This is a genomic window from Dactylosporangium sp. NPDC050588, assembly GCF_040654975.1.
GTDB classification, from domain to species: domain Bacteria; phylum Actinomycetota; class Actinomycetes; order Mycobacteriales; family Micromonosporaceae; genus Dactylosporangium; species Dactylosporangium maewongense.
Map to the genome: position 1 here is coordinate 35,741 of NZ_JBFAJA010000003.1, position 115,343 is coordinate 151,083.

The 115,343-nt window shown below is 72.5% G+C and carries 96 protein-coding genes and 2 pseudogenes (1 of these 98 cut by a window edge); 34 read left to right on the plus strand and 64 right to left on the minus strand.

Annotated features, from left to right (window positions below; translation table 11 throughout):
* Positions 1-896: 896 nt before the first annotated feature.
* The 5 genes from AB0I21_RS02620 to AB0I21_RS02640 form a co-directional block, all read right to left on the minus strand.
* Positions 897-1,532 (minus strand): response regulator transcription factor, encoded by a 636-nt coding sequence (locus AB0I21_RS02620; protein ID WP_360558513.1) that lies wholly within the window; start codon positions 1,530-1,532, stop codon positions 897-899.
* Between the two features lie 100 nt (positions 1,533-1,632).
* Entirely contained in the window at positions 1,633-2,775 is a 1,143-nt protein-coding gene (locus AB0I21_RS02625; protein WP_360558515.1) for a sensor histidine kinase, read from the minus strand.
* Complete coding sequence (locus AB0I21_RS02630; protein WP_360558670.1) at positions 2,772-3,563, minus strand: ABC transporter permease; 792 nt, start codon at positions 3,561-3,563, stop codon at positions 2,772-2,774. Before AB0I21_RS02630 ends, AB0I21_RS02625 begins: the two co-directional genes overlap by 4 nt.
* Before the next feature lie 2 nt (positions 3,564-3,565).
* A complete protein-coding gene (locus tag AB0I21_RS02635) occupies positions 3,566-4,393 on the minus strand; it encodes an ABC transporter ATP-binding protein (protein ID WP_360558516.1) in 828 nt (275 codons plus the stop codon).
* A 136-nt stretch (positions 4,394-4,529) separates the two neighbouring features.
* The gene (locus tag AB0I21_RS02640; protein WP_360558671.1) at positions 4,530-7,106 is read right to left on the minus strand and encodes a discoidin domain-containing protein; all 2,577 of its coding nucleotides are present in this window, start codon (positions 7,104-7,106) and stop codon (positions 4,530-4,532) included.
* A 561-nt stretch (positions 7,107-7,667) separates the two neighbouring features.
* On the opposite strand from AB0I21_RS02640, the gene AB0I21_RS02645 reads away from it, so the two are divergent.
* The 5 genes from AB0I21_RS02645 to AB0I21_RS02665 all read left to right on the plus strand — a co-directional run bounded on the left by AB0I21_RS02645 (position 7,668) and on the right by AB0I21_RS02665 (position 12,846).
* Positions 7,668-8,957 carry a sugar ABC transporter substrate-binding protein gene (locus AB0I21_RS02645; protein WP_344503989.1) on the plus strand — a complete coding sequence of 430 codons (1,290 nt, stop codon included), beginning with the start codon at positions 7,668-7,670 and terminating at the stop codon, positions 8,955-8,957.
* Positions 8,954-10,033 (plus strand): sugar ABC transporter permease, encoded by a 1,080-nt coding sequence (locus AB0I21_RS02650; protein WP_360558518.1) that lies wholly within the window; start codon positions 8,954-8,956, stop codon positions 10,031-10,033. Before AB0I21_RS02645 ends, AB0I21_RS02650 begins: the two co-directional genes overlap by 4 nt.
* Positions 10,026-10,865 (plus strand): carbohydrate ABC transporter permease, encoded by an 840-nt coding sequence (locus AB0I21_RS02655; RefSeq protein WP_344503987.1) that lies wholly within the window; start codon positions 10,026-10,028, stop codon positions 10,863-10,865. Before AB0I21_RS02650 ends, AB0I21_RS02655 begins: the two co-directional genes overlap by 8 nt.
* 96 nt (positions 10,866-10,961) lie before the next feature.
* Positions 10,962-12,332 carry a GH1 family beta-glucosidase gene (locus tag AB0I21_RS02660; RefSeq protein ID WP_360558521.1) on the plus strand — a complete coding sequence of 457 codons (1,371 nt, stop codon included), beginning with the start codon at positions 10,962-10,964 and terminating at the stop codon, positions 12,330-12,332.
* Between the two features lie 70 nt (positions 12,333-12,402).
* A complete protein-coding gene (locus AB0I21_RS02665) occupies positions 12,403-12,846 on the plus strand; it encodes a DUF5709 domain-containing protein (protein WP_360558523.1) in 444 nt (147 codons plus the stop codon).
* 29 nt (positions 12,847-12,875) lie between these two features.
* On the opposite strand, the pseudogene AB0I21_RS02670 reads toward AB0I21_RS02665, so the two are convergent.
* Positions 12,876-14,072 (minus strand): annotated as a pseudogene (locus tag AB0I21_RS02670) (amino acid permease); the annotation flags it as partial.
* A gap of 69 nt (positions 14,073-14,141) precedes the next feature.
* On the opposite strand from AB0I21_RS02670, the gene AB0I21_RS02675 reads away from it, so the two are divergent.
* From AB0I21_RS02675 to AB0I21_RS02700, 6 genes are all read left to right on the plus strand, one after another.
* Positions 14,142-15,563 carry a PLP-dependent aminotransferase family protein gene (locus tag AB0I21_RS02675; RefSeq protein ID WP_360558524.1) on the plus strand — a complete coding sequence of 474 codons (1,422 nt, stop codon included), beginning with the start codon at positions 14,142-14,144 and terminating at the stop codon, positions 15,561-15,563.
* Positions 15,564-15,587: 24 nt separating this feature from the next.
* Positions 15,588-16,424 carry a L,D-transpeptidase gene (locus AB0I21_RS02680; RefSeq protein ID WP_360558525.1) on the plus strand — a complete coding sequence of 279 codons (837 nt, stop codon included), beginning with the start codon at positions 15,588-15,590 and terminating at the stop codon, positions 16,422-16,424.
* A 127-nt stretch (positions 16,425-16,551) separates the two neighbouring features.
* Positions 16,552-17,187 carry a thymidylate kinase gene (locus AB0I21_RS02685; protein ID WP_360558526.1) on the plus strand — a complete coding sequence of 212 codons (636 nt, stop codon included), beginning with the start codon at positions 16,552-16,554 and terminating at the stop codon, positions 17,185-17,187.
* 348 nt (positions 17,188-17,535) lie between these two features.
* A complete protein-coding gene (locus tag AB0I21_RS02690) occupies positions 17,536-18,213 on the plus strand; it encodes a histidine kinase dimerization/phospho-acceptor domain-containing protein (protein ID WP_360558528.1) in 678 nt (225 codons plus the stop codon).
* 90 nt (positions 18,214-18,303) lie between these two features.
* Entirely contained in the window at positions 18,304-18,570 is a 267-nt protein-coding gene (locus AB0I21_RS02695; protein WP_360558530.1) for a hypothetical protein, read from the plus strand.
* Positions 18,571-18,672: 102 nt separating this feature from the next.
* Positions 18,673-19,230 carry a hypothetical protein gene (locus AB0I21_RS02700; protein WP_360558532.1) on the plus strand — a complete coding sequence of 186 codons (558 nt, stop codon included), beginning with the start codon at positions 18,673-18,675 and terminating at the stop codon, positions 19,228-19,230.
* 21 nt (positions 19,231-19,251) lie between these two features.
* Here AB0I21_RS02700 and AB0I21_RS02705 read toward each other — a convergent pair whose 3' ends face one another.
* The 4 genes from AB0I21_RS02705 to AB0I21_RS02720 all read right to left on the minus strand — a co-directional run bounded on the left by AB0I21_RS02705 (position 19,252) and on the right by AB0I21_RS02720 (position 22,201).
* Positions 19,252-19,641: a PIN domain-containing protein gene (locus tag AB0I21_RS02705; protein WP_354897988.1), complete on the minus strand. Its 390-nt coding sequence runs from the start codon at positions 19,639-19,641 to the stop codon at positions 19,252-19,254.
* The gene (locus AB0I21_RS02710; RefSeq protein ID WP_360558534.1) at positions 19,638-19,802 is read right to left on the minus strand and encodes a hypothetical protein; all 165 of its coding nucleotides are present in this window, start codon (positions 19,800-19,802) and stop codon (positions 19,638-19,640) included. Before AB0I21_RS02710 ends, AB0I21_RS02705 begins: the two co-directional genes overlap by 4 nt.
* A 116-nt stretch (positions 19,803-19,918) precedes the next feature.
* Entirely contained in the window at positions 19,919-20,644 is a 726-nt protein-coding gene (gene bioD / locus AB0I21_RS02715; RefSeq protein WP_360558672.1) for a dethiobiotin synthase, read from the minus strand.
* 384 nt (positions 20,645-21,028) lie between these two features.
* Positions 21,029-22,201, minus strand: a complete 1,173-nt coding sequence (locus AB0I21_RS02720) for an 8-amino-7-oxononanoate synthase (protein ID WP_360558535.1) — start codon at positions 22,199-22,201, stop codon at positions 21,029-21,031.
* 118 nt (positions 22,202-22,319) lie between these two features.
* On the opposite strand from AB0I21_RS02720, the gene bioB reads away from it, so the two are divergent.
* A complete protein-coding gene (gene bioB / locus AB0I21_RS02725) occupies positions 22,320-23,303 on the plus strand; it encodes a biotin synthase BioB (protein ID WP_344503977.1) in 984 nt (327 codons plus the stop codon).
* Positions 23,300-23,500: a hypothetical protein gene (locus tag AB0I21_RS02730; protein WP_360558537.1), complete on the plus strand. Its 201-nt coding sequence runs from the start codon at positions 23,300-23,302 to the stop codon at positions 23,498-23,500. Before bioB ends, AB0I21_RS02730 begins: the two co-directional genes overlap by 4 nt.
* A 324-nt stretch (positions 23,501-23,824) precedes the next feature.
* On the opposite strand, the gene AB0I21_RS02735 is transcribed toward AB0I21_RS02730, so the two are convergent.
* Together AB0I21_RS02735 and lgt are read right to left on the minus strand one after the other, a co-directional pair.
* Positions 23,825-25,027 (minus strand): NAD(P)/FAD-dependent oxidoreductase, encoded by a 1,203-nt coding sequence (locus AB0I21_RS02735; RefSeq protein ID WP_360558539.1) that lies wholly within the window; start codon positions 25,025-25,027, stop codon positions 23,825-23,827.
* A gap of 12 nt (positions 25,028-25,039) precedes the next feature.
* The gene (gene lgt, locus AB0I21_RS02740) at positions 25,040-26,158 is read right to left on the minus strand and encodes a prolipoprotein diacylglyceryl transferase (protein ID WP_360558540.1); all 1,119 of its coding nucleotides are present in this window, start codon (positions 26,156-26,158) and stop codon (positions 25,040-25,042) included.
* Positions 26,159-26,310: 152 nt separating this feature from the next.
* Here lgt and AB0I21_RS02745 point away from each other — a divergent pair, with 152 nt between their 5' ends.
* Positions 26,311-26,793, plus strand: a complete 483-nt coding sequence (locus AB0I21_RS02745) for an NUDIX hydrolase (RefSeq protein WP_360558542.1) — start codon at positions 26,311-26,313, stop codon at positions 26,791-26,793.
* A 483-nt stretch (positions 26,794-27,276) separates the two neighbouring features.
* Positions 27,277-27,918 (plus strand): GDSL-type esterase/lipase family protein, encoded by a 642-nt coding sequence (locus AB0I21_RS02750; protein ID WP_360558544.1) that lies wholly within the window; start codon positions 27,277-27,279, stop codon positions 27,916-27,918.
* Positions 27,919-28,043: 125 nt separating this feature from the next.
* Here the strand turns inward: AB0I21_RS02750 and AB0I21_RS02755 are convergent, their stop codons facing one another.
* From AB0I21_RS02755 to trpC, 5 genes are all read right to left on the minus strand, one after another.
* On the minus strand, positions 28,044-29,471 hold the full coding sequence (locus AB0I21_RS02755) for a methionine--tRNA ligase (RefSeq protein WP_360558545.1): 1,428 nt from the start codon (positions 29,469-29,471) through the stop codon (positions 28,044-28,046).
* Between the two features lie 135 nt (positions 29,472-29,606).
* Positions 29,607-30,869, minus strand: coding sequence for a PQQ-binding-like beta-propeller repeat protein (locus tag AB0I21_RS02760; RefSeq protein ID WP_360558547.1), 1,263 nt, complete (start codon positions 30,867-30,869; stop codon positions 29,607-29,609).
* A 295-nt stretch (positions 30,870-31,164) separates the two neighbouring features.
* Entirely contained in the window at positions 31,165-31,962 is a 798-nt protein-coding gene (trpA, locus tag AB0I21_RS02765; protein ID WP_360558549.1) for a tryptophan synthase subunit alpha, read from the minus strand.
* A gap of 5 nt (positions 31,963-31,967) precedes the next feature.
* Positions 31,968-33,173, minus strand: coding sequence for a tryptophan synthase subunit beta (gene trpB, locus AB0I21_RS02770; protein ID WP_360558673.1), 1,206 nt, complete (start codon positions 33,171-33,173; stop codon positions 31,968-31,970).
* Between the two features lie 8 nt (positions 33,174-33,181).
* The gene (trpC, locus tag AB0I21_RS02775; protein WP_360558675.1) at positions 33,182-33,985 is read right to left on the minus strand and encodes an indole-3-glycerol phosphate synthase TrpC; all 804 of its coding nucleotides are present in this window, start codon (positions 33,983-33,985) and stop codon (positions 33,182-33,184) included.
* Between the two features lie 154 nt (positions 33,986-34,139).
* Between trpC and AB0I21_RS02780 the strand changes: the two genes are divergently transcribed.
* Both AB0I21_RS02780 and AB0I21_RS02785 read left to right on the plus strand, forming a co-directional pair.
* A complete protein-coding gene (locus AB0I21_RS02780) occupies positions 34,140-35,186 on the plus strand; it encodes a serpin family protein (protein WP_360558551.1) in 1,047 nt (348 codons plus the stop codon).
* 61 nt (positions 35,187-35,247) lie between these two features.
* Positions 35,248-36,342 (plus strand): hypothetical protein, encoded by a 1,095-nt coding sequence (locus AB0I21_RS02785; protein ID WP_360558553.1) that lies wholly within the window; start codon positions 35,248-35,250, stop codon positions 36,340-36,342.
* Here the strand turns inward: AB0I21_RS02785 and ligD are convergent.
* The 4 genes from ligD to hisI all read right to left on the minus strand — a co-directional run bounded on the left by ligD (position 36,339) and on the right by hisI (position 40,204).
* Entirely contained in the window at positions 36,339-37,619 is a 1,281-nt protein-coding gene (gene ligD / locus AB0I21_RS02790) for a non-homologous end-joining DNA ligase (protein WP_360558554.1), read from the minus strand. The genes AB0I21_RS02785 and ligD overlap by 4 nt on opposite strands.
* Positions 37,620-37,629: 10 nt before the next feature.
* Positions 37,630-38,166, minus strand: a complete 537-nt coding sequence (locus tag AB0I21_RS02795) for a Trp biosynthesis-associated membrane protein (protein WP_360558555.1) — start codon at positions 38,164-38,166, stop codon at positions 37,630-37,632.
* 140 nt (positions 38,167-38,306) lie between these two features.
* A complete protein-coding gene (locus AB0I21_RS02800) occupies positions 38,307-39,842 on the minus strand; it encodes an anthranilate synthase component I (RefSeq protein WP_360558556.1) in 1,536 nt (511 codons plus the stop codon).
* Positions 39,839-40,204 carry a phosphoribosyl-AMP cyclohydrolase gene (gene hisI / locus AB0I21_RS02805; protein WP_360558557.1) on the minus strand — a complete coding sequence of 122 codons (366 nt, stop codon included), beginning with the start codon at positions 40,202-40,204 and terminating at the stop codon, positions 39,839-39,841. Before hisI ends, AB0I21_RS02800 begins: the two co-directional genes overlap by 4 nt.
* Before the next feature lie 272 nt (positions 40,205-40,476).
* On the opposite strand from hisI, the gene AB0I21_RS02810 reads away from it, so the two are divergent.
* From AB0I21_RS02810 to AB0I21_RS02825, 4 genes are all read left to right on the plus strand, one after another.
* Positions 40,477-44,127 carry a hypothetical protein gene (locus AB0I21_RS02810; protein WP_360558559.1) on the plus strand — a complete coding sequence of 1,217 codons (3,651 nt, stop codon included), beginning with the start codon at positions 40,477-40,479 and terminating at the stop codon, positions 44,125-44,127.
* A gap of 132 nt (positions 44,128-44,259) precedes the next feature.
* A complete protein-coding gene (locus tag AB0I21_RS02815) occupies positions 44,260-44,991 on the plus strand; it encodes an ABC transporter ATP-binding protein (RefSeq protein ID WP_360558560.1) in 732 nt (243 codons plus the stop codon).
* Position 44,992: 1 nt separating this feature from the next.
* Positions 44,993-45,730, plus strand: coding sequence for an ABC transporter permease (locus AB0I21_RS02820; protein ID WP_360558561.1), 738 nt, complete (start codon positions 44,993-44,995; stop codon positions 45,728-45,730).
* Between the two features lie 36 nt (positions 45,731-45,766).
* Positions 45,767-46,417 (plus strand): TetR family transcriptional regulator, encoded by a 651-nt coding sequence (locus AB0I21_RS02825; protein ID WP_360558563.1) that lies wholly within the window; start codon positions 45,767-45,769, stop codon positions 46,415-46,417.
* A 92-nt stretch (positions 46,418-46,509) separates the two neighbouring features.
* On the opposite strand, the gene AB0I21_RS02830 is transcribed toward AB0I21_RS02825, so the two are convergent.
* The 3 genes from AB0I21_RS02830 to AB0I21_RS02840 all read right to left on the minus strand — a co-directional run bounded on the left by AB0I21_RS02830 (position 46,510) and on the right by AB0I21_RS02840 (position 52,340).
* On the minus strand, positions 46,510-46,947 hold the full coding sequence (locus tag AB0I21_RS02830) for a hypothetical protein (RefSeq protein WP_344503958.1): 438 nt from the start codon (positions 46,945-46,947) through the stop codon (positions 46,510-46,512).
* A gap of 91 nt (positions 46,948-47,038) precedes the next feature.
* Positions 47,039-48,838, minus strand: coding sequence for an ABC transporter ATP-binding protein (locus AB0I21_RS02835; protein ID WP_360558565.1), 1,800 nt, complete (start codon positions 48,836-48,838; stop codon positions 47,039-47,041).
* A 1,672-nt stretch (positions 48,839-50,510) separates the two neighbouring features.
* A complete protein-coding gene (locus AB0I21_RS02840; protein WP_360558677.1) occupies positions 50,511-52,340 on the minus strand; it encodes an ABC transporter ATP-binding protein in 1,830 nt (609 codons plus the stop codon).
* 123 nt (positions 52,341-52,463) lie between these two features.
* Here AB0I21_RS02840 and AB0I21_RS02845 point away from each other — a divergent pair, with 123 nt between their 5' ends.
* Entirely contained in the window at positions 52,464-53,087 is a 624-nt protein-coding gene (locus AB0I21_RS02845; RefSeq protein WP_360558566.1) for a TIGR03085 family metal-binding protein, read from the plus strand.
* A gap of 154 nt (positions 53,088-53,241) precedes the next feature.
* The gene (locus AB0I21_RS02850) at positions 53,242-55,083 is read left to right on the plus strand and encodes a long-chain fatty acid--CoA ligase (RefSeq protein ID WP_360558568.1); all 1,842 of its coding nucleotides are present in this window, start codon (positions 53,242-53,244) and stop codon (positions 55,081-55,083) included.
* Between the two features lie 620 nt (positions 55,084-55,703).
* On the opposite strand, the gene AB0I21_RS02855 is transcribed toward AB0I21_RS02850, so the two are convergent.
* The gene (locus AB0I21_RS02855) at positions 55,704-57,179 is read right to left on the minus strand and encodes a PLP-dependent aminotransferase family protein (protein WP_344503954.1); all 1,476 of its coding nucleotides are present in this window, start codon (positions 57,177-57,179) and stop codon (positions 55,704-55,706) included.
* 58 nt (positions 57,180-57,237) lie between these two features.
* Between AB0I21_RS02855 and AB0I21_RS02860 the strand changes: the two genes are divergently transcribed.
* Positions 57,238-57,897: a hypothetical protein gene (locus tag AB0I21_RS02860; RefSeq protein ID WP_360558570.1), complete on the plus strand. Its 660-nt coding sequence runs from the start codon at positions 57,238-57,240 to the stop codon at positions 57,895-57,897.
* Here the strand turns inward: AB0I21_RS02860 and AB0I21_RS02865 are convergent.
* Entirely contained in the window at positions 57,821-58,744 is a 924-nt protein-coding gene (locus tag AB0I21_RS02865) for an EamA family transporter (RefSeq protein WP_360558572.1), read from the minus strand. The two genes, AB0I21_RS02860 and AB0I21_RS02865, sit on opposite strands and share 77 nt — an antisense overlap.
* 72 nt (positions 58,745-58,816) lie before the next feature.
* On the opposite strand from AB0I21_RS02865, the gene AB0I21_RS02870 reads away from it, so the two are divergent.
* Together AB0I21_RS02870 and AB0I21_RS02875 are read left to right on the plus strand one after the other, a co-directional pair.
* Complete coding sequence (locus AB0I21_RS02870; RefSeq protein ID WP_360558574.1) at positions 58,817-59,743, plus strand: LysR family transcriptional regulator; 927 nt, start codon at positions 58,817-58,819, stop codon at positions 59,741-59,743.
* An 87-nt stretch (positions 59,744-59,830) separates the two neighbouring features.
* The gene (locus AB0I21_RS02875; RefSeq protein ID WP_360558575.1) at positions 59,831-60,319 is read left to right on the plus strand and encodes a hypothetical protein; all 489 of its coding nucleotides are present in this window, start codon (positions 59,831-59,833) and stop codon (positions 60,317-60,319) included.
* A 411-nt stretch (positions 60,320-60,730) separates the two neighbouring features.
* Here AB0I21_RS02875 and hisF read toward each other — a convergent pair whose 3' ends face one another.
* From hisF to AB0I21_RS02920, 9 genes are all read right to left on the minus strand, one after another.
* A complete protein-coding gene (gene hisF, locus AB0I21_RS02880) occupies positions 60,731-61,492 on the minus strand; it encodes an imidazole glycerol phosphate synthase subunit HisF (protein ID WP_360558577.1) in 762 nt (253 codons plus the stop codon).
* Complete coding sequence (gene priA, locus AB0I21_RS02885; protein WP_360558578.1) at positions 61,489-62,220, minus strand: bifunctional 1-(5-phosphoribosyl)-5-((5-phosphoribosylamino)methylideneamino)imidazole-4-carboxamide isomerase/phosphoribosylanthranilate isomerase PriA; 732 nt, start codon at positions 62,218-62,220, stop codon at positions 61,489-61,491. The genes hisF and priA overlap by 4 nt, the downstream gene beginning before the upstream one ends.
* 3 nt (positions 62,221-62,223) lie before the next feature.
* Positions 62,224-62,538: a hypothetical protein gene (locus AB0I21_RS02890; protein WP_344503947.1), complete on the minus strand. Its 315-nt coding sequence runs from the start codon at positions 62,536-62,538 to the stop codon at positions 62,224-62,226.
* On the minus strand, positions 62,531-63,154 hold the full coding sequence (hisH, locus tag AB0I21_RS02895; protein WP_360558580.1) for an imidazole glycerol phosphate synthase subunit HisH: 624 nt from the start codon (positions 63,152-63,154) through the stop codon (positions 62,531-62,533). Before hisH ends, AB0I21_RS02890 begins: the two co-directional genes overlap by 8 nt.
* Positions 63,155-63,164: 10 nt before the next feature.
* The gene (locus AB0I21_RS02900) at positions 63,165-63,311 is read right to left on the minus strand and encodes a hypothetical protein (protein WP_360558582.1); all 147 of its coding nucleotides are present in this window, start codon (positions 63,309-63,311) and stop codon (positions 63,165-63,167) included.
* 559 nt (positions 63,312-63,870) lie between these two features.
* Complete coding sequence (gene hisB / locus AB0I21_RS02905; RefSeq protein ID WP_344503944.1) at positions 63,871-64,485, minus strand: imidazoleglycerol-phosphate dehydratase HisB; 615 nt, start codon at positions 64,483-64,485, stop codon at positions 63,871-63,873.
* On the minus strand, positions 64,482-65,558 hold the full coding sequence (locus AB0I21_RS02910) for a histidinol-phosphate transaminase (protein WP_360558584.1): 1,077 nt from the start codon (positions 65,556-65,558) through the stop codon (positions 64,482-64,484). The genes hisB and AB0I21_RS02910 overlap by 4 nt, the downstream gene beginning before the upstream one ends.
* Positions 65,555-66,847: a histidinol dehydrogenase gene (gene hisD / locus AB0I21_RS02915; protein WP_344503942.1), complete on the minus strand. Its 1,293-nt coding sequence runs from the start codon at positions 66,845-66,847 to the stop codon at positions 65,555-65,557. Before hisD ends, AB0I21_RS02910 begins: the two co-directional genes overlap by 4 nt.
* A gap of 30 nt (positions 66,848-66,877) precedes the next feature.
* Positions 66,878-67,540, minus strand: coding sequence for a helix-turn-helix domain-containing protein (locus AB0I21_RS02920; RefSeq protein WP_360558587.1), 663 nt, complete (start codon positions 67,538-67,540; stop codon positions 66,878-66,880).
* A gap of 119 nt (positions 67,541-67,659) precedes the next feature.
* On the opposite strand from AB0I21_RS02920, the gene AB0I21_RS02925 reads away from it, so the two are divergent.
* Positions 67,660-68,400: an LON peptidase substrate-binding domain-containing protein gene (locus AB0I21_RS02925; RefSeq protein ID WP_360558589.1), complete on the plus strand. Its 741-nt coding sequence runs from the start codon at positions 67,660-67,662 to the stop codon at positions 68,398-68,400.
* Between the two features lie 889 nt (positions 68,401-69,289).
* On the opposite strand, the gene AB0I21_RS02930 is transcribed toward AB0I21_RS02925, so the two are convergent.
* Together AB0I21_RS02930 and dnaE are read right to left on the minus strand one after the other, a co-directional pair.
* Positions 69,290-70,477, minus strand: a complete 1,188-nt coding sequence (locus AB0I21_RS02930; protein ID WP_360558590.1) for a DUF2567 domain-containing protein — start codon at positions 70,475-70,477, stop codon at positions 69,290-69,292.
* A 191-nt stretch (positions 70,478-70,668) separates the two neighbouring features.
* Positions 70,669-74,160: pseudogene (dnaE, locus tag AB0I21_RS02935) on the minus strand (DNA polymerase III subunit alpha); the annotation flags it as partial.
* A 47-nt stretch (positions 74,161-74,207) separates the two neighbouring features.
* On the opposite strand from dnaE, the gene AB0I21_RS02940 reads away from it, so the two are divergent.
* On the plus strand, positions 74,208-75,554 hold the full coding sequence (locus tag AB0I21_RS02940) for a transaminase (RefSeq protein WP_360558591.1): 1,347 nt from the start codon (positions 74,208-74,210) through the stop codon (positions 75,552-75,554).
* On the opposite strand, the gene AB0I21_RS02945 is transcribed toward AB0I21_RS02940, so the two are convergent.
* Positions 75,542-76,663: an AAA family ATPase gene (locus AB0I21_RS02945; protein ID WP_360558678.1), complete on the minus strand. Its 1,122-nt coding sequence runs from the start codon at positions 76,661-76,663 to the stop codon at positions 75,542-75,544. The genes AB0I21_RS02940 and AB0I21_RS02945 overlap by 13 nt on opposite strands.
* A gap of 100 nt (positions 76,664-76,763) precedes the next feature.
* Positions 76,764-77,552 (minus strand): hypothetical protein, encoded by a 789-nt coding sequence (locus tag AB0I21_RS02950; RefSeq protein ID WP_360558592.1) that lies wholly within the window; start codon positions 77,550-77,552, stop codon positions 76,764-76,766.
* Positions 77,553-77,650: 98 nt separating this feature from the next.
* On the opposite strand from AB0I21_RS02950, the gene AB0I21_RS02955 reads away from it, so the two are divergent.
* Entirely contained in the window at positions 77,651-79,150 is a 1,500-nt protein-coding gene (locus tag AB0I21_RS02955; RefSeq protein ID WP_360558594.1) for a glycosyl hydrolase family 18 protein, read from the plus strand.
* A gap of 57 nt (positions 79,151-79,207) precedes the next feature.
* Here AB0I21_RS02955 and AB0I21_RS02960 read toward each other — a convergent pair whose 3' ends face one another.
* The 23 genes from AB0I21_RS02960 to mraZ all read right to left on the minus strand — a co-directional run bounded on the left by AB0I21_RS02960 (position 79,208) and on the right by mraZ (position 104,335).
* Positions 79,208-80,131: an RluA family pseudouridine synthase gene (locus AB0I21_RS02960; protein ID WP_360558595.1), complete on the minus strand. Its 924-nt coding sequence runs from the start codon at positions 80,129-80,131 to the stop codon at positions 79,208-79,210.
* Positions 80,124-80,759: a signal peptidase II gene (gene lspA / locus AB0I21_RS02965; protein WP_360558680.1), complete on the minus strand. Its 636-nt coding sequence runs from the start codon at positions 80,757-80,759 to the stop codon at positions 80,124-80,126. The genes AB0I21_RS02960 and lspA overlap by 8 nt, the downstream gene beginning before the upstream one ends.
* The gene (locus AB0I21_RS02970) at positions 80,756-81,169 is read right to left on the minus strand and encodes a TraR/DksA family transcriptional regulator (protein WP_360558597.1); all 414 of its coding nucleotides are present in this window, start codon (positions 81,167-81,169) and stop codon (positions 80,756-80,758) included. Before AB0I21_RS02970 ends, lspA begins: the two co-directional genes overlap by 4 nt.
* A gap of 383 nt (positions 81,170-81,552) precedes the next feature.
* Positions 81,553-83,055, minus strand: a complete 1,503-nt coding sequence (locus AB0I21_RS02975; protein WP_344503933.1) for a potassium/proton antiporter — start codon at positions 83,053-83,055, stop codon at positions 81,553-81,555.
* Positions 83,052-83,342, minus strand: coding sequence for a DUF167 domain-containing protein (locus tag AB0I21_RS02980; RefSeq protein WP_344503932.1), 291 nt, complete (start codon positions 83,340-83,342; stop codon positions 83,052-83,054). Before AB0I21_RS02980 ends, AB0I21_RS02975 begins: the two co-directional genes overlap by 4 nt.
* Positions 83,343-84,696: 1,354 nt before the next feature.
* The gene (locus tag AB0I21_RS02985; protein ID WP_360558687.1) at positions 84,697-85,464 is read right to left on the minus strand and encodes a hypothetical protein; all 768 of its coding nucleotides are present in this window, start codon (positions 85,462-85,464) and stop codon (positions 84,697-84,699) included.
* 214 nt (positions 85,465-85,678) lie between these two features.
* A complete protein-coding gene (locus AB0I21_RS02990) occupies positions 85,679-86,470 on the minus strand; it encodes a DivIVA domain-containing protein (protein WP_344503931.1) in 792 nt (263 codons plus the stop codon).
* 49 nt (positions 86,471-86,519) lie between these two features.
* Entirely contained in the window at positions 86,520-86,825 is a 306-nt protein-coding gene (locus tag AB0I21_RS02995) for a YggT family protein (RefSeq protein WP_344503930.1), read from the minus strand.
* 18 nt (positions 86,826-86,843) lie between these two features.
* The gene (sepF, locus tag AB0I21_RS03000) at positions 86,844-87,581 is read right to left on the minus strand and encodes a cell division protein SepF (RefSeq protein ID WP_360558681.1); all 738 of its coding nucleotides are present in this window, start codon (positions 87,579-87,581) and stop codon (positions 86,844-86,846) included.
* 127 nt (positions 87,582-87,708) lie between these two features.
* Positions 87,709-88,410 (minus strand): YggS family pyridoxal phosphate-dependent enzyme, encoded by a 702-nt coding sequence (locus AB0I21_RS03005; protein WP_344503928.1) that lies wholly within the window; start codon positions 88,408-88,410, stop codon positions 87,709-87,711.
* Positions 88,411-88,469: 59 nt separating this feature from the next.
* Entirely contained in the window at positions 88,470-89,573 is a 1,104-nt protein-coding gene (gene ftsZ / locus AB0I21_RS03010) for a cell division protein FtsZ (RefSeq protein WP_344503927.1), read from the minus strand.
* 227 nt (positions 89,574-89,800) lie between these two features.
* Positions 89,801-90,259: a DinB family protein gene (locus tag AB0I21_RS03015; RefSeq protein ID WP_360558599.1), complete on the minus strand. Its 459-nt coding sequence runs from the start codon at positions 90,257-90,259 to the stop codon at positions 89,801-89,803.
* A gap of 88 nt (positions 90,260-90,347) precedes the next feature.
* Positions 90,348-91,112 carry an FtsQ-type POTRA domain-containing protein gene (locus AB0I21_RS03020; protein ID WP_360558601.1) on the minus strand — a complete coding sequence of 255 codons (765 nt, stop codon included), beginning with the start codon at positions 91,110-91,112 and terminating at the stop codon, positions 90,348-90,350.
* 17 nt (positions 91,113-91,129) lie between these two features.
* The gene (gene murC / locus AB0I21_RS03025; protein WP_360558603.1) at positions 91,130-92,566 is read right to left on the minus strand and encodes a UDP-N-acetylmuramate--L-alanine ligase; all 1,437 of its coding nucleotides are present in this window, start codon (positions 92,564-92,566) and stop codon (positions 91,130-91,132) included.
* Positions 92,563-93,669 carry an undecaprenyldiphospho-muramoylpentapeptide beta-N-acetylglucosaminyltransferase gene (gene murG, locus AB0I21_RS03030; RefSeq protein ID WP_360558605.1) on the minus strand — a complete coding sequence of 369 codons (1,107 nt, stop codon included), beginning with the start codon at positions 93,667-93,669 and terminating at the stop codon, positions 92,563-92,565. The genes murC and murG overlap by 4 nt, the downstream gene beginning before the upstream one ends.
* Entirely contained in the window at positions 93,669-95,162 is a 1,494-nt protein-coding gene (locus tag AB0I21_RS03035) for a putative peptidoglycan glycosyltransferase FtsW (RefSeq protein WP_360558607.1), read from the minus strand. Before AB0I21_RS03035 ends, murG begins: the two co-directional genes overlap by 1 nt.
* Before the next feature lie 108 nt (positions 95,163-95,270).
* The gene (mraY, locus tag AB0I21_RS03040; RefSeq protein ID WP_360558609.1) at positions 95,271-96,392 is read right to left on the minus strand and encodes a phospho-N-acetylmuramoyl-pentapeptide-transferase; all 1,122 of its coding nucleotides are present in this window, start codon (positions 96,390-96,392) and stop codon (positions 95,271-95,273) included.
* Positions 96,389-97,777, minus strand: a complete 1,389-nt coding sequence (gene murF, locus AB0I21_RS03045; protein WP_360558611.1) for a UDP-N-acetylmuramoyl-tripeptide--D-alanyl-D-alanine ligase — start codon at positions 97,775-97,777, stop codon at positions 96,389-96,391. The genes mraY and murF overlap by 4 nt, the downstream gene beginning before the upstream one ends.
* A complete protein-coding gene (locus AB0I21_RS03050) occupies positions 97,774-99,285 on the minus strand; it encodes a UDP-N-acetylmuramoyl-L-alanyl-D-glutamate--2,6-diaminopimelate ligase (RefSeq protein ID WP_360558612.1) in 1,512 nt (503 codons plus the stop codon). The genes murF and AB0I21_RS03050 overlap by 4 nt, the downstream gene beginning before the upstream one ends.
* A 45-nt stretch (positions 99,286-99,330) precedes the next feature.
* Positions 99,331-101,742: a penicillin-binding transpeptidase domain-containing protein gene (locus AB0I21_RS03055; RefSeq protein ID WP_360558614.1), complete on the minus strand. Its 2,412-nt coding sequence runs from the start codon at positions 101,740-101,742 to the stop codon at positions 99,331-99,333.
* A 275-nt stretch (positions 101,743-102,017) separates the two neighbouring features.
* Positions 102,018-102,578, minus strand: coding sequence for a hypothetical protein (locus AB0I21_RS03060; RefSeq protein ID WP_344503916.1), 561 nt, complete (start codon positions 102,576-102,578; stop codon positions 102,018-102,020).
* Positions 102,579-102,614: 36 nt separating this feature from the next.
* The gene (gene rsmH / locus AB0I21_RS03065) at positions 102,615-103,568 is read right to left on the minus strand and encodes a 16S rRNA (cytosine(1402)-N(4))-methyltransferase RsmH (RefSeq protein WP_354898078.1); all 954 of its coding nucleotides are present in this window, start codon (positions 103,566-103,568) and stop codon (positions 102,615-102,617) included.
* 335 nt (positions 103,569-103,903) lie between these two features.
* Positions 103,904-104,335 carry a division/cell wall cluster transcriptional repressor MraZ gene (mraZ, locus tag AB0I21_RS03070; RefSeq protein WP_344504031.1) on the minus strand — a complete coding sequence of 144 codons (432 nt, stop codon included), beginning with the start codon at positions 104,333-104,335 and terminating at the stop codon, positions 103,904-103,906.
* Positions 104,336-104,775: 440 nt separating this feature from the next.
* On the opposite strand from mraZ, the gene AB0I21_RS03075 reads away from it, so the two are divergent.
* Positions 104,776-106,020, plus strand: a complete 1,245-nt coding sequence (locus tag AB0I21_RS03075; RefSeq protein WP_344503914.1) for a MurT ligase domain-containing protein — start codon at positions 104,776-104,778, stop codon at positions 106,018-106,020.
* Positions 106,010-106,723: a glutamine amidotransferase gene (locus AB0I21_RS03080; RefSeq protein WP_360558615.1), complete on the plus strand. Its 714-nt coding sequence runs from the start codon at positions 106,010-106,012 to the stop codon at positions 106,721-106,723. Before AB0I21_RS03075 ends, AB0I21_RS03080 begins: the two co-directional genes overlap by 11 nt.
* A gap of 70 nt (positions 106,724-106,793) precedes the next feature.
* Here AB0I21_RS03080 and leuS read toward each other — a convergent pair whose 3' ends face one another.
* Both leuS and AB0I21_RS03090 read right to left on the minus strand, forming a co-directional pair.
* Positions 106,794-109,631 (minus strand): leucine--tRNA ligase, encoded by a 2,838-nt coding sequence (gene leuS, locus AB0I21_RS03085; protein ID WP_360558617.1) that lies wholly within the window; start codon positions 109,629-109,631, stop codon positions 106,794-106,796.
* A 212-nt stretch (positions 109,632-109,843) separates the two neighbouring features.
* A complete protein-coding gene (locus AB0I21_RS03090; protein ID WP_360558618.1) occupies positions 109,844-111,538 on the minus strand; it encodes a protein kinase in 1,695 nt (564 codons plus the stop codon).
* 283 nt (positions 111,539-111,821) lie between these two features.
* Here AB0I21_RS03090 and AB0I21_RS03095 point away from each other — a divergent pair, with 283 nt between their 5' ends.
* The 3 genes in view from AB0I21_RS03095 to AB0I21_RS03105 are tightly spaced (at most 2 nt apart) and all read left to right on the plus strand, a layout consistent with a single transcriptional unit that may run on beyond the window.
* Positions 111,822-112,880 carry a MoxR family ATPase gene (locus tag AB0I21_RS03095; protein WP_344503910.1) on the plus strand — a complete coding sequence of 353 codons (1,059 nt, stop codon included), beginning with the start codon at positions 111,822-111,824 and terminating at the stop codon, positions 112,878-112,880.
* Positions 112,881-112,882: 2 nt separating this feature from the next.
* Positions 112,883-114,181, plus strand: coding sequence for a DUF58 domain-containing protein (locus tag AB0I21_RS03100; protein WP_344503909.1), 1,299 nt, complete (start codon positions 112,883-112,885; stop codon positions 114,179-114,181).
* A protein-coding gene (locus tag AB0I21_RS03105; RefSeq protein WP_360558619.1) for a DUF3488 and transglutaminase-like domain-containing protein crosses the window boundary here: on the plus strand, positions 114,178-115,343 show its start. Its footprint extends 1,318 nt past the window's final position; only the first 1,166 of its 2,484 coding nucleotides appear in the window; it begins with the start codon at positions 114,178-114,180; its stop codon lies off the right edge, out of view. The genes AB0I21_RS03100 and AB0I21_RS03105 overlap by 4 nt, the downstream gene beginning before the upstream one ends.

Sequence of the window (115,343 nt, forward strand, 5' to 3'; positions counted from 1 at the left end):
GCCAGCAGGCAGAACCGGACAGCCGGCGGGCCAGCAGGCCAGCGACCGGACCCCATAGACGGCGGGCAGCAGGCAGAACCGGACAGCCGGCGGGCCAGCAGGCCAGCGACCGGACCCCATAGACGGCGGGCAGCAGGCAGAACCGGACAGCCGGCGGGCCAAGGGGCATGACTCGACGGGAGACAGGTCATCGGGCAGGACCCGACTGAACGGCGGGGCTGCAGGCAGGAACCCGGTGGGCGGCAGGGGCAGCAGGCAGGAACAGACCGACGGCGGGCCGGCAGGCAGGAACCCGGTGGGTGGCGGGCTGGGCTCAGTGGGCGGGGCAGCGGGCAGGACTGGCAGGCCGCGGCCGAACCGTCCGGCGGGTGTGGCGGGTCGGGTCGGTTGGCGGGTGTGGCGGGTCGGTGACGCTGGATCGGGTGTGATGCCGACGTTGAGCGTTCGCGTTGGCGCATGGGCAGGGGGCGACCAGTCGGGGTTCGGGCACGGGTGGGTCCGTGTCTGTCCGCGCGGGCGACGGGCCGGAGAGCGATGTGGGCGGCGGGGTGCGGGAGCCGCAGGTGACCGACGGGCCCTGCGAAGCGCCCGCGCGGGTCAACACCGACAGGATCAGGTCCATGGGATCGATGGCCGTGGAGAAGCAGGGGCGATCAGCGGGATCCTCGCGACGCGCTGGCACGGTCGACATGGACAGGAGCAAGCTCCGCGGGGCAATGGTCGTGGAGAAGCGCGGGCGATCGGCGAGGGTGCGGGAACTGCAGGCGATCGGCCGATGCAGGAGGGAGTCGCGAGGAGAGCTGGTTCGGTGGGGTGCCACGGGGGTTGACGTGGTTGACGGTGCGGGTGGTGGGGTTGTCCAGGGGTCCGGTGTGGGGGTGCTGGGTGTCCGGCGGTCAAGGGCGGGTTTGGGGAAGCAGGCCCAGGGACATGGCGGTGGTGACGGCGGCGGTGCGGTCGCTGACGTCGAGCTTGTTGAAGGTGCGGAGCAGGTGGGTCTTGACGGTGGCCTCGGTGATGTGGAGGGTGCGGCCGATGTCGGCGTTGGTGGCGCCGGTGGCGACAAGGGAGAGGACCTGCAGCTCGCGGGTGGAGAGGATCGGGGGCTGGGGTGGGTTGCGGACCTGTTGGACGAGGCGGCCGGCGACGGACGGGGCCAGGACGGTCTCGCCGCGGGCCGCGGCGCGGATGGCGGTGGTGAGGTCGGTGCGGGAGACGTCCTTGAGCAGGTAGCCGCTGGCTCCGGCTTCGACGGCGCGGAGGATGTCGGCGTCGGTGTCGTACGTGGTGAGGACGACGACGCGGGTCTGGGGCAGGGCGGCGAGGATGCGGTCGGTGGCACCGGCGCCGTCGAGGCCCGGCATGCGCAGGTCCATGAGGATGACGTCGGGGCGGTGGGTGTGGGCGGCGGTGACGGCCTCGTCGCCGGAGCCGGCTTCGCCGACGACGGTCAGGTCGGGTTCGGGCTCGAGCATGCCGCGCAGGCCGTCGCGGACGACGGGGTGGTCGTCGACCAGCAGGACGCGAATCATGCCAGGCCCAAAGAAGCCGTGGAGACAGCGGGGGCGCAGACGGGTGGCATGACATTGATCATTTCAGCCGGAGCCCCGTAAAGCGGGCGGCGCGCGCGGGTCATGACAGCTCGACCGTGATGGTGGTGCCGGCGCCCGGGCGGCTTTCGATGGTGCAGATGCCGCCGGCGTCCTCGACCCGGGCGCGCATGCCGGCCAGGCCGTAACCGGCGGCGGGTGAACCCGGGACGCTGGATGCGACGGCGGGACCAGAAGAAGGAACGGTGAAGCCGGCCCCGTCGTCGGTGACGGTGAGGGCGACCGAGGTGCCGGTGGTGGTGAGCCAGACGTCGACGGTGGTGGCGCCGGCGTGCTTGCGGACGTTGGTCAGGGCCTCCTGCAGGGAGCGCAGCAGCACCACCTGCTGCGCGGTCGGCAGGTCGATGAGGGCCCAGGAGGGGGACGGCAGGTGGCAGGCGGTGCGGATGCCGGTCTCGGCCGCCAGGCGGGAGAGCTGGCGGCGGACCGCGGCGACGAGGCCCGCGGTGTGCAGGTCGGCGGGGCTGAGGGCGGCGACGAGGGCGCGCGCCTCGGCGAGGTTGTCGCGGGCGGTGCCGACCACCTGCTCGAGGCGCCGCGCGGTCTGCGCGGGGTCGGTGGCGGCCTGGGCCAGGGTGATGATGCTCGTGAAGCCCTGCGCGAGGGTGTCGTGGATCTCGGCGGCGAGGCGGGCCCGTTCGGTGAGCACGCCGGCCTCGTGGGACAGGCGGGCGACCTCGGCGCGGCTCGCGGACAGCTCGGCGATCATCGCGGCGCGTTCCTCGTTCTGGTCGGTGAGGCGGGCGATGTACGTGCCGGCCACGATCGCGAACGCGAGGCCCAGCACGGTGAGCGGGATGAGGCCGTGCACCTTGGTCAGCGTCCCGTCGCGCAGCAGCGCGAGCGGCACGGGCACCAGGTCGAGGACGGCGACGACGAGGAGGGCGGGGCGCAGCGGGAGAGTGGCGAAGACCATCGAGCCCCAGGCGAAGAGCGCGAACGACGCCGTGTGGTCGAGCCAGACCGCGGTGAGGTGCAGCGCCGACAGGACGGCCACGAACAGGGCCGCGTGCAGGGCGAACAGCCGGTGCGCCACGGACCACGCGAGGCACCCCACCAGCAGGAGCGACGCGGACACCGAGCCGGGGGCCCGGTCGGCCAGCATGAAGCCGACGACCGAGCCCACGACCACGACATACAGCACGTCCCACAGGCCGAAGGTCACCGGCGCGACCAGCGGAACGTCAGCAGGCTCAGCGCCAGCCCGAGCACGCACCACGCCCCCAGGACCAGGGCGGTCCGGCCGGGCTCCCATGAACCTGCCACCTCCTGCGCGGCGAGGGCGTCGGGCAGGAACACCGAGCGGAATCCCTGCCCCATCCACTTGACGGGGAACAGCGCCGAGACGTTGACCATCGCCGAGGGCAGCGCGGCGATGTGGACGAAGATGCCGGACGTGAACTGCAGGACGAGGACGGGCAGGTTGAGCACCGCCGGTGCGCTGCGGGCCGAGCGGGCCAGGGACGACGCGGCGATGCCCAGCAGGGTACAGGCGACCACCGACAAAACCAGGAGCCAGCCGAGCGTCAGCCAGCGCGCACCCGAAGCAGGAACAGGTAGGTCGAAGAGCAGCACACCGACCAGCAGCAGCAACAGCACCTCGAAGAGGGCGGCGAAGAAGACCAGCACGATCTTGCCGATGAAATAGGCGCCGGCGGTGACGGGCGTGCCGCGCAGGCGTTTGAGGGTGCCGTCCTCGCGGTCGACGGCGATGCCGACGCCCATGGAGATGAACGCGGTGGACAGGATGCCGTAGGCGATCATGCCGGCGGCGAACACCTGGCTGTGCGTGGTCGGGGACCCCGGCGAGACAGGCGTGTCGAAGATGAGCCCGAGCAGGATCGTGAGCAGTGCCGGGAACGCGAACGTGAAGATGACCGCGTCCTTCTGCCGGATCAGCTGGAGGACCTCGACGAAGCCGCGGGAGCGACCCATGGCGAGCGTGGACGGCATGGTCATGACCGGGCTCCGATGAGGTCGAGGTAGACGTCTTCCAGGCTGGGACGGCGGATCTGGAGGTCGAGGGCGTCGGGCGGCAGCGCGGCGACGACGCTGTTGGGCGAGTCGGTGCGCACCTCGTGCAGGCCGGTGCCGTCGCGCCAGGTGACGGTCGCCTGCGCCCGAGCCAGTCCGCCCACAGTGGACGGTGTACCGGCGGCGACGATCCGGCCGCCCGCGATGATGGCCAGCCGGTCGGCGAGCGCCGCGGCCTCTTCGAGGTAGTGGGTGGTGAGCAGGACCGTGGTCCCGTCGGCGGCGAGTGAGCGGATCAGCGCCCAGAACTGCCGCCGCGCCTCGGGGTCGAAGCCGGTCGTCGGCTCGTCGAGGAAGACCAGGTCCGGGTTGCCGATGATGCCGAGCGCGACGTCGACGCGGCGCCGCTGCCCGCCGGACAGCGTCCGCACCCGGGCACCGGCCTTGTCCGACAGCCCGACGAGGTCGAGCACCAGCGATGGATCGCGTGGAGCGGGGTAGAAGCGCGAGTAGTGCCGGACGGTCTCGCGAACCGTGAGGTCGGCGGCGTCGGTGGCGGTCTGGAGCACGATCCCGATCCGGGACCGCCACCGGCGGCCGGCGGAGCACGGATCCTCGCCCAGCACCCGTACATCACCGCAATCGCGGCGACGGTGGCCTTCGAGGATCTCGACGGTGGTGCTCTTGCCCGCGCCGTTGGGCCCGAGCAGGGCGAAGATCTCCCCGGGCCCGACGGCGAGGGAGATCCCGTCGATGGCCGGGATGCCCCCGTACGCCTTGCGCAGCCCGTGCACTTCGATCGGTGTCATGAGGACATCGAAACGCGTACACACCCTGCCGCGGGACGACCGGAGGACTGAAGCCGGCTGTCAACCGGTCGGTGGACAAGCGCCGAGCCGGAGGACCTGGGCGGGTAGGTCCTCCGGCTCGGCAGGGGATAAAGCGCTACAGGTTCGTCACGTAGATGATCTGGTTGGCCGTGTTGGCCGGACCACCCGTGTTGTTGATGACGTGGTTGATCGTGCCGACGCCGCCGAGCGAGACGCTGACCATGTTGCGCAGCGCGACGCCCGCCTTGACCGGGACCTCGAAGGACCGTTCGCCGACGACGGCGGGGTTGGCGTTGAAGTAGCAGTAGCTGCCCAGCCCGTACGCCTCGTGCGTGGTGACGGCGTCGGCGACCTTGTAGGCGGCCCAGCCCCGGGTGGAGCCGTTCATCCAGGCGGCCTGGTTCGGCGGGTCGTAGGGCATCTCGTTCTGGAAGAAGTACGTGCGGCCGCCGTTGCCGTTCCAGATGACCTGGTACTGCTGGTAGTGCTCGACGAACAGCCCGTACATCGTGACGTTGTTGCCGTTGACGACCATGCCGTTCTGGCCGGTGTTGATGTTCCAGCCGTAGGTGCCGGCGTTGCCGTGGTCGGCGCGCCAGATCCACATGTGGTCGCCGATCACGTTGCTGCTGTTGACCTGCAGGCTGACGGTGGCCTTGCCGACGTGGGCGCCGCCGACGCGGAAGTACACGTCGTGCAGCGAGGTCGGGTTCGCGGCGTGCGAGGCCGAGGAGCCGGCCGGGCCGAGCTCGACGAGGGTCGGCGAGTTGACGGTGCCGGCGTCGATGAGCAGGCCGGCGAGCTTGACGCCGTCGACGTCGGCGACCTTGATCGCGGTGACGCCGTTGTCCGGCACGAACGTGGCGAGGCCGAGCCCGAGGACGACCGTGTTCGGGTTGTTCACCTGCAGCGGCGCGTTGAGGTGGTAGACGCCGGGCGTGACGAGCAGGTGCCGGCCGGCGGCGAGCGCCGCGTTGATCTGCGCGGCGGTGTGCCCGGGGCGGACGATGAAGAACTGGTCGAGGGAGATCGACGAGCCCGCCGGGGTCTTGCCGAACCAGCTGGTGCCGGTCGTGTTGCTCTGCAGCGCCGGGACGAACACCCGGTAGGTGCCGGTGCCGTCGATGTAGAGGAACGGCTTCTCCCGCTGCAGCGGCGTCTGGTTGATCACCGTGTGCGAGGGGTTCGGGAAGTGCGGCGGCGGGGCGCCCTGCACGCCCTGGAAGACCATGTTCCACACGGAGCCGGCCCAGCTGCCGAGCTCGCTGTTGCGGGTGTACCACTGCTGCTGCGAGCCGGACACGACGCGCCCGTCGACCTTCGTGTCGGCCATGAGGCCGCCGGAGGACCAGCCGTCGCCGCCGTTCCAGAGCTGGATCTCGTTGTTGCCGCCGCGCAGGTGCATGCGGCGGTACTGCACGGCCTGCGAGACGGCCCAGCGCTCGACCTGCACGCCGTTGCCGGTGTTCGGCAGGGTCACGGACAGGTTCTCCGCACCGCGCCAGAAGTTCTGGGTGGCGTTGCCGCCGAACCAGGTGGCCTCGGCCCGGACGTGGCCGTTGATGTTGACGTCGTCGGGTGAGAACCCGAGGCCGGCGACCTGGGTGTAGAAGCCGACGTTGGCGTCGATGGTGTGGTTGCCGGGCTTGAACAGCACCGCGTAGCGCTCGGTGCCGAACTGGTTGGTCTCCTGGCCGGCGAAGATCTGGTTGAGCCGGGCCTGCGCGGCGGCCTGCTGCGACGGGTCGAAGACGGAGACGTTGGGGCCGAAGTTGGGGTTCTTCGGGTCGGGCGTCTCGATCGGCCCGCTGCTCGTGGGACCGCTGCTCGACGGGCTGGCGCCGCCCAATACGTACACCTCGAACTCCCACAGCGAGACGCCCCACTGCGTGGCCTTGGCGGTGGCGTTGACCCGAACATAGCGGCCGGTGCCGGTCACGTCGATCGTCTGGACCCCGCCGGTGCCGGTGGTGGTCGAGTGGATCGTGGTCCAGGCGGCGTTGTCGCTGGAGACCTGGATCTGGAAGGCGCTGGCGTACGCGGCCTCCCAGCGCAGGACCACCCGGCAGAGCTGGTACGACGCGCCGAGGTCGACGGTGATCCACTGCGGGACGGAGGCGGCGCTGGCCCAGCGGGTGCCGGTGTTGCCGTCGACGGCGGCACTGGCGGGCGTGCCGGCGTTCTCGGTCGAGGAGGCGGTGGCCGGGCGGGTGATCGCGCGGTTCGTCGGGCCGCAGGTCTGGCCGGTCGGCGAGGACTCGCCGTACACCTGGAACTCCCACAGCGAGTAGCCGTAGGCGGTGTTGCGCTGGGTGCCGTACATCCGCACGTAGCGTCCGGTGCCGGTGACGTTCAGCGTCTGGGTGCCGCCGGCGCCGGTGGTGGTGCTGTAGACCTGCGTCCAGTTCGCGGCGTCGTTGGAGATCTGGATCTGGAACGCCTTGCCGGACGCGGCCTCCCAGTTGAGCACGACCTGCGACAGCGCGGCGGGCGCGCCGAGGTCGACCTGGATCCACTGGGGGTCGGCGAAGGCGCTGGCCCAGCGGGTGCCGGTGTTGCCGTCGGTGGCGGCGGTCGCCGGCGTGCCGGCGTTCTCGCTGGAGGAGGCGGTGGTGGGCTTGCCCTGCGACAGCAGGGTCGGTGCGGCGCTCGCGTTGGGCAGCGCGATCGCGGCGACGGCGGTGGAGAGCATCAGGGTGGTGGCGCCACCGAGGAGCCAGCGGCGCAGACCGTTGCGCCGCGGTGGCGCATCAGCGGGCGCATGCGCCGCGGGATAACGCGACAAACGCGGAAATTTCATGATCCTGCCTGTCAGTCGGGGGACGTGGCGGGGCCGTGAGCTGGGCGGACGGAACCGTGGGCGGTGACCTGTCGAGGCAAGGCGGTGCGTCGACGGTCGTCGACATTCTCATGTCGGGAGCCACACATGAGAGAGCGCTCTCTCAGAACCACGAGTGTTACGCCGAGGTTGCATCGCCGTCAAGACATACTTCGATCGCGACGTAAACAATCCTGTTTTGTCCGATTCTACGGACCGCCGGAACCGCTTCCCGACCTTGACGTCCAGGTGACGCACCACTTTAATGACGACATTATTTAAGTCCCGACAGAAACCAACTGGTCGCGGCAACACCCCGTTCGGCTGGGACCAGCACCACCTTCACCCCCTGTCGAGCGTGCGACCGTCACGCCGCAGCCCCAACCCCTGCGGTCGCTTCGGCACGCCGGTCGGCACCCATGAAAGGGCAGACACGTGCCGAGACGAAGGCTCGCGTTACTGATGGCGGCCGCCCTCCTGACCGGTTCGCTCGCCGCGTGCGGCAACCCCGTGGCGGACGCCAAGACCCTGACCTACTGGGCGAGCAACCAGGGCAGCAGCCTCGAGTTCGACAAGCAGACCCTGGCCCCCGTCCTGGAGCGCTTCGAGCAGCAGACCGGCATCCACGTCAAGGTCGAGGTCGTGCCCTGGTCGGACCTGCTCAACCGGCTCCTGGCGGCGGCGACGTCGGGCCGCGGGCCGGACGTGGTCAACATCGGCAACACGTGGTCGGCGTCGCTGCAGGCGACGAACGCACTGATCTCGTTCGACGCGGCGGCGTTCGACCGGATCGGCGGCCGGGACCGGTTCGTGCCGGCGGCCCTCGCCTCGGCGGGCGCGCCGGGCAAGGCACCGGCGGCGGTCCCGCTGTACTCGCTGTCGTACGCGCTCTACTACAACAAGCAGATGTTCGCCGACGCGGGCATCAGCAAGCCCCCGGCGACGTGGGAGGAGCTGGTCGAGGTCGGCAAGCGCCTCACCAACGGCAAGCAGTGGGGCCTGGCGATCGAGGGCGCGAACCTGTCGGAGAACGCACACCACGCGTTCACGTTCAGCCAGCAGTACGGCGGCGAGTGGTTCGACCTGAGCGGCAAGCCGACGTTCGACACGGACCAGAACGTCAAGGCGATCAAGCGGTACATCGACCTCATGGCCGTCGACAAGATCGTCAACCCGAGCAACGCCGAGTACGCGAAGAACGAGTCGCTGTCCGACTTCGCCAACCGCAAGGCGGCGATGCTGCTGTGGCAGGCGGCCGGCTCCGCGTTCCAGGCGCAGGGCATGCGCCCCGAGGAGTACGGCATCGCGCACGTGCCGTTCCCGGCGAACCCGCCCGCCGGCGGCCGGAAGGTCAACAGCATGGTCGCCGGGATCAACATCGCGGTGTTCCGGCACAGCAGGAACCTGGAGGGCGCAATGGAGTTCGTGAAGTTCATGACCAGCGACGACGAGCAGGTCGCCCTCAACAAGGTGTACGGGTCGCTGCCGTCGGTCAAGGGCGCGCTCACGAACCCGGCGTTCCAGGCGCCGGAGCAGAAGATCCTCGCCGAGGTGCTCGCCTCGACGGCGTCGCCGCTGCCGCAGGTGACGACGGAGAGCCAGTTCGAGACCCTCGTCGGCGCGGTGATGAAGGAGCAGTTCGCCAACGCGGCGAACAACAAACCGATCACCGAGGCCGCCATCCGGGCGAAGCTGAAGGCCGTCGAGCAACGGATGAAGGCATGACCGCCGGGCACCCGCAGCGGCGGGTCACACCGATGCAGTCGGCCCGCGGGTCGGCGACCGTCCCCGTCCGCCGGCCCATGCACGCCGCGCCGGACGTGCGGCAGCACCGCGGCTCCGCCCCCAACGCCGCGCCGCGGCGGGCGAGCACGCCCGCGCAGCGCCGGAGGCGGAGGCTGCGGTCCAAGTACCTGCCGTACATGCTGGTCCTGCCGGCCGCGTTCCTGGAGATCGCGATCCACGTCGTGCCGATGCTCGTCGGCGTGTGGATGAGCCTGCTGGAGCTGACCCAGTTCCACATCCAGGACTGGTCGACGGCGCCGTTCGTCGGGTTCGGCAACTACAGCGCGACCCTCGACGTCAACAGCGAGACCGGCAAGGCGCTGCTGCACTCGTTCGGCATCACCGTGCTGTACACGACGCTGTCGGTGGCGATCTCGTGGCTGTTCGGCCTGTCGGCGGCGGTGTTCCTGCAGCGGCCGTTCCGCGGCCGGGCGCTGCTGCGCACGCTGTTCCTCACCCCGTACGCGCTGCCGGTCTACGCCGCCGTCATCACCTGGGGGTTCCTGTTCCAGCGGGACACGGGCCTGGTCAACCACGTGCTCGTCGACCAGCTCGGGCTCGTCGACGGGGAGCGGCCGTTCTGGCTCATCGGCGAGAACAGCTTCTGGGCACTGCTGGTGGTGTCGGTGTGGCGGACGTGGCCGTTCGCGCTGCTGTGCATCACCGCCGGCCTGCAGAACGTGCCGACGGAGATGTACGAGGCGGCCGCGATCGACGGCGCCGGGTTCTGGCGGCGGATCACCTCGGTGACGCTGCCGTCGCTGCGGCCGATCAACCAGGTGCTGCTGCTGGTGCTGTTCCTGTGGACGTTCAACGACTTCAACACCCCGTACGTGCTGTTCGGCGGCTCCGCGCCGCCGGAGGCGGATCTCATCTCGATCCACATCTACAACAGCTCGTTCAGCACCTGGGACTTCGGCACGGGCTCGGCGATGTCGGTGGCGCTGCTGCTGTTCCTGCTGCTGGTCACGGCCGTCTACCTGTTGATCACGAACCGCAGGAGGATCCATGCGTGAGGGCCGGGGCGAGCGGATCGCCCGCTGGATCGTGCTGACCTTCCTGGCCGCGTTCGTGCTGACGCCGCTGTACGTGATGGTGAGCTCGGCGTTGAAGCCGCTGCAGGACGTGCAGGACTACTTCACCTGGTTCCCCTCGACGCTGACGTTCCAGGCGTTCGTCGACATGTGGAGCACCGTCCCGCTCGGCAACTACCTGCTCAACAGCGTGATCGTGGCGTCGGTCGCGGCGGTGTTCTCGGTGGTGATCGCGGTCTTCGCGGCGTTCGCGATCAGCCGGTACCGCTTCCGCGGCCGGAGCGTGTTCTCCGTCGCGGTCCTGTCGACGCAGATGTTCCCCGGCATCCTGTTCCTGCTGCCGCTGTTCCTCATCTACGTGAACCTCGGCACGGCCGGCGGCGTCGACCTGTACCAGACCCGCCTGGGCCTGGTCATCACGTACCTGACGTTCTCGCTGCCGTTCTCGATCTGGATGCTGGCCGGCTACTTCGACTCGATCCCCCGCGGCCTCGACGAGGCGGCCCAGGTCGACGGCGCCGGGTCGATGCGCACCCTGTTCACCGTCATCCTGCCGACCGCCGTGCCGGGGATCGTCGCGGTGACCGTCTACGCGTTCATGACGGCGTGGGGCGAGGTGCTGTTCGCCTCGATCATGACGGACCAGGACAGCCGCACCCTCGCCGTCGGCCTGCAGGCCTACTCCACCCAGTTCCAGGTCTACTGGAACCAGGTGATGGCCGCGTCCCTGGTCGTCAGCGTCCCGGTCGTCGCCGGGTTCCTGGCGCTGCAACGGTACTTCGTGGCCGGCCTCACCGCCGGCGCGGTCAAGTAGGGCACCGCGCCGGCGGCACGGTCACGCGAGCCGCCGGCGCGGCCGAGCAACGCGCAAGCAAACCCCGTCCTCAACCACCAAGAGGAGAACCGTCCCGTGCTGGATCTGTCCAACCTCCCACCGAACTTCATCTGGGGGTCCGCGACCGCGGCGTACCAGATCGAGGGCGCCGTCACCGAAGACGGCCGTGGACCGTCCATCTGGGACACCTTCAGCCATGCGCCGGGCAACGTCGACAACGGCGACACCGGCGACGTGGCCTGCGACCACTACCACCGCTGGCCGGAGGACATCGCGCTGATGCGCCGGCTGGGCCTGGCGGCGTACCGCTTCTCGGTGGCGTGGCCGCGGGTCATCCCGGCCGGGACGGGCACGGTGAACGAGGCCGGGCTGGACTTCTACGACCGGCTCGTCGACGGGCTGCTCGAGGCGGGCATCCGGCCGTTCGCGACCCTGTACCACTGGGACCTGCCGCAGGCGCTGCAGGACCGGGGCGGCTGGCCGGAGCGGGCGACGGCGGAGGCGTTCGCGGACTACGCGGCGGTCGTCGCGGGCCGGCTCGGCGACCGGGTCGCGGACTGGAACACGGTCAACGAGCCGCTGTGCGTCTGCTGGATCGGGCATCTCGAGGGCCGGATGGCGCCGGGCGAGCGGGACCTGACCCGTGCGGTCCGCGCGTCGCACCACGTGCTGCTCGGCCACGGCCTGGTCAACCAGGCGATCCGCGCGTCGGCGCAGCTGCCGCCGGCGGTCGGGATCGTGCTGAACCTGAGCCCGACGGAGCCCGGCAGCGACCGTCCCGAGGACGTGGCGGCGGCGGTACGGGCGGACGGCCACATCAACCGCTGGTGGCTGGACCCGCTGCACGGCCTCGGCTACCCGGCGGACATGCTCGACACGTACCGGGTGGAGGTGCCGGTCCGCGACGGCGACCTGGAGCTGATCGCGGCGCCGACGGAGTTCCTCGGCATCAACTACTACTTCCGCCAGGTCATCGTCGACGCCCCGGACTCCCACGCGCCGTTCGTGGCGCAGATCCCGGTGCCGGGCTCGATCGAGACGGCGATGCCGTGGGAGGTCTACGCGAAGGGCCTGGAGGACATCCTGGTGCGGGTCGCCGAGACGTACCAGCCGCGCAGCATCCTCGTGACGGAGAACGGCTCCGCGTGGGCGGACACGGTCGAGCCGAACGGCGACATCCAGGACAAGGAGCGCGTCGACTACCTGGAACAGCACCTGGACGCGGTCCGCAACGCGGTCGTCCGGGGCGCGCCGGTCGACGGCTACTTCGCCTGGTCGCTGCTGGACAACTTCGAGTGGGCGTACGGCTACGACAAGCGCTTCGGGCTCGTCCGGGTCGACTACGACACGCAGGAGCGCACGATCAAGGCGAGCGGCCACCGGTACGCGGAGCTGATCCGGAGCCACCGGGCCACTCATCAGGCGGCGCACGATCCGGTGATTTAGGGTCGAATGTGGCGCTGCCGGGTATGCAACACGGCAGCGCCACGCCACCTGCGACCGAGGAGACGTGATCATGAGCTCTGAAACCGCGAGCTGGGACCCGGCACCGGACGAGGAAGGCCAGCTGTCGGCCCAGGACACCCTGTCGGACCGCGGCCTGGACGACGCCCTCGACGAGGGGTATTCGCCGCCGGAGAAGCCGCTCGGGTTGAACGCGTTCGGGGTCACCCAGGCCGAGGCGCAGCGGGGCGAGTCCTGGGACCGCCGCCTGCGACAGGAGGAGCCGGACCCGATGGCCCGGCCCGACCTCGACGACTACGGCACGACGACCGAGTCCGGCGAGTTCTTCGACGCGGGCGAGGTCGGCGACCGGCGCGCCGGACGGCTCGTCGCCCCCGACGAGGGCTGGGGCGAGGACGAGGAGAAGGACGAGATCGGCTCCGACGTGGGCATCGACGGCGGCGCGGCGTCGGCCGAGGAGGCCGCCATGCACATCATCGAGCCCGACCTGCGCTGACGCCGTACCGTGGCGGCGAAATAACCAAGCGCGACCATCGCCACCGCGCCCGGCCACAGCACATACCATGTGGTGAGGGCGAGCAGCCCGACCACACACAGCAGCGCCACGACCGCGACGCGTCGGGACCAGCTCCCGGCCGGCAGCAGCTTCACCGCCGCCGCCGTCCCCAGGACGTACACGACGACGAACGACGCGGTCGTGGCCAGCAGCAGCGGCTTCGCCCCGACGCCCAGCGGCCCCGCGACGGCGAGGCACGCGCCCGCGAGCCCGGCGACCACGGCCAGTGACCGGCGGGGCACCTCCCCCGCGCCCGCGCCCTTGGCGAGCCACGCGGGCATCGCCCCGTCGCGGCCGAGGGCGGCGCCGAGCTTGGCGGCGCCCGCGAAGTAGGCGTTGACCGCGCCGGCGGTGAGCAGCAGCGCGACGACCGCGGTGAGGATCTTCACGTCGCGGCCGAGGCCGATGGTGAGCAGCTCGGCGAGGGGCGCGGCCACGGTGCCGGCGCGCGGGCCGAGGACCAGCTGGCTGGTGGCGGCGACGAGCAGGTAGAGCACGCCGACGACGGCGACGGCGATCCAGGTGGCGCGGGGCACGTCGCGGCGCGGGTGGCGGTAGTCGGCGGCGAGCGACGTGAGCGCCTCCCAGCCGGCGAACCCCCAGACGAGCACGGCCATCGCGGGCCCGATCGCGAGCCAGCCGTGCGGGGCGAAGGGCCGCAGGTTGGCCAGGTCGGCGTGCGGCAGCGCGGTGCCGACGGCGAGCAGCAGCAGCGCGGCGAGGACGCCGGCGAGCCACAGCTGCGCCTTGCCGGACACCTTCACGCCGCCGAAGTTCAGCCCGGCGACGACGACGATGAGGGCTCCGGCCGTGAGCAGCGTCGTACGGTGGCCGCCGCCGACGACCGCGGTGACATAGGCGGCACCGAAGCCCGCGGCGGGCAGGAACCCGACGGGGACGGCGGCGTAGAAGATCCACCCGACGACCGCGGCGGCGCGCGGGCCGAACGCCGCGCCGACGTACGTGGAGACGCCACCCGCGTCCGGGTACCTGGCGCCGAGCGCGGCGAACGTGGCTGCGAGGGGCGCGGACAGCACGACGAGGGCGAGCCACGCGACGAGCGAGGCGGGGCCGGCGACCTGGGCGCCGAGGGCGGGCAGGGCGATCACGCCGGTGCCGAGGACGGCGCCGACGGACAGGGCCGCGCCTTGCTTGACGGTGAGCATACGATCGACGCTAGGCCCGGGCTTGGCCCGGTAGAAGTACCAATAACTTCCTACTTGGAGTGGGCCAAGTTGGATCTGCACATCACCCTCGGCGGCCGAGGTGACCAGGCGACCCGCATCTACCGGCAGGTCCGCGACGCGATCCTCGACGGGCGGCTGCGGGCCGGCGAGCGGGTCCCGCCGAGCCGGGAGCTGGCGCGGGACCTCGCGGTGTCGCGCAACACGGTCGCCGCCGCCTACGACCGCCTCGTCGGCGACGGGTTCCTGGAGGGCCGGGCGGGCGCGGGCACGTTCGTGGCGACGCCGCCACCGGCGTCCAGGTCGCGCCGCGCCCCGGTCGGCGCGCTCCGCCCGTCGCCGCGTTTCACCGTCCCCGAGCGGCCTCCGGTCGCTCCGGCGCGGTACGACCTGCGGGCCGGCCACCCGGACGGCGCCCTGTTCCCCCTCGCCACGTGGCGGCGCCTGCTGACCCGGTCGCTCAGCGCGTCCCCCGACTACGGCGAGCCGGCCGGCCTGCCCGCGCTGCGGGCCGCGATCGCGCGGTCGGTGGGGCTGTCCCGGTCGGTGCGGGCGTCGCCGGAGGACGTGCTCGTCACCAACGGCGCCCAGCAGGGCCTCGACCTCGTCGGGCGGGTCCTGATCGAGCCGGGCACGGTCGTCGCCGTCGAGGAGCCCGGCTACCCACCCGCGCGCGAGGCCTTCGAGTCGCTCGGCGCGCGCGTCGTGCCCGTCCCCGTCGACGGGTCGGGCCTGATCGTCGACGCGCTCCCGAGGTCGGCGCGGCTGGTGTACGTCACACCCTCCCACCAGTACCCGCTCGGCGTCCCGATGACGATGCCGCGGCGGTCGGCGCTGCTCGGCTGGGCCGAACGGCACGGCGCGGCGATCGTCGAGGACGACTACGACAGCGAGTTCCGCTACTCCGACCGGCCCCCTTTCGCGGTGCTGGAGCCGCTGCAGAGCCTCGACCGGGCGGGCAGGGTCGTCTACGTCGGCTCGTTCGCCAAGACGCTCCTGCCCGCGCTGCGCCTCGGGTTCCTGGTCGCACCCGCGTCGCTGCGGCCCGCGCTCGTCGCGGCGAAGCGCCTCACCGACTGGCACGCCGAGCCCGCCGCGCAGGCCGCGCTCGCCTCGTTCATCGACGACGGGCAGCTGCGGCGGCACGTGCGGTCGGTGACGCGGGTGTACGCCACCCGCCACGATCTCGTGACCGCCGCGGCGCGCGGGGTGCTCGCCGACCGGTTCACGCTCGTGCCGTCGTCGGCGGGCCTGCACGTGACGCTCCTCGCCGCCCCGCACGTCGACGTGCCACGGGTCGTCGCGCGGCTGCGGTCCGCGGACGTGGCGGTCGAGCGGCTCGCCGGCTTCTTCCTGGAGCCCGCACCGGTGGACGGGCTCGTCGTGGGCTTCGGCATGATCGGCGCCGACGACCTGCCCGTCGCTCTCGACCTGCTCGACCGATGCTCCTCTGACCGGCCGACAGACCTGTAGCGGCGGCTCCGCTATCTTGGACGGATGCTCGTGCGCCGCGCCGCCGCCCTGACCGCGCTCACGATCTGCCTCACCGGCTGCGGCTCCTCGCCGTCGAAACCGGCTCAGTCCGCCGCCCCTTCGGCGTCGTCGCAGGCACCGGCCTCCGCATCGCCGTCCGTGCAGGCGGCCGCGCCCGCCTCCGCCGCGCCGGCCCCCGCCGGCATCCCCACGATCACCTACACGAAGGCCGCGACCGGGTTCCCCGCCGACCCCGACCAGTCCTCGACGGTCCCGCTGACCGAGGCGGCGCACCCCACGGCGAAGCTCGCCGCCTACGACGCGCCCGGCGGCACCGCCCGCGCCTACCTGACCCCCGACATCAGCGGCGTGCCGCTGGTCATGCCGATCGTCGCCCGGCGGTCCGGCTGGGTCGCGGTGCTGCTGCCGTCGCTCAACCGCAGCATCGGCTGGCTCCCCGAGGGCGGCTGGAACAGGGTGCCGCTGCACGACCAGCTCATCGTGCGGCGCGGCGCGTTCACGCTCACCTGGGTCCGCGACGGCGCCGTCCAGCAGACGTGGACCGTCACGATCGGCGCGCCCGAGACCCCGACGCCGCTGGGGCGCACGTTCGTCCTGGGGCGTTCGTCGCTGCCGAGCAAGGTGTACGCGGGGCTCGACGTCCTCGCCCTCGGCGCCGTCCCGGACGACAAGGGCGCCGTCGCGGACGGCCTGGCGGACGCGCACACCGGCATCCACGCGTGGTACCGCAACGAGTTCGGCTTCCGGCGCTCCAACGGCTGCGTCCGGATGCCGCCGGCCGCGCAGCAGGCCCTGCTCGACGCGGTCCCCGCCGGCACCAGCGTCGTCGTCCTGCCCTGATCCTTTGCTCCGCCTTCTCTTGTCTTCCCGTCTCGTCTCTTGATCGGTCGTCCTCGCTCGGTCGTCTTCGCGCGGTTCACTGGCGCTTCACTCGCGACGGCTTACCGTAGGGAAGGTGATCCGTACAGTGGCACTGATTGGTATCGACGGCGCCGGCAAATCCACCCAGGCCCGGTGGCTCGCCGACTGGCTCGACGCGAGCGGCACCCCCGCCCGCTACCACCGCAACGCCGCCGGACGGGTCTTCTTCGGCCGGCTCGCCCAGCGCCTCGGCCGCCGCGACGCCGAAGACCTGCTCGGCGTGCGGCTCTTCCTGCTGGTGGAGACGCTGCTGCGCGGCCTGGTCATCACGAGGGCGCTCCTGGTGTCCCGGCTGACCGGCACGGTGGCCGTCATGGACCGGTACACCTACTGCCAGTACACCAGCATCACCGTCCGTAAGGGCCGGCTCTGGCCCGCGCGGCTGCTCTTCCGCCTCCTGCCGCAGCCCGACCTCGTCTTCTACCTGGCGGTGCCGCCGCCCGTGGCCCAGGCCCGGGTCGAGGCGCGAGGCAAGGACCACGAGGAGCTGGACTATCTGACGGCCTGCGACGAGGCGTACCGGGCGCTGCCGGAAGCTCCCCGGTTCACGATCGTCGACGCCGGCACCGACCCGTCGACGGTCCAGGCGTCCCTGCGCGCCGCGCTGCGCCCCGACCTGCTGCCCGACGCGACCCAGCAGCCGCCGGCCCGCAGGACCTCCCACCTGCTCCCGATCGGCTGACCACCCGCACCCCTGCTCCCCGTACCCCCTGCTCCCCGCACCCCTGCCCCACGGGCCTGGCTTGGCCTGCCCGGCATGGATCATGCGGCGCTGCCGGGCCGGTCCGCCAGCCCGGCGCCCCGCGGCCGGTCCGCCAGCCCGGCGCCTCGCGGCCGGTCTCCCAGCGCGGTGCCTCGCGGCCGGTCCGCCAGCGCGGCGTTTCGGTGGACGCCGCCTCGCGAGCCGCCGACCGCACGGCTGTCCCGATCGGGTGACCTGCTCGCCTGTCGGGGAGCCGGCAGCTCGGACGCCGGTTAGCGTCGATGTCTCGGGCCCCGCGGGCATCCGAGCACGACGAAAGGAACGCGCGTGTTCTCCACCGGCGACGATCCCGCGGCGCGACTGCGACACGAGCTGCACACCCCGTTGACGTCGATCCTCGCGTACACCCGGCTGCTGCGCGACGACCTCGCCGGCGCCCCCGCCGCGGAGGCCCTGCGCGAGGGTGTCGCCTGCCTCGACGCCATCGACCGCAACGCGGTCCGCCTCCAGCGCTACGTCGACGGCGTCATCCTCCCCCTGGCCGCCGTCGACGAAGACCCCTCGGGCACCCACCGCGCCGGCGCCACCGACCTGGTCGCGGTGCTGCGCGACGCCGTCGACCTGGCCCGCCGCGTGGCGGTCGCGGCAGCGGTGAGCATCCACGCGGACGCCCCCGCCACGGTCCCGGTCGCGGTCGACGACCTCGTCTGCCGGCACCTCGTCGGCCAGCTCGTCCTGTGGCTCGCGACAACCGCACCGAGCCGCGCCCACATCGAGATCGCCCTGCGCGCCGACCCCGTGCCGGCCATCGACGCGAAGATCGTCGCCCACGGCGAGCTGACCGCGCCGCACCCCCGCCCCAGCGACCCGCAGAAGCCCACCGACCTGCGCGTGGCCAGCGCCGTCGCCAGCCTCTGCGGCGGCGAGGTCCGCCTGGACGAGACCTCGTTCCGCCTCACCCTGCCCGCCAGCGTCCTCGCAACGGCAAGCCGCCTGTCCCCGTAGCGCGCGACTCCCCGTAACGCGGCTGGCCGCCCCCCATCGTGTACCTGCTCGGTCCGGGCTCCCCACAGCGCGGCTCCCCACAGCGCGCGGTTGGAGGTGGTGTTCGAGCCGACCGGTCCGGCGTGGTTGCCGGTCGCGGTGTTCTTCACCGGTCGCGGGCATGCGGTGTTTCGGGTGTCGTCGGCGAAGGCGGCGGACCTGCGCAGGTTCCTGTCGCGACATGCGAAGTCCAACGGCATCGACGCGGACGCCCTTGCCCGGTTGCCGTTGATCAATCTTGGCGGTTGCGGCACCTGGAACTGCCCGGTGCTGAGGCGGCGGCGTTGGACCGGCGGGTGCGGGCGTGTGACCGGTTGACGATGGCTGCTGCGGAGCACAAGGTGCGGATCAAGGACCTGGTCCGGCAGGTGATGCCGTGCACCCCGCTGACGGGCGACCTGGGCCAGGCCGACCTTCGCTGTGCTGGAACGCTATGCCGACCCCCGGGCGCTGCTCAGGGCGGGCCGGACCCGGGTGACCGCGGTGATCGGCCGCCCCGATCGGTTCCCGACCGCGGCGCATTTCAAGTCCTACCTCGGCCTGACTCCCCCGCGCGTCGGAGACCGGCAACACCGACCGCAAAGGCCAACCCATGTCCAAAGCCGGATCGAGGCTGGCCCGCTCTCCTACCAGCAGATGGTCGAACGCGGCGCCGAACACCTCAACGCCCTCTGCATCGTCGCCGGGCGGCTCGCCGAACGACTCTGGACCGTCATGCACCGCGGCATGCCCTACGTCATCTGCGACACAAAAGGCCGACCAGTCACTCCCGACCAGGCGAAGACGATCATCGCGGAGCAGCGGACCGTGACCGAGGACGTCCGCCGCCGACGCCGCAGCAAGGCAAGGGCGGGGAAGGCCCCTCAGCAAGCCCACACAGGGCATGACAGGTCACGCGCACAGGGCGCGGACAAACGAGGCAACCTTCCCCACCAACGATCCTCCGACCGGAAACCAGCCCGGTCTAGCCGGCCTTGACACCAGATCCCCGATAGGGAGTCAGAGGTCGACGATGCCGTCGAGCTCGCCGATGGTACGGCGGACCGTGGGGCCGTGGGAGGTGAGCAGACGGGCCTCGTGGCGGTGGGCCTCGGCGACGGCGTGGGCGAGGCCGAGGCTGCCGTTGAGCCGGGACGCGAGCCGTCCGAGGCCGACCGCGTCGCCGCCGTCGAGCGGGGCGACCGTGGCCGTGCTGAGGAGGGTGTCGAGGCGGGCGAGCTCCTCGGCGTACGCGAGCTCACTGCGCGTCTCGGCCAGCGACACCGCCGGCACCACGACCGTGCCGCCGTCGGCGAGGACGAGGCTGACCAGGTCGGCGACGCCCGTGTCGCCCTGCGTGTACGCGAGCACCGCCGCAGGGTCGAGCACCAGCCCGACGGGGCCGCTCATGACCAGCCCATGAGGTCGCGGACCTGCTCACGGGACTCGGTGCGGGCCTCGGCGGTGACCTTGGCGCCCGCGTCGTCGAGCCGTTTCCTGGCGCGGGCGCGGCGCTCCTGGTCAGGTCCGGACTCGGCGGCGGCACCGGCACCGGGGTCGATCTCGGTCATGGCGTGACCGTACCCCTTAACATCGATCGCCGCGGTCCCCCGAAACGCCGATGCTCCGCAACGGCCGCCGGGCCATAAAAGGCCGTCACGGGCGTGGGGGACGGCGGCGGGTCGGGTCAGCGGCTGTGGGAGCGGAACGCGACCGGGTCGAACCGGCCGTACAGCAGCGGCGCGAGCCAGTGCGCGGCCTCCCGGCGGAACAGTGCCGGGGCGAGCGACCCCGCACCGTCCGGGACGGCCCCGACCAGGTCGCCGTCGAGGTCGTGCAGGTTGGTCCGGTGGACGAGCTCCGGCTCCGCCGGCCACGTGCCGAGGACCACGACCGCCGGTACGTCCCGGTGGGCGAGGGCCTGCAGTGTGAGCGCCGTGTGGTTGAGGGTGCCGAGGCCGGGACGGGCGACGACCACGGCGGTGGCGCCGAGCGCGGCGGCGAGGTCGAGCATCGTCCAGCCGCCCTCCCCCATCGGCACGAGGAGCCCGCCGGCCCCTTCGATGAGCGTGACGTCGTGCTCTTCCACGATGGTACGAAGGGCGAGCTGCGCCATCACCGCCGTCAGCGGGTCGTCGCCGGCGACCCGGGCCGCGGCCAGCGGGGCGAGCGGGTCGGGGAAGCTGGCGAGCGTCCGCACCGTGACGGGCTCCGCGAGCCGCGAGACGGTCGCGGCGTCGGGCTCGTCGCCGTCGGCGGTGCCGGTCTGCGCGGGCTTGACGACCGCGACCCGCCGCCCCGCCGCGGTCGCGGCGGCGGCGATGGCGGCGGTGACGATGGTCTTGCCGACGCCGGTGTCGGTGCCGGTGATGACGACGGCCCCGGCGAAGGGCTCGGTCTCCGCCGGGGTCACGTCCTCCGACAGCACCGCCTCGGAGCGCAGCGCCTCCGACAGGAGGGCCTCAGCGGGCGAGACGTCGTGGTCGGCGGTGCGCGGATCGCTCAAGGCACGTCCTTCACGGGCGCCGGGGGTGGCGCGGTTCGGCCGGCACACCCTTCAGGGGCGGCTCGGCTGGTCGGCACGCCCGCACAGGGCGCTTCAGGTCGATCGGGGCGCTCAGCATGGCAAGGCAAGCCGCTCGGGCCGGCCGGCACGCCCCGAAGGGAAGCTCGAATCGGTCGGCACGCCGTTCAACAGCGCCGTCTCCCAGTCGCCGGCGGCTCAGGTCACGGGCCGCCCTTCAGCAGTCGCCGCGGCGCCTGCCGGGAGCGTGCGGGGTCGGCCGCGCGCCGCCCGTCAGGGGCGCTCCTTGACGACGATGTCGAGCGCGTGCTCGAACGCCGCCGGTGGCACGCCGACGTTGACGGTGAGCCGAAGGCGCGACCGACCGTCCGGTGTGGACGGTGGGCGGAAGCAGCCTACCGCGACCCCCCGCTCACGACAGGCGGACGCCCACGCGAACGCCTCGTCGGCGCTCGGCGCACCGACGGAGATCACCCCGCCGGACGGGTCGGAGACCTCCAGGCCCTCGCCGCGCAGGCGGCTGACCGCGGTCGCGGCCCGGGCGGCGAGCTCGGCCCGTAGGTCGTCGCCGGCGACGAGGAGGTCGAGGGCCGCGAGGGCGCCGGCGGCGACGGCGGGCGGGAGGGCGGTGTCGTAGATGAAGGTGCGGCCGGTGTCGACGAGCTGCCGGCCGAGCTGGTGCGGGCCGGCGATCACCCCGCCGGCGGCGCCGAGGGACTTCGACAGGGTCGCGGTGACGATCACGCCGGGCAGCCCGGAGAGGCCGGCGGCGGCGACCCCACCCGCACCGCGGGGACCGATGACGCCGAGGGCGTGCGCGTCGTCGACGAGCAGCAGCGCGCCACCGGGGTGCGTCTGGCAGGTGGTGTACAGCGCAGCGAGCGGCGCGAGGTCCCCGTCGACGGAGAACACGCTCTCGGTCACCACCACGGCGGGCCGGTCCGGCGAGGCGGCGAGCAGCGCCCGGACGGCGTCGGGGTCGGCGTGCGGCGCGACGACGGTCGCGGCACCCTTCGAGGCGCTTCCGGCGCAGGCGAGCCGGCAGCCGTCGACGATCGAGGCGTGGTTGTGCGCGTCCGACACCACGAGCGTGCCGGGCCGCACCAGCGCGCGGATGGCGCCGAGGTTGGCGAGGTACCCGGACGAGTACACGAGCGCGGTCTGCGTGCCGAGCAGCCCGGCGAGACCCGACTCGAGGGCCTGGTGCGCGCCGGTGGAGCCGCGGACGAGCCGCGAGCCCGTCGCCCCGAGCCCGTAGTCGGCGAGGGCCCGGGTCGCGGCGGCGAGCACGTCGGGGTGCCGGGACAGGCCGAGGTAGTCGTTGCCGGCGAGGTCGATCACGTCGTCGTCGTCGGCGCCGCGCGGGCGCAGCTCCCGGCGCAGCCCGGCAGCCTGCCGACCGGCGGCCTCAGCGTCCAGCGTGGACAGCCAGGATCCGTCGCGCACTCCCGCACCCTCCCGTTCTCGTTGTAGAACCTCTACGATGCCGTTTGTGCGATGTGCACAACATAGCCGACCACCTTCGGGCGGACCGCCCGACCCTAACGTTTTGTAAGGTACGAGCATGCTTGATGCTGCCAAGGCTGTCGTGGACACCGGAGTCGGGCTCGACCTCGAGGGCGTGCTCGCCGTGCTGCGCTGCTCCGACGAGGAGCTGCCCGACTATCTCGCGATCGCGCACGAGGTACGGATGACGTGGTGCGGCCCGGAGGTCGAGGTCGAGGGCATCGTCTCGCTCAAGACCGGCGGCTGCCCCGAGGACTGCCACTTCTGCTCGCAGTCCGGCCTGTTCACGTCCCCGGTCCGCGCCGTCTGGCTCGACATCCCGTCGCTGGTCGAGGCCGCGAAGCAGACCGCCGCGACCGGAGCCACGGAGTTCTGCATCGTCGCCGCCGTCCGCGGCCCCGACCAGCGGCTCATGACGCAGCTCGCCGACGGCGTCGCCGCGATCCGCGCCGCCGTCGACATCAACATCGCCGCGTCGCTGGGCATGCTGACCCAGGAGCAGGTGGACCAGCTCGCGGAGTTGGGCATCCACCGGTACAACCACAACCTCGAGACCGCGAAGTCGCATTTCCCACAGGTCGTCACCACCCACACCTGGGACGAGCGGTGGGACACCCTGCGCATGGTCCGCGACGCCGGCATGGAGGTCTGCTGCGGCGGCATCCTGGGCCTGGGCGAGACGGTGGAGCAGCGGGCCGAGTTCGCGATCCAGCTGCAGGAGCTCGACCCGCACGAGGTCCCGCTCAACTTCCTCAACCCCCGCCCGGGCACCCCCCTCGGCGACCAGCCCGTCCTGGACCCGAAGGACGCGCTGCGGGCCATCGCCGCGTTCAGGCTCGCTCTGCCGCGCACCCTGCTGCGGTACGCCGGCGGCCGCGAAATCACCCTCGGCGACCTCGGCACCCGCGACGGCCTGCTCGGCGGCGTCAACGCGGTGATCGTCGGCAACTACCTCACGACCCTGGGCCGCTCCGCCGACCAGGACCTGGCCCTGCTCGACGAGCTGAGCATGCCGGTCAAGGCCCTGTCGGCAACGCTGTGACCGCCGTGGACACCGCTACCTGGTGCGACCGCTGCGGCGAGTCTCTCACCACCGCCGCCCCACACCCGGCGTGCGCGGCGGCGCGACAGCTGGAGCCGCCCCGCTTCTGCCCACGGTGCCGCCGCCGGATGAAGGTCCAGGTCCTCCCCCAGGGCTGGTCCGCCACCTGCGTCGAACACGGCGAAACCCACAACTGACCGACCCCGGGGCCCGACCCCCCAGCCCGGCCCGACCCCGGCCCGGCCTCGACCCGACCCGGCTCAGTCCAGCCCAGCCCACGGACCACCCGCCTCCGCCTCACCCGGCGCCCACCACAGACGTTGATCAATGCCCCGCTTTGCGGCATTTGTCACATCGACGCTGCGCGATCCACCCCCAAAACGATCTCTGAAATCGCGGTTGATCGCGCAACGTCTATGGCGAAGATCGAACATATGCGGGCATTGACCAACGTGCATGCCGAGTGGCACGTGACGCGCCAGAAGGCAGCCCGACGGAAGCAGGAGGACGTCTGGCCGAGGTCAGGCGGAGGTCGGGCCTGACCATTCGGCGGCTGCGGCGGCGGCCTTGTCCAGGGTGCGGGGGTTGGCGCGGCCCAGGGCGGCGCCCACGGCGCGGCTCGTGAGGCCGCCACGGGGGTGCAGGACGGCCGACGCCTTGCGGGTCTGCTGCAGGACCCTGGTCACCCTGGGGCGGCGCAGGCGGCTGTACTCGTCCAGGGCCGGCGGGAGAGCCCCCCGCGAGGCGGTGAGGACGGCCTGCAGCGTGGCGACGTCCTCCAGGGCCAGGCAGGCGCCCTGGGCGAGGTGGTGCGGCATGGCGTGGGCGGCGTCGCCGATGAGGGCGTAGCCGCCGCTGCCGGCCCTGACGCCGAACGTCTCCGGCAGCGGGGTCAGCTCGCCGATGGGCTCCTGGACGAGGTCGTCGGGCTCGGTGGCGGCGAGCAGCTGCGGGATCGGGGCGTGCCAGCCGGCGAACCAGCGGCGCAACAGCGCGAGCTGGCCGGCGGGCGGCTCGGGACGCAGGGCGCCGGGGACGGTGGCGACCCAGGAGATGCCGCCGCGGGTGGAGCCGCCGGACGAGCCGCGCTCGCCGAGGGAGGCGTGGCTGAACCGGTGGCCGGCGTCGAGGGTCTCGCCGTGGTCGGGGAGGCCCGGCGGCAGGTCGGGGACGCGGTACCAGGGAATGACGGCCCGCCAGGCGGCGACGCCCGCGCTCGCGAACGACGTGGTGGGTGCCAGCCTGCGGCGGACGGCACTCTGTACACCGTCCGCGGCGACGATCAGGTCGGCCTCGAACGTGACCCGGCCGTCGCCGACGGCGGGGCGCTCGCGGTGGACCCTCGCGGGCTGCACCTCGATGCCGCTGCGGATGTCGACCTGCTCGCCGAGTCCCGCGATGAACGCGTCGTGGAGGTCTTCCCGGTGTACGACCACCGGCGGCGACTCGACCTCATCGGCGACCGAGCCGGGACGGACGAGCCACTGGCCGTCCGGGCGGCGGATGCCGACGGGCGGGACGGGGGTGGCGATGCCGTCCAGGCCGCCGGCCAGGCCGAGGCCCCGCAGCGCCCGGACCCCGTTGGGCCACAGGACGAGCGCGCCGTGGCCCGGGCGGAGCCGGTCGTCGCGTTCGAGGAGGGTGACCTGCCAGCCGGTCCGGGCGAGCGCGCCGGCCGCGGCGATCCCGCCGATGCCGGCGCCCACCACGACAGCGGTGCGCATCCGCTCGGTACCTCAGCCCTTACCGGACGTGCTGGCGGACGAGCTGTCCGAGGCGCCGTCCGAGGCGCTGTCCGACGGACCGTCGGCGTCGCCGGCCTCCGGCTCCTCGTCACCCGCGGTCTCCGACGAATCCGATGTGTCCGACTTCACCAGTGACGGCCCCTCGGACGACTCAGCCGCATCCGACGGGTCCGAACCCTCAGACGAGTCCGAGACGTCCGACGAGGCCGGCGCGAGCGCGGCGGAAGGCTCGCCGGTGACGGGGGTGATGCGGCCGTTCTCGTCGTACGTGACGCGCTCCTGCGGCCCGCGCACCCGCAGGAAGTAGACGACGGCGGCGGCGAGAACGATGAGCGACGTCCAGTTGTTGAGACGCATGCCCAGGAAGTGGTGGGCGTCGTCGATGCGCAATGCCTCGATCCAGAACCGACCGGCGCAGTACAGCGCCACGTACAGCGCGAACGCCCGCCCTCTGCCCAGGGACCAGCGCTTGTCGACGTACCAGACGACCGCGGCGACGCCGAGGCACCACAGGAACTCATAGAGGAACGTGGGGTGGAAGGTGCCGAGCTCCATCGGCTCGCCGTTGACCATCTGGGCGTGGCCGGCCTTCGCGTCCCAGGTGTAGACCTTGAGCGCCCACGGCAGGTCGGTCGCCTTGCCGTACAGCTCGTTGTTGAACCAGTTGCCCCAGCGGCCGAGCGCCTGCGCGACGGGCAGGCCGACGGCGAGCGTGTCGGCGGCCATCGCGAACGGCAGGTTCATCCGGCGGCAGGCGATGTAGGCGCCGACGGCGCCGCCCGCGATGCCGCCCCAGATGCCGAGGCCGCCCTCCCAGATCTTGAACGCCTTGATCAGGTCACCGTTCTCACCGAAGTACGCCTCGGGCGAGGTGATGACGTGATAAAGACGGGCGCCGATGATGCCGGCGGGAACCGCCCACACCGCGATGTCGAGAATCACCCACGGCGGGGCGCCTCGGTGGCGAAGCCGCCGGTCGGCGATGAAGCACGCGGCGACGATGCCGAGCACGATGCACAGCGCGTAGGCGCGCAGCGGCACCGTTCCGATCTCCCAGACGCCCTGCGTGGGGCTGGGGATCACGGCCAGCGGGGTAAGGGCAGCATCCACGGGTGCACACGCTACCGCCGATCCGCCGAAACGCGATGCCCTGGGTTCGCCCAATTCGCCACCCCACGCCCGACGGAAAGCCACTCCGACCGGCGAAGATCACCACCAGCGAAGGTGTCGCAACGGTCCGCTATGGCGCCTAGAGTGCGAATATGAGCTACGAAGTCACGTCTGCCGTCGCCGCGATCATCGAGGATGCCGCCGGCCGCGTGCTGCTGTGCCAGCAGGCCGGCGGTCACCAGCTGTGGGGCCTGCCCGGGGGGCGGGTCCGTGCGGCGGAGAGCCCGGTGCACGCCGCCGTCCGCGACATCCTCGAGGAGACCGGCCTGGAGGCCCAGATCGTCGAGCTCGTCGGCCTGTACGAGGTGACGGGCGACGGCTGCGGCGAGGCGATGCCGGATCTGTTCGTCCACGTGTTCCGCGGCCGCCTGGACAGCGGCGGCGGGCCGGCCCTGAACGCCCCTGGCCGGATCAGCCGCCTGGCCTGGCACGACCCGGCCTCACTGCCGGAGCCGCTGACCGCCACCACGCGGACCGCCATCGCCGACGCGGGCGCGGGCCGCACCGGGGTGATCCGCCAGATCAAACGCGACATCCAACGCGAGGTCGAGGCCGTAGAGGCCATCGAAGCCTGAGCAGCCCCCGAGCAAGCCCCGGGACAGGCCCTGGAGCAGGCACGGGAGCAGGCCCTGGAGCAGGCACGGGCACAGGCACAGGCACGGGCGCAAGCGCAGGCACAGACACAGGCACGGGCACGGCCCCCGGACATGTCCGCTCCGCGAACATGTCCGCTCCGCGAACATGTCCGCTCCGCGAACATGTCCGACATTTCGGTTATGTCGGGGAGCGCAGCGAGTCGACATAACCGGGGCGGCCACCGACATGCCCAGAGCGGCAGCCGCACGACCGAAGCAACTGCCGACACGACCCGGGCAGGCCCCGCACGACCGAAGCGGCCGCCGCACGACCGAGCCGGCCCCCGCACGACCGCAAGCGGCTGGCGACACGATCGAGCCGGCCGCGGCACGACCGGGGCGGCGGCGCGACCAGAGCGGCGGCGCGATGGACGGGTCACGGCGGCTGAAAAATTCACGGGACCTGGATGATGTACTGGTCCCGTGGCCTACTACGCGCTCGGCGACTCCATGTCCATCGACGAGTATGCCGGCGGCCCCGGGCTGGGTGCCGCCTCGCTGCTCGCCGACGACTTCGGCATCGAGCTGACGCTGCTCGCCCGCGACGGTGCGACCAGCGACGACGTCGTTCGCTTCCAGCTGGACAAGGTCGAGGGCCGGCCCGCCTTGATCACGCTGACGATGGGCGGCAACGACCTGCTGGAGACCCTGTTCAGCGCCGGAGCGGACCGCGAGGTGGCGGAGCGTGCCCTCGCCAAGATCGCCGGCAACTTCGAGGTCGTGCTGCCCACCCTCGCCGCGACCGGGGCCCGTGTGATTGTCAGCACGGTGTACGACCCGACCGACGGCACCGGCGACCTGACCTGGGCGGGGCTGCCGTCGTGGCCGGGTGGCCTGGAGATCCTGGCGGCGCTGAACGGCGCGATCCGCGACGCGGCGGCCCGGCACGGCGCGGTGGTCGCGGACCTGCACGCCGCGTTCCTCGGCCACGGCGCGAAGGCCGGCGACGTGACCGCCGCCGACCCCCGCCCCACCAACCGTGACCTGTGGCTGTGCGGCCACATCGAGCCCAACGCCTGGGGCGCCGAGGCCATCCGCGACACCTGGCGGGCGGCCCTGCGCTAAACCCGTCCGCAACACCCGGCGAGGCGTCCCGCGCCAGACCCATCCGCGACACCCGGCGAGGCAGCCCTGCACCAAGCCCCGGCCGCGACACCTGGCAAGGCAGCCCTGCGCCAGGCCGGCCCGCGCTAAGCCAGCCGCGGAAACACCGGGTCGGGGGTGCCGACCCGGTCGCCGGAGCCGAGCCGCGCGGCGAGCCGGGCCGCGCCGGACGGCAGGAACGGCGCCAGCTCGCGGCTCACCTCCCGGCAGAGGGCGACGAGCTCGCCGAGCACCGCGTCGAGCTCCGCGTCCCGCCCCTGCTTCGCGAGCTCCCACGGCCGGGCCGTCTCGACCAGCCGGTTGCCGCCGGCGACAGCGGCGCACAGCGCCTCGGTAGCCGCCCGGAAGTCGAACCCCGCCAGGGCCCGGTCCACCGCCGAGGACAGCCCGGTGTCCGCGGTGGACCCCGTGACCACCCCGGACCGGAACCGCCGCACCAGGCTCACCGTCCGGTTGACGAGGTTGCCGACCCCGTTGGCGAGGTCCTGGTGGTACCGCTGCCGCAGCCGCTCCTCGGTGAAGTCGGTGTCCCCGAGTGGCGCCACCTCGCGCAGCAGCCACCAGCGAAGCGCGTCGCCGCCGAACCGGGTGGCGAGGTCCCCCGGGTCGACCGCGTTGCCGGCGCTCTTGGAGAGCTTGGCACCGCCGACCGTCAGGTACTCGTGGACGAAGATCGTCGTCGGCAGCGGCAGCCCGGCGGACAGCAGCAGCGCGATCCAGTACACGGCGTGGAAGCGCACGATCCCCTTGCCGATCACGTGCACCCGCTCGGCGGCGTCCTGCCACCAGTCACGGTAGAGGTCGGGGTCGTCGAGCGCGGTGACGTAGTTGGCGAGGGCGTCCCACCAGACGTAGACGACCTGCGACGGGTCGCCCGGCACGGGGATGCCCCAGCCGCCGGCGCGGGCGGCGGGCCGGGACACGCTGATGTCCTGCAGGCCGGCCCGGACGAACGCGAGCACCTCGTTGCGTTTCGCCGCCGGCTCGACCCGGACCTCGCCGGACTCCAGGGCAGCCAGGACGCGGCCGGTGTACGCCGACAGCCGGAAGAACCAGTTGGACTCGGTGACGACCTCCAGGGGCACGTCGTGCTCGGCGCACCCCTCGGACGGCTCGTAGAACTGCTCACAGCCCTGGCAGTACAGGCCCTGGTAGTCGCGCTGGTAGAAGTCGCCGTTCGCGGCGGTGCGCCGCCACAGGGTCTCGACCCCCCTGCGGTGTCGGGCGTCTGCGGCGGTACGGATGAAGTCGTCGAACGACAGGTCCAGCACCGGCCGGAGCGCGGCGAACCGGTCGGCGTTCGCGGTGACGAACGCGGCCACGTCGACGCCCGCGGCGGCGGCCGCCGTGACGTTCTTCAACGCGTTCTCGTCGGTGCCGGTGAGGAACCTGACCCGTTGCCCGCGCAGCCGCCGGTGCCGGGCGAGGACGTCGGCCTGGACGAGCTCCAGGGCGTGCCCGAGGTGCGGGGCGGCGTTGACGTACGGGATGGCGGTGGTGACGTAGAAGCTCATGTCGGATCTCCGGTCTGTCTGGACGGGACGACCTGATCCGGCTCGCCCCGGGACCAAGGGGCGAGTGGTGAGCGGATTTAGCGCACGCCGACGGACCCCGTGACGGGGCGCATCATTCGACCGGCGTACATGGGGTCAGCGTACCCCGAGCGCGAACAGCTTTTCGAGCGCCGCGAAGTACACGTGGTCGCCGGACAGCAGCAGCGGCTCGGCGCCGTGCAGCGCGTCGAAGGCCAGCTCACGGCGCAGCAGGAGGGTCCCGGCGGCAGCGTCGAAGGCGAGCAGCTCGCTGCGGTGCAGGGGTGCGCCGTCGCGGATCGCGAACTGGTACACGACCGCATAGAGCACGCCGCCGCCGGTCACCGGCGCCCAGTAGGACGTCGCGACCTCGGCGCCGGCCATGCCCCAGTCGCGGGTCCAGCGGACCGCGCCGTCGCCGGCCGCGAACCCGGCGGCGCGGCCGTGCGCGTCGAGGACCATGAGGGTCTGCCCGTCGGTCGCCGCTGAGCGCGGGTCGATCAACGTCTTGGTGTCGCACCAGCGGCGGGCGCCGTCGGCGACCGACACCGCGCACACGCCGCCGAGGCCGGTGGTGTAGGCCACGCCGCCGGCCGCGATCACCCACGGGCCGCTGGCGTCCTGCCGCCACACCCGCGCGCCGGTCCGCAGGTCGAACGCGGCCAGCCCCGTGCCGGTGCCCGCCTCGAACGGCTGCAGGGCGACGCCGGCGTCCGCGACGGGCGGGTGCAGGCCCGCCTCGCCGTCCAGGGGCGCGGTCCACGCGACGGCACCGCCGTCCAGGCGCAGCGCGGTCAGGGTCGCGCCCGCCGCGCGCAGCACCAGGTCCCCCACGACGGTGAACCCGCCGGACACCTCACCGGGCAGCGGCGTCTCCCACTGTTTGTCGCCGCGGCCGGTGTACGACGTGAGGAAGCGCGCTCCGAGGTCGCCGGACGGCACGTCGATCGCCTGCGACTCGACCAGCAGCGTGCCGCCGGCGCTGCCCGGGACCGACGCGAGCCGGCCGAACCTACGGTCCGGGGCGTCCACGACCGGGCCGAGGTCGGCGCCGGTGACCGCGTCGTACCGGCGGATCTGGCCGGTCGGGCCGCCGGAGGAGCGCAGCAGGACGCCGTCGGCGACGACCGCGCCGCCGACCTGCTCGTCGGGGCGGGACACGGGCGCGGTCCACACCGTGTCGAGCCGCGCCGCGGACCGCGTGCCGAGATAGGGGGTCACCGGCTGGTACCCGCTGCGGCCCGGGCCGTTGCCGTCCTGCCGCCAGCCGGCGTCGACGACGGTCGTCGCCGGACGTTCCGTGCCCGGGACGGCCAGGGCGAGGCCGGGCGCCGCGGAGAGCAGGAGCGCTACAGGTACCAAACGGAAAAATCGCCGCACGCCCGACTCAACGACTCCGGTCGGGCGGAGTGACTCAGCGACTCCGGCCGGGCGCGACGCCTCAGCAACGCGCCGCGCGCCGCCGGCCCGGCGTGACCGGCTCAGCGGCGCCGCACGCCCTCCGCCAGATCAGCGCTCAGCGCAGCTCCGGCCGGCCGTGCCGGCTCAGCGACGCCGTCCGCCCGCGACCCGACGTGGTGACCTGCTCAGTGACGCCTCGCGCCACTCAGCGCCACTCCGGCCGGGCGCGACGCCTCAGCAACGCGCCGCGCGCCGCCGGCCCGGCGTGACCGGCTCAGCGGCGCCGCACGCCCTCCGCCAGGTCGGCGCTCAGCGCGGCGACGGCGGCGACGCCCTCGGCCGGGGTTGCCGCGTCCTGCAGGCACCGCACGAGGGCGCTGCCGACGATCACCCCGTCGGCGAACGCGCCCACCTCCGCGGCCTGGTCGCCGTTGGAGACGCCCAGACCGACCGCGACCGGCACGGACGGGTCGGCCCTGCGGACCCGCTCGACGAGGGCCGGAGCGGCGCTGCTGGTGCTGCTGCGGGCGCCGGTGACGCCCATGACGCTGGTCGCGTAGACGAACCCGCGGCACTTGCCGGCGGTCATCGCGATCCGGGCGTCGGTCGACGACGGCGACACCAGGAACACCCGGTCCAGGCCGTGCGCGTCGGACGCGGCCAGCCACGGCGCCGACTCGTCGGGGATGAGGTCGGGCGTGATCAGCCCGGCGCCGCCGGCGGCGGCCAGGTCCGCGGCGAACTGGTCGACACCGTGCCGCTCGACCAGGTTCCAGTACGTCATGACGAGGATCGGCGCGCCGGCCGCGGCGACCGCCTCGACGGTGCGCAGCCCGTCGGCGACCCGGAAGCCGCCCGCGAGGGCCGCCTCGGTGGCCCGCTGGATGACGGGGCCGTCCATGACCGGGTCCGAGTACGGCAGGCCGACCTCGACGATGTCCACCCCGTTGTCGATCATCGCCTTGATGGCGTCGATCGCGCCGGGCACGGTCGGGAACCCGGCCGGCAGGTAGCCGATGAGCGCGCTGCGGCCCTCCGCGCGGGCCTTCTCGAACGCGACGGAAACACTCACTGTCGTCACACCCCGAAGAAGTCGCGCGCGGTGTCCATGTCCTTGTCGCCGCGGCCGGACAGGCAGATCAGCACGACCGGCTCCCGGCCGAGGTCGGCGGCGAGCTTCGGGACGACCCGCAGCGCGCCGGCGACCGCGTGGGCGCTCTCGATCGCGGGGATGATCCCCTCGGTCCGGCACAGCAGCTTGAACGCGGCCATCGCCTCGGCGTCGGTGACCGGCTCGTAGATCGCGCGGCCGGTGTCGTGCAGGTACGCGTGCTCCGGGCCGACGGCCGGGTAGTCCAGGCCGGCGGAGATGGAGTGCGACTCGACGGTCTGCCCGTCCTCGTCCTGCAGCAGGTACGTGCGGGCGCCGTGCAGCACGCCCGTGGAGCCGCCGGTGATGCTGGCCGCGTGCCGGCCCGTGTCGACGCCGTCGCCGCCGGCCTCGAAGCCGTACAGTTTGACGCCCTCGTCGGGGACGAACGCGTGGAACGCGCCGATCGCGTTGGACCCGCCGCCGACGCACGCCGCGACCGCGTCGGGCAGCCGGCCCGCCTGCTCCAGGATCTGCTTGCGGGCCTCGACGCTGATGCCGCTGACGAAGTCGCGGACCATCGCCGGGAACGGGTGCGGGCCGGCGGCGGTGCCGAGCAGGTAGTGGGTCGTGTCGACGTTGGTGACCCAGTCGCGCAGCGCCTCGTTGATCGCGTCCTTGAGCGTCTTGCTGCCGGTCGTGACGGGCACGACGGTCGCGCCGAGCATCCGCATGCGGGCGACGTTGAGCGCCTGCCGGCGGGTGTCCTCCTCGCCCATGTACACGATGCACTCGAGGTCGAGCAGGGCGCAGGCGGTGGCGCTGGCGACACCGTGCTGGCCGGCGCCGGTCTCGGCGATGACCCGGTGCTTGCCCATCCGCTTCGTCAGCAGCGCCTGGCCGAGCACGTTGCGGACCTTGTGGGCGCCGGTGTGGTTGAGGTCCTCGCGCTTGAGGAACACCCGGGCACCGGCGTGCGCGGACAGCCGGTCCGCCCGGTAGAGCGGCGACGGGGTGTTGGCGTAGTCGCGCAGCAGCCGGCCGAACTCGGCCTGGAACGCCTCGTCCGCCTGGGCGTGCCGGTACGCGGCGTCGAGGCCGTCGAGCGCGGCGATGAGCGCCTCGGGGACGAACCGCCCGCCGAACTCGCCGAAGTGCCCCGACTGGTCCGGCAGCAGGCCCGCGGCGGACAGGAACGCGTTCACCGGGCGGGCCGCGGGGTCGCCGGGTGGCTGCCGGCCGTGACGAGCTCGGCGACCGCGTCACGCGGGCTCTTCTGCGTGACGAGCCCCTCGCCGACCAGCACCGCGTCGGCGCCGGCCGACGCGTAGCGGATCAGGTCGTGCGGCCCGCGGACCCCCGACTCGGCGATCTTCACGATGTCGTTGGGCAGGCCGGGCGCGATCCGCTCGAACACGGTCCGGTCGACCTCGAGCGTGCGCAGGTTGCGCGCGTTGATCCCGATGACCCGCGCGCCGGCCTCCAGGGCGCGGTCGGTCTCCTCCTCGTCGTGCACCTCGACCAGGGCCGTCATGCCCAGGCTCTCGATGCGGTCGAGGAGGCCCGACAGGGTGTTCTGGTCCAGCGCGGCCACGATCAGCAGGACGAGGTCGGCGCCGAACGCCCGGGCCTCGTGCACCTGGTAGGACGACACGACGAAGTCCTTGCGCAGCAGCGGCACGTCGACGGCGGCGCGCACCGCGGCGAAGTCGTCGAGGCTGCCGCCGAACCAGCGGCCCTCGGTCAGCACGCTGACGGCGCGGGCACCGCCCGCCGCGTATTCCTTGGCCAGCTCCGCCGGATCCGGGATCTCGGCGAGCTGCCCCTTCGACGGCGAAGCGCGCTTGACCTCGGCGATCACCCCGACACCGGGGGCCCGCAGTTTGGCGTAGGCGTCGATGGGCGGTGCCGCCTGCGCCGCGGCTGCCTTGATCTCGTCCAGGGGCTTCTGCGCCTCGCGGATGGCCAAGTCTTCGCGCACGCCGGCGAGGATCTCGTCGAGCACACGGCCAGATTCCGCGTTGATCAAGGAGCTCCCCTCTCCGGTGGTCATGCGTCCGATGCTAGGAGCCCCCCGGTCAGTGGATGGCCGTGGGGGTATGGCCGACGTCACCTGATGGACTAGGGCATAATGCGTTGCCGTTCGTATGGTTGAGTGCATGAGCATCACTGCCGCAAACGCCCTGACCTCGCGGTGGGCGGCCGCCTCCGACGGCCCGGCGGTCTTCTCCGGCGCGGGGGTCTACCCGCTGCTCAGCACCCTCGCGGGCGTCGCCGCCGGCCCGGCCCGCGAGGAGCTGCTCGCGGTCGCGCCGTCGGCCCTGCCGCTGCCGCCCGGCTTCGCGGCCGGCGTCTGGACGCGGCACGACCTCCCGCTCACCCCCGGCTGGGATCCGGGGACCCGCCTGTCCGGCGACCCCGCCGCCGACCAGCGGCGCCTCGACGCGTGGGCCGCCGAGCGGACCGGCGGGCGGATCACGGCGCTGCCGGTCGCCGTCGACGGCGACACCGGGCTCGTGCTCGCGTCCGCGCTGTCCGTGGTCACCGAGTGGGTCCAGCCGTTCGGCGACTCGACCATGACCCCGGCCTCGGGCCCCTGGTCCGGGCGCCCGTTGCCCGCCCTGCTCCGCAAGCACACCGCCGCCGACGCCCTCGAGCCGCTGCGCCGCGTCGACGGGGTCACGCTGCTCACCGTCGCGGGCACCGGGGACGTCGACGTCGTCCTCGCCCTCGGTACCGACGACGCCACCCCCGGCTCGGTCCTGTCCACCGCCATCGACGGCCGGCACCGGGCCACCCCGTCGACCGGCGGCCCCGGGGTGACCGTCCAGGACGTCGACTCCGCCACGCCGGAGCCCGAGCTGGTGGTGAGCCTGCCGTCGTTCGACGCCACCGCCCACCACGACCTCCTGGCCCTCGACCGGCTCTTCGGCCTGCGGACTGCGGCGCGGGACGGCACGTTCCCCGGGATCAGCCCCGTCGACCTGGCCGTGTCGTCGGCCCGCCAGCAGGCCGTGGCGTCGTTCACCGCCCTGGGCTTCCAGGCCGCGACGGTGACCGCCCTCGCCATGTTCCCCCTCGCCTACCACCCGCTGACCACCCGCAAGCTGCGGGTGACGGTCACGTTCGACCGGCCGTTCGGCTTCCTCGCCGTGCACCGCCGGACCGGCCTCGTCCTCGTCGCCGGCTGGGTCGCGACGCCATGACCCCCTAGCCGTCGTGTTGTAGGGGCCACGATCATGGGCCGTGCCGCGACATACTGCGGGCATGCGGAGGGGCGTGGCGACGGCGGCGGTCGCGGTCACACTGGCGGGGTGCGCGCCGACGGGTGGGCAGCCGCCGGCGGCCGACCGGTCGTGGACCGCGGTGGCCCAGGCGCCGCTGCGGGCGCGGCACGACGCGCTCGGGGCGTGGGACGGGCGGCGGTTCGTCGTCGTGGGCGGATCGGCGGAGACGCCGTGCCCGCCCACCGCGTCCTGCGGGCCGGTGACCGCCCTGACCGACGGTGCCGCGTACGACCCCGCCGACGGCAGCTGGCGGCCGATCGCCGCGGCGCCGGTGCCGCTGGGCGTGGGTGACCAGCTCGTGGCCTCCGAAGGTCGCGTGTACGCGCTGACCCCTTCGGACTTCCTCGTGTACGACGGCGACCGCTGGACGAAGCTCCCCCCGCCGCCCGGTGCGGGGAAGCTGCTCGACGCGGGCGGCACGCCGGTCGTCATCGCCGGGACCGACGAGCACGGCCCGACCGTCGACGCCGCGTTCGACGTCGCGACCGGCGCGTGGCGGGTCCTGCCCGACGACCCGCTCGGCCCGTCCTTCAACCGCATGGCGGTGTGGACCGGCGACCGGCTGCTGCTCGGCGCGAACGATCTCGTGCCGGACCCCGGCGCCACGAAGCCGTCGCTGCTGCGGCTGGCCGCGCTCGACGCCGCACTGACGACGTGGGCGGCGCCCACGACCACCGGGATCCTCGGCGGCAGCGTGGCGACCGCGGGCGGCGCCGTCGTGTGGACCGGCACCGGCAGCGCGGACGGCGGGCAGGTCGGCAACTGGGGCCGCGCCTACGCCGAGGGCGGCATCCTCGCCTTCGCCACCGGCGCGTGGCGGCCGCTGCCGGCGGCGCCGCGGCTGGCCGGTCCGCTGCCGATCGACCCGGCGCTCAGCACCGGCAGCCGGGTCACGGTCGGCGGGCACCTGCTCGACCCGGCGACCGGCGAGTGGCTGCGCCTGCCGGACCCGCCCGGCGGCAGGCGCTTCGCCGCGACGGTGGTGGCCGGCCCCGACATGGTGCTCCTGTGGGGCGGCGCGGTGGAGCGCGACGCCGGGCGCAACCTCGGCGACGGCCACCTCCTGCGCGTCTAGGTCGCCGGCTCCTCTTCGTTCGCGGGGCCCGCGGGGCGGCGCCAGCGGGCCGGGGTCTCGCCGCGGGCCTGCATCTCCTTCCACTTCGCGAACGGGTCGTAGTCGACCTCCAGGGGCTCCTGCGCCGGGCGGTCGGCCTCAGGGACGTGCACGAGGTTGAGCCGGATGCGGGTCCACAGGCTGTTGACGCCGCGCATCGAGTCGACGAGGACGTCGGCGGGCTCCAGGAGCGGCCAGACGGCCGGGTGGCGGGCCTTCCAGCGTTCGAGGCCTTCGAGGGCCTCCTCCTTCGTCGCGGCGCGGGCGATCTCGATCAGCGGCATGGTCGGCACGCGGCGGCCCGTGCCCTTCTTCGCCGGGGTCTTCTTGAAGGTCGCGGCCAGCTCCAGCAGCGGCGTCAGGTCGCCCCGGGCGTCCTCGATCCCGGCCCACGCGTCCGGCCGGCCCTGGACCGACTCCATCGTGTAGTCGGCGGGGTCGCAGCCGGGCACCTCGTCCCAGGTGAGCGGGGTGGAGACCCGGGCCTCCTCGGACGGCCGGACGGAGTAGCCGGAGGCGGTGGTGTGGTCCTTCGCGTTCTGGTTGTAGTCGACGAACACGCCGTGCCGCTCCTCCTTCCACCACGCCCCGGTCGCGATCTCCGGCGCCCGGCGGGCCACCTCCCGGGCGAAACCCTCCGCGGCCCTGCGGACCTCGGCGAACGTCCAGTTGGGGTGGATCCGCGCGTACACGTGAAACCCGCGCGAACCGGAGGTCTTCGGCCATCCGACGAGGCCGTGGTCGGCGAGCACGTCGCGGGCCACCAGCGCCACCTCGACCACCTGCGACCACGGCACCCCCGGCACCGGGTCCAGGTCGATGCGCAGCTCGTCGGGGTGCTCGACGTCCTCGGCGAGGACCGAGTGGGTGTGCAGCTCCAGGCAGCCGAGGTTGACGACCCAGGCGAGCTGGGCCGCGTCGCGCAGCACGACCTCCTCGGCGGTGCGGCCCGACGGGTACCGCAGCTGCGCCGTCTCGATCCAGTCGGGGCGCTTCTCGGGCGCGCGTTTCTGGAAGAACGCCTCACCCTCGATGCCGTTGACGTAGCGTTTCAGCGCCATCGGCCGGCCGCCCGCGCCGCGCAGGGCACCGTCGGCGACGGCGATGTAGTAGCGGACGACGTCGAGCTTCGTGCGGCCCGACTTCGGGAAGTACACCTTGCCGGGATTGGTGACGGTCACCTCGCGCCCGGCGACCTCGATGACTTCCTTGCTGCTGCTCGCCGCGTTGCTCGCCATAGGCGAAACCCTACTTGTCCGCGGTCGGATCCTCGCCCCGATCGAGGGCGTCCCAGAGCTCCGTCTGCGGTGCCTTCGCGGCGGTACGGGCAGTGGGCCGGTCATAGCGGGCGCCCATCTCCGGCCACGTGTCGCTGCTGCGGATGGCGACGCCACCGGCGACCACGACGACGAGGGCGGCGACGATCGTGACGATCGGCCAGCCCACGTCGATGTGGTGCTGCAGGGCCTCGGTCACCGCGCCGACGATGCCGATGCCGGCGAGGGCGAGGAGGCCGCCGACGATCGTCCTGAGCCGGCCGCGGGTCGCGAGCAGGGCACCCGCGCCGGCGAGGCCGACCGCGCCGAGGGCGGGCAGCCACGGCGACAGTTCGCTGCCCGTGCGGTACTCGGTCATCGGCGGCAGCGGCGACACCTGATGCGTCATGACCGCGTCCCAGTGGCGGGTGGCGGCGAACAGCACCACCGCCGAGGCGGCCGCGGTCGCGATCGTGGTGACCGCCAGCCCCCGCCGGCCGTGCGTCCGGCCTTGTTTCGGATCGGTCATGGGGCTTTGTCCTGGATCGGTCGTGGGGCTTTGTTCCGGACCGGTCATCGGGCTTTGTTCCGGACCTGTCGTGGGGCTTTGTCGTGGATCGGTCGTGGGGCTTTGTTGTGGATCGGTCGTGGGGCTTTGTCGTGGATCGGTCATCGGGCCGGCCGCAGGGTCTCGGCGGTCGCGATCGCGGCCAGGACGGCGGCGGCCTTGTTGCGGGTCTCCGTCTCCTCCGACAGCGGGTCGGAGTCGGCGACGATGCCGGCGCCGGCCTGCACATACGCCATCCGGTCCCGCATGAGCGCGGTCCGGATCGCGATGGCCGTGTCCATGTCGCCGCCGAAGCCGAAGTAGCCGACGACGCCGCCGTACAGGCCGCGCCGGGTCGGCTCGAGCTCCTCGATGATCTCCATGGCCCTGACCTTCGGCGCCCCGGACAGCGTCCCGGCCGGGAACGTCGCGGCGAGGGTGTCGAACGCGGACCGGTCGTCCTTGAGCTCGCCGACGACGGTCGACACGATGTGCATCACGTGGCTGTACCGCTCGACGGTCATGAACTCCGGCACCTCGACCGTCCCGGGCTTGCAGACCCGCCCCAGGTCGTTGCGGGCGAGGTCGACGAGCATGACGTGCTCGGCGCGCTCCTTCGGGTCGGCGAGCAGGTCCGCGGCGAGCGCGTTGTCCTCCTCGGGCGTCGCGCCCCGCCAGCGGGTGCCCGCGATCGGGTGCAGCAGCGCGCGCCGCCCGTCGACCTTGACGTGCACCTCCGGCGACGAGCCGACGACGTCGAAGCCCTCGAAGCGCAGCAGGTACATGTAGGGGCTCGGGTTCGTGGAGCGCAGCACCCGGTACACGTCGAGGGGGTCGGCATCGGTGGCCCGCTCGAACCGCTGTGCGACGACGATCTGGAAGCACTCCCCGGCCCGGATCGCCTCCTTCGCGACCTCGACGGCCTTCGGGTACTCCCCCGCCGGGGTCCGGCTGACCACCTCGCCCGGCCCCTGCTTGTCCACTGTGGACACCAGCGGCGGCGTCGGCCTGGACAGCGCCGACGTCATCGCGTCCAGGCGGCCGATGGCCTGGTGGTACGCGGCCCTGACGGTCGCCTCGTCGGCGTCCTTCTCGGGCAGGACGGCGTTGGCGATGAGCAGCGCCGTGCCCTCGAAGTGGTCCAGCGCCACCAGGTCGGTCGCCACCATCATGCCGAGCTCGGGGTGGTGCAGGTCGTCCTCGGCGAGCTGCGGCAGCCGCTCGAAGCGCCGGACCGCGTCGTACGACAGGAACCCGACGAGACCGCCCGACAACGGCGGCAGGTCCAGCCCCTTGAGGTCGGCGTCGTCGCCGGTGAGCGCCTCGACGGTCTGCTTGAGGACGTGCGTGGGGTCGCCCGTGGTGGGCAGGTTGGCCGGCGGCTCGCCCAGCCACCGCGCGTCACCGTCCCGCTCGACGAGCGTCGCGACGCTGCGCACGCCGATGAAGCTGTACCGCGACCACACCGCACCCGCCGAGCCCGCGCCCTGCTCCGCGGACTCCAGCAGGAACGTCCCCGGACCGCCGGCGAGCTTCCGGTACACCCCGACCGGCGTCTCACCGTCGGCGAGCAGCCGCCGGGTCACCGGCACCACCCGCCGGGTCCTCGCCAGCTCGCGGAACGTCGCCTCGTCCGGCGCCACCATCCCGGTCGTCATCGCGTCACCTTCAGGTCCGTGTAGAAGCAGGTGTGGTTGCCCGTGTGGCACGCGGCGCCGGTCTGCTCGACCGTCACCAGCAGCGTGTCGCCGTCGCAGTCGATCGCCACCGACCTGACGTGCTGCACGTGCCCGGACGTCTCGCCCTTCACCCAGTACGCGTTGCGGCTGCGCGACCAGTACGTCGCCCGCCCCGTCGTCAGTGTCCGATGCAACGCCTCGTCGTCCATCCACGCCAACATCAACACCTGCCCGGTCCCGTGCTCCTGCACGACCGCAGGCACCAGCCCGGCCTCGTTACGACGCAGACGGTCCGCAACTTCTGGATCAAGGTTCGACGACACCCCCCAATTCTCCCGCACGGCCCTCTCCCGCCAGTTTGGGGTCTATGGCTGGCCGTGTTTGCGGAGTACCTTGACGGTGCGCCGCACGGAAGTCTGGGCGGTCGCTCATCCCTCCCCGCCTGCCGTCGGCCGACCCTCCTCGCCGGGGGCTCCGCCTGCCGTCGGCTCGGTGGCTCCGGGCCGGGCGCCGTTTGGCCTCCCGGCGTCCGCGACCCCAGCGCTGAGCCCACAGCAGTCTGAACGGGTGGCCCTCTCCCCCCGTTCCGACCGAGCGGACGGAGGACCTCCTCATGCACCCCAACGTCAACGACCAGACCGGCCCTTCCCCTGAAGTGACAACCCCACCGGGCATCCCCGAGCAGCGCCAGCCCGTCGAGGACACCGTCCCCCTGGTCTCGGCCGCCGCCGCCTCCGCCGCAGGCGCCGACCCGGCCCCCGCCCCGCCCACAGACCTGACCTCCGACCCGGCCACGGACTCGGCCCTGGCTGTGGACTCGGCTACGGACCTGGCTTCGGACTCTGCTGCGGACTCGGGTTCGGACCTGGCTGCGGGTTCGGACCTGGCTTCGGATTCGGCCGACGCCGCGGAGTCGCCGGCCGCCGAGTCACCGGCCATCGACTCACCGCTCGCGGACGACGCCGCCATCACCGTCGCCGTCCCCGACGACATCTCCGACATCGTCGGCCCCGCCGACGAGGAGTCCCCCGCCTCCACCGACGAGGAGCCGGCCGCTGGGGTCGACGCACACGCCGCCGAGTCCACCCCGACCGCCGACCTCCAAGCGACCGACACCCCAGAAGACCCCTCCACCGCCCCCGCCGAAGAGGCAACCGCCGAAGCCACCACCGTCGAGGAAGCCTCCGCCGAGACCACCTCCGACGAAGAGGCTGCCGACACCGAGCCCGAAGCCGTGGACGCCGCCGAGACCACCACGGACGACGTCGCCGAAGAGGCCGAAACCGCCGAAGACGTCACCGCCGAGGAGGTCGCCGCCGAGGCCGACACCGTCGAGGAAGTCGCCGCCGAGACCACCGCCGACGACGACGCAGCCGACAGCGAACCCGAGGCCGTAGACGCCATCACCGCCGAAGCCACCCCGGACGACGAGCCGGCCGCGGAAGCCTCCACCGACGAGGCCGAAACGGTCGAAGACGTCACCGCCGAAGCCGACACCGTCGAGGAAGTCGCCGCCGAGACCACCGCCGACGACGACGCAGCCGACAGCGAACCCGAGGCCGTAGACGCCATCACCGCCGAAGCCACCCCGGACGACGAGCCGGCCGCGGAAGCCTCCACCGACGAGGCCGAAACGGTCGAAGACGTCACCGCCGAAGCCGACACCGTCGAGGAAGTCGCCGCCGAGACCACCGCCGACGACGACGCAGCCGACAGCGAACCCGAGGCCGTAGACGCCATCACCGCCGAGGACGCCTCCACCGACGACGAGCCCGCCGCCGAGGCTTCTGCCGACGAAGGCGACGCCGAGGAGATCGAGACCCTCGAAGAGGTCGCCGCCGAAGCTGCCGACGACGAAGAGCCCGCCGCCGAGGCCTCCGACGCTGACGCCGAAGCCATCGAGGAGGTCGCCGCCGCAGACGACGACGCGGCCGAGGCGGTCGAGGAAGTCGCCGCAGAGGCAACTGACGACGAAGCCGGCGAGGCGGACACATCCGAGGACGCGACCGCCGAGGACGACACCACCACCGACGCCGTGGCGGAAGAGCCCGCAGCCGAGTCGGACTCCGACGACGAGCCGGAACCCGTCGAAGAGGTCGCCGCCGAGGACACCTCCACCGACGACGAACCCGCCGCGGAAGCCACCGCCGAGGATGACGTCGAAGAGGCCGAGACCGTCGAAGAGGTGGCCGCCGAAGCCACCGACGACGCCGAAGAGACCGAAACGGTCGAGGAAGTCGCCGCCGAAGCATCCGCCGACGACGAGCCAGCCGCGGAAGCCTCCACCGACGAGGCCGCAACGGTCGAAGAGGTCGCTGCCGAGGCCGACACCGTCGAGGAGGTCGCCGCCGAGACCACCGCCGACGACTACGCAGCCGACAGCGAACCCGAGGCCGTAGACGCCGTCGCCACGGAGGACACCTCCACCGACGACGAGGCCGCCGAGGCTTCTGCCGACGAAGGCGACGCCGAGACGGTCGAGGAAGTCGCCGCAGAGGCCACCGACGACGAACCCGCCGTGGAAGCCACCGCCGACGATGACGTCGAAGAGGCCGAGGCCGTCGAAGAGGTGGCCGCAGAGGCCACCGACGACGAAGCCGGCGAGGCGGACGCATCCGAAGACGCGACCGCCGAGGACGACACCACCACCGACGCCGCGGCGGAAGAGCCCGCAGCCGAGTCGGACTCCGACGACGAGCCGGAAGCCGTCGAAGAGGCCACCGACAACGAACCCGAGGCAGCAGCGGCCGACGACGAGCCTGACGCGGTTGCTGATGAGGTGGTTGCCGACGAGGAGGCTGCCGAGCCTGAGGCGGTCACCGAGGACGAGCCTGCCGCCGAAGCCGACGAGACCGACGCTGCTGGCGATGAGCCGGAGGCCGAGGTCGCCATCGAAACAGCCGCCACGGCCGACGAAGCCGGCGACGACGAGTCCGCCGAACCCGACGCCGAGGCCACTGTCGAGGACGAGGTCACCGAGGCTGACGCGGAGGCCGTCACCGTCGAGGACGAAACCGCCGGCGACGAAGACGAAGCCGCCGAGCCTCAGGCCGAGGCCACGGACGAAGACGCAGCCGCCGAAGCCGAGGCCGAGGCCACTGCCGAGGACGAGGCTGCCGACGGCGGCGACGAAGCTGCCGAGCCCGACGCAGAAGCCACGGCCGAGGACGAGGCCGCCGAGCCCGACGCAGAAGCCACCGTCGAGGACGAGGCTGCCGACGAGCCCGAGGCCGAAGTGGCGGTGGACGACGAAGCGGTCGCCGTCGAAGCGGCTGCCGAGGACGCGGCCGGCGAGGACGAAGACGGCGGCGAGGCGCCGGAGGCCGAGGCCGTTGTCGAGGGCGAAGAGGTCGCGGCGGAGCCGGAGGCTGAAGCGGCCGCCGAAGAAGGTGCCGCTGAGGACGAGGCCAGCGATGACGAGGCCGCCGAGCCCGACGCCGAGGCCGTGGTCGCCGAGGACGAGGCCGCCGAGAGCGAGCCGGAGGCCGAGGCTGCCGCGGAGGACGCGGACGGTGACAGCGCCGAGGACGTCGCCGCGGAGGCCGAAGCCGAGGTCGACGCCGAGGTCGACGCGGAGGTCGAGCCTGCCGCAGCAGCCGAGGACGCCGAAGCGGAAGACGCCGCGGACGACGTCGAGGAGATCGCGGCCGAGGCTGCGGACGACGATGACGCCGCAGATGCCGAAGCCGGCAACGACGACGAGCCGGCCGCGGAAACGGACGCGGACGACGAAGCCGACAGCGACGACGACGAGCCCACCGCAGAAGCAGACGCGGACGCGGAGGACGACGAGGACGAGGACGACGAGCCCGTCGCGGAGGCTGACGCGGAGGACGAGGACGAAGACGCGGACGGTGAGCCGGTCGCGGAGGCCGACGCCGAGGACGAAGCGGCCGACGACGAGCCGGTGGCCGAGGTGGAAGCGGACGACGACGAGGAGCTCGAGTACGCGACCGCCGGGCCCCTCCCCCTGCGGCCCGGTGACCTCGCCGAGCAGCGGATCGTGTTGTGGAAGCCGAAGCGGGCGGACAAGTTCCGGTCGCGGCTGGTCAAGGCGGAGTCCAAGTTCGTCGACGACCCGGTGAAGGCGCTGACGCGGGCGTCGGCGGTGGTGAGTGACGCCATCGAGACGCTTGCCGAGAAGTTGCAGGAGCAGCAGCTGGCGATCGACCCGCACCGGTCGGCCAAGAACCCCGACACCGAGGCGCTGCGGGTGGCGTTGCGGCAGTACAAGGAGTTCCTGGAGCGCGTGCTCGCGTTGTAGACGAGAAGCGCGAAACGGGGCGGACCGCACACATCGGTCCGCCCCGTTTCGTGTTTGACGCGCATTCAAGATTTCATCTACCGTTGAGTTCATCAGTCGTTGAGTTTCAGGGAGTGACCGGAGGAATCCAAGATGGCCAACGCGATCGAGGTCGAGCACCTCGTCGTCGCGCGGGGCAAGCGGCGGGTGCTGCACGACTTCACCTGCACGGTGCCCAGCGGGAGCGTCACGGGGCTGCTCGGACCGAGCGGCAGCGGCAAGACCACGTTCATGCGGGCGGTCGTCGGCGTGCAGAAGATCGTCGGCGGGACGGTGATGGTGCTCGGGCACCCGGCGGGGTCGAAGCCGCTGCGCGACAAGGTGGGCTACCTGACGCAGGCGCCGAGCGTCTACGCCGACCTGACCGTCCGGGAGAACGCGCGGTACTTCGCCTCGCTGTACGGGCTCGGTGCCGCCGCGGCGGACGAGGCCGTGTCCGACGTGGGGCTGGGCCAGGCCAAGAACCAGCTCGTCGGGACCTTGTCGGGCGGCCAGCGGGCCCGGGCGTCGCTCGCCTGCGCGATCGTGAGCAAGCCGCAGCTGCTCGTGCTGGACGAGCCCACCGTCGGGCAGGACCCCGTGCTGCGCAACGAGCTGTGGCAACGGTTCCACGCCCTGGCGAAGGCCGGCTCGACGCTGCTGGTGTCGAGCCACGTGATGGACGAGGCGGGCCGCTGCGACCGCCTCCTGCTGATCCGCGAGGGGTTGCTCATCGCCGACGAGTCGCCCGCCGCCGTACGCGAGCGCGCCGGCACGGAAGACCTGGAGGAGGCGTTCCTGCGACTCGTACAGGCGCAGGAGACGGAGAAGGAGAAGGTGGCCTGACATGTCCGCACGTCTGACGTTCGCGACCGCCGGGCGCATCCTGCGGCAGCTCCGCCACGACCGGCGCACGATCGCGTTGATCCTCGTCGTGCCGACGGTGCTGCTCACGCTCCTGCGCTACCTGTACGACACCAACCCCCAGCTGTTCGACCGCGTCGGGCTCGTCATGCTGGGCGTGTTCCCGCTGGTGATCATGTTCCTGCTGACCAGCGTGGCGATGCTCCGCGAACGCACCACCGGCACCCTCGAGCGGCTGCTGACCACGCCGATCGGCAAGGTCGACATCCTGCTCGGCTACGGCATCGCGTTCGCCGTCGCGGCCGCGGTGCAGGCGACGATCGCGTCGGCGCTCGCGTACCTCCTCCTCGGCCTCGACACGCTCGGACCGGCGTGGCTCGTCGCCGTGATCGCGGTCGGCAACTCCGTGCTCGGCATGGCGCTCGGCCTGCTGGTCAGCGCGTTCGCCAACAGTGAGTTCCAGGCGGTGCAGTTCATGCCGGCGGTGGTCCTGCCGCAGGTGCTGCTCTGCGGTCTGCTGCAGCCCCGCGACCAGATGGCCGGTTGGCTGCAGGCCATCAGCGATGTCTTTCCCATGTCGTACGCCGTGCAGGCGCTCACCGAGCTCGGCACCCACACCGAACCGACCGGCCTCATGTGGAGGGACCTCGGCATCATCGTCGGCTGCGTCATCGTGGCACTCTTGCTCGGGGCGGCGACGCTACGCCGGCGCACCCCGTAAGCCCCTGAAGCAGACGCACAACGGGAAAGCAGGCTCATGGCACGCACCGGACGACGCCCCGGCAACCAGGACACCCGCCAGGCGATCCTGACCGCCGCCCGCGAGGCGTTCGCCGAGCGTGGCTACGACGGGGCGTCCATCCGCCAGATCGCCACCAGCGCCGGGGTCGACCCGGCGCTGGTGCACCACTACTTCGGGGCGAAGGACAAGCTCTTCCTCGCCACGATGGACGCGCCGATCGACCCCGGCGAGATCGTGCCCAAGGTCTTCGAGGGCGACCTCGACGGCGTCGGCGAGCGGCTCGTCCGCACGTTCCTCGGCGTGTGGGACTCCCCCGCCGGCTCGTCCGCGGCGGCCCTCTTCCGCAGCGCGATGCAGCACGAGTGGTCGGCGCGGATGTTGCGCGAGTTCCTGGTGAGCCAGATCCTGCGCCGCGTGGTCGCGCAGCTCAAGCTCGACCCCGCGGAGGCCCCGAAGCGCGCCGCCCTGGTCGCGTCGCAGATGGCGGGTCTCGTCATGGTCCGCTACATCCTGAAGATCGAGCCGATGACGACCATGTCGCAGGACGAGATCGTGTACAGCGTCGCGCCGACCATCCAGCGCTACCTCACCGAACCCCTGCCGGCCACCGCACCGGCCTCCTCAACGGTCTCCGCACCGGCCTCTTCACCAGCCTCGAAGCGCTGAACCACCAGCCTCGAAGCGCTGAACCACCGGCTCGAAGCGCTGAACCGCCACCTCACCGGAGCGGCAAAGCCGGCGGCGCGAGGCCGGATCGGCTAGTCGTCGACGTCGGCGCAGTGGTACCGCGCCTGCGGGGTCAGCAGCAGCGCCACCAGCACGCCGGCGCAGCAGACCGGCACGACCGCGAACGGCAGCGGGGCCGGCAGCAGCCACGTCAGCAGCGGCGCCATCGCCCCGACGAACGCCCAGAACACCAGGCTCGCCAGCCACGCCCAGTGCTCGCCCCGCTTGATCCGCGTGCCGAGGAACACGAGCACCACCGCGAGGGGAAACAGGAACAGCACGGCGTTGAAGAACAGCACGAAGTCCAGGTAGCCGGTGCCGCCCTGGTTGGCCGGGTCGACCTGCATCCCGGACAGCAGCACGCCGAGCGCCGCCAGCGCGAGGGTCAACATGACGCCGCCGATCGCGTTGAACCCCGTCACCGCGACCCGGACCTGCATCGGCACGTATCGACGCCCCCCGGCTGGCACACCGCAACTGTAGGTCCTCCGCCGCAGTTCATCACCCCCGACGCGCGTGTCCCCGACCGGTCACCCGCCCGGGGACACGCGGTGGCCGCCATCAGCGGGTCTGTTCGAGCCACGACGCGTACAGGCGGCCGTAGATCGAGTCCGGATCGGCGACGAGCTCCGCGTGCGGGCCCCGCTGCACGACGCGCCCCTTGTCCACGACGATGACCTCGTCGGCGCTCTGCGCGGTCGACAACCGGTGCGCGATCGCGATCGTCGTCCGCCCCCTGGTGACCGCGTCGAGGGTCCGCTGCAGCCGGACCTCGGTCGCCGGGTCGACGGCGCTCGTGGCCTCGTCGAGCACCAGGAGGTCGGGGTCGGCGACGTACGCGCGAGCCAGCGCCACCAGCTGCCGCTCACCGACCGACAGCGCCTCCCCGCGCTCGCCGACCTCGGTCTGCAGGCCGTCGCTGAGCCCGTCGACCCAGTCGAGCAGCCCGAGCTCGGTGAACGCCAGCTCCAAGTCCACGTCGCTCAGGTCGGGCCGGGCGAACCGCACGTTGTCGGCCACCGTCGCGTCGAACAGGAACCCGTCCTGCGGCACCATGACGACCCGCCTGCGCAGCGAGCCGAACCGCACCTCGGTCAGCGGCACCCCGGACAGCAGCACCTCGCCGGTGGTCGGGTCCATGAGCCGCGTCAGCAGCTTCGCGAACGTCGTCTTGCCGCTGCCCGTCTCCCCGACGACCGCGACCCGTGTGCGAGCGGCGACCGTCAGATCGACATCGGTCAGCACCTCAGGCCCGTCCGGGTACGCGAAGTGCACGTGGTCGAACCGCACGTCGACGGCGCCTTCGGGCAGGTCCCGACCCTGGTCACCGGGGTCCGCGACGTCCGGCGACGTCTCGATGATGTCCAGGACCCGGCGCCAGCCCGCGATCGCGTTCTGCGCCTCGTTGAGCACCTCGGTCGCGACCTGCACCGGCTGCACGAACAGCGTCGCCAGGAACAGGAACGCGGTCAGCTGCCCGATGGTGAGCTGCCCGTCCACGCCCAGCAGCGTGCCGACCACGACGACGCTGCCGAGCGCCAGACCCGCCGCCAGCTCACCGAAGCTCATGCTGACCACGTTGTTGGTCTGCGCCCGGAACTGCGCCCGCCGACTCCGGTCGATCGCCGTGTCGAGCCGCTCCGCGGTGCGCTGCTGCACGCCGTACGCCCGAACGACCGACGCCCCGACGACGCTCTCCGCGATCGCCCCGAGCATCGCCCCGATGCTCTCCCGCACGTCCAGGTACAGCACGCTGAGCCGCCGCTGGAAGTGCCGCACCACGAACACCAGCGGCGCGAACGCGAGGATCACCACCAGCGTCAGCTGCCACGAGTAGAAGATCATGACGCCGGTCGTCACGAAGAGCTGCCCCAGGCTGATCAGGAAGATCAGCCCACCGAACTGCAGGAACTGGCTGATCTGATCCACGTCCCCGGTCACCCGCGAGACCAGCGCCCCGCGCCGCTCCGACTGCTGGTGCAGCATCGACAGGTCGTGAATGTGCCGGAACGTCCGCGTGCGCACCCCCGCCAGCGCCGTCTCGGTGACCGTGAACAGCCGCACGTTCATCATCGCCGCGCTGAGCATCGTCAGGAACAGCACCCCGGCCGTGATCGCCACGATCGTGGTGAGCACCCCGACGTCGGGCCCACCCGGCGCCCGCAGCCCCTTGTCGATGCCCTGCTGGATGGCGACCGGCACCGCCACCCGGCCGGCCGTCGCCAGCACCGCCAGCCCGAGCGTGCCCGCCAGCCCGGTGAACAGCTCCGGCGACAGGCTCAGCCCGCGCCGCAGCACCCCCACCTTCGGCGCCCCGCCGGCCTTCGCCTGCTCCGCCGCCTCAGCAGTCGCCGCCGTCATGCCGACACCTCCGCCGTCCTTGAACACCGACCCGACCCGAACCCGCCCCTACGTCCCAGCACCAACCCGCCGGCACGCCAACGGACAGACCCCGAAACGGCCGCACTTCCCCAACGACCACCGACCGCGGCACCGTCGACGCGCCGGTGATCCAGGCCCGCCCCGACCGCACGACCGCTCTCCGCAGCGGACCTCGAGCCCGCCGCGTCCCCACACTCCCGCACCCAGCCGCTCACAACCCGCCGCGCCGACCCGCCCCAACCGCCATCGCGACCCGACCCGTCGGCGCCTTCCACAGACCGTCCTGACGCCACAGCGACGCCGCGACCCGAAGCCGCCACACCATCACCGCAACGCGGCGCGGTCACACCATCACCGCAACGCGGGGCAGTCACGCCAAGACCGCAACGCGGCGCAGTCACGCCAAGACCGCAACGCGGCGCAGTCACGCCAAGACCGCAACGCGGCGCAGTCACGCCATCACCGCAACGCGGCGCAGTCACGCCATCACCGCAACGCGGGGCAGTCACGCCATCACCGCAACGCGGGGCAGTCACGCCAGGACGGCAACCGAGACCCGGCACCCGACCGCGGCCCGAACCACACCGGCCAACAGCGCCAACCCACCGAACCGGCCCGGTCACCGCCAGCACCGGCGTGGACCGCGCCCGGCTCCGGTTCAGAGGAACGCAACAGCGGCCGGCGGCAACGCCGCCCCCAGGAGCCCGCCCCGGCACCGATCCTGCTGAAGCCCCACGCCCACCCATCCGAGCCGACCAGGCGACGCAGCACCGCGCCCCCGTCGGCGGGCTCCCCCACAGCAACCGGCCGGCCGCAGACAACTCAGCGGCCCAGGACAGGCCGGACGTCGGCATCACCACGGCCAAGTCGGCGCCTGTGCCGGCCACGAACGCGGCCACGCCAAGACGGCGACCGCGACCCGGCACCCGCACCCGCCCCGGTCCAGCCGACACCCGACCGGGGCACGACTGCCACCCGCCATCACGACCAGCCCACCAACCCGACCAGACCACGGGCACCGACAGAAACCGCAGGCCATCCCCATCCAGAGGAACGACATGGCGAACGGCGGCAACACCATGACCCGAGCCGCGCTCCGACACCAGCCCTGCCGAAACCACCCACCGGCCCGCCCGAACCGACCCGGCGACCCGGGCGCGCGCTGACTTCCCCGGCAGGCTCCCCCGCAGCAACCGGCCAGCCGGCGGCAACGCCGCAGCCCGGGACCGGCCGGACACCGACATCACCCCGGTCAAGCCGGCACCCGCGGCAGCCGCAGAGGCAGCCAGACGGCGACCGCGGCACAAGCCGTCACGACCAGCCCCCCAACCGGACCAGTCCACTGACACCGGCACGAACCACGAGCCATCCCCGGCCAGAGGAACCACACGGCGAACGGCGGCAACACCATGACCCGAGTCGCGCTCCGACACCAGCCCTGCCGAAACCACCCACCCGTCCGTCCGAGCCAACCCGGCGACCCGGGCGCGCGCTGACCCGACCAGCAAGCTCCCCCTCAGCAACCGGCCAGCCGGCGGCAACGCCGCAACCCGGGACCGGCCGGACACCGGCATCACGCCGGTCAGACCGACGCCCGCGGCGACGACAGAGCCGGAAAGGCCCGGACGGGGCGGTACGGGAGTGGGAACCGTCATGCGGTCACGGACTCCTCGTCGTCGAAGAGGTGCTCGCGTTCCTTCTCGGCCTCGGCCTTCTCGTATGCGGTGACCAAGTCGGCGTAGCCGGGAACAGTGGCGAGGAGGTCGGCGTGGGTGCCGCGGGCGGCGACCCTGCCCCGCTCCAGCCAGACCACCTCGTCGGCCAGGGCGATCGTGGCCCGCCGATACGCGACGACGAGGATCGACGCCTGGCGGTCGTCGTCACGGCGCAGCGCGGCGAGGATCGCGGCCTCGACGCGCGGGTCGACGGCGCTGGTCGCGTCGTCGAGGACGAGCAGGCGCGGCGCGCCGGCCAGGGCGCGGGCGATCGTGAGCCGCTGCCGCTGGCCGCCGGACAGGGAGGTGCCGCGCTCGCCGACCTTCGTGTCGAGCCCGTCGGCGAGCTGGTGGATGAACCCGTCGGCCTGGGCGAGGCGCAGCGCGGACCAGGCCGCCTCGTCGTCGACGGCGTGCCCGGCGGCGGTGCGCCGGTCGAGCGTCACGTTGCCCCGGACGGTGTCGTCGAAGACGAACGGCACCTGGGCGACCAGCGCGACCGTGCCGACGAGCGCGTCCTGGCTGAGGTCGCGGGCGTCGACGCCGTCGACCCGGACGGTGCCGGTGTGCGGGTCGACCAGCCGGGCGGCGAGCGCGGCGATCGTCGACTTGCCGGAGCCGGTCGAGCCGACGAGCGCGACCGTGCGCCCCGCCGGCACGTCGAACGTGACCCCGCTCAGCACGTCGCCGCCCCGGTTGCCGTCGGCGTCGGCATACGCGAAGTGCACGTCCTCGAACCGCAGCGCCGCCGGCTTGTGCGTGTCCGGCAGCGTGGCCGTGCCATAGGCCATGTCGCCCTCGGCGTCCAGCACGTGCCGGATCCGCTCCCAGCCGACGACGCTGCGGGGCAGCTCGGCGAGCACCCAGCCGATCGCCCGGACGGGGAACGCGAGCACGGTGAACAGGAACGCGACGCTGACCACCTCGGCCACCTCGACGGCGCCCTGGCGGAACCGCAGGCCCCCGACGACGAGCACTGCGAGGGTGCCGATGCTCGGCAGCGCGTCGAGCACCGGGTCGAACATCGCCCGGACCCGCCCGACCTGGATCGTGGCGTCGCGCAGCTCGACGGTCTTCGCCGAGAACCGCTCGGTCTCAGCGGCCTCCCGGCCCATCGTCTTGACCACGAGCGCGCCGTCGAAGCTCTCGTGCGCGACCGCGCTCACGTCGGCCCGCAGCTGCTGCGACTTCGCGACCCGGGGCGCCATGCGGCGCGAATAGGCCACGTTGACCCCGAGCAGCGTCGGGAAGATCGCGACCCCGACGAGCGCCATGGCCCAGTCGGTGGCGAACAGCGAGACGATCGCGGCGACGAGCATGACGACGGTGCCGACGGCCATCGGGAACGGCGCGATCGGATACCACGCGGACTCGACGTCGGCGTTGGCATTGGACAGCAGCGTCCCGGTCGCGTGCCGCTGGTGCCACTCCAGGGGCAGCCGCAGGTAGCGCCTGGTGACGGCCTGCCGGTAGCGCGCCTGCAGGCGGAACTGCATCGCCCCCGCCCCGAGCCGCCGGCCGAAGATGCCGAGGATCTTGCCGAGGCTGACCGCGAGGATCGCGACCCCGCCGAGCAGCAGCGTGCCGAGCGTGACGTGCCGCTGGTCGATCGCGGGCAGCGCGATCTCGCCGACGACCCGCCCGGAGACGAACGCGGTCGCGATCGTCAGCAGGCTGAACACCACACTGCCGACCACCGAGATCGCGAACACGTGGGGCTCGTCACGGACAGCCCGGCCGAGCACCCACAGCCCCTTGAGGAGCACCTTGCCGCTGGTCACATCCGCCCTCCGTAGCGTCGGGCCGGTAAGTCGCCCCGACCGTCTGCAACCTTACCGACGGGGTACGACAGAATCCGGCTCCGGCAGGACGCGACTAGCGTTACGTGTATGACTTCATTCGCGCGGGCCGAGCGCCTGGCGCTCGCCGAGACGCTCCTGGCCGCGGGTCCCGACGCGCCGACCCTCTGTGACGGCTGGGTGACCCGTGACCTCGCCGCGCATCTGGTGCTGCGGGAGCACCGGCCTGACGCCGCGGCCGGCATCCTGCTGAAGCCGGTCGCCGGGCACACGAAGAAGGTCCAGGACCGCCTCGCCGCGGGCGACTACGGGCAGCTGGTCGGCAAGGTCCGGCGGCCCGCGCTCTGGGTAAGGCCCGCCTTCGCCGAGGAGGCCGTCAACATCACCGAGTTCCTCATCCATCATGAGGACGTGCGGCGGGCCGTGCCGGGATGGACGCCGCGCACGCTGGACGCGGCCTACGAGCAGGCCCTGGCGAAGCGGCTCAAGGGAGCCGCGAAGCTGTCCGCGCGGCGGTTCCCCGCCGCGATCACCGTGCGGCCGGCGGACGCCGAGCCCTTCACCGTCGGTACAGGCGGAGAACCGCTGACGGTCCAGGGGAAGCCCTCGGAGCTGCTCCTGTTCTTCACCGGCCGCCAGGCGCACGCCGACGTGACCGTCACGGGCCCCGATGCGACGGCGGAGCGGCTCAGAACGGCGCGACTGGGACTCTGAGTCTCGAATCTGGCCCCAGGCAACGGGATTCGCCGTTCCACTACGTTTCGGTTTCGGGTCTAGCCGGTAACACGACGGACCCTTTACCCTCCAGTAACCGACGGGACGTGATGCCAGTCACCGTTACGTCCACGCCAGCCCGGAGGCGCCCCGCATGACCCAGACCCAGCGGCTCGAACTGCCCTACCGCTCGATCCCGGACATGTTCCTGCACCGTGTGGCCGAGACCCCCGACAAGCGCGCGTTCGGCAAGCCCGCGGCCGACGACGCCGGCGACCCCGTCTGGCTCACCTGGCGCGAGGTCGACGAGCACGCCCGCGCGATCGGCGCCGGCCTCACCACGCTCGGCGTGCGCCCCGAGGACCGCGTCGGCATCCTGGCCAACACCCGCCTCGACTGGATCCTCGCCGACCTCGGCATCATGCTCGCCGGTGCGGCCACCACGACGGTCTACCCGACCACCGAGCCCGAGGACGCCGTCTACATCGTCGCCGACTCCGGCTCGAAGGTCCTCTTCGCCGAGAACCCGGCGCAGGCCGCCAAGCTCGACGGCGCCGACCTGCCCGACCTGGTCGCGGTCGTGCTCCTCGACGGTGTCCCCAGCGGCGGCGAGCAGCGCAAGACCCTGTCCCTCGCGCAGCTGGAGGCCGCCGGGCGCGAGGCGCTCGACCAGGACCCCGAGCTGATCACCCGCATCGTCGCCGGCATCACCGGCGACCAGCTCGCCACCCTCATCTACACGTCGGGCACGACCGGCCGCCCCAAGGGCGTCGAGCTGATGCACGCCGGCTGGGTCTGGCAGGGCTACACGCAGGTCGACATGGGCCTGCTGACCGCCGACGACCTGCAGTACCTGTGGCTGCCGCTGTCGCACTCGTTCGGCAAGACCCTGCTCTGCGGGATCGTGTACGTGGGGCTCCCCACGTACGTCGACGGCCGCGTCGACAAGCTCATCGACAACCTCGGCAAGATCCAGCCGACGCTCATGTGCGCCGCGCCCCGCGTCTTCGAGAAGGTCTACAACCGGGTCGTCACCGGCGCGCAGGCCGACGGCGGCGCCAAGTGGAAGATCTTCACCTGGGCGGTGAAGGTCGGCAAGCAGGCCTCCGCCGAGCGCCTCGCCGGCCGCACCCCGGGCGGCATGCTCAAGGTCCAGCACGGCATCGCCGACAAGCTGGTCTTCAGCAAGCTCCGCGCCCGCCTCGGCGGCAAGATGCGCGCCATGGTGTCCGGCTCCGCGCCGCTGTCGAAGGAGATCGGCGAGTTCTTCTTCGCCGCCGGCCTGCCGATCCTGGAGGGCTACGGCCTGACCGAGACCAGCGCCGGCTCGTTCGTCAACCGCGAGGCCAGCCCCCGCATCGGCACCGTCGGCACGGCTCTGGGCGACCTGGAGGCGAAGCTCGACACCGACGGCGAGATCCTGCTCAAGGGCACCCCGATCATGCGCGGCTATCACAACCTGCCCGACGAGACCGCCGCGTCGTTCACCGAGGACGGCTGGTTCCGCACCGGCGACATCGGCGAGTTCGACGCCGACGGCTACCTGCGCATCACCGACCGCAAGAAGGACCTCATCAAGACCTCCGGCGGCAAGTACGTCGCGCCGAGCCACATCGAGGGCCTGTTCAAGTCGGTCTGCCCGTACACCTCGCAGTGCGTCGTGGTCGGCCAGGCCCGCAACTACGTCACGATGCTCGTCACCCTCGACCCGGACGCCATCAAGGGCTGGGCCGACGGCACCTCCCTCGCTGGGAAGTCCTACGACGAGATCGCCGCGTCACCCGAGGCGAACGCCCTGATCGAGGGCTACGTCAAGGAGCTCAACACCAAGCTCAACCGCTGGGAGACGGTGAAGAAGTTCTCCATCCTCAGCCGCGACCTGTCCATCGAGGACGGTGAGCTCACACCGTCGCTCAAGGTCAAGCGCCGCGTGGTCGAGAAGTCCTTCGCCTCGGACATCGACCGCATGTACGCGGGGTCGCTCGCCGAACTCTGATCACACCCCACAGTGTCATGGCCTCCGGGAACCGCCATCCCGGAGGCCATGACGCTTTTCAACCCCGAAGAGCAAGAGCAAGTTCATGGCTCCGGTCCGCCGTGCGAAAGACCGTCGCTCCCGTCAGCCGCCGGTCGGGCCCTGGGGGCCCTCCCTGTCCGTCCGCGTGTAGTTGCCCCGACGCGACCTGCGGCCGCGACACCCCACCCGCCCCCTCATGATCCGGAAGACTTTTCGTCGCCAGAACAACAAGAACTCTTCCGGATCACGGAAACCAGCCCCCGGCACCGCCCAGCCCAGCCAGGCAGACGCCCGACGCGCGATCCCCACATGATCCGGAAGAGTTCTTGTCGCCAGAGCAACAAGAACTCTTCCGGATCACGGAAACCGGCCCAGCAGCAAGCAGCCCAGCCGCGACAGACCCGGTCCGCGCGCCCCACGTGATCCGGAAGACTTCATGCCGTCAGGGCAGCACAAACTCTTCCGGATCACGGAAAACGGGCCAGCAGCAAGCAGCCCCAGCCCGACCAGACAGCCGCCCAACGCGCGATCCGCATGATCCGGAAGACTTCATGTCGCCAGAGCAGCACGACGTCTTCGGGATCATGAGGAAAAGCAGGTCAGGCGACCACGACCGGGGTGGACCAGGCGTGCCGGCGGGGGCGGTCCAGGTCGGCGCGCGCCGCCGCCAGCCTGTGGACCGCTTCGACGAGGTCGGTCTCCGGCAGCGTGTACGGCAGCCGCATGAACCGCTCCATCGTGCCGTCCGCACCGAAGCGGGGCCCCGGCGCGACCCGCACCCCGAGCTCCTCGGCCGCCCGCGCCAGGGCACTGGACACCGGCGCGTCGAGCTCGACCCACAGCACCATCCCGCCGCCCGGCAGGACGAACCGCCACTCCGGCAGCTCGGCGCGCAGCGCGGCGGCCAGAGTGTCCCGGCGGGCGAGCAGCTGCCGACGGCGGGCCGACACGATCTCCGACCGGCGGCGCAGCAGCTGGACGGCGACGAGCTGGTCGAGCACCGGCGACGCCATGTCGACCCCGACCCGGGCCGCGGCGAGCCGCGCGATCAGCGGCGCCGCCCCGCGGACCCACCCGATGCGCAGGCCGCCCCAGTACGGCTTGCTCATCCCGCCGATCGTCAGCACCCGGGCGCTGCGGTCGAACGCGGCCACCGACGGCGGCAGCGCGCCGTCCGCGAAAGCAGGGTCCAGCGCGAGATCCACGAACGACTCGTCGATGATGAGGTCGGTGCCGGCGGCGTGCGCGGCGGACGGCAGCCGCTCCCGCAGCGACGTCTGCATGAGGTGACCGGTCGGGTTGTGGAAGTCGGGGATCAGGTACGCGACCCGCGCCTGCGCCGCCCTGACCGTCGACAGCAGCAGGTCCTCGTCCCAGCCGTCGGGCCCGATCGCGTAGGCGCTGATCCGGGCACGGCTGGCGGTGAACGCGCTCAACGCGTTCGGGTACGTCGGCGTCTCGACCAGGGCCCGCTGCCCGGGCGCGACCAGCAGCCGCAGCAGCAGGTCGAGCGCCTGCTGGACGCCGCCGGTGACCATGACCTGGTCGGGGTCGGTCGGCAGGCCGCGCTCCGTGTAGCACTGCGCGATCGCCTCGCGCAGCACCGGCAGCCCCATCGGCTGGTAGCCGGCGCCGAGCGTGTAGGGGCCGAGCTCGGCGATCGCCTCGGTGGCCGCCTCGTTGAGCTCCGCCGGGGCGGGCATCGCCGCGCAGCCGAGGTCGATGAGGTCGGCGTCGTCGCTCGGCGTCCACAGCCCGGACGTGCCGACGCGGTGGCCGGCGGGCAGCGCCGTCCAGCTGCCGGCGCCGCGGCGGCTGCTGAGGTGGCCGCTGTCGCGAAGCTCACGGTAGGCGGCGGTGACGGTGGTCCGGCTGATGCCGAGCGCCGCGGCGAGCTCCCGCTCCGCGGGCAGCCGGACCCCGAGCGCCAGCCGACCGTCGATGAGCAGGCCACGGACCGCGCTGGCGAGCACGACGTACTCGGGGCGGCGGCCGGCTGGCCCGCGCACGCCGACGGCGACCTGCCAGGCGTTGAGCATGCGGGCCAGTTGCGCGCCCCGGACGATCGCTGACAAGGCCAGTCCCCCTCAATTGGCTCTTTGCACGTGTCGGATTGGCCCTAGGGTGGCACGCATGGACGCCCCAGGCAAGACCAATCCCATCCCGCTGCGCCACCGCTTCACGCGTCGCTTCGTGCAGCTGCAGGTGGGTCTGCTGGTGTACGGGGTGAGCATCGCCTTCCTGGTGCGGGCCCATCTGGGGCTCGATCCGTGGGACGTGTTCCAGCAGGGCATCTCGAAGCGCACCGGGCTGAGCCTGGGCACCGTGGTCTGCGCGGTCGGCGCGCTCGTGCTGCTGCTGTGGATCCCGCTGCGCCTGCGGCCGGGCCTGGGCACCGTCAGCAACGTGGTGGTCATCGGCGTCACCGCCGACCTGACCCTGCGGGTCGTGCCGGACGCCGGCGCGTGGTGGCTGCGGGGCGCGCTGATGGTCGCCGGCGTGGTGCTCAACGGGGTGGCGACGGCGCTCTACCTCGGCGCCCGCATGGGGCCCGGCCCGCGCGACGGGCTCATGACCGGCCTCGCCGCGCGGTACTCCTGGCTGTCGATCCGGGTCGCGCGCACGTCGATCGAGGTGACCGTGCTCGCCGCGGGCTTCCTGCTCGGCGGCTCGGTCGGCGTCGCCACCGTCCTGTACGCGTTCGGCATCGGCCCACTCACGCAGCTGTTCCTGCCGCTGTTCGCGATGCGCGACCCGCGCCCGCTGCCGGCTCCGGCGGCGGCTCCCGCCTGACACGCACCGCGCCGAGCAGCACCCCGCCGAGGATCGCGGCGCCGCCGGCGGCGTCGTACCAGTGCAGGCGCTCGCCCAGCAGGAGCGCCGACGACAGCAGCGCGAACACCGGTGCCAGGGCCGCGAACGGGGCCACCGTCGCCGCGTCGTAGCGGGCGATCAGCCTGCCCCACACGCCGAAGCCGAACAGCGTGCTGAGGTAGGCGATGTACGCGATCGCGCCGAGCGCGGTCAGGTCCAGGCCGCGCAGACTGTGCCAGACCGCGGACGGCCCGTCGACGGCGAGGGTCAGCACGACCAGCGGCGGGGTCGCGACCGCGCTCACCCACACCATGAAGTTCAGCATGTCGGCGGCCTGCGCCTTGCGCATCGCGATGTTCGCCAGGCCCCACGCCGCGCCCGCGGCGACGACCAGCAGGAACGCGCCGACCGGCCGGTCCAGGCCGAGCTGCGAGGCGATCAGCACGATCCCCGCCCCCGACAGCGCCACCCCGGCGAAACGACGCCGGCCCGGCCGGTCGCCCAGCAGTACCATCGCGAAAATCAAGGTGAAGACCACCTGGCTCTGCAGGACGAGCGCGGACAGCCCCGACGGCAGCCCGGCCGCCATCCCGGCGAAGAGCAGCGAGAACTTCACGACGCCGAGCGCCACCCCGGTCGCGACCACCCACCGCCACGGCACCTTCGGCCGCCCGACCAGCAGCACCGCGGGCAGCGCCGCCGCCCCGAACCGCAGCGCGCAGAACAGCAGCGGCGACATGCTGTCCAGCCCGACGTGGATGACCACGAAGTTCACGCCCCAGATCGCCGAGACCAGGATCGCCAGCGCGACGTCACGATGCTTCATGGGTCGATCGTCATCCCGTACAACCGTGAAGCACCATCGAAAGGTTCTACACGATTGTTGTAGCATCGCTTCATGCTTGATCTGCCGAGGCTTCGGGCGCTGCGGGCCGTCGCCGTGTTCGGCACGGTCACGGCCGCCGCGGGCGCCCTGCACTGCACCCCGTCGGCGATCTCCCAGCACCTCGCCAAGCTCGAGCGGGAGACCGGAAGCACACTGGTGGAGAAGGACGGCCGGCGGCTGCGGCTCACCGAGGCCGGGCGGGTCCTGGTCGAGCACGCCGGCCGGATCCTCGCCGTCGTCGAGGAGGCCGAGGCCGCGCTCGCCGCCCACCGGGAGACGGTGTCCGGGCATCTGAGCATCGCCTCGTTCCCGACCGCGTGCCGCGGGCTGCTGCCGCACGCTCTGCGCAGCCTCGCCGTCGACCATCCGCAGCTGGAGCCGACCCTGCAGGAGGGCGACCGCGAGTCGTCGTTCGACGGGATCCTGCGCGGCACCATCGACGTCGCGCTCATCGACGAGTGGCTCGACATGCCGGCGACGTACCCGACCGGGGTCGCGAGCGTGGAGCTCGGCCTCGACGTCGGCGACCTCATCCTGCCCGTCGACCACCCTCTCGCCGGCTCGTCCGGCCCGGTCGGCCTCGACGCGCTGCGCGGCGAGCGGTGGATCGCCTCCAAGCCCGGCACCGTCTGCCACGAGTGGCTGCAACGGATGCTGCCCGGCGCCCGCCCCACGATCCTCGTCAACGAGTTCGAGACGCAGCTGACCTTCGTCGCCGAGCGGCTCGGCGTCGCGTTCATCCCCCGGCTGGCCCGCAGCACCCTCCCGCCGGGCGTCGTCGCGCGCCCGATCACCCCCGAGGCGGCCCGCCGCGTCAGCGTCGCCTGGCGGGTCGCGGCCGGCGGCCGTCCCGCGATCTCCGCGACCGTCGCCGCGCTGCGCGACGCCTGGTCACACCGCGACCACTGGCCCTCCGACCACGGCATTCACGTCGTATAACCGCAGGTCATCGGGGCAATTCCGGGTTAAACGCTCACTCACTCATTCATTTCTGCGGGTTTCCCCGGCACCCCTTACATTGATGCCATGGCCATCTTCGGACGCACCCGCACAGCCACCGGCGCAGGCGTCCTGGCGACGCTGCTCCTCGTCCTGCTCTTCGGTAACCAGATCTTCTCGGAATGGGCCGACCGGCACGCGGACACCAACACCGTGTGGGGCTGGTTCCTGCATCTGCTCACCTGGCCCCGCTGGTGGCTCGTCCCCCACGACGACTCCGGCAAGGCCGCCCGCGAGCTGCTCGCGAACGACCTGAAGGCCCTCCTCCTCATTCTCTTCACGTCCCTCATCCTGGCCATCGCCGGCCGCTCCATCGTCACCGGCGGCGGCGCCTTCATCCTCGGCTGGGCATCGCTGATCTTCGGCGCCGCCCTCGCCGGCTTCGCCACCGACTTCCTGCTCGCCGACCCGACCCTGCTCGGCGCCTTCAACGCCGCCGCGGCCGCCGCCGGCTACGGCCTCTTCGTCGGCTGGCTCGTCGGCATCGCCGTCACCACCGGCAAACGCGGCGACTGACCACCACCACCAAGACGCTGTGCGATCTCCAGGCCGACCTCCCAGAACCGGAGATCGCACGACGTCCCTCGCAACCTCACGAGCAGACCGGGGTAACGACCCCACGCCGCATTGGCCCACGGTCGACGGTCACCCGGCGGAGCGAACCACCGCATCCAACGGCCTGACGGCAACCGCCACGCCTGACCGGCCCGCGGAACGGCCGTCCTCCCGCGCTGTCCGCCGGAGGCGCTCCCGCCAACCATTCATGATCCGGAAGACTTCGTGCGGCCACCGGTACAAGACCGACCGGATCACGGCAAGCCGCTCGGCACGACCGACACGTCGGACGCCTCACCAGGCCCCGAGCACGGCCGGGTCGACCGGTGGTCACCGCCCGCCGGTCGGCTGCCCGAGCGGCACCGACGGTTGTCAGCGGACGGGGTGACCGGCATCCCGGAGGGTGGTCTTGACGTCGCCGATGGAGAGGTCGCCGAAGTGGAAGACGCTGGCGGCGAGGACCGCGTCGGCGCCGGCCGCCACCGCCGGGACGAAGTGCTCCAGGGCACCCGCGCCGCCGCTGGCGATGACCGGGATCGTCACGACCTCGCGGACGGCCTTGATGAGCTCCAGGTCGAAGCCGTCCTTGGTGCCGTCGGCGTCCATGGAGTTGAGCAGGATCTCACCCGCGCCGAGCTCGGCGACCCGGGCGGCCCACTCGACGGCGTCGAGCCCCGCGCCGCGGCGGCCGCCGTGGGTGGTCACCTCGAAGCCGCTCGGCTGGCCCGCGGCCCGGCGCACGTCCAGCGACAGCGTCAGCACCTGGTTGCCGAACCGTTCGGCGATCTCGGCGATCAGCTCCGGTCGGGCGATCGCGGCCGTGTTGACCCCTACCTTGTCCGCGCCGGCGCGCAGGAGGATGTCGACGTCGGAGACAGCGCGGACGCCACCACCGACGGTGAGCGGGATGAAGACCGTCTCCGCGGTCCGGCGGACCACGTCGAGCATCGTGGAGCGCCCGTCGGACGAGGCCGTCACGTCGAGGAAGACCAGCTCGTCGGCGCCCGCGGCGTCGTACGCGGCGCCGAGCTCCACCGGGTCGCCGGCGTCGCGGAGGTTGACGAAGTTGACACCCTTGACGACCCGGCCCGCGTCGACGTCAAGACACGGGATGACCCGCACCGCGACGGTCATGACGGCTGCTCGGCCAGGACCTGGAGGGCGTCGGTGACGTCGAACGCGCCCGCGTACAGGGCCTTGCCGACGATGACACCCTCGACGCCGGCGGGTTCGAGGGCGGCGAGCTGGCGCAGGTCGTCGAGCTTGGAGACGCCGCCGCTGGCGATGACCGGCTTCTTGGTGCGGCCGGTGACCTCCAGCAGGAGGGTCAGGTTGGGCCCGGTGAGGGTGCCGTCGCGCATGACGTCGGTGACGACGTAGCGGGCGCAGCCGGCGCGCTCCAGGCGGTCGAGCACCTCGAACAGGTCGCCACCCTCCTTGGTCCAGCCGCGCGCGGCGAGCTGGTGACCGCGGACGTCGAGCCCGACCGCGACCTGCTCGCCGTACGTGGCGCAGACGTGGTCGCACCAGTCGGGGTTCTCCAGGGCGGCGGTGCCGAGGTTGACCCGGGTCGCGCCGGTCGACAGGGCCGCCCGCAGCGAGGTCTCGTCGCGGATGCCGCCGGACAGCTCGACCTGCACGTCGAGGCGGCGGACGACGTCGGCGAGGAGCTCGGCGTTGGACCCCCGGCCGAACGCGGCGTCGAGGTCGACCAGGTGGATCCACTCGGCGCCCTGCCGCTGCCAGGCGAGGGCGGCCTCGAGCGGGTCGCCGTAGGTGGTTTCGCTGCCGGCGGCGCCCTGGACGAGACGGACCGCCTGGCCGTCGGCGACGTCGACGGCGGGCAGGAGCTGCAGGGCCATGGGTTAGATCCTTCGGTCCAGAACGAGCACGGTGAGCGCCGGGGTGGCGACGATGACGAGGGCACTGAGGCCGATCCGGGCCGCGACGGTGTCGACGAGCAGCCAGATGAACGTGAGTGCCACCAGGACGAGCAAGATGATGACGGAGCGCTGGCCACGGGAACGACGTGCGAAAAGCTTACCGGTCCGGCCGATCTTGACCTTCGGCACCAGCCGCCGGGCGGCGATCCGCCGGCGGCGACGGCGCTCGGCCTTGAGCAGGCGCTCGGCCCGCTCGGCCTCCAGCACCGCCCGCCGCCGGGCGCGCTCCTTAGACAAGGCTGCCGAGCCAGTTGGACAGCAGCGTCGCCCCCGCGTCGCCGGACTTCTCCGGGTGGAACTGGGTGGCCCGCAGCACCTCCGACTCGAACGCGGCGACGAACGGCTCGCCGTGCACCGTGGTCGCGACCTCGATGCCCGCGGCCCGCTGGGCCTCCACGGGTGTGGGCGCGTAGGAGTGCACGAAGTAGAACCGGGTGTCGGCGGGCAGGCCGGCGCCGAGGACCGTGCCGGCGGGCCAGGTCACCGTGTTCCACCCCATGTGGGGCACGACCGGGGCGCGCAGCCCGGTCACCGTGCCGGGCGCGAGGCCGAGGCCCTTGGTGACGACGCCGTGCTCCTCGCCCTCCTCGAACAGCACCTGCATGCCGACGCAGATGCCGAGCACCGGCGCGCCGACGCGGACCCGCTCGGCGATCGTCGGGCCGGCGCCGATCTCGTCGATGCCGGCCATGCAGGCCGCATACGCCCCGACGCCCGGCACGACGAGCCCGTCGGCCCGGGCCGCCTTGCCCAGGTCGGACGTGACCTCGACCTCGGCGCCGACCCTGGCGACGGCCCGCTCGGCGGAGCGCAGGTTGCCGGAGCCGTAGTCGAGGATGACCACCTTCTTCATGCCGTCCCCTTTACAGCCAGAGCAGCCCGCCGGCCACGGCGACGGCGGCGAGCAGCAGCGTGATCACGAACGGCACCTTCGACGTGCTCTGCTGCCGCAGCGACAGCGCGCCGCCAAGCAGCAGCCCGGCGAGCCCGAGCAGCAGGATGCTCACCACGGGCCGGCCACCGATCCGGAGCCGCCGACCCGGCCGGCCCCCACCGGCACCCCGCCGCCCCCGAAAGAAGCACCACGCCCAGCGGCGCGGCCCGAGGCGCCACCGCCGACAGCACCATCCCGCGCAACACGGCCCAAGGCACCGACCCGGACGTCACGGCCCAAGGCACCAACCCGGACGCCACGACCCGAAGCGCCATCCAAGACGACACGGCCCAAGGCACCGTCCCAGACGGCACCACCCAAGGCACCAACCCGGGCGACACGACCCGAAGCACCAACCCGGACGCCACGACCCGAGGCGCCATCCAAGCTCGCCGGCGGCGGGCAGGACCCGTGGCCGATCAAGACGACACGGCCCAAGGCGACGTCCCCGACGGCACCACCCAAGGCACCAACCCGGGCGACACGACCCGAGGCGCCATCCTGGACGGCACGACCCGAGGCGCCATCCAAGACGACACGGCTCAAGGCGCCGTCCCCGACGGCACGACCCGAGGCACCGCCGCCGGCGACGCCGGGAAGAGCGCCGCGCGCCGCGCGGCCGGGCAGGACACCGCTCACAGGGCGCCCTTGGTGCTGGGCACCACGCCGGCGTTGCGGGGGTCGAGCGCGCACGCCTGGCGCAACGCCCGGGCGACCGCCTTGAACTGGGCCTCGACGATGTGGTGCGCGTCGGGCTGGGCGCCGTGCCGGCCCGCCCGCAGGATGCTGACGTGCAGCGTGACCCGGGCCGAGTGGGCGAACGACTCCCAGATGTGCCGGGTCAGGCTGGTCGGGTAGTTGCCCCCGATGTGCGGGGCGATGTTCGCCGGCTCGTCGTGGACCATGTAGGGCCGCCCCGACAGGTCGACGACGGCGGACGCCAGGACCTCGTCGAGCGGGACCTGGGCGTTGCCATAGCGGGTGACGCCCGCCTTGTCGCCCAGCGCCTCGGCGAACGCGGCGCCGAGCGCGAGCGCGGTGTCCTCGACCGTGTGGTGCGCGTCGATCTCGAGGTCGCCGACGGTGTGCACGCGCAGGTCGAACCCGCCGTGCTTGGCGATCTGGTTGAGCATGTGGTCGTAGAAGCCCACGCCGGTCGAGATCTCGCCGACCCCGGTGCCGTCGAGGTCGAGCTCCACGGAGACCTTGGTCTCCTTGGTGACCCGCTCGATCTTGGCGGTGCGACTCACAGCAACTCCTCCAGTGCGTTCAGGAAAGCGTCGGTCTCCTCGGGCGTGCCGGCGGTGACCCGCAGCCAGCCGGGGACGCCAACGTCGCGGATCAGCACGCCGCGGTCGAGCAGCGCCTGCCAGACACCCTTGCTGTCGCCGCGGGGCGCGCCGAAGAGCACGAAGTTGGCGTCGCTGTCGGCGACCGTCAGGCCCCAGCCGCGCAGCGTCTCGACGATCCGGTCGCGCTGGGCCTTGACCGCGTCGACGGTCGACAGGAGCGCGCCGGTGTGCGCGAGCGCCGCCCGCGCGGCGGCCTGGGTCAGCGCCGACAGGTGATACGGCAGCCGCACCAGCTGCACGGCGTCGACGACGGCCTCGCCGGCGGCGAGATAGCCGACCCGCCCGCCGGCGAGCGCGAACGCCTTGCTCATCGTGCGGGTGACGACCAGCCGCGGGAACCGCTCGATCAGCGACAGCGCGAACGGCGTGCCGGGGCGCGCGAACTCCGCATACGCCTCGTCGACGATCACCATCCCGTCGGCGGCCTCGGCGACGGCCCGCACCACGTCGAGCGGCAGCGCGGTGCCGGTCGGGTTGTTGGGCGAGCAGAGGATGACCACGTCGGGCCGGTGCTCGCGGACCTTCGCGACGGCGTGCTCGGCGGTCAGCGTGAAGTCGGCGTCGCGCCGCCCGTCGATCCACGCGGTGCCGGTGCCGGCGGCGAGCAGCGGGTGCATCGAATACGACGGCGTGAAGCCGAGCGCGGTGCGGCCCGGCCCGCCGAACGTCTGCAGCAGCTGCTGCTGGATCTCGTTGGACCCGTTGGCCGCCCACACGTTGCGCCAGGTCAGCCCGTGCCGCAGGTATGCGGCGAGGTCGGTGCGCAGGGCGACGGCGTCGCGGTCCGGGTAGCGGTTGAGGTCGCGCAGGACGGCGGAGAGTGCCTTCTCCATCTCGGCGACGGCCTCGTCGGGCAGCGGATACGAGTTCTCGTTGGTGTTGAGCCGCACGGCCACGTCGAGCTGGGGCGCGCCATAGGGCGTCAGCCCGCGCAGCTCGTCGCGGAGCGGCAGGTCCTGCAGGCCGGTCACTGTGCGAACCTCACCTTCACGGCGGCGCCGTGCGCCGGCAGATCCTCGGCCTCGGACAGGGCGACGACGTGGTCGGCCACCTCGGCGAGGGCGTCGCGCCCGTATTCGATGAGCTGCACGCCGCGCAGGAACGTCTGCGTCGACAGCCCCGACGAGTGCCGGGCGCAGCCACCGGTGGGCAGCACGTGGTTGGACCCCGCGCAGTAGTCGCCGAGCGACACCGGCGACCAGGCGCCGACGAAGATGGCGCCCGCGTTCCAGACACGCTCGGCGACGGCCCGCGCGTCGCGGGTCTGGATCTCCAGGTGCTCGGCACCGTAGGCGTCGACGACCCGCAGCCCCTGCTCCAGGTCGTCGACGATGACCGTGGCCGACTGGGTGCCGGTGAGGGCCTCGGTGACCCGCTGCAGGTGCTTGGTCGCCGCGACCTGCCGGGCGACCTCCGCCTCGACGGCCTCGACGAGCTCCAACGACGGCGTGACGAGCACGCTCGCGGCGAGCGGGTCGTGCTCGGCCTGGCTGATCAGGTCGGCCGCGACGTGCCGCGGGTCGGCGGTGTCGTCGGCGAGGATCGCGATCTCGGTCGGCCCGGCCTCGGCGTCGATGCCGACGATGCCACGGAGCATGCGCTTGGCGGCGGTGACCCAGATGTTGCCCGGGCCGGTGATCATGTCGACCGGCTCGCAGCCCTCCTGGTCGCCATAGCCGAACATGGCGACCGCCTGCGCGCCACCGACCGCATAGACCTCGTCGACGCCGAGCAGCGCGCACGCCGCCAGGATGTTGACGTTGGGCAGGCCGGTGTCCTTCTGCGGCGGGCTGGTGACCGCGATCGACGGCACGCCCGCGACCTGCGCCGGCACCACATTCATGATCACGCTCGACGGGTACACGGCGAGACCGCCCGGCACATAGAGCCCCACCCGGCGGACCGGCACCCACCGCTGCGTGACGGTGCCGCTGGTGCTCAGCAGCGTCGTCACCTCGGTGCGCCGCTGGTCGCCGTGGACCTTGCGGGCCCGCTTGATCGACTCGAGCAGCGCGGCGCGCACGGCCGGGTCGAGCCCTGCCTCGGCCTTGGCGATCGCCTCGGCCGGCACCCGCAGGTCGGTCAGCTCCACCCCGTCGAGCCGGCGGGTGGCGTCACGGACCGCGCTCGCCCCATGCTCGTGGACCGCCTCGACGATCGGGCGCACCTGCTCGGTGGCGACGGAGACATCCAGGGCGGCACGGGGCAGCAGACGGCGCGGATCCGTGGTGGAGCCGCGCAGGTCGATCCGGTTCAGCACCCTTGGGAGTCTAGGCGGAACCACCGACAATTATTCGGTCGCGTCCCGCTGTGCGGGCTGTCGGGATTGCGCCCAGCGCCAGTTCAGCTCGGCCGCGTCCGGTGGCGGGCCGGGCAGCACGGACCGCAGGTCAGCGCCGTCCCGCCGCATCCCGTCCAGCAGCAGGGCCAGCTGGCGGCGGCGCAGCTCGGCGGTGCGGTCGCGGTCCGGCACGCGGATCGCCGCACACGCCTCCAGGATCAGCGTGACGTCCGCCACCACGACGTCCGGGCGCAGCCCGCCGTCCTCGTGCGCCCGCCGCACCAGGTCACCCGCGAGCGCACCCGCCCGCACGGCATCCGCGCGCATCTCGGGGGTCGAGGCGAACGTGCCGGCGAGGTGCACGGTGAGCGAGTGCACGTCCGCCTCGACGACCCCGCGCAGGAACCGCACCAGCGCCGCCCACCCGTCCGGCTCCTCGGCGGCCGCCTCCGCCTCCGCGACGAAGGTGCGCAGACCGTCGTGGCACAGCGTGCGGAGCAGGTCGTCCTTGCCCTTGTACCGCCGGTACAAGGCGCTGATCCCGACCCCGGCCCGCTCGGCGACGGCGGCGATCGGCGCCTTCGGGTCCTCCAGGAACACGTCGCGCGCCGCGGCGAGGATCACACCGTCGTTGCGGGCCGCCTGCACACGTCGGCCGGACAGGTTCGTCATGCCGCCACTGTACCGCCTGAGCGGAACGGACCGTTCCGGTCTGCCTCATTCGACGCTCATCTGTTTCGCAGTGGCCGTCATGGTGCGGCAAACGGGGTCCGCTCAGCTAGGCTTCGCCCGTGGAGGAAGCGAACGAACCCGAGCGGACCCTCCTGCCGCTGTTCCCTCTCGGCACCGTGCTGTTCCCGGGGCTGGTCCTGCCCCTGCACGTGTTCGAGCCCCGCTACCGCACGCTCGTCCAGCACCTCGCGGAGCTGCCCGCCGACCTCCCGCGCGAGTTCGGCGTGATCGCGATCCGCCGCGGCTGGGAAGTCGGCCGCGTCGAGGGGGAGGCCGGAGAGACCAACGACGCGTCGATCACCGCCGGCGAGGCCCTGTCGCTGTACGAGATCGGCTGCGCCGCCGAGATCCGCCAGCTGACCGAGCTCGCCGACGGCCGCTTCGACCTCATGACCGTCGGCCGCCGCCGTTTCCGCCTGCTCGGCCTCGCCCGCAACGACGCCCCGTACCTCACCGGCGAGATCGAATGGCTCCCCGAGCCGAAGGGCGAACCCGACCGCGAGGAAGAACTGGCGGCCGGCGTCCTCGCCGCGTTCCAGCAGTACCTGAAGGCGGTCCGCAGCGACGAGGACGGCGACGGCGAGCAATTGCCCGACGACCCCACGGTCCTGTCACACCTGGTCGCCGCCACGGCGTCGCTGACCCTGGAGGACCGGCAGTCACTGCTCGCCGAGCCCGACACGACCAGCCGCCTGAAAGCCGAACGCGCCCTCCTCCGCCGCGAGGCCGCCCTCCTCGGCCAGGTCCGCGCCGTCCCGGTCGCCCTGTCCGACCTGGCCGTCCCCTCCAGCCCGAACTGACCCCCGCACCCCCTGCGCCACCAGCCTCGCCCGGACACCGGACGAGGCCGGCGACAAGCCAGGCCGACGACAGGGCCGTTCCCGAGACCACGAACAGGGCCGCGCAGGGACGGGATGCGTCGGACCGTGGCCGGCGCCGCTCCGAGACCACGCACGGACGGGGACGAGTCCGCATGCCTCGGACCGTGGCCGGCGCCGATCCGAGACCACGCACGGACCGGGACGAGTCCGCCCCCGAAGCGGTGCCCAGCACAAGGCCAGGGACAGGATCAGGCCGGACCCGCGCCCGCGACACGGGATGATGACGGGGATGAGCCGGACCTGAGGCGGTGCCGCTCCCGATGATGGGACTGAGCGCAAGGACGAGGACAGGGCTCGGGCCGCACCCGAAGATGAACGCCGGCATGGGCCAGGCCCGGCGGGAGAGGCCGCTCCTGCAACCGCGGACGGGGACGAAGGCCGCGCCCGAAACAGGGCCGATCCCGGGACCGCGGACGGGGACAAAGGCCGCGCCCGAAACGGGGCCGATCCAGGGACTGCGGGCAGAGGCCAAGCCGCGACCGAGACCGAAGCGGGGACGCGCCGAGGCCACGACCTAGACCGAGGACCAGGGCGTTTCTGAGACCGAGGACCAGGGCGCGCCCGAGACCAGCGTCGCGACGGCACCGAGACCGCGACTGAGGACGGGCGACCACGAACGGGCGCGACCCGAAGACGGGGAAGTGGCTCGACGTCGGGGTTGAGCTCTCGGGGCTGGGGGTGCGGACAGGGCGACTGGGTCGGGTCGGGTGCGGATCAGATCGGGTCGGGTCGGGTCGGGTGCGGATCAGGTCGGATCAGGTCGGGTCAGGTCGGTGCGGATCAGGTCGAGTCGGGGTGCGGGTGCGGATCAGGTCGGGTCGGGTGCGGGTGGGGTCGAGGCGCCAGACGCGGCGTCGTGCTGGCCTGCGGGGGACGGGGCGACCGCACCGGGCGGCCCAGAGGCAGGCTTGCGGAGGTCGGGGCGGCCCGGTGCTGGATCGTCGTGTGGCTGATGACCGCCGGCGGTCCCGGCGCCGGACTGGGTGCCGGTGGGCGGGGCGGGCCACGGTGGAGGGCTCGCTGGAGACTCGCCCCCGGTGGTGGGTTGACTGAAGGAGGCGTCGGTCTGGGGGCCGCCGTGGCCGGGATGCGGATAGCCGGGGTGCTCGGGGGCCTCTGGGGCGGGCCAGGGCTGGGCGGGCTGGCCGGGCTGAGCGAGGCCGGGCTGAGCGAGGCCGGGCTGAGCGAGGCCGGGCTGAGCGGCGGGCCCGGGGTAGACGGGGCCGGGCCGGGCAGGGTCGAGTGAGCCGAACACGGGATGGGCGGGGCCGGCGTAGGGGCCCGCGTTGTCCGGGTGGCCGGCGTAGGGACCGTCCGGGTGACCGGCGTAGGGGCCGCCGCCGTCCGGGTAGCCGGCGTAGTACGGGTCGCCGGTGGGCACGTCCGGGTCAGGGTCGTGGGTCAGGGTCGGCGACGTGTGGAAGCCCGCGAGGCACGTGTACACCACGGCGGCCACGAGGGCCTGGATGAGCAGGGAGCCGCGGACCCACGGGACGAAGCCGTGCCACAGGCTGGCCTCGCCGGCGCGGACCTTGGCGGGGCGGAAGATGTGGGTGTCGACGGGGGCGTGCTCGGCCAGGTCGAGGTAGTGCGCGTAGCCGATCTTGTTGCCGAGCCACGCGGCCAGGGCGGCCGCCGCGGCCGAGCCGACGACGAGGCCGGCAAGGATGAACGGGCCCCGGTAGCGGCGCAGGATCATCCAGGCGGCGACCGCGACCAGGATCCCGGCCGCCGCGCCGAGGATCATGAACCAGCCGTCGTCGGCGAAGTAGCCTTCGGGCTCACCCTCGATGGGATAGGGGCCATACGGCGTCTGGACCAGCTCCACCTTCGGCGCGATCCACGACCACAGCAGGCCGACGGGGGCGCCGAGCGCGACCACCACGGCGGCGACGATCAGGCCGAACAGGGCCTCCAGCCCGAGTGACCGGCGCCGCGGCGGGGACGGCTTGGGAAGCTCCGGCTGGTCGATCGGCTCGATCGGGGCGATGCTCACCATCCCATCCTGCCAGGCCCGGCGCCGGCGCCCCGACCCGTGCCGCCGCCCGCGGGCACACCGCCCGCCGGACCACCGCCGGGCGGCACACCACCGGCCGAACCACCGCCGGCAGGCACGCCACCGGCCGAACCACCGCCGGCAGGCACGCCACCGGCCGAACCACCACCTGCAGGCACACCGCCGCCGGGCACCGCGGCGGGCCCCAGCAGCGACGTGAGCTCCCGGAGCAGCTCGGCGGTGACCGCGACCCGCTGCGGCCCGATCGAGATGAGGGTGCGCCTCGGGCCGTCGACCAGGTCGACCTGCACCTCGGTGGGGCCGGGATGCCGGCCGACGACCTCCCGCAGCCGCTCGACGAGCGGCGTGGTGCACCGGTCCGGCGGCAGGGAGAGCACCAGCGGCCCGTCGGCGGGAGCGGCCGGGGCGGTCAGATCGGGGACGGACAGGTCGCCGGCCATCAGGCGGGGCGCCTCCTCGCGGCGGTCGACGCGGCCCTTCACCGACACCACCGCGTCCTCGGCGATGTACTGCCCGATCAGCTCATACGTGTTGGGGAAGAACATCACCTCGACGGCGCCGTCCAGGTCCTCCAACGTCGCCGACGCCCACGGGCGGCCCTGGCGGGTGACGCGGCGCTGCACGCCGGAGAGGATGCCCGCGAGGATCACGGGCGTGCCGTCGGGCACGGTCTCCTCGTCGGCGAGGGCGGCCACGGAACGGTCGGCGCAGCGGCGCAGCACCTCCTCCAGCCCGCGCAGCGGGTGGTCGGAGACGTAGAGGCCGAGCATCTCGCGCTCGAAGGCGAGCCGCTCCGCCTTGTCCCACTCGATGGCGGGGACGGGTGGCGACGCGACGAGGGCCGCGGAGCCGAACAGGTCGAACTGGCCGATGGCCTCGTTGCGCTTGGTGATCATGACGGACTCGACGGCGTCGGCGTGGACGGCGATCAGGCCGCGCCGGGTGTGGCCGAGGGAGTCGAAGGCGCCGGCCTTGATGAGCGACTCGATCGTCTTCTTGTTGCACACGACCTGGTCGACCTTGGCGAGGAAGTCGTAGAAGTCGGTGTACGGCCGGGCGCGCACGATCGCCGCGACGACCGCCGGCCCGACGTTGCGCACGGCGCTGAGGCCGAAGCGGATGTCGGCACCGACGGCGGAGAAGCGGCCCTGCGAGGCGTTGACGTCGGGTGGCAGGACGCGGATGCCCATCCGGCGGCACTCGGCGAGGTAGAAGGCGGAGCGGTCCTTGTCGCCGCCGATCGAGGTGAGCAGCCCGCTCATGTACTCGGCGGGATAGTTGGCCTTCAGGTATGCGGTCCAGTAGGCGACGAGCCCGTAGGCGGCGCTGTGCGCCTTGTTGAACGCGTAGTCGGAGAAGGGCACGAGCAGGTCCCACAGGGTGCGGATCGCGTCGTCGGAATAGCCGCGCTCGCGCATGCCGGCGGAGAACGGCGCGAACTCGCGGTCGAGGATCTCCTTCTTCTTCTTGCCCATGGCGCGGCGCAGCAGGTCCGCGGCGCCGAGGGAGTAGCCGGCGACGCGCTGCGCGATCGCCATGACCTGCTCCTGGTAGACGATCAGGCCGTAGGTGTCGCCGAGGATGTCCGCGAGGGGCTCGGCCAGCTCGGGGTGGATCGGGGTGACGGGGCGGCGCCCGTTCTTGCGGTCGGCGTATTCGTTGTGCGCGTTGGCGCCCATCGGGCCGGGCCGGTAGAGCGCGCCGACGGCGGAGATGTCGGCGAACGCGTCGGGCGCCATGGAGCGCAGCAGGGCGCGGACGGGTCCGCCGTCGAACTGGAAGACGCCGATCGTGTCGCCGCGGGACAGCAGCTCGTAGGTCGCCTTGTCGTCGAGCGGCACGCTCTCCACGGCGAGGTCGACGCCCCGGTTCTGCCGGATCGCGTCGAGGGCGTCGTCGAGGATGGTGAGGTTGCGCAGGCCGAGGAGGTCCATCTTGAGCAGGCCGATGTCCTCGCACGCGCCCATGTCCCACTGGGTGATGATCGCGCCGTCCTGCTCGCGGCGGTGGACGGGCAGCACGTCGAGCAGCGGCTCGCGGGACAGGATGACGCCGGCGGCGTGCACGCCCCATTGCCGCTTGAGCCCTTCGAGGCCGCGGGCGGTGTCCACGACGGTGCGGACCTCCTGCTCGCCCTCGTAGAGCCGGCGCAGCTCGGCGGCCTCCTGGTAGCGCGGGTGAGCCGGGTCGAAGGCGCCGCTGAGCGGCATGTCGCGGCCGAGCACCGGCGGCGGGACGACCTTCGTGATCCGCTCGCCGACGGAGAACGGCAGGCCGAGGACCCGGGCCGAGTCCTTGATCGCGGCCTTCGCCTTGATCGTGCCGAACGTGATGATCTGGGAGACGCGGTCGTCGCCATAGCGCTCGGTGGCGTAGCGGATGACCTCGCCGCGGCGGCGCTCGTCGAAGTCCATGTCGATGTCGGGCATGCTGACCCGCTCGGGGTTGAGGAACCGCTCGAAGAGCAGCCCGTGTTCGAGGGGGTCGAGCTGGGTGATGCCGAGCGCATACGCGATGAGGGCGCCGGCGGCGGAGCCGCGGCCGGGACCCACCCGGATGCCCTCGCGTCGGGCGTGGGCGACGAGGTCGGCGACGACGAGGAAGTAGCCCGGGTAGCCCATGCTGCTGATCACGGACAGCTCATAGTCGGCCTGGCGGGCGTGGTCGGCCGGGATCCCCGCCGGGAAGCGCCGGGCCAGGCCGCGCAGCACCTCGGCCCGCAGCCACGAGTCCTCGGTCTCGCCCTCCGGCACCGGGAACCGCGGCATGAGGTCGCGGTGCTCGAACACCGGCGCGTAGGAACCGACGCGCTCCGCGACGGCGAGGGTGGCGTCGCAGGCACCGGGCACCTCGGCGTCCCACAGGGCGCGCATCTCCGCGGCGGACTTGAGGTAGAAGTCGCGGGCGTCGAACTTGAACCGCTTCGGGTCGGCGAGGGTCGTCGCGGACTGCACGCACAGCAGCACCTCGTGGGCGTCGGCGTCGCCGGGGTGCGTGTAGTGCAGGTCGTTGGTGGCGACCGGGGTCAGGCCGAGCCGCTTGCCGAGCCGCAGCAGGTCCTTCCGGACGCGGGTCTCGATGCCGAGGCCGTGGTCCATCAGCTCGAGATACAGGTTGCCGGGGCCGAAGATGTCGCGCAGCTCGGCGGCGGCGGCGCAGGCCCGCTCGAAGTCGCCGATGCGCAGCAGCGTCTGCACCTCGCCGGAGGGGCAGCCGGTGGTGGCGATCACCCCGCGCGAATACTCGGCCAGCAGCTCACGGTCGGCGCGCGGCTTGTAGAAGTAGCCTTCGATGCTGGACCGCGACGACAGCCTGAACAGGTTGCGCAGCCCGGTCTCGTCGGCGGCGAGCATGGTCAGGTGCGTGTACGCGCCGCCGCCGGAGACGTCGTCCTCGCCGCCGGCCGCCCAGCGGACCCGGGTGCGGTCGCCCCGGTGGGTGCCGGGGGTCAGATACGCCTCGATGCCGAGGATCGGCTTGATCCCGGCGGCGACGGCCTGCCGGTGGAAGTCGTAGGCACCGAACATGTTGCCGTGGTCGGTCATGGCGAGCGCGGGCTGGCCGAGCCGGGCCGCCTCGGAGAACAGGGACCCGAGCCGGGCGGCCCCGTCCAGCATCGAATACTCGGTGTGCACGTGCAGATGTACGAACGACTCCCCCACGTCGCAGAACCTATCCCCGGGGTACGACACTTTGCGAGACTCGCAGCATGATCGACCGTGACCGTCTGGGCGCACTGTTGCGCCGCGAGCGAGCCGCCTTCGCCGACCGTAACCCACGCTCCGCCGAGGAGTACGCGAACGCCGGGAACCTGTTCGGCCGCGTCCCGATGACCTGGATGAACAAGAACGCCGCCGGTTTCCCGCTCTACCTGGCCACGGCCCGGGGCGCGACGCTCACCGACGTCGACGGTCACGAGTACACCGACTTCTGCCTCGGCGACACGGCCGCCATGGCGGGGCACGCGCCGGAGGCGACCCGGAAGGCGGCGCAGGAGCAGTTCGCGAACGGCGCCTGCGCCATGCTCCCCACCCCGGACGCGGCCTGGGTGGGCAAGGAGCTCACCAGGCGGTTCGGCGTCACCGAGTGGAGCTTCGCGCTCACCGCCACCGACGCCAACCGCTGGGCCATCCGCCTGCTGCGCGCCGTCACCGGACGGCCGAAGATCCTCTTCAACAGCTACTGCTACCACGGGTCGGTCGACGAGTCGCTGATCGTGACCAGCGACCAGGGCCCGCGCAGCCGCGAGGGCAACGTCGGTGCCCCCTGCGACGTCACCAGCACCAGCCGGGTCGCGGAGTACAACGACCTCGAAGGCCTCGAGCGCGAGCTCGCGCACGGCGACGTCGCCGCGGTCGTCATGGAGCCGGCCCTGACCAACATCGGCATCGTGCTGCCGGAGCCGGGCTACCTCCAAGGCGTGCGGGAGCTGACGCGGAAGTACGGCACGTACCTGGTCAACGACGAGACCCACACGTTCTCCGCCGGCCCGGGCGGCGCCACGGGACGCTGGGGGCTGGAGCCGGACGTGGTCACGATCGGCAAGGCGATCGGCGGCGGCATCCCGGCGGCCGCCTACGGGCTCTCCACCGAGATCGCGCGGCACATCGGTCAGCGGACGGACCTCGACCTCATCGACATGGGCGGCGTCGGCGGCACCCTCGCCGGCAACGCGCTGTCCATCGCCGCGACCAGGGCGACCCTGGAGCACGTGCTGACCGACGAGGCGTTCACCGGGATGGAGCGCCTCGCGGAGCGGTTCGAGGCCGGCACGAAGCAGGTCATCGACGCGCACGGCCTGCCGTGGTCGGTGAGCCGGCTCGGCGCCCGCGTCGAGTACCGCTTCGCGAACCCGGCCCCGCGCAACGGCACCGACAGCGCGAAAGCCGCGGACGCGGACCTCGAGGACTACCTGCACGTGTACCTGGCGAACCGGGGCATCCTGCTCACGCCGTTCCACAACATGGCGCTCATGTCACCGGCCACCACGCAACAGCAGGTGGATCAGCACGCCGTCGTGTTCGGCGCGGCGATCGAGGAACTTCAGCGCGCGTAGGGGTCCATCATCACGGCGGTCGCCCGCAGCCACGCGCGCTTCGTCGCCGGCGCCAGCATCGTGTACTCGATGTTGGAGCCGCTCTCGAGCGCCGGGTCGTACGGCACGACGACGACGGCTCTGGTCCGGGAGCGGAAGTGCCCGGCCAGGTCGTCGATGAGCGGCGTCGGGTTGGGCGTCGGGCAGGACAGCAGGGTCACCGCGTTGGCGACCAGCTCGTCCATGCCGGCCTCGTCGAGCAGGTCGAGCATCCAGTCGGCGGTGAACGCCGCGTCCTCCCGCGGGACGCTGGTCACGACCAGCTGGTCCGCGGTCTGCAGGACGGTCTGCCAGTTGGGGCTCTCCACGTTGTTGCCGGTGTCGACGCAGATCACGTCGTGGGTGCGGCGCAGCAGCTCCAGGACGCGGCGCACCGTGTGCGGGTCGAGCCGCTGCGCGAAGCGCGGGTTCTCCTCGCCGGCGAGGACGTCGTACGAGCCGTCCGAGGCGTGCCGCAGGTAGTCGTCGAGCTGGTCGTACAGGTCGTAGCCGGAGGCGTTCTCCACCCGGACGAGGTCGGCGATGAGGTGCCGGATGGTGCGGGCGTGCCGGGCGCTGCCGGCGCGCAGTCCGAGGGTGCCGCGCAGCTCGTTGTCGTCCCAGGCGATGACGCCCTTGCCGCGCACGCTGCCGATGGTGGCGGCGGTCAGCACGGTCGCGGTGGTCTTGTGGACCCCGCCCTTCGGGTTGGCGAAGGCGAGGACCTTGGGGGTCGGGATCTCCTGGCGCAGGACCTGCACCATCTGCTCGGTCGGGTCCGCCGGGCGGGCTTGATACTCCACCTGAGGACCTCGACGACTCTCATAGGGGTCGACGACCCGACGCTGCGACGGAGCGTCGGCGAGGGGGCGCGTGCCGTTGGGATGCATTGGCTCGTCATCGTAGGGCCGCGCGGGCGGATATGGGGCGCTGGGGCGCTCGAACCTTCCGTCGTAATCCAGATCACCCGGGCTTGACCGGCCGAGCAGGGCCCGGTCCAGCAGCGAGCGCCAACGGGCGGGCGGCTCCGACGACCTGTCCCACCTGGCATCGGCCCGCTCTGCCACGCTGGCCCTCCCTCCGCACCGCAGCGTCCACCCGTACCCCAGGCTACGGACCGAACACTATTCGGACCACACCTGCGGGAGCATCCCCTGCATCAACTGCACGACAGGCCGAAGGGATATCGCCTCAGGACGGACCGGCCGACGCGACAGGCCCCGCGACCTGTGCCTGCTCGGGCAGCGGCGGCAGGAACACCGTCCGGTCGAGGCGGCGCAGGTCGGTGATCGGATCGACGGCGCGGGTCTCCGGGCGGGCCGCGACGGCCCGTAGCCCGGCCGGCGCGGCGTAGATCACCGCGGCGTAGACGCACGAGCAGTGCTCCCGGTACGCGGTCGCCTCCTTGTCGGCGATGATCGCCCCGTCGAGGTACACGGCACGGACGTCGCCGGGCTGGTTGGCGGCCTTGTCGAGCAGCTGCCGGTAGTGCGCGGCCTCCTCGGTCTTGCGGGCGGCGGTCGCGTCCATCGCCTTCACCACGTCGGAGGGCACCTCGTAGGCGCCGAGGCGGACCAGCTCCGTCTGCTCGCCCGGCAGCGGCACCCGCGCGAAGACACTCGACAGGGCGACACCCGACAGCACCGGGGTCAGCCGGTCGGGGCCGAGGTACGCGGTGAACGACACCAGCGCGTACACGGACTGTTCACCCGTGAGTGCGGCCAGCTCGTCGGCGGAGCTCCGCACGTACACCGGGATCGAGCCGCCCTCGTCGACGCCGACGCGCAGCACGTCCCCCAGGGAGGGGTCGCTGCGCTGGTGCCGCTGCGCGCCGTGGACGACCAGCAGGGTCGCCGTGACCGCGACCAGCGCGACCACGGCGGTGAAGACGCGCAGGCGGACGGCGCCCCGGAACAGCCGGGCGAGGACGTTGCCGGCGGCGGGGAGCAGCCGCTGGTCGAGCCGCTGGAAGAAGTTCATCGCGGGTCGAGCGTCGCACAGGCAAGTTGCACGCCTCTTGACAGGGTGACCAGTGAAGACTATCTATCAGGAAGGTTTCCTAATAGAAAGGTGCCTTCGTGAGAGCTCCCGCCATCGCGACCGCCGTCGCCGCCCTCGGTGCCGCCGTCGCGTTCATGGTCGCCGCCCCCGCCCAGGCGGCCGCCACGCTCCCCGCCCACGTGTTCGCCCCGTACTTCGAGGCGTACAACGGCGACAGCCTCAACGGGCTGTCCCAGCAGTCCGGGGTCAAGCACCTGACCCTGGCCTTCGTCCAGACCGCGACCCGCGGCTCGTGCACCGTCTACTTCAACGGCGACACGTCCATGCCGATCGCGAACTCGACGTTCGGCGCCGACATCGCCGCGATCCGCGCCCGCGGCGGCGACGTCATCCCCAGCTTCGGCGGCTACGCGGCCGACAACGGCGGCACCGAGATCGCCGACAGCTGCACCGACGTCAACCAGATCGCCGCCCAGTTCCAGAAGGTGATCACCACGTACGACGTGACCCGCATCGACCTGGACATCGAGGACAACTCGCTGACCAACACCGCGGGCATCGACCGGCGCAACAAGGCGATCAAGCTCACCGAGGACTGGGCCGCCGCCAACGGCCGGACCGTGCAGTTCCAGTACACGCTGCCGACCACCACGACCGGGCTCGCCCCCAGCGGCCTCGCCGTGCTGCGCAACGCGGTCACCAACAACGCCCGGATCGACTACGTCAACCAGATGACGTTCGACTACTACGACAACCAGCCGCACCAGATGGCCCAGGACACGATCACCGCGTCCAACGGGCTGCACACGCAGCTCGGGCAGCTGTGGCCGGCCAAGACGGCGGCGCAGCGGTGGGCCATGATCGGCGTCACCGAGATGATCGGCGTCGACGACTTCGGCCCCGCCGAGACGTTCACCCTCGCCGACGCCCGTACCGTGCTCAACTGGGCCAACCAGCAGGGCATCGCGGCGCTGTCGTTCTGGGCGCTGCAACGCGACAACGGCGGCTGCCCCGGCGGCGCGGCGGCCGACAACTGCTCCGGCATCCAGCAGCAGACCTGGGAGTTCTCCCACATCTTCAACCCGTTCACCAGCGGCGGCAGCGGCCCCGGCTCGCCCAGCCCGTCGGTGTCGAAGAGCCCGAGCACCAGCCCCAGCACGAGCCCGAGCCCGAGCCCGAGCACCCCGCCCGGCAGCGGCATCGTCAACGGCGGCTTCGAGACCGGCGCCCTGAGCCCGTGGACGTGCGCGCTCGGCAGCGTCGTCACCACCCCCGTGCACGGCGGCACGAAGGCGCTCAAGGCGGCCGCGTCCAGCTCGGACACCGCGCAGTGCTCGCAGACCGTCGGTGTGTCTGCGAACCGCACGTACACGCTGAGCGCCTGGGTGCAGGGCAACTACGCGTTCCTCGGCGCCACCACCGGCACCGGCGACGTGAGCACCTGGACGCCGGGCGGATCGACCTGGACGAAGCTCACCGTCACGGTCAACACGGGCAGCTCCACCTCGATCAAGGTGTGGGTGCACGGTTGGTACGGCACGGGCGCGATCTACGTCGACGACGTCACCCTCGTGTAGCGCTGGGTCGCGCTTCCGCTTCGTGAAGACGCCTGACCGCCGTGCGCGCCACGGCGGTCAGGCCGCGAGGACCTCCAGGGCCTTGGTGAGGTCCGGCGGGTAGTCGCTGACGAACGACACGTACTCGCCCTCACGCGGGTGGATGAAGCCCAGCTCCCGGGCGTGCAGCCACTGCCGCGCCAGCCCCAGCCGGGCCGACAGCGTCGGATCAGCGCCGTACGTGGTGTCACCGACGCACGGGTGCCGCAGCGCGGAGAAGTGCACCCGGATCTGATGGGTGCGCCCCGTCTCCAGTTTGACGTCGAGCAGGCTCGCCGACGGGAACGCCTCGATCGTGTCGTAGTGCGTGATGCTCGGCCGGCCGCCGGAGACGACCGCGAACTTGTAGTCGTGGCCGGGGTGCCGGTCGATCGGGGCGTCGATGGTGCCGCGCAGCGGGTCCGGGTGGCCCTGGACGACCGTGTGGTACCGCTTCTCGACCTCGCGGTCCTTGAACGCCCGCTTCAGGATGCTGTAGGCCATCTCGCTCTTCGCGACGACCATGAGCCCGGTGGTGCCGACGTCGAGGCGGTGCACGACCCCCTGGCGCTCGGCGGCGCCGCTGGTCGCGATCGTCAGCCCCATCGCGGCGAGCCCGCCGATGACCGTCGGACCCGTCCAGCCGGGGCTCGGGTGCGCGGCGACACCGACCGGCTTGTCGACCACGACGATGTCGTCGTCGCTGTACACGATGCGCAGGCCGTCGACGGGAATGGCCTCGACCGCGACCTCCGACGGCGGCGCGGGCAGGGTCACCTCGAGCCAGGCGCCGCCGGTGACCTTGTCGGACTTCGCGCGGATCTGCCCGTCGACGGCGACGTCACCCGCCTCGACCAGCGCCGCCGCCACGGTACGGCTGAACCCGAACAACCTCGTCAGCGCCTGATCCAGCCGGCTGCCGTCGAGACCGTCGGGAACCGGCATCGACCGGGTCTCACGCATCGTCGGTGGCCTTGTCCCGGTCCGGACCCGGTCCCCCGCTCGGCTGTGCGAGCGGTTCCGAGCCGGCCTGCTCATCCTTCGCCTCGTCCTTCGCGCTGGTGCCGTCGCGGCGCCGGCCCGTGAACTCCAGCAGGATCGCGAGGGCCACGCCGACCGTCAGCGCCGAGTCGGCGATGTTGAACACCGGGAAGTGCCCCGCGTGGTCGTCGAGGAAGCTGAACATGTCCACGACGTGCCCGTGGAACGGCTTCGGCGCCCGGAAGATCCGGTCGCCGAGATTGCCGGCGGCGCCGCCGAGCACCAGGCCCAGGGCAACCGCCCACGGCACCGACACGGTCGAGCGGAGCATGACGAGCAGCCAGGCGATCACCGCCGAGGCGATGATCGGGAAGACCCACGTCAGGTCGCTGAACATACTGAATGCCGCGCCGCTGTTGCGGGCGTAGATCACGTAGATCAGGCCGCCGAGCAGCTTCACCGGCTCGCCGTGCGCGATGACGGAGGTGGTCCACTCCTTCACCGCGAGGTCGATGCCGATCACCACGACCGCGACAGCGCCGAACAGGCTCCAGGCCTTTCGCCGGCTGCCGCGGGGGGTGGTCGTGGTGGTGTCGTCCTGGGTGGTCAGCGTCGCTCCTCCAACTGCTTGCAGGTGACGCAGAGCGTAGCCGACGGGAACGCCGCCAGCCGCTCGACCGGGATCGCGTTGCCGCACTTCTCACACCAGCCGTAGCCGCCCTCGTCGAGCCGCTCCAGCGCCCGCTCGACCTGGTTGACCCGCTCGAGGATGTTGTTGGCGAGGGTGATCTCCTGCTCGCGCTCGAACGTCTTGGTGCCGGTGTCGGCCTGGTCGTCGCCCGCCGAGTCCGTGAGCCGGTGCTGCTGCAGCTCGGCGATCTCGGCCAGGGTCTGGTCGTGCTCCGCCTTGAGCTCGTCGCGCCGCTCGATCAGCGCGACGCGGATCTTCTCCGTCTCCGCGGCGGTGCGCGTGCCACGGGCCTTGGCTGCGGTGGTCTTCGGTTCGGCGGTCTTGGCCATCGTGGCTCCCTTGGCCGCACGAGCGGCGATCGGCGACGTGTTGGATGTGGTGCCTGAGCCGCCCGCGTCGTCCGCAAGCCCCCCAGTGTTGCCGCGCTTGCTCTGCGCCGACGTGGTGCTGTTCCCCCGAGCCGCCGCTTGCCGAGTGCCGCGTTTCTGTGCTGTTGTCACAGTGGTCACACGCGTCACATCAGCGGCGTCATGCTGCCCGGCGGTGCTCGCGGACGTGCCTTTCGGCACGCCACCCGCTCGCTCGGCCATGGCTTCCCCCAGATGCAAAACGGGCGCGCGACGCGCCGTCGCGCACTCCAGTGGCTGGCAAGAATACGGAATGTACACGCGTCCGACAAACATGCCACACGCATTCCGACCAATTGGATCAGTTATTGGCGCCGATCCTCGCCATGTTCGGCAAACCAGCGCGCAAGTCTTCCTCGCCTGCTCACCGCTCGCAGCCTGCGCTCCGCCGCGTCACGCACCTGCTCGGTGGCGACGATCAGCAGACTGTCGCGGGTCTTGAGGCGGGTCTGCGATTCCGGCACGAACGCGCCGCCGTCGCGAAGCACCAGCGTCACGACCGCACCGACAGGCAATCGTAGCTCGTCCACGTGCACGCCGTTGAGCTTCGAGCCGACCGGCACCTCAAGCTGCAACAGGTCAGCGCCCATCCGCTCCAGCGGCGCCGACTCCACCTGCAGGTCGGTCGTCTCGCCGGGCGCCGCCACGCCCAGCCGCTTCGCGACCGGTGGCAGCGTCACCCCCTGCACCGCCGTGTAGACCACGACCAGCACGAACACGACGTTGAACAGCGTCTGCGCGCCCGGCAGACCGGCCGACAGCGGGATGGTGGCGAGCACGACCGGGACCGCGCCACGCAGCCCCGCCCACGACAGGAACGCCTGGTCGCGCCAGCCGTACCGGAACGGGGTGACGCTGACCAGCACCGACAGCGGCCGCGCGAGCAGAATCAGCACCAGGCCGACGACCAGCGCCGGCAGCACCGCGGCGCCGAGCTCGCTGGGCGAGGCGAGCAGGCCGAGCAGCACGAACAGCCCGATCTGGGCGAGCCACGCCAACCCGTCCGCGAAGCCGAGCATGGCCCTGCGGTGCGGCAGCCTGGAGTTGCCGAGCACGACGCCGGTCACGTACACCGCCAGGAAGCCCGACGCGTGCGCGACGGAGCCGACCGCGTACGCCAGCACGGTCAGGCCGACCGCGGCCAGGGGGTACAGGCCGGCGGACGGCAGCGCGGCACGCCGCAGCGCCCAGGCCCCGCCCAACCCGACGACGAGCCCGATGACGGCGCCCGCGAGCAGCTCGTAGCCGACCAGGCCCAGCTGCTCCCACCACGGGCCGGTGACCCCCTCCGGCAGCGACAGCAGCACGACCAGGATCACCACCGGCGCGTCGTTGATGCCGGACTCGGCCTCCAGAATCGCGGCGAGCCGCGGCCGGACCGGCATCCTGCGCAGCGTGGAGAAGACGGCCGCGGCGTCCGTGGAGGACAGCACCGCCCCGTACAGGAGCGACTGCTGCCAACCGGCGCCGAGGGCGAAGTGCGTGATCACGCCGACCACCGCCACACTCACCGCGACGCCCACCGTCGACAGCACCACGGCCGGCCCCAGCACCGGACGCAGCGTCGACCAGCGGGCCGTCAGACCGCCCTCCGCGATGATCACCACGAGCGCGCAGATGCCGAGGGTACGGGTGAGCTCCGCGTTCTCGAAGTTGATCCCGAGCCCCGCCTCGCCGATCACGACACCCAGCAGCAGGTACACCAGAAGGCTGGGCAGGCCGAGCCGCACCGACAGACGCACCGCACCCACGCACACCAGCAGCACCGCCGCGCCGATGAGCAGCGCCAGGTTGAACTCGTGGCTCAATGCGAGGGGTCCATCAGCGCGGCCAGCCGTGCGGCGTGCCCCTCCGGCAACGTCTCGGGCAGCTCCACGAGCTTGTCCCGGCTGGCGGCGCCCGCCTTCAACCGCAGCGCCGACGGCCGCAGCCCCAGCGCGCCGGCGAGGGCCTTCAGCGCGGCCTCGGTGGCCTGCCCGTCAACGGGGCGGGCGCCGACCGCGACGATCAGCGCCGGGCCGTACGGTCCGGCGTGACTCCCGCCGACCGCGGTGCGCGAGGCACCCGGCTTGACACGGATCGCGATGGTGGGCATGCCCTATTGTGAAGGTTCACCCGTTCGTGGGCGATCGACCAGACCGGTGGATCATCACCCGGACCGGTCACCTCCCACCACCTGACACCCGCAGCTACCTTGTCGCCACTGAGGGTAGTAACGCCGAGATCAATTTCTTCCGATACGTTACGGTGTAGGACAAGGCCGCCGTCACCGCCGAGGTCCCCGACGTGCCCCGCGAACGACGCCCGTGCCGGGTCCGTCGCCCCTTGCAGGACGGCCAGGCCGGCCACGGACGCCTCGCCCGGGCCCGCACGGCCGCCCGCGCGTAAGCACCCGGTCGCGGCGCCGACCAGGCCGGCCCAGCCGGGGCGAGCAGGCCGACCCACGGACGCCTCGCCCGAGGTCGTCTACGCGTCAGCGCCCGGACGCCCAGGCCCGAGCCTCCAGGTCGGGGTTGTTCAGCCCGGAGCGACCAGGGCGGGGTTGTTCAGCCGGAGCTACCAGGCCGGGGTTGTCCAGGCCCGAGCGACCAGGCCGGAGCTACCAGGCCAGGGTGGTCCTGGCCCGAGCGACCAGGCCGGGGTTGTCCAGGCCAGGGCGGTCCTGGACAGCCAAGCCGGGACGACCAGGCCGGCCTACGGACGCCTCTCCCGCAGGTGCTTTGCGTGGTCGCCTGCGTGGAAGCGCCTGGCCGGGGACGACCAGGCTGCCCTGTCAAGACGACCAGGCTGGCCTGCGGACGTCTCGCCCGGAGTCGTCCCGCGCCGCCCCGCCGTCACCCCCGTGGTCGCCGAGCTCCCGCCGCGCGGAAACGCCCAGCCCGGCGCATCTGGATCTCGTCCGGCGGTGGGCGTGATCCGCCCCTCCGGGTACCCGAGCACATGCCGGGCCGGTCGACGACGGCCGGCCGGCCGGTGAGCGTGTCCAGAGCCGGGAGCCGGTGAGCGTGTCCTGCCGGGGTCCGACGGCCGGAAGCCCCGCCGGATCCGACGGCCGGAAGCCCCGCCGGGTCCGATGGCCGGAGGCCCCGCCGGGTCCGACGGCCGGAAGCGTCCAGGCGAAGGCCCTCCTGGAGGCGGCCCACCTCAAGATCCAGCAGGAGATCGAGGCCGCCCGCAAGCAGGCGGCTCCGATTCCGTGGCGGGCCCAGATGCAGCGGACGTCCGCCTGGGTCTGCGCGGGACAAAAGTGTGCCGGCCCGGGCCGCGGCGTGCGGCGAAGGAACGAGGCCGGGCAGGTCAGAGGTCAGGCGCGGCCGCGGTCCGGCGGCCGGGAGCGCCCAGCCTGGTCCGGCGTCCGCGGCAGGTCCGGTGGAGTGAACGCCTGAGCCCGAGCCGGACGGATGTCCGTCCGGCTCGGGCCGCGGCGTGCGCCGAAGAAGGGCGAAAGGTCAGGCGCGGCCGGCGAGGACGGCGTCGTTGGGTTCGCAGACGCTGCAGGGGGTGAAGCCGAGCTCGACGGCCTCGCTGATCGGCAGTGGCTCGCTCTCCCGGCCGAGCAGGTGCACGCAGCCGCGCACGTGGTAGCGGGGGCGGCCGTCGATGACCAGGACCTCGTCCTGCATCGTCGCGACGCGGGCCATGTCGGCGGGCGACGACGGCTGGATCGGGGGCTCGTCCTCCGGGTCCTCGTCGTCGTACTCCTCGCCGTCGACGGACCATTCGCCGTCCGCGGAGGCCGGGTAGTCGTCGTACGGCTGCTGCGGCACGACCGGCTCGTCGCGGACGGGTGGCGTGATCGCGGTCTCGTCCACGGGCGGCAGGTTGGCGTCGGTCCGCCCGCTGTCCGCGAGCCGGGCGGGGCCGCCAGAGCCGGAGCCTGAGCCAGCACCAGAACCGGAACCGGCGCCGCGCCCGTACGTGGTGCCGCCGGTGGACCGGGCGCCGGCGCCGACGGGCTGGCGGGCCTCGCGGGCGCTGTCAGCGTCCAGGCGGGACTCGAACGGGTCGTAACGCTCGTCGTTGGGCACCTGCCGGCCGGTGCGCACGGTGCGGGACGAGCGGGCGGCGGCGGCCTGGCGGCCACCGACGATGAGGGCGACCGCCGCGAGGAGGCTCGCCCCGATCGACGCCACCAGCAGGGCGTCAGCGCCTTGCAGCAGGCCCACCACGAGCAGGCCCACGGCCACGACGATCAGCAGCAGACTTCCGACGATCACGGCCTACCCCTCCGCAAGCTGAGCCCGGCAGATGCTGCGCAACGGTCCCGGGCGAGTGTCTCTCAGCCCGTACAACGAACGAGACCCCGGATAGCGACCGGCGCCCCAGCCGAATTTCGACTGGGGCGCCGCGTGTCGCATTGACCGGCGTGTCAGTGCTCTGTGCTGGTCACCCTAACGAGCCGCCGAGGTTGCCGAACTGAAAGCGGAGGGACTAGCGTCCCGCGCCCTCGTAGCCACCCGAGAGGCCCGCCGCGGCGAGACCGGTGCCACCGGTCGCGGCACGGGGCGCGGCCTCGTTGCGGGCGGCCATCTCGGCCTCGAGGCTCTGCTCGCGGCCGGTGAGGTCGCGCAGCTGGCTCTCCAGGTAGGCCTTCAGACGGGTCCGGTACTCCCGCTCGAACTGCTTGAGCTCCTCGATGTGCTTCTGCAGCGCGGTGCGCTTGGCGTCGAGACCGCCCATCGCCTCCTGGTGCCGCTGCCGGGCGTCGCGCTCCAGCGCGTCGGCCTTCGCCCGCGCGTCGCGGGTGACCTCCTCGGCCTTGGTGCGGGCGTCGGAGAGCAGCTTGTCGGCCTCGCGGCGGGCGTCGGACACGTGGTCGTCGGCGGTGCGCTGGGCCATCATCAGGACGCGGAGCGCCTGCTGCTCGCCGTCGCCGCCGGCCGGGCCGCCCTGCGAGCGGATCTGGTCCAGCTCCTGCTGCATGCCGCGAGCGGCCTGCTCGGCGGACTGCTTCTCCCGCTGGACGCGCTCGAACTGCGTCTTGAGGTCGGCCAGCTCCGAGGCCAGGCGCGGGTCGCCGCCGCCACTGGGACCGGCGGGGGCGCGACCGCCACCACCGCGCTCGAGCTGCGCGCGCAGCTCGTTGTTCTCCTCGATCAGACGGGCGAGCTCGCGCTCGACCTCGTCGAGGAAGGCGTCGACCTCCTCCTCGTCGTAGCCCCGTTTACCGATGGGGGGCTTCTTGAAGGCGACGTTGTGGACGTCGGCCGGGGTCAGCGGCATCGAAACTCCTCGGGTCAGTTGCGGCCGCGTGGCCGCCGATCGGGGCGAGTCACGAGAACACCTCGATCAGTTGCCTTACCACGACGTTCATCAGCACGAACAGGATAACCAGCAGCACAAGCGAAGACAGGTCCACGGCCACGGTACCAATACGCAGCGGACGGATCACCCGCCTCAACGCTTTGAGCGGCGGATCGGTGACGCTCCACACCACTTCGAGCGCTGCCGCCGCGCCCCGGCCCGGTTGCCAGCGGCGGCCGAACTGCATCACATAGCCCATGACAAAGCGAGCGAGGAGCACCACCAGGAACAGGTAGAGCAGCAGATACACGATCTGCAGGGTGATGGACACCACGGCCGTTGAGTCCTCGCATCAGCTCTGGTTGAAGAACCCGCCCTCGGCGATCTTAGCTTTGTCCTCTGCGGTGACCTGGACATTTGCCGGAGAGAGCAGGAAGACCCGGTTGGTCACCCGCTCGAAGTTACCACGCAGGCCAAACACCAGTCCTGCCGCGAAGTCGACCAGTCGCTTCGCGTCGGCCTCGTCCATTTCGGTGAGGTTCATGATCACCGGGTGGCCGTCACGGAAGTGCTCGCCGATGGTCCGGGCCTCGTTGTACGTCGTGGGGTGCAGCGTCGTGATCGCGTAGCGGCGGTCGTCGGCCTCTTCCTCGACCACTGTCCGCTCCCTCGTCACCGGCTGCGGCGCGATCGCCAGGTTGTCTCGTGTCGGGTAGCTGACGGTCGTGGGTCGCGTGATCGAGCGCACGGTGCTGCGGCTCGCGGCGGCGGCGTCGCGCTCGGCCGCGGAGAGCCGCTCGGACGCCGTCAGGCGCTCCGAGGTCGTCATCCGCTCGGCGGCGGCGAGGCGCTCGGACGCGGTGAGCCGCTCCGAGGAGGAGGTGGAGAGCCGGTCCGACACCGAGAGCCGGTCCGACACGGAGAGCCGGTCGGACGTCATGCGGGCACGCGGCGCCGGCACCTCGTCGACGTCGTCCTCGTCGTCGGCGAAGTCGTCACCGTAGCCCCGGTAGTGACGGTCGTCGTAGCCCCGCTCGTCGTCGTCCTCGACGAGCCCGAGCCATACACCCGCCCTGCGCAGAGCACCCATGCGCGCTCCTCCGTCCACCGCCATGCGGCACTTCCCCCCGTTGTCGGTGCCACCGATCACGATGGTGTGACACCGCCCCGCCGGCGCAGAACCACACCCGTGTAGTTTTTCCGTTCCCGCGGCCAGGCTACCCCAGTGGGGGTCGATTTCCGAGCAATGCGCTACCGACACGGACATGTGTCGAGCCGTGCGAAATCGCGGATTCGAGGTCGTCGCTCATGCCGGCGGAAATCCAGTCCGCGTCCGGAAAGGAGATCCGCAGGCGGGCGGATACGGCGGCGAGTCGCTCGAATGCCGCGTCCGGATCCCATCCGAGCGGCGCGACGGCCATCACACCTTTGAGTGTCAAAGCGGGGCTCGCCGCGATTGATTCGGCCACCTGTTCGATAATTCCGGTGACCGCGCCGCCGCGGTGCTCGTCGTCGTCGAGGCTCACCTGCACGAGCGCGCCCAGCGGCGTGTCGCGCCCGGCTCGCACCGCGGCGTCCGTCAGCGCGTCCACCAGCCGCAGGCTGTCCACGGAGTGCACGACCGACGCGTACGAGGCGACCGAGCGCGCCTTGTTGCGCTGCAGCTGACCGATGAAGTGCCAGCGCAGCTCGGCGGGGCACGCGGAGGCCTTGGGGGCGGCCTCCTGGTCCCGGTTCTCCCCCACGTCCAGCACGCCCAGCGAGGCCAGGCGGGTCACGTCCTCGGCGGGGTACGTCTTGGTGACCGCGACCAGGGTCACCTCGTCGGCGGCCCGCCCGGCGGCCCGGCAGGCCGACGCGACCCGGGCGCGGACCACAGCCAGGTTGTGTTCGATCTCCGCGGTCCGTGCGTCGCCCACGTGGCCCTCCGAGCATGCGAAACGAATCGGGTGGGCCCCGGAGGACCCACCCGATTCTTTCAGGCGCCGTTCTTCAGGAAGTCCGGCACGTCGACGTCGTCGAACAGCACCCGCCGGGGCGGCGGCGGGGCCTGGCGCTCGACCGGGGCCGGCTCCTTCGGCTGGTGGTGGTGCTGCGGCCGCGGGGCGCGGGCCTCGACCGGCCGGTAGGCCGGCGCGCCGCCGTCGAACCCGGCCGCGATCACCGTGACGCGCACCTCGTCGCCGAGCGCGTCGTCGATGACCGCACCGAAGATGATGTTGGCGTCGGGGTGGGCCGCGTCGGTGACCAGCTGCGCCGCGTCGTTGATCTCGAACAGGCCGAGGTCGGAGCCGCCGGCGATGGACAGCAGCACCCCGCGCGCGCCGTCCATGCTCTGCTCCAGCAGCGGGCTGGAGATCGCCGACTCGGCCGCCTCGACGGCGCGGTTGTCGCCGCGCGCGCTGCCGATGCCCATGAGGGCGCTGCCGGCTCCGCTCATGACGCTCTTCACGTCGGCGAAGTCGAGGTTGATCAGGCCGGGCGTGGTGATCAGGTCGGTGATGCCCTGGACACCGGAGAGCAGGACCTGGTCGGCCTGCCGGAAGGCGTCCATCATCGAGATGCCCCGGTCGCCGAGCGCCAGGAGCCGGTCGTTGGGGATCACGATGAGCGTGTCGCACTGGTTGCGCAGCTCCTCGATCCCGGCCTCGGCCTGGACCTGCCGGCGCTTGCCCTCGAACGAGAACGGCCGGGTGACCACGCCGATCGTCAGCGCGCCGAGCTTCCGCGCGATGTTCGCCACCACCGGCGCGCCGCCGGTGCCCGTGCCGCCGCCCTCGCCACAGGTGACGAAGACCATGTCGGCGCCCTTGAGCACCTCTTCGATCTCGTCCCGGTGGTCCTCGGCGGCGTTCTTGCCCACGTCGGGGTTGGCGCCGGCGCCGAGCCCGCGGGTCAGTTCCCGGCCGACGTCGAGCTTGACGTCGGCGTCGCTCATCAGCAGGGCCTGGGCGTCGGTGTTGATCGCGATGAACTCGACGCCCTTGAGGCCAACCTCGATCATGCGATTGACGGCGTTGACCCCGCCGCCGCCGATGCCGACGACCTTGATGACCGCGAGATAGTTGTGCGGATGTGTCATCGGACTGCCTTTCCTTTCGAGGTTGGCGAGCGCCGATCCCTTCCCGGAGCCGTCAGACTGGTGTAGCCCGGCCCCGCGACGGGCGGCGTCCGCCATGCAGACGCACTGGATGTGGGTCCCGCAAACCCTCACCCTTTACTAGAGGCTTATAGTTATGTCAACTAATGCCTTATCGCAAGGTAAGGGCCCGACTGTCGCGATCCAAGGACCGCCGCCCGGCGTGTCGGCTATTCCCCGACGACGCCGTCGACCAATTCCCTAACGGCGTCGAGGTGTCCGTTGTGACGGGCGGTCTCCTCGATCATGTGCAGAAGCACCCAGCGGACCGCGACGGGCGCGCCGTGCCGCGGTGCCGCGGCCGTCCCGTCAAGATCGACGTCGCGCATCAGGGCGCGCGAGACGTCGCATTGGCGCCGGTACCGGTCGAGGTTGCCGGCCAGGGTGGCACCGGGCACCCGGCGCCAGTCCGCGTCGGGGTCGCCGGCGCTCCACGGCACCGGCACGTCCAGCCCCGCGACGACCCGCTCGAACCAGTACGACTCGACCGCCGTGAGGTGCGACACGAGCCCGGCGGCGCTGGTCAGCGGCGACGCCGGCAGCGGCGTCCGCCAGGCGTCCTCCTCGGCGAGCCCGGCACACTTCACGTGCACGGTCTCCCGGTGCCAGTCGAGCCACCCGAGCACCATCGCCCGCTCATCGCCGGCGAAAGGGACGTCAACACGGTTCACCGCGCCAGCGCCCGCTCATCGCCGGCGAAAGGGACGTCAGCACGGTTCACCGCTCCAGCACCACCCCGGGCGCGCTCACGTCGAGCGTCTTGTCCGGCAGGATCTTCGTGACCTGCAGCACCCTGACCTTCGCCTCGTTCTGGGTCGCGTCGCCCCACACGACCGTGCGGCCCTCGGTGAGCTCCAGCCGCACCCGCGTCGGCGCGTCGGCGGCCAGGGCCACCATCTGCGACCGCAGCCACGGCGGCAGCGCCGCCAGGACGGTGAGCGCTGCCCGGGTGGCGGGGTCGCCGGGGGCGGGCGCGGCGAGGCGCACCACCGGCAGCCCCGCCGGCGCGGAGCCGACCGGGAGGAACGCCACGCCGTCGGCGTCCAGCAGCACGAACCCCAGCGCCGCCGGCACCACGGCGATCCCCGTCCGCTCGCGCACCGCGAGGACCAGGGTGCGCGGGTAGTCCTTGGACGCGGTGACCGTCCGGACCGGCTTCAGCGTCCGCACCCGCCGCTCCACCGCGGCGAGGTCGAGCCGGGCCAGGGGCGTGCCGGTGGCGACCCCGGCCGCGTCCTGGACGTCCTGGGCCGTCAGCGCCGACACTCCGGTGACCCGGATCCCGTGGACCCCGAGCACCGGCGTGGCGTAGACGACGGCGACGGCCCCGCCGAGCAGCGCGACGACGCCGAGCCCGACCAGCCAGGACAGCACGACGCGGAGGCGGTGCCGCCGGGCCCGCTGCGCGAAGCGGCGCTGCGACGAGCCGGCGGGCGCCGAGCGGGGTGCCAGGACCAGCCGCCAGCCGCGCGTGGACGTCAAGGGCGGTCAGTCCCCGGTCATTCGCCGTCGGGGCGGTTGTGCCGGCCGACGTAGCCGTCGCCGGCGTTCTTGAGCGCGGCGAGCAGCTCGTCGCCCATGAGGGAGATCGGCGGCGCGCCCATCGTGACGACCACGTCGCCCTCCCGGACGCGGGCGACGACCTCGTCCGCCACATCGTCCCACGACGGCACGAACACCTTGCGGTCCTCGGGCAGGTCGACGGCGGCGGTCAGCGCGACCCCGCCCTCCCCCGGCTCCCGGACCTCGCCCGGGCCGAACACCTCCATGATGATCGCCTCGTCGGCCAGGGACAGCGCGGCGGCGATCTCGGTCAGGTAGTCGCGGGTGCGGTACATCCGGTAGGGCTGGAACACCACGATGAGCCGCCCGTCGCCGGCGACCTCGCGCAGGGTGCGCATCGCCGCCTCGATCGGGACGTGGTGGTACGCGTACTCGTCGTAGATCCGCACGCCGGCCTCGGCGCCCTTGAACTCGAAGCGCCGCCGCACCCCGGGGAACGTCGACAGCGCCTCGATCGCCGACTCGGCCGGGATGCCGAGCCGCAGGGCGGTGAGCAGCGCCCCGGCCGAGTTGAGGCCGAGGTGCGCGCCGGGGATCGGCAGGTGCACCTCGCCGAGCGGCACGCCCTCGTGGTGCGCCACGTAGCGCACGCCCTGCGCGGAGGAGCGCACCTCCGTCAGGCGCAGGTCGGCGTCGGGGGCGGTGCCGTAGGTGACGACGTCGCCGCCGGCCTCGCGGACCCGCACGATCATCCGCTGGGCGCCGGGGTCGTCGGCGCAGGTGACCACGAAGCCGCCGGGCTCGACGCGGGCGCAGAACTCGACGAACGCGTCCTCGAGGCCCTGCAGGTCGCCGTACGTGTTGAGGTGGTCGGCGTCGATGTTGGTGACGACCGCGACGTGCGGGTTGTAGAGCAGGAACGACCGGTCGCTCTCGTCGGCCTCGGCGACGAACAGCTCGCCGCTGCCGTGGTGGGCGTTGGAGCCGACCTCGGAGATCTCCCCGCCGATGACGAACGACGGGTCGAGCCCGGCGTGCTGGAGCATGAGGGTGATCATCGACGTCGTGGTCGTCTTGCCGTGGGTACCGGCGACCGCGACGCTCCTGCGCCCGACCATCGTGGCAGCGAGGGCCTCGGAGCGGTGCATGAGCCGCAGCCCCCGCTCCCGGGCCGTGACGAGCTCGATGTGGTCCTGCGGGATCGCGGTCGAGTAGACGACCGTGTCGACCCCGTCGAGGTTGGCCGGCTGGTGCTCGCGGAAGATCGTGCCGCCGAGCGCCTTGAGCGCCGCCAGCTGCGGCCACTCGCGCAGCTCGCTGCCGGACGTGGGGATGCCCCGGGTGAGCAGGAGCCGGGCGAGCCCGCTCATGCCGACCCCGCCCACCCCGACGAGGTGCACCCTGCCGAGGTCCTCGGCGGTCAAATCCGTCATGCTCCGACCACCTTCAGCAGGTACCGGCGAAGGGCCTCGTCGCCGTCGCGGCGACCATAACCGGCGGCGGCGCGGCTCATCGCCGCGAGCCGGGCGCCGTCGCGCACCAGGGGCACCACGGTGTCGGTGACCCACTCCGGGGAGAGGTCGCCGTCCTCGACGATGAGGCCGCCGCCGGCCTCGACGACCGGAAGCGCGTTGCGGCGCTGCTCGCCGTTGCCCCACGGCAGCGGCACGTAGATGGCCGGCATACCGACCGCGGCGGTCTCCGCGCAGGTCATCGCGCCGCCCCGGCACAGCGCCAGGTCGCCGGCCGCGTAGCCGAGCTCCATCTCCGACAGGAACTTGACCTTCACGTACGGCGCGGGCAGGCCGGTGGGGACCTCGACGTCGTCGTTGCGGGCGCCGATGATGTGCAGCACCTGCACCCCGGAGCCGGTGATCTGCTTCGCCGCGCCGGACACCGCCAGGTTGATCGAGCGGGCGCCGGCCGACGCGCCGAAGACGAACAGCGTCGGCAGGTGCGGATCGAGGCCGAAGTGGGCGCGGGCCCGCTCCCGCAGCGCGGCCCGGTCGAGGGTGGCGATGCTCTGCCGCAGCGGCACCCCGACGACCTCGGCGTGCGCCACCGACGGGATCTGCTGCGCCTGATGGGGGAAGCCGAGCACGATGTGCTTCGTGAAGCGCATGCCCATCTTGTTGGCCACGCCCACGGGCACGTTGACCTCGTGGATGATCGTGGGGGTCTTGCGCCGCCACGCGGCGAGGTAGGCGGGGACGGAGACGTAGCCGCCGAACCCGACCACCGCGTCCGCCTCGACCTCGTCGAGGATCTCGCGGGTCGCCTTCGCGGACTTGTACATCCGGTCCGGGGTGCGGACCAGGTTCATGTTCACGGAGCGGGGCAGCTGGAAGGCCGGGACGTGGCGCAGGTCATAGCCGCGCTGCGGGATGATCTCACCCTCCATCCCACGCTCCGAGCCGATACAGGTGATCCGCAGACCCGGGTCGTGCCTGCGGAGGCAGTCGGCGAAGGCGAGCAGCGGGTAGATGTGCCCGCCGGTGCCTCCGCCGGCCAGCACCACGGAGCGCAGCGCTGCCATCAGGAGCTCCTTCCGCGGGTCCGCCCTGGGCTGCCGCCCTGCGGCGTCAGTGGACGACCCGTCGCGCGTGTCGAGGGGACGTCACCGTCACTGTCGGCGCGGGCGCGCGGCAGCGGCGGCAACGGCGCCCAGAGTAGTCGCACCCACTTTCGCGGCGGACGGGCATGCATGGCTCTGGCACAGTCGGGCTCGGCGCGGGCCGCGGAGCTGAGCATCCCGGCCGCGCCGAGGGCCACGACCAGGGCGGTGCCGCCGTCGGAGATGAACGGCAGCGGCAGGCCGGTGATCGGCATGAGCCCGACCACGCCGCCGATGTTGATGATCGCCTGCCCGACGAACCAGATGGTGATCGCGGCGGCGGCGAGCCGGCGGAACGGGTCCTCGACCCGGCGGGCGATGCGCAGCCCCGTATAGGTGAGCATGCCGAACAGGACGAGGACGACCAGGCAGCCGACGACGCCGAGCTCCTCGGCGACGATCGCGAAGATGAAGTCGTTGTGCGCGTTGGGCAGCCGGCCCCACTTCAGCTGGCTCTCGCCGAGCCCGACGCCGAACCAGCCGCCGTTGCCGATCGCCCACAGCCCGCGCAGGTACTGGTAGCGCCCGTTCTGCGCCTCGGGGTCGATGGACGGGTCGAAGAACACCTTGATGCGGGCCAGCCGGTAGTCCTTCTCGGCCGGCAGGAGGATCAGCGCGAGCACGCCGGCGACGGCGAGGCCGCCGAGCCAGGCGAAGACCGGCAGCCGCGCGCCGGCCGCCCACAGCAGCCCGGTGAAGAGGACCACGAGGCAGATCATGGAGCCGAGGTCGTTGTAGCCGACGAGGAGCAGCAGCGCCACCGTCACCGGCAGCAGCGGCATGAACAGCTCCCGCCACGACAGGATCGTGCGCCCCTTGCGCACCAGCAGGTCGGCGCCCCAGACGACGAGGGCGACCTTCGCGAGCTCCGCCGGCTGGACCTGGATGCCGCCGAGGTGCAGCCACAGGTCCTCGGCCCAGATCGGGCCGAGGTGGATCGGCTTCACCTTCTCGCCGGGCGGGGTGCGGCTGGCGGCGAGCCAGCCCATCAGGTCGACGAAGGCCATGAGCGCGAACGCGGAGATGAGCAGCGGCACGGCGATGGCCCGGAACGTGCGCACCGGCAGCCGCTGGCAGACCCAGAACACGACGAGCCCGACCACGGCGAAGATCGTCTGCTTGAACACCGGGCCGAACGGGTCGCCGGTCTCCGCGACGCCCTCGATGCCGGTGACGGAGAACACCATGGCCAGGCCGATGAAGACCAGCAGCCCGACGCTGGACAGCAGCAGGTAGTAGGAGGCGAGGGGCCGGTCGAGCAGGCCGCGCAGCGCGTCGAACCAGCCGAGGAGCCCGCTGCCGGGCGGTGCGGGCACCGCCGCCTGGCCGGCCGGCGCCGGTGGCACCGACGCGGCCGCCGCTGGTGGCACCGACGCGGTCGCCGCCGACGTGTCCTGCTCCCCATCGCCCCGCATGGGGACCATCATGCCGCCGGGACCCGCGGGGTCTGGCGACCACGGGGTCCCGGCGTGTCGGACCGGTTCGATGTCCGGCGCGCCGTGATGCCGGCCGGACGCGCGGGGTCAGCCGGAGCCGCTCATCACCCGCAGGAAGTCGGCGGCGAACAGGCCGAGCGACGCGGCCATGCCCAGGCCGGCGATGATCCAGAAGCGGACCACGATGTTGACCTCGCTCCAGCCGGCGAGCTCGAAGTGGTGCTGCAGCGGCACCATCCGGAAGATGCGCTTGCCGGTCGTGCGGTAGGAGCCGATCTGCATGATCCACGTCACGACGATGATGAAGAACAGCAGGCCCATCAGCGGCAGCAGCAGGACGGTCTTGGTCGCCACGGCGAGGCCGGCGATGAGCGAGCCGAGCGCCATGGAGCCGGTGTCGCCCATGAAGATCCGCGCCGGTGACGTGTTCCACCACAGGAAGCCGACCAGCGCGCCGACGGCCGCGCCGGCGATGAGCGCCATCTCGAGGGGGTCGCGGACGTCGTAGCAGTAGCTGGCGGTGTACTCCGGGTCGGCGCACCAGTGCCGGTACTGCCAGAACGCGATCGCCATGTAGCTGCCGATCACCAGGATCGACGTGCCGGTCGCGAGGCCGTCGAGGCCGTCGGTGAGGTTCACCGCGTTGGACATCGACATGACCACGAACACGAAGAAGACGACGGCGCCGATCTTGGTGATGTCGAGCCAGTCGATGTCGTGCACCCACGACAGCTTCGGGCTGGCGACCGTGGTGACGACGGCGTCACCGGTCTGCTTCGCCGGCACGTACAGGGCGATCGCGCCGAAGATCGCGCCGATCAGCGCCTGGCCGATGAGCTTGCCGCGCTTGTTGAGCCCGTCGCTGTTGCGCTTGGCGACCTTGAGGTAGTCGTCGAGGAAGCCGAGCAGGCCGGTGAAGACGAACAGGCCCAGCAGCACCACCGCGGTCGCGGTCGGGCCGCTCGGGCGCAGCTGCTGGTCCGGCAGCGTGGTCAGCGCGATGTGCCCGCCGGTGTAGGCGATGAGCGTGGCGAAGATGAACACCACGCCGCCCATCGTGGGCGTGCCCTTCTTGCCCAGGTGGCCCTGCGGTCCGTCGGCGCGGATCGGCTGGTCGGCCTTGAGCCTGGTGAAGTACTTGATCGCGATGGGGGTGCCGAACAGCGAGATGAGGAACGCCACGAACGCGGCGACGAAGACGGCCCTCACCTGACGCCCGCCCGCAGGGCGTCGGCGATATCCCACGTCCGGTACCTGGATCCCTTGACCAGAACCACGTCGCGGGGCCGCAGCTCGGCGCGCAGCAGCGCGACGGCGGCCTCCTGATCGGTCACGAGCACCGGGTCTCCTCCCCAACTCGCCACGACGGACGCACCGTGCAGGATCGGCGCGGCCTGCTCGCCCACGGCCACGAGGCGGTCGACGCCGAGCTCAGCGGCGAGACGACCGACCTCCTCATGTCCGGTTCGCTCATACTCACCGAGCTCTGCCATGAAGCCGAGCACGGCGATCATCCGCCGCCCGCCGGCCACCGCGACGAGCGCCCGGAGCGCCGCCGCCATGGACGCCGGATTGGCGTTGAATGAGTCGTCGATGACCGTGACATCGTCGGCACGGTCGAAGACATCCATCCTTCGGCTCGACAAGCCCTCTAGATCGCCGAGTGTGGCGGCGATCGTGGCCGGATCCACACCGGCGTGCGACGCCACGGCAGCGGCGAGTAACGCGTTGCCGACCTGGTGCCGTCCGGCGACGTCGAGCCGCACCCGGACCGGGTCGGTGCCCGGCAGGTGCATCGTGAAGCCGAACCGGCCGCGGCCGAGGTCCTCGACGTCGGTGGCCCGGAAGTCGGCGGTCTCCGACTCGCCCGCGAATTGCACCGGCGCGGCGCTGCGCGACGCCATCGACCGGACCCGCTCGTCGTCGGCGTTGAGGATCGCGAGACCGCCCGGGCGCAGCGCCTCGACGAGCTCCCCCTTGGCGAGGGTGGTGCCCTCCAGGGAGCCGAACTCGGCGATGTGCGACGTGCCCACGTTGACCACGACCGACACGTCCGGCGGCGCGATGTCGCACAGGTACCGCAGATGCCCGACACCGCGCGAGCCCATCTCCAGCACCAGGAAGCGGGTTTCGGCGGTGACCTTGAGCACCGTGTACGGGGTGCCGAGCTCGTTGTTCTCCGACCCGATGGTCGCCACGGTCGGCCCGGCGGTGCGCAGCAGCGCCGTGATGAGGTCCTTGGTGCTCGTCTTGCCCGACGAGCCGGTGACCGCGACGACGGTCAGCGCGTCGCCGATCCGGTCCAGCGCGGCCCGGGCGAGCAGCCCGAGGGCGGCGCGAGGATCGTCGACGACGATCGTGGGCACGCCGTCGACGGGCCGGCTGCCGAACACCGCGACGGCGCCGTCGGCGACCGCCTTGGCGGCGAACTCGTGGGCGTCGACCTTCGCGCCGGCGAACGCGACGAACAGGCCGCCGGGGGCGACCTTGCGCGAGTCGTACTCGACCGGTCCGTCGACGACCGCGTCGCCGGAGCCGCCGTGCAGGGTGCCGCCGACGACGGCGGTGATCTCGGCGACGGTGAACGGGATCACGACGTCACCGCCCGCAGCGCCGCGGCGAGCTCGACCCGGTCGTCGAACGGCAGGACCTCGCCGCCGACCTCCTGGCCGCGTTCGTGGCCCTTGCCGAGGACCGCCACCACGTCGCCGGGCCGGGCCTGGGCGACCGCGTGGTCGATCGCGGCGCGCCGGCCGTCCACCTCGACGACGGTCGCGGCGGCGCCCCGGGTGCCGGCGAGCACCTCCGCCCGGATGGCCGCGGGGTCCTCGGTGCGGGGGTTGTCGTCGGTGACGACCACCAGGTCGGCGCCCTCCGCGGCGGCCCGGCCCATCAGCGGCCGCTTGCCCCGGTCGCGGTCGCCGCCGGCGCCGACGACGCAGATGACGCGGCCGCCCCGGGACGCGGCGAGGGTCCGCAGCGCGGCGAGGACCTCGACCATGGCGTCGGGCTTGTGCGCGTAGTCGACGACGCCGAGCACCTCGCCGGGGGCGTCGACCCGCTCCATCCGGCCGGGCGAGCCGGGCGCCTCCGCGACGGCCTTCGCCGCGACGGCGAGGTCGACGCCGACGGCGACGAGCGCGGCGATCGCGAGCAGCGCGTTGGCGACGTTGTGCCGGCCCGGCAGGCCCACGCCGGACGCGACGGACACGTCCCGGCGGGTGACGGTGAACCGCTGGCCGTAGCCGTCGGGCGTGATGCCGGTGGCGCGGACGTCGGCGGCCGGGTCGCCGGCCGCCGAGTAGGTCCACGACGCCGGCTTGCGCAGCCGCATGACCCGCTCGTCGTCGAGGTTGAGGATCTCGGTGGCGGCGCGGCCGTCGAACAGCTTGGCCTTCGCCGCGTAGTACGCCTCGACGTCGGGGTGGAAGTCGAGGTGGTCCATGCCGAAGTTCGTGTACCCGGCGGCGGCGAACCGGACCCCGTTGACCCGGCCGAGCTCCAGGGCGTGGCTGGAGACCTCCATGACGACGGCCTCGACGCCGCGCTCGAGGCCGGCGGCGAACAGCGCGTGCAGGTCCGTCGCCTCGGGCGTGGTGCGGGCGCTGTCGATGGTGAGGTCGCCGAGGCGGGTCTCGACCGTGCCGATGAGGCCGGTGACCTGACCGGCGGCCCGCAGCCCGGCCTCGACGAGGTACGCCGTGGACGTCTTGCCGGCGGTGCCGGTGATGCCGATCGTGGTCAGCTGCCGGGTCGGCTCGCCGTACACGTGCGAGGCGATGCCGCCGAGCGCCGCGCGCGGGTCGTCGACGACGATCGCGGGCAGGTCGCCCGTCAGCCCGCCGAGCTGCGCGAGGCCGGCCGGGTCGGTGAGCACGGCGACCGCGCCGGCCTCCTTCGCCTGGCCGGCGAACTGGGCGCCGTGCACCCGCGACCCGGGCAGGGCCGCGTACAGGTCACCGGGGCGCACCGCGGAGCTACTGTGGGTCACGCCGGTGACGGCGACCTCGCCGTCCTGCGCCACCATGGGCGCACCGGCGAGAGCCGCCAGCTCGACGGCGAGCACGGGGCGGACACTCCTCGGTCGGGGATAGCCGGGCACGGGGTCAGACCCTACCCGTCCCGCCGGGAAGCGGCAGAGTCGGTGTCACGGGTAGATCGTCAGCTTCGGCGGCTCGGTGCCCGTCGGTGCCACCCCGAAGCTACTGAGGGTGACCGCCATCATGTCCTTGAACAACGGCGCGGCGACGGAACCACCCGCGCCGCCGGGCACGTGCGCGGTGACGGCGACCACGTAGCGTGGTGCCTCCGCCGGCGCCATGCCGATGAACGACACCACGTCACCTGGCGCGTAGCCGCCGTCCTTGGGCAGCTTCGACGTGCCGGTCTTGCCCGCGATCCGGTAGCCGGGGATCGCCGCCTGGTGGCCGGTCGCGTCGTCGAGCGTCGTGACGCCCTCCAGCATGGTGCGCAGCTGCTGCGCGTACACCGGATCCATGACCCGCCGGGTCGCCTGCGCGGGCGGCCTGGTCTCCGTGCCGTCCGGCGCGATGATCTTCCGGACCAGCGTCGGCTGCACCCACAGGCCGTCGTTGGCGATCGCGCCGTAGACGGCGGCCATCTGGATCGCGGTCGTCGCCACGCCGTTGCCGATCGGGATCGAGCCGGGGCTGGAGCCGGTCCACTCGCCCGGCGGCAGGAGCTGCCCCGGCGACTCGTTCGGCAGGCCGACGCCGGTGCGCTGGCCGAGGCCGAACTTGCGCTGGTACTCGTACAGCTTGTCCTTGCCGAGCATGTCCGCGACGGCGATCGTGCCGACGTTCGACGACAGCGCGAGGATGCCCGGGATGGTCATCGGCGTGCCGTCCCGCTGCGGCGGGTGGTCGGTGTAGGTGGTGTCGCCCTTCTTCACCTTCGAGTTGACGGTGATCGTCGACGACGGCGTGATCAGCCCCTCCTGCAGCGCGGCGCCCATGACGATCGCCTTGTGGATCGAGCCGGGGTCGAAGACCGTCGCCGTGCACTGGTCCTTGAGGTCCTCGGGGTCCGACTTGCCGGGGTCGTTGGCGGCGAACGACGGGTAGCTCGCCATCGCCATGACCTCCATGGTCCGGCTGTCGAGCACGATCGCGGTGCCGAAGGACGCGCCGAGCGCCGCCATCCGGTCGCCGAGCGACTTCTGCACCAGGAACTGCAGGTCGCTGTCGATGGTCAGCTCGACCGAGCTGCCGGGGCGGGCCGGCTTCAGCTCCTGCACGCCCTGCGGCAGCGGCTTGTTGAGCTCGCCCTGGCCGCGCTCGTACGTGTGCATGCCGTCGATGCCGCGCAGCTGCGCGTCGTACGCCTTCTCGATGCCGAGCTGGCCGGACAGGTCGGACCTGCTGGTGTAGCCGACCACGTTGGACGCGAAGTCGTAGCCGGGCACGTGCCGGCGCTCGTCACGGCCGATCTCCAGCGCGCCGGCGAAGCTGAGTTTGGCGATCCGCTCGCTGTCCTCGATCGAGATCTGGTGCGCGACGTACTCGTAGCGGATGTCGGTCTTGCCGTCGGCGCCCTTGTGCGGGGTCAGCTTGCGCACCAGGTCGGAGCGCAGCACCCCGTAGTCCGCGAGGATCGCGAACAGGTCGTCGGCCGCCTTCTCCGGGTCCTTGATCACCTGCGGGTCGGCGGCGACGTAGCGGGTCTCGACCGAGTGCACGATGATCTTGCCGTTGCGGTCGAGGATCGCGCCGCGGGACGCGGGCAGGACGTCGTGCACCAGCCGGGCCTTGAGCCCCTGGGCGGCGTAGGCGCTGGCGTCGGTGAGCTGCAGCTGGACGAGCCGGATGGCGATCGCGGCGAACATCAGCAGCGCCAGCACCGTGGCCAGCCGCAGCCGGCGGCGCGGCTCGGCGAGCTTCGGCGCGCGGTTGGCGCGTGGCAGCCGCGGGACCCGGACCCGGCTCTGTTTGCGGGGTTTGCGCACCGGGGTGGTTCGTCTCGCCGGTGTGCGGGCGGCGCCGGTGCGCTTCAGCGGTAGCGCGCCGGACCTGGCCTGGGCCGTCCTCGGCAGGCCCGTCCGGGCCCGCGGGTCCGTGGCCCGCTCGTCCGGCGCGGTGTGCCCGTCCCGCTCGCGGGACCGCGGGCCGGGCTGCTCCCGGTCGATGCCGATCCTCGCGGCCCGCTGGTCCGCGGCGCGCGGACCGGCCGTCCTGCGCGGATCGGCGGTCCTGCGGGCATCCGCCGCGCCGCGCCGGTCGGTCGTCCTGCGTGGGTCGGTGGTGCCGCGCGGCTCGGTGGTGCCGCGCGGGTTGGCGGTCCTGCGCGGGTCGGTCGTGCCGCGCGGGTTGGCGGTCCGCCGCGGGTCGGTCGACCGCCGCGGGTGCTGGTCCGCGGCGGTGTCCGGATCGCGCGGGCTGTCGGCGGCCCGGCCGGCGGCGCGGCGGCCGGTGTCGGCGCGGCCGCCCTGCAGCACCTCGAGCGCCGGCCGGAACGGGTCGCCCCGCCCCGTGCCGCCGTGCTCGACCGACGCGTCGCGGACGGAGCGGCCCCGGGGCGTGTAGCGACGCGCCTCGGACATCGTGCCGCGCACCGGCGGCTCGGCCCCGGAGTCGGTCCCGGGACTGGCCCTGGGGTCGCCGGCACGGGAACGGGCGGCCGCACCGGCACCCCCCGCGCCTGCGCGACCGCCCGTCCGCTGTCGGCCGGCGTCACTGCCGCGACCGGCCTCCCGTCCGGCGCCCCCGCGCCGCTCGGTGCTGCTCCGCCGATCAGGAGTGTCGCCAGCCATCGTCCTGCAACTTCCCGTTGTTGAGTTTGGCTTCGTCGCTGTGCCTCGGATGTGCTTCTAGCTGCTTACTTGCCGGGGCCGGGCATCTCGAGCCGGCTGCCGTCGGGCAGCTGCAGGTACGCCGGCGTGCGCGACGGCACGAGGCCCAGCCGCTTGGCCCGCGCCGCGAGCGTCACCGGCGACTCCTTGTCGGCCAGGTCGCTGCGGAGCCGCGCCTCGTCACGGTCGAGGGTGCTCTGCTTCGTCCTGAGCGCGTCGAGCCGGAACGCGTTCTCGGCGATCCGCGTGTTGAGCACGAGGATGCCGATCACGCCGAGGAGCACCAGCACGAGCACGAGCGCCACGAACGGCGCGCGCGGCGCGGTGACCGGCGCCGGTGGCGCGACGCGCAGCCTCGGCCGCTGCTCGTCCCGGACCTTCTTCTCCTGCGGCGCCCGCCGCTCCCGCGCCGGCCTGTCCTGCGGTGCAGGCTGGGTGGTCCCCCGATCCGGCTGGAGCGCGGTCGCGCCGTCGATCGGCGCGTCGCTCCGCTCGTCAACCTGGCGCGCCGTGGTCCGGCCCCCCGACCGCGATGCACCCTGCTGACTCCTGCGCGGCCGGTCGGCCGGCAGTGTCGTCACGTTCATCTCACACCTCCCCCAGAGGTTGTGCCTTTGTTGCAGTTACTTGCTGTCCGCGGGTTGCTTGCGCTCGACGGCTCTGAGCCGCACGGACGCCGCCCGCGGGTTGGCCGCCACCTCGGCCGCGTCGGGGAGCTCGGCTCCCCTGGTGAGGACTCTCAGCTCCGGCTCGCTGCCCGCCGGCACGAACGGCAGCTCGACCGGCACCGTCGACCGCGACCGCCCGGCGATCGCCTGTTTGACCAGGCGGTCCTCGAGCGAGTGGTACGACAGCACGACCATCCGGCCGCCCGGCTTCAGCGCGTCGAGCGCCGCCGGCAGCGCCCGCTCGAGCACGGCGAGCTCGCCGTTGACCTCGATCCGCAGTGCCTGGAACGTGCGTTTGGCCGGGTGCCCGCCGGTCCGCCGGGCCGGCGCCGGGATCGAGTCCCGGACCAGCTCGGCCAGCCTGGCGGACGAGTTCAGCTCCCCCTTGCCGCGCTCCCGGAGGATCGCCTGCGCGATCCGGGAGGCGAACTTCTCCTCCCCGTACACCCGCAGGACGCGGGCGAGATCGCCGTGGCTGTAGGTGTTGACCACCTCGGCCGCGGTGACGCCCCGCGTCTGGTCCATCCGCATGTCCAGCGGCGCGTCCTGGGCGTAGGCGAACCCACGGTCGGCCTCGTCGAGCTGCATCGACGACACCCCCAGGTCGAACAGCGCTCCGTCGATCCCCTCACCGTCCAGCACCTCCTCGAGCTCGTCGTAGACGGCGTGCACGAGGCGGGTCCGGTCCGCGTACGGCGCCAGCCGCTGCCCCGCGAGGCGCAGCGCCTGGGTGTCGCGGTCCAGGCCGAGCAGCCGCACCTCCGGGTGCGCCAGCAGCACGGCTTCGGCGTGCCCACCGAGGCCGAGCGTGGCGTCCAGGTGCAGCGCGCCCGCGCGGTCCAACGCCGGGGCGAGCAGCTCGAGGCAGCGCTCGAGCAGCACGGGAACGTGAATGTCCCGCTCCCCCATCGTCGACCCCCTACCGCGGCGGGTTCGCGGCCCGCCGTCGTGCTGAACGTTGCTGTTCCCTGTGCTCCGGTGAGCTGAAACGTGATTCACGTCCTGCTTCGCGGGTCGGCGGCGGCTTCCGGTGCGCTGCTGCGCATTCCGTGCGGTGCTGTGCTCCGGCGCGCTGCTGTGCTGATCGCGCGCCGCGGTGCGTTTCGGTGCGGTAGTGCACGAGCGCCGTACCGCCAGCTCCCCATCCGCTCGCTCCGCCCTGGCGCCGGGGAAGTGGCGTCAGGACCTTGGAGCGGCTGGAGAGCTCGCGGCACGGCGTCCGACCGGGTGCCTGCAGATGGACCTCACAGCCCGCCCGGCAGCACCCCCTCCTCGATCCCGGCGAAGTCGTCTTCGCTTTCGGCAAGGTAGGTGTCCCATGCCTGGCGGTCCCAGATCTCCACTCTGGTGCTCGCGCCGATCACGACGAGCTCGCGGTCCAGCCCGGCATACTCGCGGAGATGCGGCGGGATGGTGACCCGACCCTGACGGTCGGGGACCTCGTCGTGAGCACTGGCGAAGAACACCCGGCTGTAGGCCCGGGCGGCCTTGTGGGTCATCGGTGTCGCACGAAGCTGTTCGGCGATCCGGGCGAACTCGGCGCCGGGAAACACGTAGAGACAGCGCTCCTGCCCCTTGGTGATCACGACACCTCCCGCCAGCTCATCCCGAAACTTGGCCGGCAGGATCAACCGGCCCTTGTCGTCCAGGCGGGGAGTGTGGGTGCCGAGAAACATCGACATCCACCCCTTCCCACCGCGAACGGTCCCCCCGGGGCCGGCCGAGCCCCCCGGCTCCGCCATCGCGCTCCACTGTACTCCACTTCCCTCCACCGTCAACGAGAAAACACCGGAAGTGACATCGGCGTGCGTGAAGAAATCCCACGTCAAACGGGGTGCGCCGGGGTGGAGGGCGGTTGGCCGACCGGTCACCCATACGGTCGGTTCGGCTGATCGTAAATGTGGACAAACCGCCTATGAGGTCGAACTTCGCCGGTGCTTTATGGCTCCGTTAAGGTCCTTCGCGGCGTCGGCCCGGAGTCGGTGGAGGGAAGTGGAGGGTTCTGGGACGAGCGGTGGGGTGAGCCCGCGGTCGGTTGTCGGACGGTGGACGGCGTTGGGTGCGTGATCCGTGGCAGGTAGGGTCTGCGGCATCGCCGGAAGACAGTGGAAGTGAGATGACGGACCACAAGCTCCCGATGCGGGCGAAGCTCGCCACATCGTTGTCGCGCGGCGCTGCCGCACTGTCCCGCGCCACCGGCCGGGGTGACGGCTCCGTCATCGGCGGCCGGCTCGCCCTGATGGTCGACCCCAACCTCCTCGCCGAGCTCGCGGCGGGCCGGGAGATCGCCCTGATCTCGGGCACCAACGGCAAGACCACCACTACGCGGCTCACCGCGGCCGCCATGGGCGTGCTCGGCGACGTCGCCACCAACAGCCTCGGCGCCAACATGCCCACCGGGCACACGTCGGCCCTGGCGAAGGCGGGCGCCACGCCGTATGCGGTGCTGGAGGTCGATGAGCACTACCTGAAGCAGGTCCTCGACGCGACCCGCCCGAGGGTCGTCGCGCTGCTCAACCTCAGCCGCGACCAGCTGGACCGGGCCAAGGAGGTCGCGATGATGGCGGCCCTGTGGCGCGACGCGCTGCCCGGCCGCGACCTGCACCTCGTCGCCAACGCCGACGACCCGATGGTGGTGTGGGCGGCGGGCAAGGCGGTCGCCTCCGGCACCGGTGTCACCTGGGTCGCCGCGGGCCAGCGCTTCCACGACGACTCGTGGGTGTGCCCCGAGTGCGGCGCCTCCATCTTGCGCAACGGCGACCAGTGGGCCTGCGTCGCCGGCAACCTGAGCCGGCCGGTGCCGACCTGGGCCGTCTCCGGCGACGGGGTCGTCGACAGCACCGGCGCCTATCACCACATCGAGCTGCAGCTGCCCGGCCGGGTCAACCGCGCGAACGCCGCGACCGCCCTCGCCGTCGCCGCCCACTTCGGCGTCCCCCCGGCGAAGGCCGTGCCCGAGCTGGCGAAGGTCGCCTCGATCGCCGGCCGCTACGCGGTCGTCGAGCGCGACGGCAGGGTCGTGCGCCTGCTGCTGTCGAAGAACCCGGCGGGCTGGCTCGAGGCCTTCGACATGGCCGACGACGTGCCGACACTGCTGTCCATCAACGCCCGCGACCCCGACGGCCTGGACACGTCGTGGCTCTACGACGTGGACTTCTCGCCCCTGCGCGGGCGGCGCGTCCTCGTCACCGGCGACCGGGCCATGGACCTCGCCGTCCGGCTCGAGGTCAACGAGGTGCCGTTCGAGCACGTCAAGTCGTTCTCGCAGGCACTGACGCTGATCCCGCCGGGCCGTCTCGAGGTCATCGCCAACTACACCGCATTCCAGGACATCCGAGCGGAGCTGGACCGTGTCAACTGAGTCGCGTCTGCGCCTGATCTGGCTGTACCCGGACCTGCTGTCCACGTATGGCGACCGGGGCAACCTGCTGATCCTGGCCCGCCGCGCCGACCTGCGCGGCCTGCCGGTCGAGTGCGCCGAGGTCCGCGCCGACCAGGCCGTGCCGTCCGACGGCGACGTGTACCTCATCGGCGGCGGCGAGGACGGCCCGCAGGCCCTGGCCGCCCAGCGCCTGATCGCCGACGGCGGCCTGCGCCGGGCCGTCGACCGGGGCGCCACCGTCTTCTCCGTGTGCGCCGGCTACCAGCTGCTGGGCAACTCCTTCTACGCCAAGGGCGCCAAGTGCGCGGGCCTGGGCCTGCTCGACCTGGACTCCGACCGCGGCGAGACCCGCGCCGTCGGCGAGCTGGCCGGCGAGTGCGACCCGGCGCTGGGCCTGCCGATCCTCACCGGCTTCGAGAACCACGGCGGCCGGACCCACCTCGGGTCCGGCGTCCGCCCCCTGGCCCGGGTCACCGCCGGCATCGGCAACGACGGCCGCTCCGAGGGCGCCTGGCACGGCCGGATCCTGGGCACGTACTCCCACGGCCCGGCCCTCGCCCGCAACCCCGGCATCGCCGACCTGCTCCTGCGCTGGGCCACCGGCATGACCATGGAGCCGATCGACGACCGCTGGCCGACCCGGCTGCGCGACGAGCGCCTCGGCGCCGTCCTCAACAAGTAGTCGCCGCACACGCGAAGGGCGCCCCCGGGGAACCGGAGGCGCCCTTCGCCGTGCTGTGTCGCGCGAAGGCCTAGACGACGACCGAGACCATGCGGCCCTGCACGACGATGACCTTCTTCGGGGTCTTGCCGGCCAGCTGCGCGGCGACCTCGGCCAGGGCGGCCTCACGGACCGCCTCCTCCGGGGCGTCGGCGGCGATCTCGAACGTGCCGCGGACCTTGCCGTTGACCTGCACCGGGTACTTCACCGACTCGGCGACCAGGAACGCCGGGTCGGCGACCGGGAAGTCCGCGTAGGCGATCGACGACCCGTTGCCCAGGCGCTGCCACAGCTCCTCGGCCAGGTGCGGCGCGAACGGCGAGACCATCCGCACCAGCGGGTCGACGACCTCGCGGGGGGCGCCGGACGGGGAGACCTGGGTGGCGCGGTTCGTCAGCTCGATCAGCTTCGCGATCGCGGTGTTGAAGCGCATCTCCTCGATGTCGACCCGGACGCCGTCGATGACGCGGTGCAGCAGGCGGCGGGTCTCGTCGTCCAGGGCCGCGTCGGTGACACGGGTGGCGTCGGTCTGCTCGTCGACGACCAGGCGCCAGACGCGCTGCAGGAAGCGCTGCGCGCCGACGACCGCGCGGGTCTCCCACGGGCGGGACACGTCCAGCGGGCCCATGGACATCTCGTAGACGCGGAAGGTGTCGGCGCCGTACCGCTCGCACATCTCGTCGGGCGTGACGACGTTCTTCAGCGACTTGCCCATCTTGCCGTACTCGCGCTTCACCGGAGCGTCGTTGTAGAAGAACTGCCCGGGTGAGCGCTCCTCGACCTCCTCGGCGGGCACGTAGACGCCGCGCTCGTCGGTGTAGGCGTACGCCTGGATGTAGCCCTGGTTGAACAGCTTGCGGAAGGGCTCCTCGCTGCTGATGTGGCCCAGGTCGAACAGCACCTTGTGCCAGAACCGCGCGTACAGCAGGTGCAGCACGGCGTGCTCGACGCCGCCGACGTACAGGTCCGCGCCGCCGACGTCGCCGGGCTTCTGCGGGCCCATCCAGTACCGCTCGTTGTCGGCGGCGACCATGTCGTCTTTGTTGGACGGGTCCAGGTAGCGCAGCTCGTACCAGGACGAGCCCGCCCACTGCGGCATGACGTTGGTCTCGCGGGTGTACGCCTTGGGCCCGTCACCCAGGTCCAGCGTCACCTCGACCCATTCCTTGGCGCGCGACAGCGGCGTCTCGGGCATGCTGTCGGCGTCGTCGACGTCGAACGTCCGCGGCGAGAAGTCCTCGACCTCGGGCAGCTCGACGGGCAGCATCGAGTCGGGCAGGCCGATCGGCAGGCCGGTCTCGTCGTACACGATCGGGAACGGCTCACCCCAGTACCGCTGCCGGCTGAACAGCCAGTCCCGCAGCCGGTACGTGATGGCGCCGACGCCGTGCCCCTCGGCCTCCAGCCACTCGATGATCCTGGCCTTCGCCTCGACGACCCCCAGACCGTCCAGGAAGGAGGAGTTGATCGCCGGGCCGTCGCCGGTGAAGGCCTTCCCGTCGAAACCGTCGGTGGGCCGCACCGTCCGGATGATCGGCAGGTCGAAGACCTCGGCGAACTCCCAGTCGCGCTCGTCCTGGCCCGGCACCGCCATGATCGCGCCGGTGCCGTAGCCGGCCAGCACGTAGTCGGCGATGAAGACCGGGATGCGCGAGCCGTTGACCGGGTTCACCGCATACGCGCCGGTGAAGACGCCGGTCTTCTCCTTGGCGTCGGCCTGCCGCTCCACGTCGGACTTCCCCGCCGCGAACGCGCGGTAGGCGGCGACCGCCTCACCCGGGGTGGCGTGCCCGCCGGTCCAGACCTGCGGGATGCCGTCCGGCCAGGCGGCGGGGACCAGCGAGGAGACCAGCTCGTGCTCCGGGGCCAGCACCATGTACGTGGCACCGAACAGCGTGTCGGGGCGGGTCGTGAACACCCGGATCGCGGCACCGGTGTCGGTGCCGAAGTCGACGTGCGCGCCCCGGGACCGGCCGATCCAGTTGCGCTGCATGGTCTTGACCTTCTCCGGCCAGTCCAGCCGCTCCAGGTCGTCCAGCAGCCGGTCACCGTACGAGGTGATCCGCATCATCCACTGCCGCAGGCTCCGCTTGAACACGGGGAAGTTGCCCCGCTCGCTGCGCCCGTCGGGGGTGACCTCCTCGTTGGCCAGCACGGTGCCCAGCCCGGGGCACCAGTTGACCGGTGCCTCCGAGATGTACGCCAGCCGGAACCCGTCGATCACCTCGCGCCGCTCGACCGGCGTCAGGTCGGCCCACGCGCGGCCGTCCTCCAGCGCCCGCGCGCCGGAGGAGAACTGCTCGATCAGCTCCTCGATCGGGCGGGCCTTCTGCGCGTCGGTGTCGAACCAGGAGTTGAAGATCCGCAGGAAGATCCACTGGGTCCAGCGGTAGAACTCGGTGTCGGTGGTGGCGACGCTGCGGCGGTCGTCGTAGGCCAGCCCCAGCCGGCGCAGCTGGCCACGGTACCGCTCGACGTTGGCCTCGGTGGTGACCCTCGGGTGCGTGCCGGTCTGCACCGCGTACTGCTCGGCGGGCAGGCCGAACGCGTCGAACCCCATCGGGTGCAGCACGTTGTAGCCGGCCATGCGGAAATACCGCGTGTAGCAGTCGGTGCCGATGTAGCCCAGCGGGTGGCCGACGTGCAGCCCCGAGCCGGACGGGTACGGGAACATGTCCATCACGTACAGCTTCGGCGCGCCCGCACGCGGGTGGCTCGGGTCGCTGAGCGGGCCGGTCGGGTTCGGCGCGTAGAAGGTGCTGTGCTCCGACCAGTAGTCCTGCCAGCACGCCTCGATGTCCGCCGCCATCCCCGCCGTGTAACGGTAGGGCGGGATGTCGACCGCTCCGTCGGTCACAGCCTCACTCATGACTTCTCGCCGCCTTCGGGTCTCGGGTGTCCAACATTGTCCGGGCATGAAAAAACCCCTCACGCAGGAGGGGTCGCCGTGCGGACGCAGTCAGTGCGTCAGCACGGCTCGCTAAGAAGCCGGACAGCCCATGTCATGCCTCGGAGTGTACCGCAGGGTCCGCGCCCGCTCGCAGCGCGTTTGGACCGGGCCCGGGCGAGCGGCGCGGTGGTTCAGTCACGGACGGCGGCCGGTACACCACCGGAGCACCGCACCTCGAACCGCAGCCGCTGCCCGGCCAGGCTGAACTCCACCCGCGACTTGTTGCGCGGCCCCGCCTGCAAGGAGACCAGGCTGCCACCGGCGGCGGGCTCGGCGCCGGTGACGTTGACCTGGTCGCCGGCGCACGCCGCGACGACGACCCCGCCGGGCGTGCCGATCCTGACGGGCGGCCCCTCCACCGGGGTGGTCTGCCCCCTGCCGGTGTTGCCGGTGTGCCCGGGGTTTCCGTTCCCGTTCGCGGCGTCTGTACCGACTGGGGCGCCGCCGCCCGATCCGCCGGCTCCGCCGGACGTGCCGCCGCTCCGACCGCCCGCACCGGCGCTCTGGCCGGCGTCCGCCGGGGTGTCCGGGGTGGCCGGGGTGTCCGGCGAGCCGGTCGCGGCCGGCACGCGGCGGGCCGCCCCCACTGTGACCTGCGGCTCGCTGGTCGGGCGGCTCAGCGCGAACGTCACCAGCAGCGCGGCCACCGCCACCACGACCGCCATCCCGGCGAGCACCCGCCGCCGCTCACCCGCGTCGTCACCGACCGTGCCCGTCGCGCGCTCTTCCTCGGCCGGCGCGTCCGTCGCGGGCTCTTCCTCGGCCGGCGCGTCCGTCGCGGGCTCTTCCTCAGCCGGCGCGTCCGTCGCGGGCTCTTCCTCGGCCGGCGCGTCCGTCGCGGGCTCTTCCTCAGCGGGCGCGACCGGGACGGGGTCGACCGGGGCGGTGGCGTCGCCGATGGCCGTGGTGTCGTCCGTCCGGGCCGCTGCTCCGGCGGCCGTCAGCCGCGGCGGCACCGCCGGTACCAGATGCAGCTCTTCGGCATTCGGACGCGGCGACACGCCCGCCGCCTCGGCGAGCACGGCCGCCGCCTCCTCCGCGGACGGGCGGGCCGCGGGCGCCTTGACCAGGCAGCGCATGCACAGGTCCCGGACCTGCGCCGGCACGCCCGGCAGGTCGGGCAGCGGATCGGGTGCGACGGTCACGTGCGAGCGCAGCATCTGGGCGGTGGTCTCGCCGTCCCACGGCAGGCGGCCGGTGAGGCACCGGTAGAGCAGCATCCCGAACGCGTACACGTCGCTGGCGGGCACAGCCTCGTCGCCGACGAGCCGCTCCGGCGCGAGATAGGCGGGCGTGCCGAGGACCAGGCCGGCGTCGTCGAGGCCGCCGTCCGGGTCGCCGTGGACGCCGACGATGCCGAAGTCGAGGAGCTTCGCCGCGCCCGGGGTGAGCACCACGTTGCCGGGTTTGACGTCGTGGTGCACGAAGCCCTCGGCGTGCGCGGCGGCCAGGCCGGCGGCGACCTCGGCGCAGACCCGGATCGCCGCGGCGGGGCTGAGCGGGCCCGCGGTCAGCCGCTCGGCGAGCGTCGGCCCGCGCAGCAGCTCCATCACGACGAACGGGCTGCCGCCGGCGGTCTCGCCGTAGTCGTAGACACCGGCGACGTTCGGGTGCGAAAGGCTCGCCGTGGCCCGCGCCTCGGTCCGGATCCGCTGGCGCCAGGCGGGGTCGGCGGCGAACGGGCCGGCGAGCACCTTGACAGCGACGGCCCGTCCGAGGACCTCGTCGCGGGCGTCCCAGACGACCGACATGCCGCCTTCGCCGAGCCGGTCGGCGAGGCGGTAGCGACCGTTGAGGAGCTGCCCGACATTCTGCTCCTCGTGCATGGGTCCAGTCTGCCGGAATCGGCGCCGGCCGCATCCCGGCAGATCCGTTTGTTGGACATTTGCGGGGGTACGTGCGGCTCGCCGCGGGCCCGCGGAAAAAACGTCGCGGACAGTCACGGCCGTGATGTCCGGAATGACGTTTTCCGGTGCGGCGCGGTGTGCGATCCCCGGCTAGCCTGAGGGGATATAAACGGCTCGGCTTGCCAACGTTTCCGTGCAACCGGGCGGTCCACCTACGGGTCTATCACCTAACGGTGGCCACAGCAGGACACGAGGAGGCCAGTTGACCAGGCACCGCACGTTCGAGGAGCTCGGGGCCCCACTCCCCAGCCCGGAGTTCCGCGCCGCGACCGATGCGATCGTCGCCAACATCGAGCAGGTCATCGAGGGCAAGACCGCCACTGTGCGGCTCGCGCTCGCCGTGCTGCTCGCTGAGGGCCACCTCCTCATCGAAGACGTACCCGGCGTCGGCAAGACCAAGCTCGCCAAGGCTCTGGCGAAGTCGATCGACTGTTCGGTCCGGCGTATCCAGTTCACGCCCGACCTGCTGCCCAGCGACGTCACCGGCGTCAGCGTCTACAACCAGGAGACGCGCGACTTCGAGTTCAAGCCGGGCGCGGTGTTCGCCAACATCGTCGTCGGCGACGAGATCAACCGGGCCTCGCCGAAGACGCAGTCGGCGCTGCTGGAGAGCATGGAGGAGCGGCAGGTCACGGTCGACGGCGCGACCTACCCGCTGCAGGTCCCGTTCATGGTCATCGCCACGCAGAACCCGATCGAGATGGAAGGCACCTACCCGCTGCCGGAGGCGCAGCGCGACCGGTTCACCGCCCGGATCGCGATGGGCTACCCCGACATGGGTGCCGAGCTCGCGATGCTCGACGTGCACGGCCGCCACGACGCGCTCGACGACATCCTGCCCGTCTCCGACGCCACCCAGGTCCGCCGCATGATCGCCACCGTCCGTGACGTGCACGTCGCCGACGCGGTGAAGCAGTATGCGGTCAACATCGTCACCGCCACCCGCGAGTCCGGCGAGCTGCGCCTGGGCTCGTCGCCCCGCGCGACGCTGCAGCTGCTGCGCACGGCCCGCGCCGTCGCCGCCCTCGAAGGGCGCGAGTTCGTGCTCCCCGACGACCTGCAGGCCCTGGCCGTGCCGGTCCTCGCGCACCGGGTCATCCCGACCGCCGAGGCGCAGCTGTCCCGCCGCACCACCGACGCGATCATCGCCGAGCTCGTCCACCGGCTGCCGCTGCCCTCGGACCGGCAGCCGCGCTCGCCGTATGACACCCGACCGGCCGACCGCACCCAGCCGCGCGGGCAACAGTTCGGGGGTCGCTGAGCATGCGGGAGGCGCTGCGGGGGCTCACCACCCGGGGCCGTAGCTTCCTGGCCGCCGCCGCAGCGGCCCTCATCGCGTCGCTGATCCTGGGCGAGCGCGACCTGCTCCGGGTGGCGGTGCTGCTCGCGGCGCTGCCGCTGCTGTCCGCCGCGTATGTGGGCCGCACCCGATACCGGCTGTCCTGCAGCCGCACCCTGGACCCGCACCGGGTGCAGGTCGGCGCCAGCGCGCGGGTGATCCTCCGCCTGCAGAACCTGTCCCGCCTGCCCACCGGCACGATGCTGCTCGAGGACCGGCTGCCGTATGCGCTCGGCAGCCGGCCGCGGCTGGTGCTGGAGAAGCTGGGCGCGCACCAGGCCAGCTCCGTGGCCTACACGGTGCGCGCCGACGTCCGCGGCCGGTATGAGGTCGGCCCCCTGGTCGTGCGGCTCACCGACCCGTTCGGGCTGTGCGAGCTGACCAGGGCGTTCCCGTCGGTCGACCGGCTCACCGTCATCCCGCAGGTCGTGCCGCTGCCGTCGGTGCGCCTCGCCGGCGAGTTCGCCGGCTCCGGGGAGAGCCGCGCCCGGTCGGTGGCCGTGCACGGCGAGGACGACGCCGCGACCCGCGAATACCGCTACGGCGACGACCTGCGCCGGGTCCACTGGCGCTCCACCGCCCGGACCGGCGAGCTCATGGTCCGCCGCGAGGAGCAGCCGTGGGAGAGCCGGGCGACGGTCGTGCTCGACACGCGCTCCACCGCCCACCGCGGCGAGGGACCGACCGCCAGCTTCGAGTGGGCGGTGTCCGCCGCGGCCAGCGTCGCGGTGCACCTGCGCCACGCGGGCTACAAGATGCGCCTGGTCACCGACGCCGGGGTCGACGTCGACGCGACCGAGATCGACGGCGACGGTCCGCTGCTGGATCAGCTGGCCGATGTACGGCTGGCGCAACGCGGCGACATCGGCACGCTCATCGAGCGGGTCCGGCGGCGCAGCGACGGCGGCCTGATCATCGGCATCTTCGGGCTCCTGTCGTCGGCGGAGGCCGAGCTCCTGGCCGGGTTCCGGTCCAACAACGCGACCTGCGTCGCCCTGTTCATCGACTCCTCGACGTGGCTCAACCTGCCGACGGCGGCCCGCGAGGAGGCCGACAAGGCCCACGGCGTCGCCTCCCTCGCGCTGCTGCGCAGCGGGTGGCGGGTCGTCGAGGTCCCGCACGGTGCGAAACTGCCGGCACTGTGGCCACAAGCCGGACGGGGGTCGCAGGGCTTCGCCTGGCGGGCCGCGTCGGCCGAGAGCGTCGCCGGAGGCGTGCGGTGAACCAGCGCAAGCACCTGACCCTGATCGCTGCGGGGTCCGCCTACCTGTCGGCGCTGCCGCTGTTCAACGTCTTCGAGGAGATCACCTGGGCGGTCCGGGCGTTCCTCGTCGTGGCCGCCATGTGCGGCGTGGCGCTGCTGGTCCGCAGCCTGCGGGCGCCGACGTGGGCGCCGAGCGCCGCGATGGCGGTCGCCGCGCTGTTCGGGCTGACCTGGCTCTACCCGAGCTCCAGGGAGTACATCGGGATCATCCCCTCCCCCGACACGCTCAAGCACTTCGGCCGGCTGCTGAGCACCGCGTCGACCGAGATGAGCGAGTTCGCAACGCCGGTCGGTGACCGGCCCGGCTTCCTGTTCCTGGCCACGCTCGGCGTCGCGGTCGTCGCCCTCGTCGTCGACCTGTTCGCCGTCGTGCTGCGCCGCCCGGCCCTCGCCGGCCTGCCGATGCTCGCGATCTACTCGGTGCCGGTCACCGTCACCGCCGAGAGCACCAGCTGGCTGCCGTTCGCGCTCGGCGCCGTCGGGTTCCTGTGGCTGCTGGTCACCGACAACGTCGACCGGGTCCGCCGCTTCGGCCGCCGCTTCACCGGCGACGGCCGCGACGTCGACCTGTGGGAGCCCTCGCCGCTCGCCGCCGCCGGCCAGCGCCTCGGCGCGGTCGGTGTGATCGCGGCCGTGCTGCTGCCGCTCGTGCCGTTCGCGATGCCCGCCGGCGTGATCGACTCGATCGGCGCCGGCGCGGGTGGCGGTGGCGGGATCGGCCCCGGCGGCAAGAACGGCAAGCAGGTCAGCATGTTCGCCCTGCTCTCCGGCCAGCTCAACCGGGACAAGTCCTTCGACATGGTCAAGGTGACCAACGTCAGCAACGACCCCAACCCGTACTACCTGCGCTTCAACGTGCTCGAGGAGCTCACCAGCAAGGGCTTCAACGCCAAGCCGATCACCGGCGGCAAGAGCGTCAGCGCCGGCCTGGCCGCCCCGGGCTGGAACGGGTCCGTGAAGACCACCACCCACAAGGCCAGCATCGAGGTCACCAACGAGCTGGCGATCTACTTCCTGCCGATCTACACCTGGCCGACGAAGCTGGAGAAGATCGACAACAACTGGTCCTTCGACCCGAACACCGCCGTCGTGTACTCCAGCAAGCAGACGACGGCGAAGAA

Excerpts from the sequence above, each read along its gene's own strand:
- AB0I21_RS02620 (WP_360558513.1), bottom strand. The coding sequence starts at position 1,532 with ATGATTCGCGTCCTGCTGGTCGACGACCACCCCGTCGTCCGCGACGGC.
- AB0I21_RS02630 (WP_360558670.1), bottom strand. The coding sequence starts at position 3,563 with ATGCCGTCCACGCTCGCCATGGGTCGCTCCCGCGGCTTCGTCGAGGTC.
- AB0I21_RS02635 (WP_360558516.1), bottom strand. The coding sequence starts at position 4,393 with ATGACACCGATCGAAGTGCACGGGCTGCGCAAGGCGTACGGGGGCATC.
- AB0I21_RS02640 (WP_360558671.1), bottom strand. The coding sequence starts at position 7,106 with ATGCTCTCCACCGCCGTCGCCGCGATCGCGCTGCCCAACGCGAGCGCC.
- AB0I21_RS02650 (WP_360558518.1), top strand. The coding sequence starts at position 8,954 with ATGACCGCCGGGCACCCGCAGCGGCGGGTCACACCGATGCAGTCGGCC.
- AB0I21_RS02655 (WP_344503987.1), top strand. The coding sequence starts at position 10,026 with ATGCGTGAGGGCCGGGGCGAGCGGATCGCCCGCTGGATCGTGCTGACC.
- AB0I21_RS02665 (WP_360558523.1), top strand. The coding sequence starts at position 12,403 with ATGAGCTCTGAAACCGCGAGCTGGGACCCGGCACCGGACGAGGAAGGC.
- AB0I21_RS02680 (WP_360558525.1), top strand. The coding sequence starts at position 15,588 with ATGCTCGTGCGCCGCGCCGCCGCCCTGACCGCGCTCACGATCTGCCTC.
- AB0I21_RS02705 (WP_354897988.1), bottom strand. The coding sequence starts at position 19,641 with ATGAGCGGCCCCGTCGGGCTGGTGCTCGACCCTGCGGCGGTGCTCGCG.
- AB0I21_RS02710 (WP_360558534.1), bottom strand. The coding sequence starts at position 19,802 with ATGACCGAGATCGACCCCGGTGCCGGTGCCGCCGCCGAGTCCGGACCT.
- bioB (WP_344503977.1), top strand. The coding sequence starts at position 22,320 with ATGCTTGATGCTGCCAAGGCTGTCGTGGACACCGGAGTCGGGCTCGAC.
- AB0I21_RS02735 (WP_360558539.1), bottom strand. The coding sequence starts at position 25,027 with ATGCGCACCGCTGTCGTGGTGGGCGCCGGCATCGGCGGGATCGCCGCG.
- AB0I21_RS02745 (WP_360558542.1), top strand. The coding sequence starts at position 26,311 with ATGAGCTACGAAGTCACGTCTGCCGTCGCCGCGATCATCGAGGATGCC.
- AB0I21_RS02755 (WP_360558545.1), bottom strand. The coding sequence starts at position 29,471 with ATGAGCTTCTACGTCACCACCGCCATCCCGTACGTCAACGCCGCCCCG.
- AB0I21_RS02780 (WP_360558551.1), top strand. The coding sequence starts at position 34,140 with ATGAGCATCACTGCCGCAAACGCCCTGACCTCGCGGTGGGCGGCCGCC.
- AB0I21_RS02785 (WP_360558553.1), top strand. The coding sequence starts at position 35,248 with ATGCGGAGGGGCGTGGCGACGGCGGCGGTCGCGGTCACACTGGCGGGG.
- ligD (WP_360558554.1), bottom strand. The coding sequence starts at position 37,619 with ATGGCGAGCAACGCGGCGAGCAGCAGCAAGGAAGTCATCGAGGTCGCC.
- AB0I21_RS02795 (WP_360558555.1), bottom strand. The coding sequence starts at position 38,166 with ATGACCGATCCGAAACAAGGCCGGACGCACGGCCGGCGGGGGCTGGCG.
- AB0I21_RS02800 (WP_360558556.1), bottom strand. The coding sequence starts at position 39,842 with ATGACGACCGGGATGGTGGCGCCGGACGAGGCGACGTTCCGCGAGCTG.
- AB0I21_RS02810 (WP_360558559.1), top strand. The coding sequence starts at position 40,477 with ATGCACCCCAACGTCAACGACCAGACCGGCCCTTCCCCTGAAGTGACA.
- AB0I21_RS02815 (WP_360558560.1), top strand. The coding sequence starts at position 44,260 with ATGGCCAACGCGATCGAGGTCGAGCACCTCGTCGTCGCGCGGGGCAAG.
- AB0I21_RS02820 (WP_360558561.1), top strand. The coding sequence starts at position 44,993 with ATGTCCGCACGTCTGACGTTCGCGACCGCCGGGCGCATCCTGCGGCAG.
- AB0I21_RS02825 (WP_360558563.1), top strand. The coding sequence starts at position 45,767 with ATGGCACGCACCGGACGACGCCCCGGCAACCAGGACACCCGCCAGGCG.
- AB0I21_RS02835 (WP_360558565.1), bottom strand. The coding sequence starts at position 48,838 with ATGACGGCGGCGACTGCTGAGGCGGCGGAGCAGGCGAAGGCCGGCGGG.
- AB0I21_RS02845 (WP_360558566.1), top strand. The coding sequence starts at position 52,464 with ATGACTTCATTCGCGCGGGCCGAGCGCCTGGCGCTCGCCGAGACGCTC.
- AB0I21_RS02850 (WP_360558568.1), top strand. The coding sequence starts at position 53,242 with ATGACCCAGACCCAGCGGCTCGAACTGCCCTACCGCTCGATCCCGGAC.
- AB0I21_RS02860 (WP_360558570.1), top strand. The coding sequence starts at position 57,238 with ATGGACGCCCCAGGCAAGACCAATCCCATCCCGCTGCGCCACCGCTTC.
- AB0I21_RS02865 (WP_360558572.1), bottom strand. The coding sequence starts at position 58,744 with ATGAAGCATCGTGACGTCGCGCTGGCGATCCTGGTCTCGGCGATCTGG.
- AB0I21_RS02870 (WP_360558574.1), top strand. The coding sequence starts at position 58,817 with ATGCTTGATCTGCCGAGGCTTCGGGCGCTGCGGGCCGTCGCCGTGTTC.
- AB0I21_RS02875 (WP_360558575.1), top strand. The coding sequence starts at position 59,831 with ATGGCCATCTTCGGACGCACCCGCACAGCCACCGGCGCAGGCGTCCTG.
- hisF (WP_360558577.1), bottom strand. The coding sequence starts at position 61,492 with ATGACCGTCGCGGTGCGGGTCATCCCGTGTCTTGACGTCGACGCGGGC.
- priA (WP_360558578.1), bottom strand. The coding sequence starts at position 62,220 with ATGGCCCTGCAGCTCCTGCCCGCCGTCGACGTCGCCGACGGCCAGGCG.
- hisH (WP_360558580.1), bottom strand. The coding sequence starts at position 63,154 with ATGAAGAAGGTGGTCATCCTCGACTACGGCTCCGGCAACCTGCGCTCC.
- AB0I21_RS02920 (WP_360558587.1), bottom strand. The coding sequence starts at position 67,540 with ATGACGAACCTGTCCGGCCGACGTGTGCAGGCGGCCCGCAACGACGGT.
- AB0I21_RS02940 (WP_360558591.1), top strand. The coding sequence starts at position 74,208 with ATGATCGACCGTGACCGTCTGGGCGCACTGTTGCGCCGCGAGCGAGCC.
- AB0I21_RS02950 (WP_360558592.1), bottom strand. The coding sequence starts at position 77,552 with ATGAACTTCTTCCAGCGGCTCGACCAGCGGCTGCTCCCCGCCGCCGGC.
- AB0I21_RS02960 (WP_360558595.1), bottom strand. The coding sequence starts at position 80,131 with ATGCGTGAGACCCGGTCGATGCCGGTTCCCGACGGTCTCGACGGCAGC.
- AB0I21_RS02970 (WP_360558597.1), bottom strand. The coding sequence starts at position 81,169 with ATGGCCAAGACCGCCGAACCGAAGACCACCGCAGCCAAGGCCCGTGGC.
- AB0I21_RS02980 (WP_344503932.1), bottom strand. The coding sequence starts at position 83,342 with ATGCCCACCATCGCGATCCGTGTCAAGCCGGGTGCCTCGCGCACCGCG.
- AB0I21_RS02990 (WP_344503931.1), bottom strand. The coding sequence starts at position 86,470 with ATGCCGCTGACCCCGGCCGACGTCCACAACGTCGCCTTCAAGAAGCCC.
- sepF (WP_360558681.1), bottom strand. The coding sequence starts at position 87,581 with ATGGGTGCTCTGCGCAGGGCGGGTGTATGGCTCGGGCTCGTCGAGGAC.
- ftsZ (WP_344503927.1), bottom strand. The coding sequence starts at position 89,573 with ATGACACATCCGCACAACTATCTCGCGGTCATCAAGGTCGTCGGCATC.
- AB0I21_RS03015 (WP_360558599.1), bottom strand. The coding sequence starts at position 90,259 with ATGGTGCTCGGGTGGCTCGACTGGCACCGGGAGACCGTGCACGTGAAG.
- murC (WP_360558603.1), bottom strand. The coding sequence starts at position 92,566 with ATGACGGATTTGACCGCCGAGGACCTCGGCAGGGTGCACCTCGTCGGG.
- murG (WP_360558605.1), bottom strand. The coding sequence starts at position 93,669 with ATGGCAGCGCTGCGCTCCGTGGTGCTGGCCGGCGGAGGCACCGGCGGG.
- AB0I21_RS03035 (WP_360558607.1), bottom strand. The coding sequence starts at position 95,162 with ATGCGGGGCGATGGGGAGCAGGACACGTCGGCGGCGACCGCGTCGGTG.
- AB0I21_RS03055 (WP_360558614.1), bottom strand. The coding sequence starts at position 101,742 with ATGTCCGAGGCGCGTCGCTACACGCCCCGGGGCCGCTCCGTCCGCGAC.
- AB0I21_RS03060 (WP_344503916.1), bottom strand. The coding sequence starts at position 102,578 with ATGAACGTGACGACACTGCCGGCCGACCGGCCGCGCAGGAGTCAGCAG.
- rsmH (WP_354898078.1), bottom strand. The coding sequence starts at position 103,568 with ATGGGGGAGCGGGACATTCACGTTCCCGTGCTGCTCGAGCGCTGCCTC.
- mraZ (WP_344504031.1), bottom strand. The coding sequence starts at position 104,335 with ATGTTTCTCGGCACCCACACTCCCCGCCTGGACGACAAGGGCCGGTTG.
- AB0I21_RS03075 (WP_344503914.1), top strand. The coding sequence starts at position 104,776 with ATGACGGACCACAAGCTCCCGATGCGGGCGAAGCTCGCCACATCGTTG.
- leuS (WP_360558617.1), bottom strand. The coding sequence starts at position 109,631 with ATGAGTGAGGCTGTGACCGACGGAGCGGTCGACATCCCGCCCTACCGT.
- AB0I21_RS03090 (WP_360558618.1), bottom strand. The coding sequence starts at position 111,538 with ATGCACGAGGAGCAGAATGTCGGGCAGCTCCTCAACGGTCGCTACCGC.
- AB0I21_RS03100 (WP_344503909.1), top strand. The coding sequence starts at position 112,883 with ATGCGGGAGGCGCTGCGGGGGCTCACCACCCGGGGCCGTAGCTTCCTG.